The 115,343-nt window shown below is 38.4% G+C and carries 89 protein-coding genes, 1 rRNA gene and 2 pseudogenes (1 of these 92 running past the window's edge); 53 read left to right on the forward strand and 39 right to left on the reverse strand.

All coding sequences use genetic code 11. From position 1 onward, the window contains the following. The 5 genes from rrf to B7C41_RS09695 form a co-directional block, all read left to right on the forward strand. Positions 1-79, forward strand: a 5S ribosomal RNA gene (gene rrf / locus B7C41_RS20750); the annotation flags it as partial. 359 nt (positions 80-438) lie between these two features. Beyond that, a complete protein-coding gene (locus B7C41_RS09680) occupies positions 439-1,380 on the forward strand; it encodes a substrate-binding periplasmic protein (protein ID WP_085298736.1) in 942 nt (313 codons plus the stop codon). Positions 1,381-1,541: 161 nt separating this feature from the next. Further along, complete coding sequence (locus B7C41_RS09685) at positions 1,542-3,353, forward strand: assimilatory sulfite reductase (NADPH) flavoprotein subunit (RefSeq protein ID WP_085298737.1); 1,812 nt, start codon at positions 1,542-1,544, stop codon at positions 3,351-3,353. Then, the gene (gene cysI / locus B7C41_RS09690) at positions 3,353-5,095 is read left to right on the forward strand and encodes an assimilatory sulfite reductase (NADPH) hemoprotein subunit (protein WP_085298738.1); all 1,743 of its coding nucleotides are present in this window, start codon (positions 3,353-3,355) and stop codon (positions 5,093-5,095) included. The genes B7C41_RS09685 and cysI overlap by 1 nt, the downstream gene beginning before the upstream one ends. Beyond that, complete coding sequence (locus tag B7C41_RS09695; protein ID WP_085298739.1) at positions 5,088-5,849, forward strand: phosphoadenylyl-sulfate reductase; 762 nt, start codon at positions 5,088-5,090, stop codon at positions 5,847-5,849. The genes cysI and B7C41_RS09695 overlap by 8 nt, the downstream gene beginning before the upstream one ends. Positions 5,850-5,897: 48 nt before the next feature. On the opposite strand, the gene B7C41_RS09700 is transcribed toward B7C41_RS09695, so the two are convergent. Continuing rightward, the gene (locus tag B7C41_RS09700) at positions 5,898-6,812 is read right to left on the reverse strand and encodes a TIGR03899 family protein (RefSeq protein WP_143764368.1); all 915 of its coding nucleotides are present in this window, start codon (positions 6,810-6,812) and stop codon (positions 5,898-5,900) included. Positions 6,813-7,160: 348 nt separating this feature from the next. On the opposite strand from B7C41_RS09700, the gene B7C41_RS09705 reads away from it, so the two are divergent. Next, positions 7,161-9,386 carry a bifunctional diguanylate cyclase/phosphodiesterase gene (locus B7C41_RS09705; protein WP_085298740.1) on the forward strand — a complete coding sequence of 742 codons (2,226 nt, stop codon included), beginning with the start codon at positions 7,161-7,163 and terminating at the stop codon, positions 9,384-9,386. 59 nt (positions 9,387-9,445) lie between these two features. On the opposite strand, the gene B7C41_RS09710 is transcribed toward B7C41_RS09705, so the two are convergent. Beyond that, the gene (locus B7C41_RS09710; RefSeq protein ID WP_085298741.1) at positions 9,446-10,642 is read right to left on the reverse strand and encodes an MFS transporter; all 1,197 of its coding nucleotides are present in this window, start codon (positions 10,640-10,642) and stop codon (positions 9,446-9,448) included. A gap of 160 nt (positions 10,643-10,802) precedes the next feature. Between B7C41_RS09710 and B7C41_RS09715 the strand changes: the two genes are divergently transcribed. The 4 genes from B7C41_RS09715 to fadA all read left to right on the forward strand — a co-directional run bounded on the left by B7C41_RS09715 (position 10,803) and on the right by fadA (position 15,886). Further along, complete coding sequence (locus B7C41_RS09715) at positions 10,803-11,087, forward strand: MazG nucleotide pyrophosphohydrolase domain-containing protein (RefSeq protein ID WP_085298742.1); 285 nt, start codon at positions 10,803-10,805, stop codon at positions 11,085-11,087. Positions 11,088-11,428: 341 nt separating this feature from the next. Then, on the forward strand, positions 11,429-12,247 hold the full coding sequence (locus B7C41_RS09720; protein WP_085298743.1) for a substrate-binding periplasmic protein: 819 nt from the start codon (positions 11,429-11,431) through the stop codon (positions 12,245-12,247). Positions 12,248-12,547: 300 nt separating this feature from the next. Continuing rightward, complete coding sequence (fadB, locus tag B7C41_RS09725; protein WP_085298744.1) at positions 12,548-14,707, forward strand: fatty acid oxidation complex subunit alpha FadB; 2,160 nt, start codon at positions 12,548-12,550, stop codon at positions 14,705-14,707. A gap of 15 nt (positions 14,708-14,722) precedes the next feature. After that, entirely contained in the window at positions 14,723-15,886 is a 1,164-nt protein-coding gene (fadA, locus tag B7C41_RS09730; protein ID WP_085298745.1) for an acetyl-CoA C-acyltransferase FadA, read from the forward strand. 137 nt (positions 15,887-16,023) lie between these two features. On the opposite strand, the gene pdxR is transcribed toward fadA, so the two are convergent. Further along, on the reverse strand, positions 16,024-17,481 hold the full coding sequence (gene pdxR, locus B7C41_RS09735; protein ID WP_085298746.1) for a MocR-like pyridoxine biosynthesis transcription factor PdxR: 1,458 nt from the start codon (positions 17,479-17,481) through the stop codon (positions 16,024-16,026). 100 nt (positions 17,482-17,581) lie between these two features. Between pdxR and B7C41_RS09740 the strand changes: the two genes are divergently transcribed. Both B7C41_RS09740 and B7C41_RS09745 read left to right on the forward strand, forming a co-directional pair. Next, positions 17,582-18,166 carry a GNAT family N-acetyltransferase gene (locus B7C41_RS09740; protein WP_085298747.1) on the forward strand — a complete coding sequence of 195 codons (585 nt, stop codon included), beginning with the start codon at positions 17,582-17,584 and terminating at the stop codon, positions 18,164-18,166. A 38-nt stretch (positions 18,167-18,204) separates the two neighbouring features. Next, on the forward strand, positions 18,205-18,846 hold the full coding sequence (locus B7C41_RS09745; protein WP_085298748.1) for an FMN-binding negative transcriptional regulator: 642 nt from the start codon (positions 18,205-18,207) through the stop codon (positions 18,844-18,846). 133 nt (positions 18,847-18,979) lie between these two features. Here B7C41_RS09745 and B7C41_RS20230 read toward each other — a convergent pair whose 3' ends face one another. The 6 genes from B7C41_RS20230 to B7C41_RS09770 all read right to left on the reverse strand — a co-directional run bounded on the left by B7C41_RS20230 (position 18,980) and on the right by B7C41_RS09770 (position 25,653). Beyond that, positions 18,980-19,141, reverse strand: coding sequence for a hypothetical protein (locus tag B7C41_RS20230; protein WP_169712437.1), 162 nt, complete (start codon positions 19,139-19,141; stop codon positions 18,980-18,982). An 82-nt stretch (positions 19,142-19,223) separates the two neighbouring features. After that, positions 19,224-19,526 carry a hypothetical protein gene (locus B7C41_RS09750; protein ID WP_085298749.1) on the reverse strand — a complete coding sequence of 101 codons (303 nt, stop codon included), beginning with the start codon at positions 19,524-19,526 and terminating at the stop codon, positions 19,224-19,226. Between the two features lie 143 nt (positions 19,527-19,669). Then, a complete protein-coding gene (locus tag B7C41_RS09755; RefSeq protein WP_085298750.1) occupies positions 19,670-20,128 on the reverse strand; it encodes a nuclear transport factor 2 family protein in 459 nt (152 codons plus the stop codon). Positions 20,129-20,685: 557 nt separating this feature from the next. Then, the gene (locus tag B7C41_RS09760; protein WP_085298751.1) at positions 20,686-21,228 is read right to left on the reverse strand and encodes a GNAT family N-acetyltransferase; all 543 of its coding nucleotides are present in this window, start codon (positions 21,226-21,228) and stop codon (positions 20,686-20,688) included. Between the two features lie 155 nt (positions 21,229-21,383). After that, positions 21,384-22,688 (reverse strand): metallophosphoesterase, encoded by a 1,305-nt coding sequence (locus tag B7C41_RS09765; protein WP_085298752.1) that lies wholly within the window; start codon positions 22,686-22,688, stop codon positions 21,384-21,386. A 160-nt stretch (positions 22,689-22,848) separates the two neighbouring features. Further along, the gene (locus B7C41_RS09770) at positions 22,849-25,653 is read right to left on the reverse strand and encodes a TonB-dependent receptor (protein ID WP_085298753.1); all 2,805 of its coding nucleotides are present in this window, start codon (positions 25,651-25,653) and stop codon (positions 22,849-22,851) included. A gap of 348 nt (positions 25,654-26,001) precedes the next feature. On the opposite strand from B7C41_RS09770, the gene B7C41_RS09775 reads away from it, so the two are divergent. The 4 genes from B7C41_RS09775 to B7C41_RS09790 all read left to right on the forward strand — a co-directional run bounded on the left by B7C41_RS09775 (position 26,002) and on the right by B7C41_RS09790 (position 31,631). Continuing rightward, complete coding sequence (locus B7C41_RS09775) at positions 26,002-28,176, forward strand: prolyl oligopeptidase family serine peptidase (RefSeq protein ID WP_085298754.1); 2,175 nt, start codon at positions 26,002-26,004, stop codon at positions 28,174-28,176. Between the two features lie 203 nt (positions 28,177-28,379). Then, complete coding sequence (locus B7C41_RS09780) at positions 28,380-29,429, forward strand: hypothetical protein (RefSeq protein WP_085298755.1); 1,050 nt, start codon at positions 28,380-28,382, stop codon at positions 29,427-29,429. A 105-nt stretch (positions 29,430-29,534) separates the two neighbouring features. Next, on the forward strand, positions 29,535-30,275 hold the full coding sequence (locus tag B7C41_RS09785; protein WP_085298756.1) for a response regulator transcription factor: 741 nt from the start codon (positions 29,535-29,537) through the stop codon (positions 30,273-30,275). Between the two features lie 81 nt (positions 30,276-30,356). Beyond that, a complete protein-coding gene (locus B7C41_RS09790) occupies positions 30,357-31,631 on the forward strand; it encodes an ATP-binding protein (RefSeq protein ID WP_085298757.1) in 1,275 nt (424 codons plus the stop codon). A 120-nt stretch (positions 31,632-31,751) separates the two neighbouring features. Here B7C41_RS09790 and B7C41_RS09795 read toward each other — a convergent pair whose 3' ends face one another. Then, positions 31,752-32,675 (reverse strand): manganese-dependent inorganic pyrophosphatase, encoded by a 924-nt coding sequence (locus tag B7C41_RS09795; protein ID WP_085298758.1) that lies wholly within the window; start codon positions 32,673-32,675, stop codon positions 31,752-31,754. Positions 32,676-32,966: 291 nt separating this feature from the next. Here B7C41_RS09795 and B7C41_RS09800 point away from each other — a divergent pair, with 291 nt between their 5' ends. Beyond that, on the forward strand, positions 32,967-35,036 hold the full coding sequence (locus B7C41_RS09800; protein WP_085299432.1) for a S9 family peptidase: 2,070 nt from the start codon (positions 32,967-32,969) through the stop codon (positions 35,034-35,036). A gap of 280 nt (positions 35,037-35,316) precedes the next feature. Here the strand turns inward: B7C41_RS09800 and B7C41_RS09805 are convergent, their stop codons facing one another. The 3 genes from B7C41_RS09805 to B7C41_RS09815 form a co-directional block, all read right to left on the reverse strand. Next, entirely contained in the window at positions 35,317-36,318 is a 1,002-nt protein-coding gene (locus B7C41_RS09805) for a cytochrome d ubiquinol oxidase subunit II (RefSeq protein WP_085298759.1), read from the reverse strand. Further along, positions 36,315-37,685 (reverse strand): cytochrome ubiquinol oxidase subunit I, encoded by a 1,371-nt coding sequence (locus B7C41_RS09810; RefSeq protein WP_085299433.1) that lies wholly within the window; start codon positions 37,683-37,685, stop codon positions 36,315-36,317. The genes B7C41_RS09805 and B7C41_RS09810 overlap by 4 nt, the downstream gene beginning before the upstream one ends. A gap of 146 nt (positions 37,686-37,831) precedes the next feature. Next, entirely contained in the window at positions 37,832-38,374 is a 543-nt protein-coding gene (locus B7C41_RS09815) for a GbsR/MarR family transcriptional regulator (RefSeq protein WP_085298760.1), read from the reverse strand. Between the two features lie 357 nt (positions 38,375-38,731). Here B7C41_RS09815 and B7C41_RS09820 point away from each other — a divergent pair, with 357 nt between their 5' ends. After that, positions 38,732-40,642, forward strand: a complete 1,911-nt coding sequence (locus B7C41_RS09820) for a hypothetical protein (RefSeq protein WP_085298761.1) — start codon at positions 38,732-38,734, stop codon at positions 40,640-40,642. A gap of 144 nt (positions 40,643-40,786) precedes the next feature. Further along, complete coding sequence (locus B7C41_RS09825) at positions 40,787-41,206, forward strand: Replicative DNA helicase (protein WP_085298762.1); 420 nt, start codon at positions 40,787-40,789, stop codon at positions 41,204-41,206. A gap of 86 nt (positions 41,207-41,292) precedes the next feature. Here B7C41_RS09825 and B7C41_RS09830 read toward each other — a convergent pair whose 3' ends face one another. Then, positions 41,293-41,838: a class I SAM-dependent methyltransferase gene (locus B7C41_RS09830; RefSeq protein WP_085298763.1), complete on the reverse strand. Its 546-nt coding sequence runs from the start codon at positions 41,836-41,838 to the stop codon at positions 41,293-41,295. Positions 41,839-42,061: 223 nt separating this feature from the next. Between B7C41_RS09830 and B7C41_RS09835 the strand changes: the two genes are divergently transcribed. Next, entirely contained in the window at positions 42,062-42,385 is a 324-nt protein-coding gene (locus tag B7C41_RS09835; protein WP_085298764.1) for a hypothetical protein, read from the forward strand. A gap of 104 nt (positions 42,386-42,489) precedes the next feature. After that, entirely contained in the window at positions 42,490-42,696 is a 207-nt protein-coding gene (locus B7C41_RS09840; protein ID WP_085298765.1) for a cold-shock protein, read from the forward strand. 238 nt (positions 42,697-42,934) lie between these two features. On the opposite strand, the gene B7C41_RS09845 is transcribed toward B7C41_RS09840, so the two are convergent. Both B7C41_RS09845 and B7C41_RS09850 read right to left on the reverse strand, forming a co-directional pair. After that, positions 42,935-44,473, reverse strand: coding sequence for a methyl-accepting chemotaxis protein (locus B7C41_RS09845; protein ID WP_085298766.1), 1,539 nt, complete (start codon positions 44,471-44,473; stop codon positions 42,935-42,937). Positions 44,474-44,737: 264 nt separating this feature from the next. Further along, positions 44,738-45,706, reverse strand: coding sequence for a class 1 fructose-bisphosphatase (locus B7C41_RS09850; RefSeq protein WP_085298767.1), 969 nt, complete (start codon positions 45,704-45,706; stop codon positions 44,738-44,740). Positions 45,707-45,932: 226 nt separating this feature from the next. On the opposite strand from B7C41_RS09850, the gene B7C41_RS09855 reads away from it, so the two are divergent. The 3 genes from B7C41_RS09855 (at position 45,933) to speB (ending at position 51,851) form a co-directional block, all read left to right on the forward strand. Further along, positions 45,933-48,371, forward strand: coding sequence for a zinc-dependent metalloprotease (locus B7C41_RS09855; RefSeq protein WP_085298768.1), 2,439 nt, complete (start codon positions 45,933-45,935; stop codon positions 48,369-48,371). A 276-nt stretch (positions 48,372-48,647) separates the two neighbouring features. Then, positions 48,648-50,669, forward strand: a complete 2,022-nt coding sequence (locus tag B7C41_RS09860; RefSeq protein WP_085298769.1) for an ATP-binding protein — start codon at positions 48,648-48,650, stop codon at positions 50,667-50,669. Positions 50,670-51,032: 363 nt separating this feature from the next. Beyond that, positions 51,033-51,851, forward strand: coding sequence for an agmatinase (speB, locus tag B7C41_RS09865; RefSeq protein ID WP_085298770.1), 819 nt, complete (start codon positions 51,033-51,035; stop codon positions 51,849-51,851). Positions 51,852-52,004: 153 nt separating this feature from the next. On the opposite strand, the gene B7C41_RS09870 is transcribed toward speB, so the two are convergent. After that, on the reverse strand, positions 52,005-52,982 hold the full coding sequence (locus B7C41_RS09870) for a DMT family transporter (RefSeq protein WP_085298771.1): 978 nt from the start codon (positions 52,980-52,982) through the stop codon (positions 52,005-52,007). 84 nt (positions 52,983-53,066) lie between these two features. Then, the gene (locus B7C41_RS20155; RefSeq protein ID WP_158089111.1) at positions 53,067-53,228 is read right to left on the reverse strand and encodes a hypothetical protein; all 162 of its coding nucleotides are present in this window, start codon (positions 53,226-53,228) and stop codon (positions 53,067-53,069) included. A 145-nt stretch (positions 53,229-53,373) separates the two neighbouring features. Here B7C41_RS20155 and B7C41_RS09875 point away from each other — a divergent pair, with 145 nt between their 5' ends. The 3 genes from B7C41_RS09875 (at position 53,374) to elbB (ending at position 56,727) form a co-directional block, all read left to right on the forward strand. Next, positions 53,374-54,819 (forward strand): aminotransferase-like domain-containing protein, encoded by a 1,446-nt coding sequence (locus B7C41_RS09875; protein ID WP_085298772.1) that lies wholly within the window; start codon positions 53,374-53,376, stop codon positions 54,817-54,819. A gap of 64 nt (positions 54,820-54,883) precedes the next feature. Beyond that, a complete protein-coding gene (locus B7C41_RS09880) occupies positions 54,884-56,074 on the forward strand; it encodes a multidrug effflux MFS transporter (protein ID WP_085298773.1) in 1,191 nt (396 codons plus the stop codon). Then, complete coding sequence (gene elbB / locus B7C41_RS09885) at positions 56,071-56,727, forward strand: isoprenoid biosynthesis glyoxalase ElbB (protein ID WP_085298774.1); 657 nt, start codon at positions 56,071-56,073, stop codon at positions 56,725-56,727. The genes B7C41_RS09880 and elbB overlap by 4 nt, the downstream gene beginning before the upstream one ends. Before the next feature lie 111 nt (positions 56,728-56,838). Here elbB and B7C41_RS09890 read toward each other — a convergent pair whose 3' ends face one another. The 4 genes from B7C41_RS09890 to aroQ form a co-directional block, all read right to left on the reverse strand. Beyond that, the gene (locus B7C41_RS09890; protein WP_085298775.1) at positions 56,839-57,012 is read right to left on the reverse strand and encodes an oxidoreductase-like domain-containing protein; all 174 of its coding nucleotides are present in this window, start codon (positions 57,010-57,012) and stop codon (positions 56,839-56,841) included. Between the two features lie 222 nt (positions 57,013-57,234). Further along, a complete protein-coding gene (gene accC, locus B7C41_RS09895; RefSeq protein WP_085298776.1) occupies positions 57,235-58,581 on the reverse strand; it encodes an acetyl-CoA carboxylase biotin carboxylase subunit in 1,347 nt (448 codons plus the stop codon). 32 nt (positions 58,582-58,613) lie between these two features. After that, positions 58,614-59,063, reverse strand: coding sequence for an acetyl-CoA carboxylase biotin carboxyl carrier protein (gene accB / locus B7C41_RS09900; protein WP_085298777.1), 450 nt, complete (start codon positions 59,061-59,063; stop codon positions 58,614-58,616). A 68-nt stretch (positions 59,064-59,131) separates the two neighbouring features. Next, on the reverse strand, positions 59,132-59,578 hold the full coding sequence (gene aroQ / locus B7C41_RS09905) for a type II 3-dehydroquinate dehydratase (RefSeq protein ID WP_085298778.1): 447 nt from the start codon (positions 59,576-59,578) through the stop codon (positions 59,132-59,134). 290 nt (positions 59,579-59,868) lie between these two features. Here aroQ and B7C41_RS09910 point away from each other — a divergent pair, with 290 nt between their 5' ends. From B7C41_RS09910 to B7C41_RS09920, 3 genes are read left to right on the forward strand one after another with little or no spacing between them, the layout of a single operon-like run. Then, positions 59,869-60,321 (forward strand): hypothetical protein, encoded by a 453-nt coding sequence (locus B7C41_RS09910; protein WP_085298779.1) that lies wholly within the window; start codon positions 59,869-59,871, stop codon positions 60,319-60,321. A 34-nt stretch (positions 60,322-60,355) separates the two neighbouring features. After that, positions 60,356-61,522 (forward strand): hypothetical protein, encoded by a 1,167-nt coding sequence (locus B7C41_RS09915; protein ID WP_143764369.1) that lies wholly within the window; start codon positions 60,356-60,358, stop codon positions 61,520-61,522. 2 nt (positions 61,523-61,524) lie between these two features. Then, on the forward strand, positions 61,525-63,975 hold the full coding sequence (locus B7C41_RS09920; protein WP_085298781.1) for a bifunctional diguanylate cyclase/phosphodiesterase: 2,451 nt from the start codon (positions 61,525-61,527) through the stop codon (positions 63,973-63,975). Between the two features lie 159 nt (positions 63,976-64,134). On the opposite strand, the gene B7C41_RS09925 is transcribed toward B7C41_RS09920, so the two are convergent. Together B7C41_RS09925 and cutA are read right to left on the reverse strand one after the other, a co-directional pair. Continuing rightward, positions 64,135-65,952: a protein-disulfide reductase DsbD gene (locus B7C41_RS09925; RefSeq protein ID WP_085298782.1), complete on the reverse strand. Its 1,818-nt coding sequence runs from the start codon at positions 65,950-65,952 to the stop codon at positions 64,135-64,137. Between the two features lie 5 nt (positions 65,953-65,957). Beyond that, positions 65,958-66,269 carry a divalent-cation tolerance protein CutA gene (gene cutA, locus B7C41_RS09930; protein ID WP_085298783.1) on the reverse strand — a complete coding sequence of 104 codons (312 nt, stop codon included), beginning with the start codon at positions 66,267-66,269 and terminating at the stop codon, positions 65,958-65,960. A gap of 269 nt (positions 66,270-66,538) precedes the next feature. Between cutA and B7C41_RS09935 the strand changes: the two genes are divergently transcribed. From B7C41_RS09935 to groL, 3 genes are all read left to right on the forward strand, one after another. After that, positions 66,539-67,060: an FxsA family protein gene (locus tag B7C41_RS09935; protein ID WP_085298784.1), complete on the forward strand. Its 522-nt coding sequence runs from the start codon at positions 66,539-66,541 to the stop codon at positions 67,058-67,060. 117 nt (positions 67,061-67,177) lie between these two features. Then, positions 67,178-67,468 (forward strand): co-chaperone GroES, encoded by a 291-nt coding sequence (locus tag B7C41_RS09940; protein WP_085298785.1) that lies wholly within the window; start codon positions 67,178-67,180, stop codon positions 67,466-67,468. Between the two features lie 78 nt (positions 67,469-67,546). Then, a complete protein-coding gene (groL, locus tag B7C41_RS09945; protein WP_085298786.1) occupies positions 67,547-69,199 on the forward strand; it encodes a chaperonin GroEL in 1,653 nt (550 codons plus the stop codon). 126 nt (positions 69,200-69,325) lie between these two features. On the opposite strand, the gene B7C41_RS09950 is transcribed toward groL, so the two are convergent. Further along, positions 69,326-69,751, reverse strand: coding sequence for a DUF6326 family protein (locus B7C41_RS09950; RefSeq protein WP_085298787.1), 426 nt, complete (start codon positions 69,749-69,751; stop codon positions 69,326-69,328). Between the two features lie 285 nt (positions 69,752-70,036). Between B7C41_RS09950 and B7C41_RS09955 the strand changes: the two genes are divergently transcribed. From B7C41_RS09955 to B7C41_RS09965, 3 genes are all read left to right on the forward strand, one after another. After that, complete coding sequence (locus B7C41_RS09955; RefSeq protein ID WP_085298788.1) at positions 70,037-71,233, forward strand: helix-turn-helix domain-containing protein; 1,197 nt, start codon at positions 70,037-70,039, stop codon at positions 71,231-71,233. A 404-nt stretch (positions 71,234-71,637) separates the two neighbouring features. After that, a complete protein-coding gene (locus B7C41_RS09960; protein WP_085298789.1) occupies positions 71,638-74,187 on the forward strand; it encodes a TonB-dependent receptor plug domain-containing protein in 2,550 nt (849 codons plus the stop codon). A gap of 118 nt (positions 74,188-74,305) precedes the next feature. Further along, entirely contained in the window at positions 74,306-75,193 is an 888-nt protein-coding gene (locus B7C41_RS09965; protein ID WP_085298790.1) for an alpha/beta hydrolase, read from the forward strand. Here B7C41_RS09965 and B7C41_RS09970 read toward each other — a convergent pair. After that, positions 75,180-76,106: a LysR family transcriptional regulator gene (locus B7C41_RS09970; protein WP_085298791.1), complete on the reverse strand. Its 927-nt coding sequence runs from the start codon at positions 76,104-76,106 to the stop codon at positions 75,180-75,182. The genes B7C41_RS09965 and B7C41_RS09970 overlap by 14 nt on opposite strands. Positions 76,107-76,640: 534 nt before the next feature. Between B7C41_RS09970 and B7C41_RS09975 the strand changes: the two genes are divergently transcribed. Together B7C41_RS09975 and B7C41_RS09980 are read left to right on the forward strand one after the other, a co-directional pair. Then, positions 76,641-78,311, forward strand: coding sequence for a hypothetical protein (locus B7C41_RS09975; protein ID WP_085298792.1), 1,671 nt, complete (start codon positions 76,641-76,643; stop codon positions 78,309-78,311). Between the two features lie 69 nt (positions 78,312-78,380). Then, positions 78,381-79,304 (forward strand): hypothetical protein, encoded by a 924-nt coding sequence (locus B7C41_RS09980; RefSeq protein WP_085298793.1) that lies wholly within the window; start codon positions 78,381-78,383, stop codon positions 79,302-79,304. Between the two features lie 107 nt (positions 79,305-79,411). Here the strand turns inward: B7C41_RS09980 and pulA are convergent, their stop codons facing one another. The 3 genes from pulA to B7C41_RS10000 form a co-directional block, all read right to left on the reverse strand. Beyond that, positions 79,412-83,500, reverse strand: a complete 4,089-nt coding sequence (gene pulA / locus B7C41_RS09985) for a pullulanase-type alpha-1,6-glucosidase (protein ID WP_235839684.1) — start codon at positions 83,498-83,500, stop codon at positions 79,412-79,414. A 4-nt stretch (positions 83,501-83,504) separates the two neighbouring features. Beyond that, the gene (locus B7C41_RS09990; RefSeq protein ID WP_085298794.1) at positions 83,505-84,176 is read right to left on the reverse strand and encodes a PEP-CTERM sorting domain-containing protein; all 672 of its coding nucleotides are present in this window, start codon (positions 84,174-84,176) and stop codon (positions 83,505-83,507) included. 494 nt (positions 84,177-84,670) lie between these two features. Next, positions 84,671-86,911, reverse strand: coding sequence for a TonB-dependent receptor domain-containing protein (locus B7C41_RS10000; RefSeq protein WP_085298796.1), 2,241 nt, complete (start codon positions 86,909-86,911; stop codon positions 84,671-84,673). A gap of 231 nt (positions 86,912-87,142) precedes the next feature. On the opposite strand from B7C41_RS10000, the gene B7C41_RS10005 reads away from it, so the two are divergent. The 7 genes and pseudogenes from B7C41_RS10005 (at position 87,143) to B7C41_RS10030 (ending at position 95,465) form a co-directional block, all read left to right on the forward strand. Further along, positions 87,143-88,117 carry a transposase gene (locus B7C41_RS10005; protein ID WP_085298797.1) on the forward strand — a complete coding sequence of 325 codons (975 nt, stop codon included), beginning with the start codon at positions 87,143-87,145 and terminating at the stop codon, positions 88,115-88,117. Between the two features lie 749 nt (positions 88,118-88,866). Then, a pseudogene (locus B7C41_RS10010) lies at positions 88,867-90,735 on the forward strand (S8 family serine peptidase); the annotation flags it as partial. 180 nt (positions 90,736-90,915) lie between these two features. After that, a pseudogene (locus B7C41_RS20670) lies at positions 90,916-91,143 on the forward strand (proprotein convertase P-domain-containing protein); the annotation flags it as partial. A gap of 747 nt (positions 91,144-91,890) precedes the next feature. After that, positions 91,891-92,724 carry a PEP-CTERM sorting domain-containing protein gene (locus tag B7C41_RS10015; protein WP_085298799.1) on the forward strand — a complete coding sequence of 278 codons (834 nt, stop codon included), beginning with the start codon at positions 91,891-91,893 and terminating at the stop codon, positions 92,722-92,724. Positions 92,725-92,745: 21 nt separating this feature from the next. Continuing rightward, on the forward strand, positions 92,746-93,453 hold the full coding sequence (locus B7C41_RS10020; protein ID WP_085298800.1) for a phage tail protein: 708 nt from the start codon (positions 92,746-92,748) through the stop codon (positions 93,451-93,453). A 14-nt stretch (positions 93,454-93,467) separates the two neighbouring features. Then, positions 93,468-94,448 (forward strand): tetratricopeptide repeat protein, encoded by a 981-nt coding sequence (locus B7C41_RS10025; protein WP_158089112.1) that lies wholly within the window; start codon positions 93,468-93,470, stop codon positions 94,446-94,448. 30 nt (positions 94,449-94,478) lie between these two features. After that, on the forward strand, positions 94,479-95,465 hold the full coding sequence (locus B7C41_RS10030) for a hypothetical protein (RefSeq protein ID WP_085298802.1): 987 nt from the start codon (positions 94,479-94,481) through the stop codon (positions 95,463-95,465). Positions 95,466-95,529: 64 nt separating this feature from the next. Here B7C41_RS10030 and kynA read toward each other — a convergent pair whose 3' ends face one another. From kynA to B7C41_RS10065, 7 genes are all read right to left on the reverse strand, one after another. Next, complete coding sequence (gene kynA, locus B7C41_RS10035; protein WP_085298803.1) at positions 95,530-96,378, reverse strand: tryptophan 2,3-dioxygenase; 849 nt, start codon at positions 96,376-96,378, stop codon at positions 95,530-95,532. Further along, entirely contained in the window at positions 96,375-97,775 is a 1,401-nt protein-coding gene (locus B7C41_RS10040) for an FAD-dependent oxidoreductase (protein WP_085298804.1), read from the reverse strand. Before B7C41_RS10040 ends, kynA begins: the two co-directional genes overlap by 4 nt. Position 97,776: 1 nt before the next feature. Beyond that, positions 97,777-99,060: a kynureninase gene (gene kynU / locus B7C41_RS10045; protein ID WP_085298805.1), complete on the reverse strand. Its 1,284-nt coding sequence runs from the start codon at positions 99,058-99,060 to the stop codon at positions 97,777-97,779. 11 nt (positions 99,061-99,071) lie between these two features. Beyond that, on the reverse strand, positions 99,072-100,100 hold the full coding sequence (locus tag B7C41_RS10050) for an amidohydrolase family protein (RefSeq protein ID WP_085298806.1): 1,029 nt from the start codon (positions 100,098-100,100) through the stop codon (positions 99,072-99,074). Beyond that, positions 100,097-100,696 (reverse strand): 3-hydroxyanthranilate 3,4-dioxygenase, encoded by a 600-nt coding sequence (locus B7C41_RS10055; RefSeq protein ID WP_085298807.1) that lies wholly within the window; start codon positions 100,694-100,696, stop codon positions 100,097-100,099. The genes B7C41_RS10050 and B7C41_RS10055 overlap by 4 nt, the downstream gene beginning before the upstream one ends. Further along, positions 100,689-101,153 (reverse strand): RidA family protein, encoded by a 465-nt coding sequence (locus B7C41_RS10060; protein ID WP_085298808.1) that lies wholly within the window; start codon positions 101,151-101,153, stop codon positions 100,689-100,691. Before B7C41_RS10060 ends, B7C41_RS10055 begins: the two co-directional genes overlap by 8 nt. Before the next feature lie 92 nt (positions 101,154-101,245). Continuing rightward, a complete protein-coding gene (locus B7C41_RS10065) occupies positions 101,246-102,703 on the reverse strand; it encodes a 2-hydroxymuconic semialdehyde dehydrogenase (protein WP_085298809.1) in 1,458 nt (485 codons plus the stop codon). Between the two features lie 603 nt (positions 102,704-103,306). On the opposite strand from B7C41_RS10065, the gene B7C41_RS10070 reads away from it, so the two are divergent. The 3 genes from B7C41_RS10070 to B7C41_RS10080 all read left to right on the forward strand — a co-directional run bounded on the left by B7C41_RS10070 (position 103,307) and on the right by B7C41_RS10080 (position 107,492). Continuing rightward, positions 103,307-105,817 carry a TonB-dependent receptor plug domain-containing protein gene (locus B7C41_RS10070; RefSeq protein ID WP_235839709.1) on the forward strand — a complete coding sequence of 837 codons (2,511 nt, stop codon included), beginning with the start codon at positions 103,307-103,309 and terminating at the stop codon, positions 105,815-105,817. 432 nt (positions 105,818-106,249) lie between these two features. After that, on the forward strand, positions 106,250-106,756 hold the full coding sequence (locus tag B7C41_RS10075) for a DUF3016 domain-containing protein (protein WP_085298811.1): 507 nt from the start codon (positions 106,250-106,252) through the stop codon (positions 106,754-106,756). Positions 106,757-107,000: 244 nt separating this feature from the next. Continuing rightward, positions 107,001-107,492: a DUF3016 domain-containing protein gene (locus B7C41_RS10080; RefSeq protein WP_085298812.1), complete on the forward strand. Its 492-nt coding sequence runs from the start codon at positions 107,001-107,003 to the stop codon at positions 107,490-107,492. 79 nt (positions 107,493-107,571) lie between these two features. Here the strand turns inward: B7C41_RS10080 and B7C41_RS10085 are convergent, their stop codons facing one another. Together B7C41_RS10085 and epmB are read right to left on the reverse strand one after the other, a co-directional pair. Further along, the gene (locus tag B7C41_RS10085; RefSeq protein WP_085298813.1) at positions 107,572-107,868 is read right to left on the reverse strand and encodes a hypothetical protein; all 297 of its coding nucleotides are present in this window, start codon (positions 107,866-107,868) and stop codon (positions 107,572-107,574) included. Between the two features lie 37 nt (positions 107,869-107,905). Beyond that, positions 107,906-108,922: an EF-P beta-lysylation protein EpmB gene (epmB, locus tag B7C41_RS10090; protein WP_085299435.1), complete on the reverse strand. Its 1,017-nt coding sequence runs from the start codon at positions 108,920-108,922 to the stop codon at positions 107,906-107,908. 58 nt (positions 108,923-108,980) lie between these two features. Between epmB and efp the strand changes: the two genes are divergently transcribed. Beyond that, complete coding sequence (gene efp, locus B7C41_RS10095) at positions 108,981-109,553, forward strand: elongation factor P (protein ID WP_085298814.1); 573 nt, start codon at positions 108,981-108,983, stop codon at positions 109,551-109,553. A 121-nt stretch (positions 109,554-109,674) separates the two neighbouring features. On the opposite strand, the gene B7C41_RS10100 is transcribed toward efp, so the two are convergent. Continuing rightward, positions 109,675-111,978 (reverse strand): S9 family peptidase, encoded by a 2,304-nt coding sequence (locus B7C41_RS10100; RefSeq protein ID WP_085298815.1) that lies wholly within the window; start codon positions 111,976-111,978, stop codon positions 109,675-109,677. 215 nt (positions 111,979-112,193) lie between these two features. Between B7C41_RS10100 and B7C41_RS10105 the strand changes: the two genes are divergently transcribed. The 4 genes from B7C41_RS10105 to panP form a co-directional block, all read left to right on the forward strand. Then, positions 112,194-113,135: an ABC transporter ATP-binding protein gene (locus B7C41_RS10105; protein ID WP_085298816.1), complete on the forward strand. Its 942-nt coding sequence runs from the start codon at positions 112,194-112,196 to the stop codon at positions 113,133-113,135. 5 nt (positions 113,136-113,140) lie between these two features. Next, on the forward strand, positions 113,141-113,914 hold the full coding sequence (locus tag B7C41_RS10110; RefSeq protein WP_085298817.1) for an ABC transporter permease: 774 nt from the start codon (positions 113,141-113,143) through the stop codon (positions 113,912-113,914). A 79-nt stretch (positions 113,915-113,993) separates the two neighbouring features. Continuing rightward, positions 113,994-114,686 carry a tRNA (guanine(46)-N(7))-methyltransferase TrmB gene (trmB, locus tag B7C41_RS10115; RefSeq protein WP_085298818.1) on the forward strand — a complete coding sequence of 231 codons (693 nt, stop codon included), beginning with the start codon at positions 113,994-113,996 and terminating at the stop codon, positions 114,684-114,686. Between the two features lie 421 nt (positions 114,687-115,107). Then, on the forward strand, positions 115,108-115,343 hold the beginning of the coding sequence (gene panP / locus B7C41_RS10120; RefSeq protein ID WP_085298819.1) for a pyridoxal-dependent aspartate 1-decarboxylase PanP. It continues 1,408 nt past the right edge of the window; 236 of the gene's 1,644 nt are visible here — the first part of the coding sequence; its start codon is at positions 115,108-115,110; its stop codon lies beyond the right edge, outside the window.

Below are 115,343 nucleotides of genomic sequence, written 5' to 3' on the forward strand. Positions count from 1 at the left end.
ATTCCGAACTCAGTAGTGAAATGTGTTAGCGCCGATGGTAGTGTGGGAGTTCCCATGTGAGAGTAGGACATTGCTAGGCTTCTATTAAGAAAAGCCCGTTACTAATGTGACGGGCTTTTTGCTGTCTAAAATAAAATAATATAATATAAGTATAGCGCGGGTTGATTAATAGCATGTGGGACGTGTTCTCTATTATGTGAGTCCGTTCCTGCACATCCATGTGCTTACGGCGTTTGTATGTCCTATGCGTCAGTAGCACACAACTCTTTGGCAACGTTGCATTAGTGCATCGATGCGCGTCATCGCTAGGCTTCTATTAAGAAAAGGCCGTTATACTTGCCTTTATTGCCTGAAACTTTTAATGACATATAATTCATTGGGGATCGCCTAAACTAAATAGTGTGGCTTGATGATCTTCATAGGAGTATTTCAATTAATATGCATAGAGCCCAAACCATAAGTGTATTTTGTAATATATTGCTTTATAGCATATTGATGCTGCCGCTTAATTTGAAAGGTAATACGTTCGGAAATATCGAAGTAAATTATACAAATAATGGTCAGCTGGTATCAATTTATGGAAAAAAAATAGGGCCTAATTACGTATTCAATTCGAATTCCACTAATATATTACGTTTAGCGACGCTTGATTGGCCACCCTATATTAGTGAGAAACAATGTAACATGGGCTGGGTATTTCAGCTTACCGTTGCTTTGCTAGTCAGTCAAAACTATCAAGTTCAAATTCAATTTTTACCGTGGACAAGGGCAGTCAGAGCCGTTGAATTAGGAGATTACGATATTCTTTTTCCTGAATATTTTTTTGATGATACGGTATACTCGAAGCATATGAAAAATACCTTGCGTAAGGATATTATTGCTCTGTCTAATGATATTGATGGTGGCTTACTGAGCTTGATAAAGCGAAAAGGAGAAAAGGATTCTTTTGCTGGAGATTTATCTATTTTAAAAGATAATATATTCGGAGTTGTTCGAGGATATCAGAACACTCCAGAATTTGATCAAATGGTGTCTGAAGGGCAATTAAAGACAATTGAAGTACAAAATGAACTGCAATTAGTTAGAATGTTACTAGCTAAAAGAGTTGATTATATTGTTGTTGATCCAAAAGTACTCACATACGTGATTGAGCACTCTGGCTTGGAGGGTATTGAGAAGAAAAGATTGCTGTCGGGGACTGAAATGGTAGAACCAACGCTGCAGTATAATTACTTATATTATGCACTTAGCAAAAAAAAAGCCCACTGGTTAAAAATTCATGGTGATATTAACGCTGCGATAGTTAGCTTTAAACGCAGTGCAGAAATTCAGCGAATAATTAATACGGCTGAAACTTGTACAAGTAAAAACTTAAAATAACGGATTCGATCTTTTAGGATAATCACTAATTTGGCACTGTTGCCTAAGTGGTTTACTTTCTATATTCCATTTTTGAATAAAAAAGCCGTTTCTATTCTTTTTCATCTATTACAATTCCGTCTATTCTTGCTTCATTAATTAAAGATGAGCGTATAGTCGACATGCTGCCGGAAAAGCAAAACTTAAATCAAACAATGTTAGATACCAATCAATTGGCATCTTTTAAGCAAGGTATCAATGATCTTTCTCCACTTCAGTTAGCGTGGGCTAGTGGCTATTTAGCTGCAAAGGCTGAAAGTGTTACTAGTGTAGAATTACCTGCTACAACGTCTAGTGTCGCAGCTGCAACGTTGACCATCTTATACGGTTCACAAACTGGCAATGCGAAAGGTGCTGCGAAAAGCTTAGCAGCAAAAGCAAGTGCTGAAGGTTTAAACGTAGAATTGAAAAGCATGGGTGAACTTAAACCTAAAGCAATTAAAAACCTTACTCATTTACTTATTGTTGCAAGTACTAATGGCGAAGGTGAAGCGCCGGATGATGCCATTGCTCTACATGAATTTTTATCCTCTAAAAAAGCGCCTAAACTTGACCACTTGCATTACAGTGTTTTGGCACTAGGTGATACAAGCTATGAGTTCTTCTGTCAAACAGGTAAAGACTTTGATCAGTATCTAGAAAACCTCGGCGCAAAAAGAATGGCTGCGCGAGTTGATTGCGATGTTGATTATGATGCAGAAGCTGGTGCATGGTCGGTAAATGTTATTGCTCAAGCGAAAAAGTTGCTTGATGTCGATAGCCCTTCAAGCAATGTTATGCCACTAGCCACTGTAAGTAGCGTAGAAGAGAAATATACTAAGCAAGCGCCTTATACGGCAGAACTATTACTTAGTCAGAAAATAACAGGTCGCGATTCGGCTAAAGATGTACGCCATGTTGAAATTGATCTTGGTGATTCAGGTATTACTTATCAAGCAGGTGATGCGTTAGGTGTTTGGTTTGAAAACTCTTCAAATCTTGTAAATGAACTTATCACTGCATTGGGTTTAAATAGTCAAGAAATGGTGTCGGTTGTCGGTGAAAGTATTGAATTAGCAACAGCGTTACAGGCCAAGTATGAAATCACACAAACCTCAATCAACTTTGTCGAGTTTTGGGCTAAGTTGGTTGGTAGCGAAAAACTACTCGCTTTGTTAGATGATAAAACAGCATTACGTGAATATGCTGCCAATCATCAAGTTGTTGATGTTGTTAAGTCAGAGCCTTTGCCTAATGAAGTAAAACTGAGTGCACAAACATTTATTGAAGTTTTAAGAAAGATCACTCCACGATTATATTCTATAGCATCTGCTCAGAGTGAAGTTGAAGAGGAAGTTCATTTAACGGTAGGTCTAGTTCAGTATCAAGCTGGTGATGAAGTTCGCCAAGGTGGAGCATCAGGTTTTTTAGCTAACGGCAGTCAAGAAGGCAGCGAAGTTAAGGTGTTTATTGAGCACAATGATAACTTTCGTTTGCCTGCTGACAATGAAACACCTGTAATTATGATTGGCCCAGGTACTGGTGTCGCACCATTTCGCGCATTTATGCAAGAGCGTGAGGCAACGGATGCAAGCGGTGATAACTGGTTATTTTTTGGTGACCAAACTTTTACTCAAGACTTTCTTTATCAAGTTGAATGGCAAAATTATCTTAAATCAGGGTTGTTAAACAAAATTGATTTAGCATTTTCTCGCGACCAAGCTGAAAAAATATATGTGCAAGACCGTTTAAAAGAAAATGCCAGTGAAGTATTTTCCTGGTTAGAGCGTGGTGCACATATTTATGTTTGTGGTGATATGAGCCGAATGGCAAAAGATGTTGAGTCGGCGTTACTAGAAATTATTTCTGAGCAAGGCCAACTATCTCAAGAACAAGCAACTACCTATTTAAAAGATTTACGTAACGCTAAGCGTTATCAGAAGGATGTATACTAATGACTGACTTAACAAAAGAAAATCAAGCCAATGGTCCGTTAATCGTTGAAGGTAAACATGCTGATAACGAAAGACTAAAAGCAGAAAGTAATTACTTACGTGGCACTATTGTAGAAGATTTAAAAGACAATGTTACAGGTGGTTTTACTGCTGATAATTTTCAATTGATAAGAACCCATGGCATGTATCAGCAGGATGATCGCGATATTCGTAATGAGCGTACTAAGCAAAAGCTTGAGCCATTACATAACGTGATGTTACGTGCTCGTATGCCCGGTGGTATTATCACGCCAACGCAATGGTTAGCGATTGACAAATTTTCTCGTGAAAAAACCAGTTACGGCAGTATTCGCATAACGACTCGTCAAACATTTCAGTTTCATGGCGTTTTAAAGCCGAATATTAAGCTAATGCACCAAACGCTAAATGAGTACGGTATAGATTCAATTGCTACCGCTGGTGATGTTAACCGTAATGTTCTTTGTACCACTAACCCTGTTGAATCTGAACTTCATCAAGAAGCTTACGAATGGGCGAAGAAGATTAGTGAGCATCTATTACCTAAAACTCGTGCTTATGCTGAAATTTGGTTAGACGGTGAAAAAATTGAAGGTGGTACTGAAACTGGTGAGGTAGAACCTATTTTAGGACCTAATTATTTACCACGTAAATTTAAAACTACGGTTGTTATTCCTCCACAAAACGATGTTGATGTTCATGCCAATGACCTGAACTTTATTGCCATTGCCGACAATGGCAAGCTGATTGGTTTTAACGTGTTAGTAGGTGGTGGTTTAGCTATGACACATGGCGATAAATCTACCTACCCACGTAAAGCAGATGACTTTGGTTTTGTTGCCTTAGAAAATACCTTAGGCGTTGCTGCTGCGGTAGTAACAACCCAACGTGATTGGGGAAATCGTGTTAACCGTAAGAATGCGAAAACTAAATATACCATTGATAGAGTTGGTGTTGATACTTTTAAAGCTGAAGTAGAGCAACGTGCTGGTATTAAATTCTCAGAAAGTCGCCCGTATGAATTTACTGGCCGGGGTGACCGCATTGGTTGGACTGAAGGTTTTGATGGTAAGCATCACCTAGCATTGTTTATTGAGAACGGACGTCTGTTAGATAACCCTAATGCGCCATTGAAAACAGGTATGGCTGAGATTGCGAAAGTTCACAAAGGTGATTTTCGTATGACAGCAAATCAAAATATCATCATTGCGGGTATTGCAAGCGAAGATAAAGCAGATATTGAAAAGATTGCTCGTGCTCATGGCTTGATGGCTGACAACGTTTCAGTCCAGCGTAAAAACTCAATGGCTTGTGTAGCATTTCCTACTTGTCCGTTAGCGATGGCTGAAGCTGAAAGGTATTTACCGGGTTTAGTCACCGACGTTGAAGCCATTCTTGCAAAGCACGATGTAGCAGATGAAAGTATTATTTTACGTGTTACTGGTTGCCCTAATGGTTGCGGTCGCGCCATGCTAGCTGAAATAGGCTTAGTTGGTAAAGGCCCGAGCAAGTACAACATGCATTTAGGTGGTAATACTGCTGGTACTCGCGTACCTAAAATGTATAAAGAAAACCTCAATGAAGCTGATATTTTGCAAGAAATTGATAGCCTTGTTGCACGTTGGGCCTCAGAACGTAACAACGGTGAAGCATTTGGCGACTTTGTTATTCGTGTTGGCATTATTAGTGAAGTCAAAGTGAGTAAGCGAGATTTTCATGACTAATATTATTAAAGCGAGCACAGTGCCTGTGATCAATAATAAGTTTCCTGCCTCATTGCCTGAACCTTGGCTAAAGCAATGGAATGAGTTATTAGAAAAGCAGACAGCGACTCAGCGTGTTGAATGGGCAATGGAAAATTTACCTTCGCAGTTTGTTTTGTCATCGAGTTTTGGTATTCAATCTGCAGTAATGCTACATATGTTGACGAAAATAGATGCCAATATTCCGGTGTTAATTACTGATACAGGGTATTTATTTCCTGAAACTTATCAGTTTATTGAACAGCTAACTGACCGTTTGAACTTAAATTTAAAAGTGTTTAGTGCGAAAGAAAGTGCAGCATGGCAACAAGCGAAATACGGAGAAGAATGGGCAACTGATGAAACGTCTTTAAAAGCCTATAATCGACGTAACAAGGTTGAGCCATTAGAGCGTGGCTTAAGTGAGCTACAAGCAGGTACTTGGTTTTCTGGTGTTAGACGTCAGCAATCAACTCATCGTGAAAGCTTGTCTGTTGTCAGCATTCTACGTGGTCGTTTTAAAGTACATCCTATTATTGACTGGTCAAATAAAGATGTTCATCAGTACTTAACTGCGAATAACTTGCCATATCACCCCTTATGGGAAGAAGGCTATGTATCCGTTGGAGATGTTCATAGTACACGGCCATTAACTGCAGGTATGGATGAAAGTGATACACGATTTTCTGGCATGCAGAGAGAATGTGGTTTACATACCGATGGTGATGGTATTTAAATCATGAAGATGGGGAACGCACTTTTTGTGTTCCTCGTTCAGAGAATTTTAGTATTCAATGGTAAAATTTTCTGCTAGCTGTGCTTTAAAGGCTGTTAAAATATTAAGGTCAGCATTATCTGAAATCAACATTGCCAACTCAGTTCCGATTGGCGTAAATTTATAAAAGGTTAAAATACAATCTTTTTTCTTAGCAATAAAGCTTACCTGTTTACCGTTATAGTGAAATTGTATTTGTTCACTTTTCCCAAGCGAATGGCTCTCTGTTTCTTGTTCAAATAATAAATGATTATCAGCTAATACTAAAATATCTGCGTAACTCAAGCCCGCTTGATTGAGGTCGAATCGTTGTTGACGTTGTTTATTAAAAAAATTAAAAAATTTTGGTACTTGATAAGCTCCACTTATAACACGAATATTCTTCTTTCGAGAGTCAGCCACTGAGATGCTACAAGCTTTAGCAAGCAATTTAGCTTCACCTATACTCATGGTCCTGAAAGCTCGTAGCGTTTTTAGTGAAAATGAACCTGATTGCGAGACTTCTCCGGCAAGTATTTTTGCCCAAAGATCTTGCATTGTCTTATTGCTGATGCCTTCAGCTAGGTCAATAAAGCTGCTGAACCAGTCTTGGTCTACGCGTTCGGCAATGGTGTTGTCTGAACAGTATTTTATGGCATGCAATATAATAGCTTCGATATTTTGTTGCTGACGTAACTCATGTAATTTAATGCGACGAAACGACCGTTCTTCAATAGGTGCCTGCTTTTCTTCTGGGAGGAATGCACCATCAAGAGAGAATTTTTTAGCTAAGGTAAGCAATTGTTTTTGAGGTGAAGGGTTTGATGAGTTTTTTGAACTTACGTTTTCTTTTGTCGCTTGCTGCATATTTTCAGCAATAATAGGTGTACTTTTCTCGGAAGTATTTATTATAGTTTTTTTGGGCTCTACATGTGGCTGGGTCACATTATTTCCTTTAAATATTAAAAACTAGTAAACATTAATTACAATACTGCTTGAAAGTTTATTGTAGCGCAAATAAAGCTGACCTCTTTTATCTTATATTTCACCTTAACTTTACAAAGGCCAAATTTTTATCTTTAATTTATAGATCTTTTAAGATAAATTTTTTACTCGTTATTGCGTATACAGATAGAATAAATAGCTAAAAGACTGAATATGAAAATATTATTGCAACGAATTGTTGAATAATCTTTATCCTACTTTTATTATGTACCTATAGGCGATGACAATTTTTTGTGAATTGATGATCAAAAACTGCTGGTTTCTGTTTACTAGTGCATTGAGGATGATATGCAAGTTTCCGAAAATACGAACGATGATTTTTTGTTTATCGACGATAGCGACGAAGATGAAATATTAGATTCCGCTATAGGTGAAACGTGGAAAGTACTTATTGTTGATGATGATCCAGAAATACATTCTGTGACTCAACTTGCCTTATCTGATCTGGTCGTTCTTGGCCGACATTTAGAATATCTACACGCGTATTCTGGTACAGATGCTTGTAAACTTATCGAAGAAAACGAAGATATCGTTTTAGTATTGCTTGATGTTGTGATGGAAAGCGATGATGCGGGCTTAGCTGTTGTTAAACATATACGTGAACAATTAAAACGTGATGATATTCGTATTGTTTTACGAACGGGACAACCGGGTTACGCACCAGAAGAAAGCGTAATAAAAGATTATGATATTAACGATTACAAAACTAAAACGGAGCTTACTCGTAGAAAACTCGTGACAACCGTTTACGCTGCGATTCGTTCATACCAGCAAATTGATTCTGTTACGAAGAATCGAGAAGGCTTGGAACGAATTATTGGTGCGGCTGCCAACTTACTCGAGCTCCACAATGTTCATGATTATGCGTGTGGTGTTTTGGCAGAGTTTAAAAAGTTAGCTGATTCCAACTCTAGCGTCTTCTGTGCTCGTGGCCAAGGTATAGTAGAAGGAGCTGATGATTTAAGTTTATACATCTTGGGGCAATATGGGCTGTCTGATGCTAAGGTAAATCAAAAATTAGCAGCGTTAGATAACCCCGATTCGATGAGACAAATCACTAGCTGTTTTCAACAAAAGCAACATTTTTTTACAGCTACTTCGACATCATTGTATTTTGGTAGTGGGGGCTTTAGAGCCGTAATACATTTGGAACTTGCACAAGCATTGTCAGATATAGAAAAGCAGTTAATCGAAGTGTTTTTGACGAACATTGCGACAGGCTATGAAAATGTGCATTTATTTCAGAAGCTTCGTAATGCAGCTTATAAAGATTGGTTAACTGAGCTACCTAACCGTTTAGATTTTGTTAATTTACTAGATGATTTTTGTCAAAGTGATGACGATGAGTTGGTTACGGCATTAATTGATATTAATCACTTTAGTGATATAAATGACGGTCTTGGTCAAGATATCGGTAATCAGTTATTAATGGCCGTCTCAACTCGCATTCGAGCGATTAGCGAGAAAAATCAACTTGCTCGTATTGGTGCTGATGTTTTTGGTATCATTGGCCCTAAAAGTATTGTTAACCCTGAAACGTTAATGGCATTATTTAATCGACCTTTTGCTGCAGGTGAACAAAACCTCCCTATAAACGCCTGTTTTGGTTTTTGCTCAAAAATATCGGCGGGAGCTAGAGGAGTCAAAGTATTAAACCAAATTAATATAGCACTTAACTTGGCGAAAAAATCAGAACAAGATCCATTCGTATATTATCAACAAGAAATGGAAGATAAGACACTTTGGCGTTTGGGGATGATTCGACAATTACGTACAGATTTTGCCGATAACCGTCTAGCTTTGTGGTATCAACCACAGCTGAGTCTAACTACAGGGAAAATTATAGGTGCAGAAGCATTGTTGCGTTGGAAAACTGCAGAAGGAAAGTTTATCTCGCCAGCCGTATTTATTCCGTTAGCAGAATACTCTGGTCTGATTATTGATATTGGTAATTGGGTTGTTAATCAAGCGTGTTTGTTATTGAAAAAACTGACTGATAGCCAATTTGGTGATGTTAGTATTTCAGTCAACGTTTCAATTCCGCAATTTAAACGAGATAACTTTGTCGATAATATTATCAAAGCGATACAATTGAATAACGTTGATCCTAGTAAGTTAGAGTTGGAAATAACTGAAAATGTATTAATGGATGAACCACAAGTGATCATTGATGCATTAGTGCAACTAAAAGCACAAGGCATTAGTATTGCACTTGATGATTTTGGTACTGGCTTTTCATCATTAAGTTACTTGCAAAAATTACCATTAGATCGACTTAAAGTTGATCGCTCGTTTGTGAATGATATTGCAGAACCCGGAGGTTCTATAATTGCCGATACCATCATTAATTTAGGTAAACAAATGAACTTGAAAGTGATTGCTGAAGGCATTGAGCTTGTTGAACAAGAGGCTCAACTGAAAGCACTAGGCTGTGATGAAGTGCAAGGTTTTTACTACGCTAAGCCGATGCCGGCAGATGAGTTTTTTGCTTATTTAGAAAAAACTAATCGATAAAAGCTTTAATTGATAATTTACTCAACCGACAAGGCTAATACTATCGGTTGAGTTATTTCCTACTGTGCTTGTTCTAGCGCTATCTTTTCTTTAGCTCTAAACTCATTACCGATCGCTGGAGCATATGGCATTAAAAACGTCAGTAATAGCGAACAAAAAGCAAATCCAGCGCCAACATAAAATACCCATGATGAATTAATTATCCACACCATACCCAATAGTGCAGGTATCACTACGGCCGCAATATGGTTTATTGAAAAGCTAACGCCTGCGCTAGCGGCGATATCTTCTGGTAGAGCAATTTTTTGAAAGTAAGTTTTTATTGCAATGGCTAAAGCAAAAAATAAATGATCAATAACATATAATACTGCTGCAATATCCGCATTCTCGACTAAACCATAAAGAATGAATAGTATAACTAAACCAATGTACTCAAATCGTAAAACGCTACGCTCACTTACCTTCCCGATAAACTTGCCAATTTTGGCTGCAAATAGCCAATTAAAGATATAGTTTATTAGAAATAGAGCACTGACATCAGCAACACTATAAAGAAATTTTTCTACCATTAAAAAGCCTGCGAAAACGACAAATATTTGTCGACGGGCACCACTAAAAAATGTCAGTGCGTAAAAAAGCCAGTATCGTTTTCGTAAAATAAGCTTTCTTGTTTGTTCAGCCGGCTGTGGAAAGTGCGGAAATGATACTACTAAGAATAAAGTAAATAGTAAGGCAATACCGCCGAACAGCACATAGGTTGATTTGTAGCTCCAGCTAAAGTACTCCATCAATAGCCAAATACTGCTAAAGGCCAATAAAGAAGCAATAGATTTTATTGATAGCATTCGCCCTAAGAAGTGTGCGGTTTTGTCCTTATTAATCCACTGTAAGGTTAGTGATTGATTAACGGTTTCAAAATAATGAAAGCCAACGGACATAATGATGGTGGTTAAATATAAGCCTACGACGGAAGGAAAAAAGCCTGTTGCAGCAACACCTAAGCTTGTTAATCCTAAAGAAATTAATGCAAGCTTTTGCTCTTTAATAAAAAACAAAACATAAATAACAGTAAATGCAAGAAAACCAGGTACTTCTCGTAAGCTTTGCAACAGTCCTATTTCTATACCAGTAAAGTTGGCTTTTTCAACAACAAAGTTATTCAGTAATGCCATCCATACAGAAAATACCAAAGGCATAATAAATGCCATAGCGAGTAATAGATTTTCTGGTGTACGTAACTTCGAATTTAGTGGCATTTTCAATCCAGTTAAATAGAGTAATCAGACGCGCTATTGTATGTTAATTGCTTATTAAAAAATACGATGTCTAAATTTATGAAAATTTTAAGATACCTCTAAATTTTTAAAGTTGTTAGTATTAATAGTTACTCAACAGGCGTGATGGCGGAAATAATAAATGAACATTAATAAGTTAGCAGAGCAAAATTATGACTGGGTTGAACGTATGGGGTGGCATAATAAAACAACCTTAGAGGCATTAGCATTAGTTGCCTCTGAAGTTGGTGAGGCTATCAATGAATGTCGCGGTGAAGAACCGACAGAAGATTTTGCTGAAGAGCTAGCCGATATTGTGCTTCGAGTCTTAGATATAGCACATTGGCAAGGCATAGATATGGAAAAAGTATTACTAGCTAAAATGTTGAAAAATAAACAACGTGGCACACGAGGGCGTGCTAAGTAATTATCCAGCTTGCTTAAATAATTTCAATTAAATTATACTTTTTAAGTTCATTGTTGGTAATTATAAGTCCATAACTTTGACTATTATTGTAATCATGGGTTCCATTGGCAGTATTTATAAAGTACATGCCTGCTAGTTTTTTCAATGGAAGTAGCGGTACTTTCCAATGCTCTTCTATTCAAAAAGCTTTTATAAGCAATCTATTAATTTATAGCGGCTTACAGTCCAATATTTATTAATGTAGAATCTTAGCCAATTTTTTAACTGGTTAATCAATGCATTGTTAGTAATTGGCATAGTTTATACTACTATTGAAGTATCTTAACTTCGTTGGGGAAGTAATGTTTAATTCTAAAAAGAAATTTTCAGATTTGATGGCTAAATGTAGTATTTTATTTTCATTGTGTAATTCACCTTTTATATATGCTGAAACTGTTAGTGTTTGGGGGGAGTATCATCCGCCGCTAAATGGCATGCCAGGCGACAGTAACCCAGGCTTTATGATAGAGATTGCGAGCTCTATTCTTAAGAAAAATGGTCATACAATCAATTATATTTTAGGACCAAGAGCACGCGGCGTGCAAATGGTAAGATCTGGTGAAATTGATTGCGTTGTCAATGCTAAGATTAAAGATCACAGCTTCCTTGCCTTTCCTGATGAGCCATGGGGATATCACGCTGCCACTCTCTTTGCATTACCAACATCAAAATTTCAATACCAAGACATAGCGCAATTAAAAGAAACCAAATTAGGTGCAATAGCTGATATGCGATATGACAACGGTCAATTGGATGATTACCTAAAGAGAAAAAATCAAAATATATCATTTTCATATGGTAGTAAGGCTATGTACAGTCAAGTAAAAAAATTAGTGAGCGGTAGAACCGACTTGTTAGTATCTTGCCCACTACTAATGCGAGGGCAACTTGAGTCCATGAACTTCCCAGTTGAGACCGTGAAGATAGTTGGTGAGGTTAAACCGTTTGTTGGAATGTATTTCGCCTGTGGAAATAAGAAAAAAATAACAAGAAATATGATAGAGGCTATCAATGTGGCAATACCAGTAATGAGAAAAAATGGTGAACTCAAGTCAATTTTGGACAAGTATGGCCAGATTGATTGGGTTGATATACATAATTCACTAACGCTAAATCAGTAAGTGTAAGTGATTATTTGATAATTGAATATACACAATCTTTTTATTGTTCCTTATATTTCCTCTTATTAATTATCAGCTTTATATACTATTTTTAATGTAAAATAATATTAATACACTTAATTAAAACGCCCGTTTAAAAAAATTTGCTTTCCCATTCCTTTCAAGGCAAACTCATTGGCACTTTATTTCTTTTACTTGTTATTTTTAAGTAATTGGTAAACTAAATATTCACCCGCTTGGTAGTAGTCTATGATTACGTATTACCAGTCAATCGACCCACAAAAAGTCAGGAGAGTAGGCATGTTATTTCAAGGCAAGAGCCTTTCTGCCCAATTGTTAGATGATGGCATCGTTGAATTTAAGTTTGACGCGCAAGGTTCAGTTAACAAGTTTGATCAGGCAACATTTAAAGAGTACATCGCTGTTGTTGACGCGATTAACAATTGCAGTGAAGCAAAAGGGGTATTAGTTACTTCTGGTAAGTCTTCTTTCATCGTTGGTGCTGATATCACCGAATTCTTAGAAATGTTTAAACTACCTGAAGAGGAACTTATTCCTTGGATCAAAGGTGGTTCTGATGTATTTGATTCTTTTGAAGATATTAATTTACCGACAATTGTTGCCATTAATGGTTTTGCACTCGGCGGTGGGTGTGAAATGGCCTTAGCGTGTGACTATCGTATAGCTGATATAAGTTGTTCCATTGGTTTACCAGAAGTTAAACTCGGCTTAATGCCCGGTTTTGGTGGTACAGTACGATTACCTCGTGTTATTGGTGCTGATAATGCCATTGAGTGGATGTCGACAGGTAAAGCACATAAGGCTGAACAAGCTATGGCTGTAGGCCTACTTGATGCAGTTGTTGCACCTGAACACCTGCGTGAAGCGGCACTTAAAATGTTGAATCAAGCAATTGCTGGCAAACTAGATTGGCGTGCAAAACGTCAACCTAAGTTAGAAGCGTTAAAATTATCGCCAGTTGAAACAATTATGACCTTTAATACTTGTAAAGGCATGATCGCGGCAAAAGCGGGTAAACATTACCCTGCACCAATGGCAACAGTAAAAACTATTGAAGCAGCAGCAGGCTTAGATCGTACTGGCGCAATGGCATTAGAAAATGCAGGTTTTGCTAAATTAGCGAAAACTGATGCAGCTACCGCACAAATTGGCCTATTTATGGCTGATCAAGTGGTTAAAGGCAAAGCGAAAAAAGCCGGTAAACAAGCCACTAAAGCCATTAACAAAGCAGCAGTATTGGGTGCAGGTATTATGGGCGGTGGTATTGCATACCAGTCGGCTTACAAAGGCACGCCAATTATCATGAAAGACATTAATGACCAAGCGCTTGATTTAGGCTTAACAACGGCTGCAGGTATTCTTAGCAAGCAAGTTGAACGTGGTCGTATGAACGCTAAAAAAATGGCGGGCGTGTTAAATAACATCACACCATCACTAAGCTACGACAGCGTTAAAGATGTTGATATTGTTGTAGAAGCTGTTGTAGAAAACCCGAAAATTAAAGCCATGGTATTGGCAGAAGTTGAAAGCCATGTTGCTGATGACGCTATTGTTACGTCAAATACGTCAACCATTTCAATTGATTTACTGGCAGAAAGCGTAAAACGCAAAGATAAATTTTGTGGCATGCATTTCTTCAACCCAGTAAACAAAATGCCGTTAGTAGAAGTTATTCGTGGTAAAGAAACCTCTGATGAAACCGTTGCAGCTGTTGTTGCATATGCTGCGAAAATGGGTAAATCACCTATCGTAGTTAACGATTGTCCAGGTTTCTATATTAACCGTGTTTTATTCCCTTACTTTGCCGGCTTTAGCCAGTTAGTGCTTGAAGGTGCTGACTTTACTGCCGTTGATAAAGTAATGGAAAAACAATTTGGCTGGCCAATGGGCCCTGCATACTTACTTGATGTTGTTGGTATTGATACGGCTGACCATTGTACTGGTGTTATGTCGGCAGGTTTCCCAACCCGTATGACTAAAATTGCTAATGACCCTGTTAGTGCTTTATATGCCAATGAGCGTTTTGGTCAGAAAAACGGTAAAGGTTTCTATGACTACGGTAAAGATAAGCGTGGTCGTCCAACGAAAGTGGCTGCACAAGCTGCTTATGACTTGTTTTCAGTTAAAAGCAAAGAGTTTAGCCAAGACGAAACTATTGCTCGCTTGATGATCCCTATGGTCAATGAAGTTATTCGTTGTTTAGAAGAAGGTGTAGTCGATACTGCAGCTGAAGCCGATATGGGCTTAATTTACGGCTTAGGTTTCCCTCCATTTAGAGGTGGCCCGATTCGTTACTTAGAAACACTAGGCTTAGATAACTTCATTGCGATGGCTGATAAATACGCTCACTTAGGCGAAATCTATCAAGTGACTGACGGACTTCGCGAAATGGCGAAATCTGGCAAATCTTATTTTACAACAGACGTTAAAACAGCTTAGGCGCAGGAGAAAATCATGAAAGAAGTCGTTATTGTCGATTGCATCCGTACCCCAATGGGGCGCTCAAAAGCCGGTGTTTTTCGTAATGTTCGTGCTGAAACTTTATCAGCACACTTAATGCAACAATTGTTAGTTAGAAACCCAAATTTAGATCCGGCATTAATTGAAGATATTATTTGGGGTAATGTTAAGCAAACTAAAGAGCAAGGTTTCAATATTGCTCGTAACGCCCAATTGTTGACTGATATTCCAAAGTCTACAGGTGCTGTTACCGTTAACCGTTTATGTGGTTCTTCAATGCAAGCACTACATGACGCTACAACCAATATCATGGCCGGCCAAGGCGATGTGTTTATGGTTGGTGGTGTTGAACACATGGGTCATGTACCTATGATGTATGATGTTGATTTTGACCCAGCACTAAGCAAACATATTTCACGCGCTGCTGGCAACATGGGCTTAACGGCTGAATTATTAGGTATGCAACACGGTGTTACTCGTGCAGAACAAGACGCGTTTGGCGCTCGTTCTCACCAATTAGCACATAAAGCTATGCTTGAAGGTCGTTGGGCAAATGAAATTGTGCCAACATTAGGTCATGACGCAATGGGCGCGTTAACACTTATCGAGCATGATGAAGTTATTCGTCCTGAAACTACCGTTGAAAGCTTATCGGGTTTACGCCCAGTGTTTGATCCTGTAAACGGCACGGTAACTGCGGGTACTTCTTCTGCACTTTCTGATGGCGCTTCTGCAATGTTAGTAATGTCGGCAGAAAAAGCGAAAGAAATGGGCTTAACACCACGCGTTAAAATTCGCGGTATGGGTGTTGCAGGTTGTGATCCATCAACCATGGGCTTTGGTCCAGTTCCTGCCACTAAGAAAGCATTAAAACGTGCTGGCTTAACGTTAGCAGATATTGAATTGGCTGAGTTTAACGAAGCATTTGCTGCACAAGCGTTGTCATGTGTACGTTCATTAGGTTTAGAAGACAAGATGGATGACATGATTAACCTGAACGGTGGCGCTATTGCACTAGGTCATCCACTAGGTTGTTCAGGTAGTCGTATTTCTGGCACCTTGATTAACTTAATGGAAGCACAAGACGCTAACATTGGTTTAGCAACTATGTGTATTGGCTTAGGTCAAGGTATCGCAACAGTATTTGAAAGAGTGTAATTTTATCAGGCACTTTTGATAATAAGTTGAGTTAACTTTTTGTTAGTTATCTTTTGAAAGCCCAACTTTGGTTGGGCTTTTTTGTTTTTTCTTTAATAAACATGCTTAACATTCGATAAGTTCAATATTTAAAAAGCTCAATCTTTACGGTTAAGGAAAGGCTTTAGTCGTGACAAGCCTTGCGTAATTTGGTCTTCACTTTGACCTGCAAATCCGAGCCTAATAAATTTATTTTCGTCATTTTTCGACTCTAAATGAAAAGCCTTTTCAGCTAATAAGAAGATGTTATTTTCTTGTGCTGATTTTGCTATTTCTTCTGCATTACCACCAACATTTACCCATAACGTCATTCCACCAGGAGGCACGGTAAAATCGAGTTCTATGCCTTCTGCTATAAAACTGTTTAGTGTTTCCACCATACATTGTCGTCTTTTTTGATAAATACGTGTCGCTTTTCTTAAGTGGCGTTCAAATGCGCCATCTTTCATCCACCGAGCAACGGCATCTTGTAATACCACGTTGGCTTTATGATTGATCATTGTTCGATAGTTGACAATGTGTGCGGCAAGCGATTGGTCTACCGCAATAATACCCAAACGCATTCCAGGGAACATAATTTTAGAAAAGCTTGATAAATATATAACTCGCCCGGCAGGATCATTAGCCGCCATAGGGGCTAATGGCTGGCTGTCATAATGAAATTCGTGATCGTAATCGTCTTCAATAATCGGCACATTATATTGCTGTGCTAGCTGATAAACCTTTATTCGCTGCGCTGCGGGTAGTGTGGTGGTCGTAGGGTATTGATGAAGCGGAGTTAAATAGAGCAGGCGAAGTTTATGTTGCTTAAATAATTGCTCAAGGTGTTCAACATCAATACCTTCTTTTGTTTGTTTAACACCGATAAGTTCAGCGCCGGCATTTTTTAATGCGTTCCAAGCCGGGCGATAACCTAAACTTTCTACCGCAACCTTGTCGCCTGCTTTTAACAAAATTTGTGAAATAATGTATAGCGCTTCTTGGCTGCCATTAACGACAATTATTTCTTTATTAGCAATTGCTCTTACTCGACGTAAATATGTACTAACTTCAGTAATAAAGGCAGGAAAACCATTGTTATTGCCGTAGTTTAACTCATTAATCTGTGGGCGGCTCATTGCTTCATTTACGTAGCTTCTAAATTCATTAAAAGGGAACAATGAAATATCAGGGTTACCGCCAGCGAAGTTAAATTGGTAATCGCTAGCTTGGCGCTGCAAGTTATTATTTTCAGTTTTTACTAACCGCCACTGATGTTTATTGCTGACATCATTAAGGTTTTCATTACTTTTTAGTGAAAGATAAATTGGTAGTGTTTGCGCTACGGAATAACCTTGCCTTTCTTTGGTTTCAACCCAGCCCTGTGCTTCTAACTCATGGTAAGCCGACATAACTGTATGGCGATTAACTGATAGTTGTGCCGCTAAAGTGCGAGCTGAAGGTAACTTTTCACCAGTAGAAGCATTGCCATTCTTAATGGCCTGTCGAATTGCATTAGCGATTTTTAAATACAACTTCTCTGCGCTCTCTTCTAAAGTTAGATTCAGTATCTGCATTGTTACAACTCTTTGGTATAGGTAATTTATTTAAACTGGTTGTTTTGTTTATACCATAAAAGGAGAGAATACCAATCATCACTTTTAAATAGAGCAAGTTATGTTTAACCCCCAAGCTACTACGTTGAGCACCAATAAAGTCACGTTACGGCCATTAACACTTGAACACTTAGATGATTTTTATCGTGCCGGCGCTTTTCCAGAGGTTTGGCGTTGGTCTTTACCTGATAAATGTACGTCTAAAGCAACAGCTAAGAATTGGTTGAATTATTCACAAGAAATGGCTGATAAAGGTGAACATGTACCTTTTGCTATTTTTGATGATGAAAGTGGAGAGTTGGTAGGGAGTACACGTTACTGTTCAATTATGCGCGAGGATAGAAGTTTAGAAATAGGTTTTACCTTTATTACCCCTAAATACCAGCGTAGCCATATTAATACTCACGCTAAATATTGCTTATTAAAGCATGCTTTTGAAGAGCTTGGTGCGATAAGAGTTGAGTTTAAAGCTCATGAGAAAAATGAAAAGTCACGCAATGCGATAGCAAGGCTAGGTGCAACATATGAAGGCCTGCTTCGTCATCAACGTATTTTGTCTGATGGTACTTTTCGCAACACCGCTATTTTTTCAATTATTGCTAGCGAATGGACAGCTATAAAGTCAGCGCTAGAAGCAAAAATGTAAAGCACAGGCACGTTAAGAAAAGCAGTAAAGGCGTTATTATGTATATACCAAATAAATTTAAACAAAGTGATGCGGCGGCATTAAAAACATTGATGGTTGATTATCCTTTTGCAACGCTTATTGGCACCTCTGAATTAGGATTAGAAGTGAATCATATACCACTAATGTTTAAGCAAGTAGATGGTAAAGACAAATTACAGGGACATATTGCTAAAGCGAATCCACTATGGAAAAGCATTGCTGACAAAGCTGAAGTGTTGGTCGTGTTTAACGGACCTAATTGTTATATATCACCTAATTTTTACCCAACTAAAATGGCCACGGGCAAGGCTGTGCCAACATGGAACTATGTTGCTGTGCATGTAAAAGGGCATATATCGTTTGTTCATGACAATACATGGAACCTCAATTTACTCGACAGATTAACGACTCATCATGAGGCTTTACAGCCCAAGCCTTGGTCTATTGAAGACGCGCCAAAACAATACATAGCAAAAATGCTACCTGCTGTCGTCGGTATTGACATTGATATTACCTCGATAACAGGGAAGTGGAAGGTGAGTCAAAATCAACCGACTATTAACAAACAGGGAATTTTTAATGCATTATCAGGTGAAAACGAAAGTCATGCACTAAAAATAGCTGAATTTCTTAAAAGTTACATGGAAGAAACGACGTAAATTGCTGAGTTTATCGCACTGGTCACTGCGTTATTTATCATTTCGCTTAGCAGTAGTTTCATTTTAATAAATAATTTATTTAGCTGAGTATTAAAGACAAGGCATTGCTAATGTATTTTAATCGCTTATCGTATTATTTATCCCAAATATTTTTATCTTTTTTCAATTTATATAGGAGATGAACACTCGAAAGTATCATCACTAGACCACAGAAAGCCCAAATATAGTCGCCATCTTGAAAGCCCATAAATAGGCTTGAGATACCAATAAGAAAAATAAATAACTGACTAAACATTTCAAACTTCCTTTTCTAAAAAAAGTGGTATAATGCGCAGAACGCTTTAATGGGCAGATAAATCAGCATTTTCTTGTACGCACTATTTACCCGTGTGCTTTTTCAAAGATTGGTCAAGCGCCTTTTGTTGCCTTGCTTTTTCGCTTTTACATCTGTTTTTTTCGTATTCATAAGGATGGTTGCAATTATTGTCGGCCCCTAATCCAATAATTAAGCTTTTCTCTTTTTCCTTACATTTCATCTCTTGGGCAGGTTCCATATTTATACATGAAGATTCTTTTTTACTGGTAGCAGAATCTTTGTAATCTTCAGTGCTATAAGTAGTGCATCCACTTAGTAAACTAAAAACTACTGCTAAGAGTATTAAACTATGCTTGAGACTCATGTTTGAACCTTGTTGTGTATGCGACCCAAATAAAGGCTGATAATTGCCCTGTGTGACAATATTTCAATATTAAATCCTTGTTTATTTGACCACTGATAAAGTTTGCAGAAATAGATCCCGTTACTGTCGATTTATTTTACCGACTACTTTTTTTTTGCAATAAATGTTTTATTGACAATACGCCATTCATTTTTACGTTTGTACATTACAAGGTAGTCAATGTAATGTGTTTTTGGCGTATCAAAATCAAGTTTTACCATCGCCATTTTGTCATCTACTATATCAAGAGAAAGAATATTTGCTACCCACTTTTCTTTAGTTGCTTTTTTAAAGTATCCAGAAAATTCTTTCAATGAAACAGTTCTAATGGTTTCACTTTTGGTTTCTTTGTTTACTGTAATCATTTTCACATGACCAAACTCTAGATCAAATGCTTTTGATAAAAGCTTTTGATCTCCATTTGCGGCCCCATTAAAATAGTTATAGGCCGTTTCCATCACCGCTTGATATTCCTTACTTGTTACAGCTTCAGCATAGCTAAACGATGATAAAAAAAAGGTAAAGGTCGCAATAATTATTGAAAGTTTTTTTATTTTATTCATATTGTTTGTATTTCTCGAATAGGTTAAAAATTTAATTTTTCTTGAGACTCTATTTGATACACAAATAGGAAATAAGTAAATAATTGCAATTGTTACAATTTATGAGTGTACAACTATCAGGTGAGTTGATGTTGTTAAGGAAAAGTGTCAATTCTAGGCTACTAACTTAACATTTTTTTAAGGAACGAATCATTGTTAAATTTAATTGTTCTAAATTTAAGCTATTCTTCGTTATCGTGATCAATATTGATGTATTTTCTTATTATCTCTATTTGCAAAACGGATAATGGAGAATTCAACATGGCACTGATTACCATGAATTTTTTTAATGAATAAGAAAAATAGGCAGTTTTACTAAACTAATCGACACTATGATTGCTATTGAAGGTGAAGATATGGGGCCTGTCACTTGAGCAAAAATTGAAGAGGTGTCTGAAGGGCAATAGGGATGTCAGGAACATCGATCACAGCAACTATGGTATGTGAAATGCGAGTAGGCTAAAAGCTGAACTTGCTGCAATATAATTAAGCGAGACAGTAGCTCGCTTAATTATATTCTAATGGTTTTCCATTCGATAAAGCACGACATCTAAATCGCCTAATTGAGAGTCTGAGTGAATATAAGATTTAATATATTCCATGCCCATTCTCTTCATCACGCCAACCGAACCATCATTGCCATGCATAGCAACAGCGCTAAAAAATTTGTTTTCTGGCAACTTAGCTAATACTTGATGAATTTTTATTGCTGCTTCAGAGGCATAGCCTTTTCCCCAAGTTGATTGCAAGAAACGCCAACCTAATTCAATATCATTCCAAATAGGCTTGTCAGAGAAAAAGTCCATTGGCCTCACTAAAATCCAGCCAATGTCTTGTTGGCTTTCGGTAATGGTTACTTTCCAAAGACCCCAACCTTTATCGACATTTTTATAGGCATTATGCCGAGGGATAAATTTCTCATTGATATCTTCTCGTGTTGTCATGGTACCGCCATTAATGTAGCGCATTACTTCAGGGTCTTGGTCGAGTTGAAATAAAAACTCGCTATCACTTTCGTCAATGAGCTGGTAACTAAGGCGGGCTGAATTCATTATTTTCATGTTTAACTCCATTGGCGGAAATTATTTAAAGTATTGAACATGCTAGCATTAATGATCGTGATTAACGATGAAATTATAAATATTGCAGTGAAGTTGGCGACTAAGTATAAGTTATACTTAAGTCGCGCTTAATGAGTGAATTTTCTCAATAACATTTAATTGCTGCGATGTTCGAAGCTATATTTTACTTCTGGCACTAACGTCGCGGAGTTATCTTGTGGCGTAGTGAAGTATTCAACCGTGAGCTTGTCGGTTTTATTATCTACGGTTACGTGGGCAAAGCCCCAAGTGAAGCTTTTAGACCATAACAATCGATATTGAGGATACTTTAATGCTTGCTGCTCAGCAAATGGTGTATGTTTACCGCGCATTTTTGAGGCAGCGCCACTGATAATTAACGGCAGTGGTGAGTTGTTTTGAGCTTCGGGATATAAAGAGCAATTGTCGGTTAATAACTCTAAATCATGCTCATGCCCTGCAATATAAGCATCGGCATATTGGCATAGTGTTGGCATTATAAGCTTTCTTAGCACATGGCCTTCGCTATATTTAGTACCACCAATTGACCATAAAATATGATGGCCATAAACAATTTTCCATTTTGCTGTCGATTCAGCCAAGCCTTGTTGTAGCCATGTTAACTGTGTTTTGTCTTCATTATTCACCGGGCCTTCATGTGGGTCGTGTTTTTCTAATTCGGCGTGGCCACTGGCCATTGCTTCAGTAATATTTCCTTCGCTGCCATCGGCGTTTAATGGTACTTCATAGAATGTTTGTCCTGATAACAGCATGTTGCTATCAATAACAAAAAACTCGATATCGTTACCGGGCGTACCTTTTTTGTAGCTATAGTAGCCTTTTTCGCCCATGTGGAAGTTTTTTTGCTTTGCCATCCATTGACGTTGCAGTGCGACACCTTTTCTTGAGGTTTTCCAGTCATGATTGCCCAAAGCTGAATACACCATAAGCTCTGGCTCTTCTATAAATAAAGGTGTTAGCGGTTTAAGGATAAGATCGTTCATACGCTTTTGATCGTCCTTACCGTCATTGGCATCCGCGCCATCAGGGTAAATGTTATCGCCTAGCTGGATAGCTAAATCACATGCTCGTTGTTGGCATAAACTCGCCATTGCATGGCCTACTGCAGCAGCGCCACCTTGCTCTGTCGCAATAGTCGTTCCTGGATAAACATAAATAGGTGCATGTTCAAATTCAGCAAGTGGTCGATGATCTTCGAGCCAATCTTGTTTTTCTTTGGCAATCAACTGTGCTTTATTACGTGGGTGCTTGATGTGCTTCGCTTTTGGGTAATCAGTATGGTAGCCACCATCACCAAAAGCTAAAAAGCTAATTTTACTTGCCAATAGTTCAGCGTTATTTTTTATTGGCTTATCAGCGCTTTGGCAAGCAGTAAGGAACAGTAAGCAGGTTAGGGTAAATGCAGTGTTTAGTTTTTTCATAGTTTTATTTTTTAAAAAGACATTTGATGGTGATTTCTTATCACGTTATTTGCTATAAAGTTGTTTGCTATAAAACAGTACCTGAAGTCGTCTTCATATTATCGTGACGACTTCATCACTGTTGTATATTCGTGGCTGAGCTTTTGAGCTTAGCGACTTTTTATAAAGAATTAATCGTAAAACCTAACTCAAATGAAGCGCCGTATTCTTCATACTGGTAATTGTAATTAGTACTTCCGTGATAAAGGTATAGTGGCTCGTCGGTTAAGTTAACCGCGTTAAAGTAAATTTGCATGCTATCGTCAACGTAGTATTTTGCCGAAAAATCCAATTGGTTATGACTGTCTTCATAGACGCTAATTTTGTTGTCGATAGACTGAAAGCTTTCACTTTTAAATGTCGTACTTAAACGGGCACTAAATTTGTTATTTTCAAAGCCTAGCATTAAGTTGGCTACGGTATCGGCTTGGTTAGGTAGCTTATCGTCTGTATTAACGAATGTACCATTAGCACCAACAAAAATGCCTGAGTTAAAGTTTTTAGTCCAAGAAAGTTCGATACCGGTCAATGACGCCGAGCCTGCATTGGTGGCTTGAATAACTTCCTTGTATCCATCCCATTGACCGTTGTCTTGCACTTGTGATTTAACAATATAATTATCAATGTTTTTATAAAATAGTCCGGCTGAAATCACGCCGATATGACCAGGGTAATATTCAAGCGATAAATCAATATTGTCAGATTCATAAGGTGCTAAATCAGGGTTACCTACTTCTGCTTTACGTTCCGTTTCAATAACGCCATTGTCTTCAGACACCTCACTTTCTATCACTTGATATGCAGCTGAGTCTCCGAAGCTTGGGCGTGCGATAGTTTGGGTAAAAGCAAAACGCGCAATTAATTTGTCTGACGCTGAATATTTTACGTTTAAACTAGGTAGCAGGTGATGATAGTTTTTATTGACTTGCCATGGCGAAATGACAACTTGTTCATTATCATTATCATTCACTTCATCTGCTATCAGTTCAACGCGATTACCTTGTGTTTCGAAGCGAGTCTCTTCATATCGAAGGCCGGTAATAATACGCCATTTATTAATATCTAGGGTGATCATTGCGTATGCTGAACTGACATCTTCTTCACTTTTAAATGAATTGCCTTTGCTGTCGATTGTCGACTTTAATTGGTCAACTTCAAACTCAGCACGATTTGCTAGTACATAGGATTTCAAAGAACCTTGTTGCATACCTGGACCAAAATCCCCTAAGTTGTAATTAGGTACTGAGCTTGCAAGTTGTTGTGCACTTATATCGTCGAAACCACCGTTATAAATAGTCGCGTTGGCGTCGTTTAACTTCTCTCTTGCTTGATGTTTAAAACCAAACTGAAATTGGGCATTGTTATTCTGCCAAACGAAATCACGCGTAAAATCAACTTTGATGCTAAGTTCTTTGTCTTCTGCTAGGTTATTTTCGTAGGCAACTTCATCCATAGCAAAGTTATTTAAGTCATGCGCTGCTGCTGACTGTGTTAACTGAGGAATATTACCTGTGCTGTTATAGCCTAGGGCTAAATCTTCACCAACGAAGGTAACATCAAGGCGGTTTGGCTCTTTCTCACTTGATTTTGAGTAACCTAGATCATATTCAACTAACCAAGTGTCGAGTTGATTTTCACCACCGAGTACCAAGGAAAGGATCTCTTGTTGTTCAAACCTGTCTTTCGTATCACGTTCCATTTCAGCATCTGAAAATTGTGCTGAATTTTCATTATAAGTACTTAAATCAATGACGCCCTTGTCAAACTTATATTGATTTCGCAGGCGGAATTCATCATCAGAAAATTTACTGTATAAGGTTCTGAAATAGTATTTGTCAGTACTTGAGGTGTGTAGATCAAAATTTAGCGCTGCGCCAAAGCGTTCACGCGTTATTTCGTAAGAACGTTGCTCTATTTCTTCAGCAGAGAATATGTCGACATCATCACCGGTTGCGGCGTCTTCGTATTCAAATTCCGCCCAGCCGCCATCTGTTTCAACATTGTGAGAGCCGAACTTTCGTTCAAACCAAGATACTGCCCCAGCAACACCAAGTTGTGCACCTGAAGATAAGTCGAAAATATCGGTATAGCTACCTGATAATTTTGGGCTGGTATCTTCCATTAACTCATTATATGAACCTTGAACGGTAGCGCTATAGCTTCGTCCTTGACGATCGAAGGCACTTAAGCTTTTTACCTCAATCGAGCCACCTACGGCGTTAGCGTCCATATCAGGCGTTACTGTTTTACTGACCTCCAAACTTTGAATAAGCTCAGATGGAATAACATCTAAAGCAACACTGCGCTTACCTGATTCTGGTGATGGCACGTTAACACCATTAATAGTGACATTGTTTAGATTGGGATCGATACCGCGAATAGCGACGAAACGGCCTTCACCTTGATCACGCTGAATTGATAAGCCGGGTAAACGTTGCAATGCTTCGGCGGCATTTTGATCCGGTGATTGACCGATAGTGTCAGCGCTGACAATCGACATTAAATTATCAGCATTTTTTTGGCGATTGATTGCGCCAGCTTGTCCGGCACGTTGGCCATAAACAATAATATTGTCCATGGCTGCTGCTTCGCCACCAATAATAAACTTCTGATCTTGTTTGGTTGCTGCGGTGACTGAAATTTTCTTAGTGATGGTAGGCACGCCAAGGTAAGAAATTTCTATGGTGTAGTCACCGTCAGGCAGTTGTGCAAAACGGAAAGAGCCATCACGGGCTGAAATCGTGGTAAGTTCAAGTTCTTTAATATGAACTTTTGCCCCTTCGAAATAAACGGTATTTGATGCATCAGTGATGCGGCCGCCGAAATCAGTATCTTTTGCCATAATACCGGAACTAAAAATTGCGGTGCTGCAAGCGATTGCAATGGCCGAACGTTGAAAAACTTGCCAGGAACTCGTTTTAATCATATTAAATACTCGGTTTTTTATTATTTATTTGTACAAAAATAGAGGTTAGGTTAAGCCATGATTTATTGGCTGTAGAAGCTACAGGCTTTACATGACAGAATTATTTCAGAACGCTTAAATTATTTTGTTTATTGTTAGAGCTAATTTGAATTGCTAATGTGTAAATGAAGCTGGTGGGGGGCATTGTTGGGGATACAAATGAATTACCGTCATTTAGATGAAAAAACTACTTATCTAAGTTCGTTTACTTAACATATTTAGCATGTGATTTTCTCTTGTATAGACATGTCATTGAGACTGCCATATTATTGTTGACAAAATTATAACAATCTTAATCTTTGGAACATGATGAATTCTAAAAAAATCACCTTAAGTTCAGCGGTGTTACTCGCCATATTTGGTCTTTCCGGCTGCGGCCAAGATACTGCACCGACTGCAGTAGCAGAAAAAGAAGTTACTACACCAGAACAAGCTACAGCGGTTACTTATCCAACAACAAAAAAAATTGATGTTGTTGATGATTACTTCGGTACAAAAGTAACTGACTCTTACCGTTGGTTAGAAGACGATATGAGTGCTGAAACAGCTGAGTGGGTAAAAGCACAAAATAAAACCACTTATGGTTATTTAGAGCAAATTCCTTACCGCGATAAAATAAAATCGCGCCTAGCCGCATTGTTGGATTATGAAAAAGTGGGTATGCCATTTATTGAAGGCGACTATAGCTATTTTTACAAAAATGATGGACTACAAAATCAGTATGTTTTGTATCGTCAAAAGGGGGATGAAGCAGCAGAAGTATTTTTAGATCCAAATGCTTTTAGTGAAGACGGTACTGTTTCTTTAGCAAGTATTGAATTTAGTGAAGACGGCTCGCATGCTGTTTATCTGATTTCAGAAGGTGGCAGTGATTGGCGTAAGGCGCGAGTTATTGATACTAGAACTAAAGAAGTGCTTGAGCCTGAATTAATAGATATTAAGTTTAGTGGCCTTTCTTGGGTAGGGAATGAAGGTTTTTACTATTCAAGTTACGACAAGCCTAAGGGCAGCGAACTTTCTGCGAAAACTGATCAACACAAACTTTATTATCACAAGCTAGGTACTGCGCAATCAGAAGATATCTTAGTATTCGGTGGTATTGATGCAGAAAAGCATCGTTATGTTAGTGGTGAAGTAACGAAAGACGGTAAATATTTATTAGTTTACGCCTCTGTTTCAACATCAGGAAATAAACTCTTTATTAAAGATTTAGCTAAAGCCGATGCACCATTAGTTGAAGCGATTGATAATACCGACTCTGATACCTACATGGTTAGCAGTAACGGCGATGACTTATTATTTGTCACTAACAAGAACGCACCAAATAAACGCGTTGTAAAAGTTAGCGCATTAAAGCCAAGCCCTGAAAATTGGGTTGACCTAATTCCAGAAACAGAGAATGTGTTATCTGTATCTACAGGCGGTAAATATTTATTTGCCAAATACATGAAAGACGCTACATCGTTGATTCAGCAATACGACTTAAATGGTAAGCTAATTCGTGATATTACATTACCTGAAGTTGGTACAGCAGGCGGTTTTAGCGGTAAAGAATCGCAAGATAACGTTTATTATTCGTTTAGTAACCAAAAAACACCTTCAACTATTTTCACCTTAGACTTGGCAAGTGGAGAATCTACTGTGCACATGAAGTCGAAAGTGAAATTTAATAGCGCTGACTTTGAGTCAAAACAAGTATTTTATACTTCGAAAGATGGCACTAAAGTACCGATGATTATTACCCATAAAAAAGGCTTAAAGCTTGATGGTAATAATCCAACGATTCTTTATGGTTACGGTGGCTTTAACGTAAGTTTACAACCGCAATTTAGCTCTACTCGTGCTGCATGGTTAGAATTAGGTGGTGTTTATGCTGTCGCTAACTTACGTGGCGGTGGTGAGTACGGTAAAAAATGGCATAACGCTGGTACGAAATTGAAGAAGCAAAACGTTTTTGACGACTTTATTGCTGCCGCTGAATACCTGATCAGTGAAAAAGTGACCTCTTCTGATAAATTAGCCGTAATGGGCGGTTCTAACGGTGGTTTACTTGTTGGTGCGGTAATGACGCAACGTCCTGAGCTATTTAAAGTGGCATTGCCGGCGGTAGGTGTACTTGATATGTTGCGTTACCATACCTTTACTTCAGGTGCTGGTTGGGCATATGACTACGGTAAATCTGATGACAATGCTGAAATGTTTAACTACTTACTTGCATATTCTCCAGTACATAATGTAAAAGCTGGTACTCATTACCCTGCAACGATGGTGACAACTGGCGATCACGATGACCGTGTTGTACCTGCGCACTCATTTAAGTTTGCAGCTGAATTACAAGCGAAGCAAGCTGGCGCTAATCCAACATTAATTCGTATTGAAACAGATGCTGGCCATGGTGCGGGGACGCCAATTAGCAAAACGATTGACCAGTATGCTGATATTTATGGTTTTACCTTATTTAATATGGGCGTGAAGGATATTTAGACCCAGCTAAATAAATATAAGCAAGCAAAAGCCCTGTAATTACAGGGCTTTTTTAATTCACCTTGAGGAAAGCAGCGACAGTGAATTAATTGGCTTTCGCAATTGTAAGTGCTTTGCATACATTTGCACGACAATTTCATGCTATTGTACTTGATGTCTTATCTTCATAATGGCCTCAATTAACAAAGACGTGGAATCACATTATGAAAAATTTAGCACTTATAACCTCGGTACTGATTACCGTACTTGCATTGCAAGCTTGCGGGAGCAGTTCAAAAAAATCGACGGCACCGACTACACCAACAACTCCGACTACGCCAACGACGCCTCCAACAACACCAACGGCTCCTGAGGCTGTGCATCATATTCAGCCAGAAGATGTGGCGGAGTATATAGAAAAGTACCAAAGTCAGCAGGCCGAAGTTGAATTACAAATTGAGGGGGTTAAGCATAAACTTGGTCTCCTTGATTTTTCTCAAGAAGAAAAAGTTATTGTGGCACGATATGAAAAAGGATTTGTATTGATAGGTTTTGATTTTGAAGAGGAAAAACCAAGAAATTTTTTTAGAATAATAGATAGTGAATCAAAAGATTTTTCAGAAGCGGCTGAAAACCCTGTTCGTGTGCTTGATGGTTTAAGTTTGGCAATTACCAGTGAAGGTGAAAATGCTGTTTTTACAGGTAGTGTTGCAGATGTTAATACCCTTGCTCAGTTTAATATTCGTTTAGTTTTTAATGAGTCATTAATCAGTGGTGGTAGTAGTGTTGTTGAAGTATCTGGCACTAAAGCTATGATTAATGGCGACCTTGGTACAAAAACATACGTACAAATAACCGATCTAATTAATAATCACCCTAAAGTTGATACATTATTACTACAAGAAATCAGTGGTTCAGTAAATGACGCAATTAATATGCACACAGGTAGATTAGTACGTAATGCGCAACTGACAACTATGGTTGAAGCTACATCTGATATTAACTCTGGTGGTGTTGATTTATATGCTGCGGGCTTTAAAAGGGTTTATAGCGACGGTGCAAAACTTGGTGTTCACTCATGGTGTTGTACTGAGGGCAAACCAGCCGACGAATTAGGTAGAGATCATAAAGGTCATGGCGCGCAACTAACTTTCTTTAGAGAAATGCTAGGGGCTGAGTTGGGGCCAGAGTTTTACTTTTTTACTATTGAAGCAGCGCCTCACAATACGGTACATGTGATGACAAAAGCTGAGTTAGATAAGTACTTGTTATAGTCATTAGGTATTCGAAGTGGCTGAAAAGAGGCATTATTAATGCCTCTTTTTTATTTTTTTGCTATATTGATCTTAATAATCCATTAAGTGATCTATATACCTTAAATGTCGAATATCCAAACTATTATGCTGGTTGAGGATGATGATAAATTAGCCTCTTTACTGCAAAACTATCTCTCAAATTTTGGCTTCGCTGTTGTCGTTGTTCATTCAGGTATTGACGCTGTAGAACAAATAGTGACTATTCAGCCCTCGTTGGTGGTGCTTGATTTAATGTTACCAGGCCTTGATGGTCTATCTGTGTGCCGTAAAGTTAGAAATCAGTTTTCTGGGCAAATATTGATGCTGACTGCTAGTGGTGATGATATGGATCAGGTGGCGGCACTTGAAATCGGCGCCGACGATTTTGTTCAAAAACCGATTCAGCCACGTGTACTGCTAGCACGTATTAAAAATTTATTACGACGAGAGCAAGGCTCTACAGAAGTAACTCAATCTGCTGAATTAAATCAAGTAAGCCAACCTATCCATTCAAATAAAGAAAAAGTTTTTGGTGCCTTGTGGTTGAATGAGTCATTGCAACGCTGCAAATTAAATGATGAATTAGTGCCTCTTACTCCTTCTGAATTCTTATTGTTGTGGCACTTAGCTAAACATGCTGAGCAGGTGCTAAGCCGTGAGGAGCTATTGCAATCGTTGAGAAATATTGAATATGACGGTTTAGATCGCTCGGTTGATAATAAAATAGCCCAAATAAGAAAAAAACTTAAAGACGATGCTAATCGACCACAAGGTGTAATAACGGTTAGGGGCAAAGGTTATATGTTTGTGCCCGATTATTGGTAATCAATATCCATACAAACGCATACAGAATAAGAGAATAATTAACGCTAAACTGCTTATATAACATTTAATTGTGCGAACTTTATGACCAGATTATTTACTTCTTTATATTTAGGACTATTAGCAACACTCTATATTTTTATGATTGTTGCCCATCTAATTAATACCTACCTCTATGTTGATATTGAAAATATCATAAAAGCAGAAAATTTTGCGGCAGAAATAACATTACTTGAAGAGCTCGATAACCATATAGCTTTGCAACGCCGACAAAAACTTATTGATGTTATTGCTGAGAAAAACCAGATCATTATCAGCCTTGTTTCATTGGACAGTATTCCAAGTCATATTCAAAAGGCATTAGAAAGCCAGCCAGCGTGGTTTGATGATGAAGAATATGATTACTTCAAGGCCTTTTCACCAACGCAGTATTACCAAATTGAAGAAGATGAAACGCATCATTTGTTAGCAATTGATGAAACGGTTGGTGATGCCATTTTTATCGCGTTGATCTGTTTTATTGCTTCTGGCTGTTTCATTTGGTTATTTGGCCTACACCGAAAATTAAAACGGCTTGAGTCGACCCTTGTGGATATCAGCCAAGGTAATCTTTCTGCACGAGCATCAACCCAAAAACGTTTTCAGATTGGTCAACTGAATACTTGTTTAAATACTATGGCAGAGCAGATGGAAGGAATTTTAGGCAGCCATAAACAGCTTACCCATGTTATTGCTCATGAATTTCGTTCGCCTTTATTTCGTATGCAAATGATATTAGAAATGCTAATAACAGCCAAAAAAGACAATGTGATGGTTCATGTAAAAGGGCTGGAGGATGAAATTTTCTGTTTAGAAGATTTAGTGGAGGAGCTGTTAAGTTATGCGAAAATGGAACGAGCAGAGCTTAAGCTGCAACTTGAACAAGTTAATCTTGCTGATTTTTTACAAAATTTACAGGAAAAATTCTCGATTGAATGTAAGGCAAGTCTTCAGTGGCACAATCATCTTGATGATGAAAGTAACATCTTACTCGATAAGTCGTTAACTGAGCGAGCTATTACTAATCTGGTTAAAAATGCAGATAAGTACGGTGAATCTGAAATTTATGTCTGCATAGATCAAATTGATGGTTCAATGGTTGTTTGTGTGGAAGATAACGGAATGGGTATTCCTGTTTCGCAGCAAGCAACTATATTTGAACCTTTTCATCAAGTAAGTGATGCCAGCCAAAGTATTGGCTTTGGTCTTGGACTCGCTATTGTGAAAGAAATAGCACAGTTACATGGCGGTACAATTACGGTTGCGGATAGTGAATACGGCGGGGCTAAGTTTATTTTAACACTGCCAGTAAAAGCTTGATCTGTTATCGAGTTTAGCTTGGTTGGTCGTTTGTTTTGAGTGATAGTGTTGAGGTGGGATAAAGGAAAGTAGTTTAGATGTAATCAGACGATTTTATCTAAACTACTAAGACAAAAATATTTACGCGAACGTATCTTGAAGAGGTGGTACTACTTGTTTTTTACGGCTCATAATGCCGTCAATCCACACCTTACCGTCAACGAGTGTTGTGTTGTAAGCTTTCTCAACAATACTGATATCATCACTTACCACTAACAGCTCTGAGCCTTCTTTCATAATGTCGGTTAGTAATAACATTACCGTGTGACGATTGCCTTCTTCTTTAACCGCTTGTAAGTCAGCGTGTAATTCAGTTTTCATCTCGTCAAACAGGGCAAGGTCGATAACTTCTAATTGACCAATGCCAACAATGTTATTGCTCATATTGAAGTCTTTAAAGTCGCGTAATATTAAATCACGTACTGGTGTACCTTCAACGGAAGACTTAACGGTGAACATTTCCATGCCTAGTGCTTTGTAATCTTCAATACCTGCAATTTCAGCGAGTGCTTCAACACATTTAATATCAGCAGTTGTACAGGTTGGTGATTTAAAAATTACAGTATCAGATAAAATTGCACACATCATCGCACCAGCAATGTTCTTAGGAATTTCAATACCGTGGAAATCGTACATCATTTTGATGATGGTATTGGTACAGCCTACTGGGCGTACCCAAATTTCTAGCGGTGTAGACGTGGTAATATCGCCTAGTTTGTGATGATCAATAATGCCTAATATCGTTGTATCATCGATATCGTCGGGGCCTTGAATGCGGTCTGAGTGATCAACCACATAAATGCCGTCAGTATCAGCAAATGTTGTTTTAAGCTCTGGCTGTTCAAAACCAAACTTGTCTAAAATGAATAAAGTTTCAGGTGATAACTCACCTAAACGCGCCGGTTGTACGTCTTCACCGGTTTGTGTTTTTAAATAGGAAAGGGCAATGGCTGAACAGATTGAATCTGAATCAGGTGTTTTGTGTCCTACTGCATAAGCTGGCATAAATCGTTATCTCCAAGTGCCATGTACCGATTAACGAATTGTCGTTATTCGGATTATCAAGAATATGGCGCATATTCTAACAAAAACATTAGCTGTTCGCCTAGTAAGCGTTGGTACTCTTTTTATACAACTTTGGTATGAATTATTGTTCACATTTGATATGTATTAACAGATGTATCGCTAACACTTTGTAGATTGTATTGAATACGCTACTATTGCTCGGTAATAATTGTAATGCTTGTTCAAAAAACAACTTATGCTTATGGACAGCTTTTTTTAGATGAGGAACATATGTTTAAATTAAAATCATTAGTGGCACTTGTGTCATTGGCGAGTGTGAGTGCACTAGCGAGTGATGTGATCACTATCGAAGATATCCCAAAAATAAAATCAATACGAAGCAGTGTTATCAGCCCAAGCGGTGACTATGTTGCTTTTACCCGTACGTCACCACGTGAACTATATGTTGATAAAAATGGTAGTAGCTATAGCGGACTTTTTATCACTGATACTAAAGGTAATGCCCGTCCATTTATTACAGGTAAAGTGAATGTTGGTGCTTTAGAGTGGTCAGCAGATGGCGAATTTGTTTATTTTCTAGCGAAATTTAAAGGTGAAAAGTTTACACAACTTTACCGTATTCCAGTTAATGGTGGTGAACGCCAAAAAGTAATAGGCTTAAAAGATACCTCTATTAGCCGTTATGACATTAGCCCTGATGGCAAGCAGATAGCACTTTTAGCTATGCCTGCAAAAGATAAGTCTGAGAAAAAACTAAAAGAACTTGGCTTTAAAGCTGAAGTTTATGAAATGGACTTAAAAAATAAGCAATTATTTATTACTGATTTAGCCGTACAAGATAAAGCCGTTAAGTTAGATGCTGTAGATATTGCTGGTTATGTTAGCGATATGAATTGGGCTGCTGATAATGAGCAACTACTTGTTAAAACGCAACCAACTGCATTGATTGATGATTCGTACACTAAAGCTCAATGGCACGTGATGAATTTGGCTGATCAAAAAGTCACAATGTCGATTGCTACCGAAGGTAAGTTAGGTACCGCAGAGTTTTCTCACAATGGTAAACATATTGCGGTTATTGGCGCAGAAGATAAGCATGACCCTGCTACTGGCCGTTTATATTTAGCCGATGTTAAAACCGGTGAAATACAAGATTGGTTGCCAAATTTTGCTGGCCATGTCTCTGATATTGAATGGTCGCATAAAAGTAATAAATTAAATTTTATTGCTAATGTTGGTACTGAAAGTGTTGTTGCTAATATTAAGCCAAACAGCAACAGCTATAAAACGCTAGTGAAAGCAGGAAAAATCATTGCCTCTTCATTATCTGTTTCAGATTCTGACAAAACAATCGCTGTTAAAGGCCATAGCGCAAAACACCCAAATGAAGCTTTTGTCGTTCGTGGCAAAAAACTGAGTAAAATTACTGACTCTAATCCATGGTTGAAAGATAAACGTTTTGCTAAACAAGAATCTATCACTATGAAAGCACGTGATGGTGTTGAAGTCGGTGGTATTTTAGTTTACCCGTTAGATTATAAAAAAGGTCAACGTTATCCATTAATCATGCAAGTGCATGGTGGTCCAGAAAGCCATGAGAAAAATGGCTGGGTAACCGCTTATTCTAAACCTGGTCAAATGGGCGCAGCACGTGGTTATGCGGTATTTTATCCTAACTACCGTGGTTCAACAGGCAAAGGTGTTGAGTATTCTAAATTAGGTCAAAATGATTATGCTGGCGCAGAGTTTGATGACTTAGTTGATATGAAAAACTATTTAGTTGAAACCGGTTTGGTTGATACTAAGCGTGTTGGTATTACGGGTGGCTCTTACGGTGGTTATGCTTCTGCTTGGGCTGCGACTAAGTTGACGGAACATTTCGCCGCAAGCGTGATGTTTGTTGGTATTTCAAACCAGTTATCTAAGTTTGGCACTACGGACATTTCTAACGAAATGCACTTAGTACATGCGCGTTCTTACCCTTGGGACAAGTGGCAATATTATCTTGAGCGTAGTCCAATTTACTGGGCGCATCAGTCAAAAACACCATTATTAATTATGCATGGTAAAGACGACCCGCGTGTACACCCGGCACAATCAATGGAAATGTACCGTTACATGAAAGTACAAGGTAAAGATGTGCGTTTAGTATATTACCCGGGTGAAGGTCATGGTAACCGTAAAGCGGCTGCACAATATGATTACAGCTTACGTTTAATGCGCTGGATGGATAACTACTTAATGGATGGCAATAAAGCAATGCCTGACTACAAGTTAGATCATAAAGCTAAGTTAGATGCGAAAAAAGCTAAAACTAAAAAAGAAGATGAAAGTAAATAAACATAGCCTTTCTTAGATAATAAAAGCCCAAGTTAGCAAGAAACTTGGGCTTTTGTGTACAGGCCTTTCTCAGGCATCCTACCTTTCAAGGCATTAGTGCATCTCGGTAATTGCTCTATGTATTATCCTAATAACTTACATGGTCGTTCTTTGCCATCTCGATAATTGCTCCTGCATTATCCTAATGACTTACATCCATGTAAGAACTTGGCATCACGACATTAATATATCCATATATGTTGATGTGAAAGAGCAACGATGTACCTAAGTTAGGAATTATTTAGTAATTTAACTTAGTGGTTTTACCCCAAAATACTTTGTAAGAAAATATCGTGTAACCAATAATCATCGGTAGAACTACAGCAGCGCCAACAAAGATAAACCACAATGATTCCCTAGCGCTCGCGGCATCAAAAATCGTCATTTTAAGTGGCACTATATAAGGATAAAAGCTATACGCTAAACCGCAAAAACACATGATAAATAGAATGATTGCTGCTAAGAATGGAAACCAACAGCCAAGGTCATTTTCCATTGGCACTTTATCTAAATACAAATGAACGGTAATAAAAGTAAAACCAAGTAGCAAGGTAATTGGAATCAAAATTAGTACCTGCATACCACCTAACCATTTATCCATAATCTGCTGATCAATGAGCAGATTTGTTAAACATACAGCAAGAATACCAACCGCCATTAATAGGTTAGTGAGTTTTGCCCACTTTGCGGCTCTGCGCTGCAATTCGCCCTCTGTTTTCATCACCAACCAAGCAGCGCCGATAAAGCAATAACCCGCCGTGACACAAATAGCTGATAAAGCAGAGAAGCCTATACTTAGCCATGAATCTTCAAATGAGGTGATATAGCGCCCTAGCATATAACCTTGGGTTAACGTGGCTAATAGAGAGCCAAACTTAAAGGCATAATCCCATTTTTTCTTATCAGTACTCGGTGCTTTCGTTCGAAAGTCGAATGATACTCCACGTAAAATAAGCCCTGCTAACATCAATGCCGTCGGCAAGTATAATGCCTGAAATATTACGGAGTGAGCCTTAGGAAAAGCGATTAACAATAAGCCTATCGCCATTACTAACCAAGTTTCATTGGCATCCCAGAATGGGCCGATTGAGTAAATCATACTGTCGCGTTGTTGTTGATTATCTAATGGCAACAGCACGCCAACACCCAAATCATAACCATCAAGAATCGCGTAAATTAAAAACGAAAGACCCATAAGTCCAACGAATACTATAGGTAGCCAATCTACTGATGTAACATTCATTTTGCTACTCCTTCATTGGTTGTTACTTGGTTATTTACATCAGAAACAAGCTCTTTACCTGTTAATGAAGTATTACTTGCTTCTAATATTACTGCCCGATTTGCCATGACAAATAAAGTACGGATATAAGCGATAAGTAAGAAGCCGTAGATCACCGCGTATAAGGTCAATGATAAGGCAATGTCTTCTGGTGGTGTGGTCGTTACCGCATCTTTAGTGCGCAATATACCCGTTACTAGATATGGCTGTCGGCCAATTTCGGTAACGTACCAACCCGCTAATGTTGCAAGCCAGCCAGAAAATGTCATGGCGATGCCTGTTTTTAATAACCAGGTGGGGTAACGCTTTTTAATGACAAATTGGTAGGTTGCTAACCATGAAAACAATAGCATCAATACGCCGATACCTATCATTATACGGAAGCTAAAGAACACTGGCGCAACGGGTGGGTGTTCATCCACAAAGTCATTTAAACCCTGAATTTCGCCGTTAGCATCATGCGTTAAAATCAAACTAGCGACATTCGGTACTTTCACTTCAAAGCTGTTTTCACGTTTCTTTTCATCGGGCAGCGCAAATAATAATAATGGAATACCGCTATCTGTTTCCCAAACGCCTTCCATTGCCGCGACTTTCGCTGGTTGATGTTTAAAGGTATTTAAGCCATGTAAATCTCCCACGAATATTTGCAAAGGAATAAGTAATGCGGCTAAAACTACGGCAAAGTTCAGTGCTTGTTTTACTGACTTCTTATTATCTCCTTTAAGCAACCTATAAGCCGAAATACCAGCAATTAGAAATGCTGAGGTTAAACCTGATGCCAATAACATATGCATTAAACGATAGGGCATAGAAGGGTTAAAAATGACCTCTACCCAACTAGTAACGTGGGCAACACCATCAATCATTTCAAAGCCTGCGGGGGTTTGCATCCAAGAGTCGAGTGATAAAATCCAGAAGGCCGACAAGGTCGTACCAAATGATACCAATACTGTTGCCATGGTATGAACACGATTAGATACTCTATCCATACCGAACAGCATAATAGAAAGAAATGAAGCTTCTAAAAAGAAAGCTGTTAGCACTTCATAGCCTAATAACGGTCCAGCAATATTGCCAACAGTTTCCATATATCCCGGCCAGTTGGTACCGAACTGGAACGACATGGTGATACCACTGACCACGCCAATGGCAAAAGTTAGGGCGAATATTCGTACCCAAAAACGGTAGACGCGTAACCAACTTTCATCTTGGGTTTGGTTAAAGCGCACTTTAAAGAACAACAATATCCAGCATAAGGCGATATTGATGGTAGGAAATAAAATATGAAAGCTAATATTGGCAGCAAATTGGATGCGTGAAAGCATGAAACTTGTGTCATTAGCAATAGCTGCTGCGTCTAACACGTGATGTACTCCACTTAAGTTATGTAAATTTAATTGAGTGTTCTAAATCTGATGATCTGTTTTGAGTTATTGAGTTTGCTTAACATTCGAGGTAGCGCTTAATGCAGCTACCTCAATAGTAATTTGTCTTTTACGTCTAAAATTTTACTAATACCTTCACCTAGCTTAAGCAGGGCAGATAGCTTTTCAGATGACATGCCTTGCATTTCAGTGGTCCACAAGGTCACCATTTCCATGAGGTCATGCATTTGCTGAACACGTACTTGGGCATATTCATCAGATTCATTACTTGGCTGTTCCATCAGTGCGTCACGCAAGGTTGATAATGTTGGGTCAAGCTCACGCTTTCTGCGTTCAACCACTAAGGTACGAGCAATTTCCCAAATATCGCTTGGAGCAGAGAAATACTCTTTTCTATCACCTGGAATATGTTGCAGTTTGATCAGGTTCCAAGACTTTAATTCTTTTAAGCCCATGCTGACGTTTGAGCGTGATATTTGCAGTGCTTCACTGATTTGGTCGGCGTTTAGGGGCGCTTCAGTTAATACTATAACGGCATACATTTGGCCTAGTGTGCGGTTCAAACCCCAGCGCGAACCCATTTCACCAAAGTGCAATACTAATGATTGAGTCATAGGTGTAATTTTCATCATTACAGTCCTTTCTGAATTTTCAGTAATTTGTGAAAATTGTAATGTGTTTTTGATCTAAGTCAAGCTTTTACGGCTTGAATATCGATTTATTTGTGACTTTTGTCACGAAATGTCTTTTGTGTGGATCTTTACAAGTCATGTGAATTATTGAGTAAAGTTCTATGGAACGTCACTAGACTGGGTAAGTCGATTGAGGCTTTTACCAAAATTCATGGCAAGGGACGTAACAAGCTACTAAAAGGTGTTTTCGTTCTTATAGTTATTTAGGATAGGTATTAAAAAAAATGATTAAAAATTAAAGTATTTAATTTTATTACCGATATACTAAATGTTAGTTTAAGATTAAGGATGATCATGATTAACAATAGTTTACAGCGCTTATCGGACTTAAAAACATTCCCTGCTCAATCCGTCAATGAACAACCCCATACACTCACTGATGAACTTAACCATATTGCACCCGAAATGGTTCAAGAACTATTGAGCCAGTTTGATGAAAAAAGAGTAGAACAATTACTGCATCAACAACTTGCTTCCCTCACCACTAGCTCAAATGAGCCTGCAGTTTTTGATTACCAATATTCAGACAAAGAATTAGCCTTACGCACTGTCATAAGCAATCAGCAAGAGGGCTTACTCAATAATGAAAATAGTGATGAGCTCATGAAGCGTTTGAATAAATCGGTAAAAGATATTCACGGAGCTTACGCCAATACCAGTGATATATTAGCGAGTTTAGGCCAATTGGGTCATCAGCAAAAATCATTTTTAGCCTCTAGTGAACAGCGTGTTGAACGTGCACTGGGTTTCTATATGGAAGATTTTAATCGAAAAAATAATGAAAATGACGATAACTATCGTTTTGAATTATCGGTAAAAACTAAGGAAGGCGACATTATTAATGTCAGGTTTAATTCATCACAAGGCTATGATGAAAATACGGGTAAAACGGTCGATGGCTTTGGCCTTAGCTACGAAGTTAAAGGGGACCTGTCAGAAGCTGAACATCAGGCATTAACCGAGGTATTATCAGGGGTTGGAGAAATGGCCGATGATTTCTTTAAGGTAAGTAAAAACTCATCAAGTCAATATGTTCCCGTAGGTCAATCTGATTTCAACGTTGACTTTTTAGCTGCTTTTAATCATCAGCAGCTATCTGGTTTTGATGTCTCTTTTTCAACTACTGAAAATCAGCAATTAGACGGCAACAAAAATAATCTTGATCTAAGTTACAACATCGATCAAGGGTTAAACCAACAAGCGCTTACCTTTAAGTCTCAAGCGGGTATTAATGAAATAGACTTCTCGTTAGATATGTCTACTTTTGGTGGTAAAGACGTAAAACAAATGCAGCAATATATCGCTACATTAGATAAAAACCTCGAAGATAGCCGTCACAATAGTAAAGGCGACGATGGAACATCAGCATTTGGTAGGAAAGACGATTTAAAAATGCAACAAGGCTTTGCTATTTTCAAAGGCGCTTTTGCGAGTATGTCATCGGCTGCGCAGCGTTATAGCGATATAGAATCACTAGCAGCAAAACAATTCACTGACGGGCGAGCAATGGTTTCAGAGTTAGTCGATAACATGATCACCAAGGATCCTCGCTATCAAGGGCTTGGCAGTGGAACAGATAATATCTTAGGTAGCGGTATTTCTAAATTGGCAGATTTTGACGCTGAATTTTCATTTTCAAAAGAGCCACAAGGCCGAGCGCTACGCCCTAAAGTCACTGTTGAATTAGCGCAAGCAACTCAGCAACATAAATCAGGAAAATTAAGCGGTGTGACTCAAAGTAAAACCGTAGCTACGCATTTCGATTATCAGCTTACCCGGCCTGATTACTATGATAAAAAAGAAAGCTACAATATTGGTACCGCAGTAGAAGATCGAAAATTGGTTGGACTTGATCAAAAACACCAAGTAGATGTCAGTAAAGAAGATTACCAGTTAAATCCTAAGACAAGTCAATATGAATTGACAATGGCATTGAATGAAAAGATCACGAATGAGAGTAATATTCGACTTGTTAATGATATTTGGCTTGAAAAAACAGAAAATAGTCATGAAACTGATAAAAAAGATCGTATTGCAAACGAAGGCGGCCCTGAAGACTTTAGCCGCACAAACTCTTATTCTCATAAAAAACTAATAACCTTGATTGGTGATTTAGATAAGTTAGCAGAAAATAAACACGCTAAACGCGAGTATCTTGTTGGATCAAGTCATGTGAATTTTTTTATGGATAGCAATAATAAATAAATTAAAAATGCCTTTGTTATCACACAGTTCTCTTGCTTAAACGGCATTACGCTAATCATATATAGTGAAGTTTGTGCTTAGTTGCACCAAAAGCTTTATAATCCCGCTTGAAACTTAGTTAACCATAATTAATAAGGCCATGACATGAATACCAAAATATACAAGCAAGTGCTTTCACTCACCGATAACTTGTTGGCGGCTGTTCAACAAGAAAATCAATCAAGGTTTGATGGTTACTATCTAGAATTAAAACAACTGTGTGAAGAACATGAAAACACGGATAAAGACCACCCAGTACAATGGGAGACGCTGGCTGACTTTACCGACGATTTAGCATTGGCAGTTACTATTTACCAACAGGCGTTAATTAAAGCAGAAGCTATTAATGATAAAGATTTTCGTTCTTCTATTGGTTTTTCTATCGGCGCTTTAAAAGTTGAGTTAGATGATAAAATTGGCGCAATTGAAGCGTTAGAGCAAGCAAAAATTAGTTGTAATAAAATTGTCGATAAGGAATTAAAAGCAGAAATTCATGATTTATTGGAAGAGCTGAAAAGTGCTTAACTTCTTATAAATGAATTAAATTATTATGCTATTTAAGCCAGTACAGCATAACAAGGCCACAAGCTTACTGAAATTATTACTACGCTTTAAGCTGTAATCTTTGCTATGTGGTAAAGGTATACTGGTGATTTGTAAAAATCGCTCAGTTGAATTTTCTTACTCGCTTGTGCAAAAGGTAAAGCAAAGTTGTTACTGATTAAAAAATCCACGTTTGGTCGCTCGGTAAGTAACTTTCGCTTAACTTTATTCATTGCTTGGGGGTATAAATAGCAAACTATTACCGATGCGTCTGGTAATTTTTCATGGTAGAAATTTTTTCGATACAAGGTTAAGTTATGTAAGCAGAATGCATTCTTTATTATCGTTGAGATCAGCCAAGGGAATAAGGATAATTCATAACCAATAACTTGCCTTTCTGGCATTTGCCTTGCTATTGGAAAGACAAAGTTCCCCCAGCCACTACCCAAATCTATAATGGTTCCTTTGCCGGTTTCTTTCACTAGTGCCATCATAGAGCCATATGCTTTACTTGAGCTCGGCATCGGAGAAATCCCCAACTTTACTGTGCTATAAATCAAAGAAATAGCGACTACTAAAGCTATCGTGAAGAGTAAAATACCAAATGCTGACAAGAAATACCCTAGAGAAAGAGGTGGAGTAATACGTTAACGTTGAAGGTCTCAATATGCAATGGTTTTCGTTGTATTTGATCATGCATGTAACTGTAATGCTACTTACCGCCTATTTTTCACTGTACAATAGGCCTATAAGGCAGTAAGCGGAGGTTGATATTCTCCCTGCTTCAAATATGCCGGTTTGTATCACCACACAATTTAATAAGAGCCGAATAACCCAATGAAACCATATACAAGTATTGCTGAATTAATCGAGATGTTGGAATCAGAGATAGTATCTATAACTGAACAAATTTCGACATTAAAGCAAGAACCAAAAAGCTTTAATGAACAAGTTATTTTTAAATATATTGATACTGCTAGCACCGGAAAAACAAAAGATTTTGTCAGATCTTTAGGCGTAAAGTCTGAGCGTGGATCATTTTTTTCGTCAGGTGACGTTAGTAAGCTAATCAAGGAAGGTGCTGATGATATTTCTCCAGACTTACTTGCTATAGCGCGAAAGGTGTCTAGTATGAAAAATAAGCATGGTAAGCTTCGTTAAATTAGCGGAATAGTTTGCTACTTAAAGCGATGTGACCAAGCCCTAATTTTATATGGTGATGGAAAATTAGGGTTATATTTTTCACTTTAGATAAAGAGGACATTATGAGTAAAGGCATTGTTAAATGGTTTAATGCGGATAAAGGTTTTGGCTTTATTACTCCGGAAGATGGAGGTAAAGATTTATTTGTTCATCATTCAGAAATCCAATCAGGCGGTGGATATGCTACTTTAGCCGATGGTCAAGCAGTTGAGTTTGAAGTTGGCCAAGGCCAGAAAGGACCATGTGCAAACAAAGTTGTTGCTATTTAAGCGATAATTTATAACAAGTAGGTAAGTGATGCGTTGCACGTTGATACTTACCTATGCGTTACTCACTGTGAAGCCATTATCAAATTACTTAAAGTTAAATAAAACTTCATGGTAGCAATTGTTGGATATTGAGAACTTCAGCAACTAATACTGTACTTGTAAATTATTGCAGTTTTAGTTTAAGCTCAGTAAAGCCTATCTATATTCGCTGTTTTTCTAAAGTCATTTAGCGGATTAATTAACTAAAATTAGTGCTAAGCTCTCCAATTGCTTCAGCATTATTATTCACTTCAATACTTTTATTTGAAACTTCTCCTGCCAATTTAGTATTTTGCTGTGAAATACTATCGATATTGTGAATTCCTTTTGTAATTTGCTCAGCAACAACGCTTTGCTCTTCTGATGCGGTAGCTATTTGCGCAGTCATATCATTAACACTCTGAATGTTATCAATGATGTTTTGCATTGCTTGTTTAATGAGCTGTGATTCGGCTGAGCATTCGTCAGCACTCGTTTTATTACTCAGCATCACTGTATTCCAAGCGGTTAATGTCTTTTGTAATTCATCTACGGATAATTGAATTTGTTCGGTAGCACTTTGAGTTCTGCTGGCTAAAGCTCTCACCTCATCGGCAACGACTGCGAATCCTCGGCCTTGTTCACCAGCTCTTGCGGCTTCAATAGCCGCATTTAGTGCTAATAAATTAGTTTGATCCGCAATACCTTGAATTTCACTCATCACGGTAGATATCTTATCGACGTCACTAACTAATTCTGTGGCACTATTAGCTGCATTCTCTACATCGTTAGCTAATAGTTTGATTTTACTTTCACTTGTTTCAATTGTGGTTATATTTTTCAGACAGTCTGTTTGTATTTCTGTTACTTTATCATGCGCAGTGTTTGTGCTTTGACTTACGTCATTAATTGTTGCACTCATTTGAGTAATAGCGGTGGCGAATTGGCCAATATGCTCATTTTCTTCCTGAATACTATTAAGCATTTTCGTTGATGTTTGAGTGAGCTCATCTGCAAGACTAGCCAGTCTTTTCCCTGAATCATTGCTTCTGCCCAAGACTGTTTTTATCCTCGCCTTATATAGCTCTGCGGGGTAATTTATAATGCTAAGAATACCTTTGCCTAAGTATATTTGTCGTGACGGACTATCAAATGCAGATTTAGTTTTTGCCAGATGGTTAGGTATTTTTATTAACTCTTCCGAAAAAATTAATATTACCAATGCTAAAAAACCTAACAAGATAAATGTAGAAATAGGAGTGCCAACTAATGTCCAATCGAGTGCTATAGCGGCTAATGTAAAAATAAATGCGATTAAACGCTTTAATTTGATATTGGCATGTAAATCAATGACGGGCTTATCGTTATTTAATTTATCATAAAGTGCTTGCGCCTGTTTTTTTTGTTTGTCACTTGGAAGTGCTCGTACAGACTGATAGCCGATGATCGATCCATTTTCATAAAGAGGTGTTACATAGGCATCGACCCAGTAATAATCGCCATTTTTACAACGGTTTTTAACCATGCCTCGCCAAGAGTCACCACGCTTTAATTTTTCCCATAAATCATTAAAAGCAGCTTTAGGCATATCAGGGTGGCGAACTATATTATGATGTTGTCCAATTAGCTCTTCTAAGCTGTAACCTGCGATTTCACAAAACTCGGGGTTAGCGTAGGTGATCGTACCTTTTAAATCAGTGGTTGAAACAAGTTGTTTTCGAGGCGTGAAAGTACGCTCAACCTTAGTGATATGAACCATATGCTACCTTCCTTGATATATCTTTGATAAAGATTATTTGACACTGTATGTGATATAAGTCACATCTTATCGGATGTTAGATGTTATTATTGTAAAAAAATGTAATGGTTACAGTGGCTAAGATTATATTTTGTGCATGTAGTATTTAAATTAAGCAGAGCTACTGATAAAAAAAGTATAGGTGCTATAAAGAAAAACACCTGAATAGTTTCAGGTGTTTATATTGTTAAAGCTTGAATAAGCTTCTTGATGTTATATAAAAGCTTATTTGTAATAGCCTAAGCAAGCTTCTACTTCATTTTTTGAACCCATGATCACTTCAACACGTTGGTGAATATCACTTGGTTCAATATCCATGATGCGGCCTTCGCTCGTCATGGCTAAGCCACCGGCTTGTTCAATTAAAAAACTCATTGGATTAGCTTCATACATCAAACGTAACTTGTATGGCTTTTCTGGATTACGATTATCGCTTGGGTAAGTAAATAGTCCTCCACGTGTTAATACGCGGTGAATATCACCGACCATAGCGGCAATCCAACGCATGTTGAAGTTTTTACCACGTGGACCGGTATCACCGGCAAGTAAGTCGCTAATGTATCTTTGCATTGGTGCTTGCCAAAAACGTTGGTTTGACATGTTAATCGCAAACTCTTGCGTATCTTGTGGTACTTGTACGTTACGTTCAACTAATAAGTAGCCGCCGTGAGTGCGATCTAGTACATAGAAGTGAGTACCACTACCCGTTGTCATCACCAACATTGTTGACGGGCCATAAAGCACATAACCAGCACAAACCTGGCGATTACCTGATTGCTTAAACATATCAGGGTCAGATGGTTCAGCATCTTCTGGAGCTTCATGAATTGAGAAAATAGTACCAATTAAAGAATTGATATCGATATTTGAACTACCATCTAGTGGATCGAATGAAACAAGAAACTTGCCATTTTTATCGCCGCCTACTGAAGTATCTTCTTCCTCTGATGAAATTGCTTTTACAAAACCTGACTCTAACAAAATATCTTTAAATAATTCATTGGCAACTACATCAAGTTTCTTTTGTACTTCACCTTGAATGTTTTCGTCCAAAGTTGAGCCCATTAAGCCACCTAAGTGCGCTTGGCTGACACGAAATGAGATTTCTTTTGTTGCAGCTAAAATAGTTTTTATTAATGAAATTAAATCTAACGGTACATTATCTTCACGTAAAGCGGGAGCTAGTCGTTGCATCGGGTTACCTAATTACTTTAGAGTCACACTCTTTTTACAGAGTAAATTGTATATTGTATTTAATTTTCGATGTGATGGTGTACTATCATCACATCGAAAGTTGCTTTAGTTAATTTTGAAAGTCCCCTAGGAAATTTTCAAGGTTACTTTTAAGTCGATTATAACAAGAATAAGAGTATTTTCAGTACTTCTAATAATTTAATTTTACAGACTGCAAGGATATGGAATGAAGTTCTTCATTAGGCTAATGGTTTTATTTTTCTGCTGTTCGCTGTCAATACAAGTGCAAGCACAAGCAGAAACAACTTATGCCGAATTTATTAAAGACAAGCAGTATCACCAAGGTTACTTCTCTTTTTATCTTGATGATAAAACTGGAAAAGTATTTTTAGAAATAGAAAACTTTCAACATGAGTTTTTATTTCAAAGTGGCTTGCCGCATGGCGTAGGTTCTAATGATATTGGTTTAGACCGTGGACAATTGGGCGATACACGTTTAGTGCGTTTTGAAAAAGTAGGTGAAAAAGTATTTTTACGCCAGCTTAATACTTATTACCGCGCTGATACTGATAATAAACTTGAGAAACAAGCCATTGATGAAGCATTTGCTAGCTCAATTATTTGGGGCTTTAAGGTAAGCAAAAATTCGGCAGATAACAATAAAACCCTTATTGATTACACGCCGTTTTTATTGTCAGATATTCATAATTTATCTGAGCAGTTAAAGCGAATGAAGCAGGGCAGTTACAGTATTGATGCAACACGCAGTGGTGTTTATGCAAAACGTACAAAAGCGTTCCCGAATAATACTGAATTAGAAGCAACCGTTACTTATAAAGGCTCAAAAGCCGGCGCTCATTTACGCTCAGTTACTCCTGATGCTTCAGCCGTTACCGTGAATTTACATCATTCTTTAGTCAAGTTACCGGATGACGGTTATAAAACTCGTCAATTCCATCCTTACAGTGGTTTTTGGGAAAACTCATATGCTGACTATGCTAGCGCTATTGATGAGCCTTTAATCAAACGAAATATTTCTCGCCATCGCCTAAACAAGAAAAATCCACAAGCAAAAGTTAGTAAAGCTGTTGAGCCTATTATTTATTATTTGGATGCTGGCGTTCCTGAGCCAGTTAAAAGCGCTTTATTAGATGGTGCTCGTTGGTGGGATCAAGCATTTTCTGCTATTGGTTATGAAAATGCTTTTCAAGTGAAAATGTTACCCAGTGACGCTGATCCGATGGATGTACGTTATAACGTAATTCAGTGGGTACATCGTGCTACACGCGGTTGGTCGTATGGCTCTTCGGTTATTGACCCTCGTACAGGGGAAATTATCAAAGGGCATGTTACGTTAGGATCCTTACGCGTACGCCAAGACTATTTAATTGCACTAGGCTTAACATCACCTTTTAAAACCACTGATACCGATACCCGTGCGATGAAAGAAATGGCACTAGCACGTATTCGTCAACTGTCTGCGCATGAAGTAGGGCATACCTTAGGCATTGCCCACAACTTTGCTGCCAGCGTTAACGACCGAGCATCTGTTATGGATTATCCGCACCCGTTGATCACGATTAAAGATGATAAAATTAGCTTAGAAAATGCTTACGCAGAAGATATTGGTGATTGGGATAAGTTCGTTATTGCTTATGGCTACGCTGATATTGAAAAAACGCAAGAAGAACAATGTCTTGCAGAGTTAGTTAAATCGACTCAACAGAAAGGATTAGAGTATGTTTCCGATCCAGATGCACGCCCGAAATCAGGATCGCATGCAACTGGGCATTTGTGGGATAACGGTAAAAATGCTGCAGTTGAGCTAACTCGAGTATTAGAGGTTAGAAAGCTTGCCTTAGAAAATTTTGGTTTGAACAGTATTCCTGTTGGCACTCCAATGTCAGAACTGGAACAGGTATTAGTGCCAATTTATAATTTTCATCGTTTTCAAGTGGAAGCTACTGCTAAGCTTATTGCCGGTGTTGATTACGGTTATCAGTTGCGAAGTAAAGAATTTACTAACCAGCAAAAAATGGTTTCAGGTAAGTCGCAACATGCAGCACTTAAAGCTCTGTTGTTAACCTTATCACCTGATACTTTAACTTTACCAGCTGAAATTACCGCGTTAATTCCACCAAAAGCTTATGGCTACAGTCGTAACCGAGAAAGCTTTATTAGTAATACCGGTTTAACGTTTGATCCAATAAGTGCAGCAGAAGCTAGCGCCAAGCATACTTTGTCATTACTGCTTAATGCAGAGCGTTTAGCGAGGCTACAACAACAAACCATGCTTGATGATGATATCCCTTCTGTTGGGCAGTTATTTAACGAGCTTATTGATGCGACGTTACAAGCAGATGCTGAAAAATCTACCGCATTATTGGTACAGCAACGCGTAAACCAGCAATTGGTAGAGCACTTATTAGCGTTGTGGCATAGCCAAAATGTAGTGCCTGAAGTGCGAGCTGAAGTATATTTAACCTTAACTGAGTTATCACAATGGTTAAGCGATAAGCGTAGCACGAGAAAGTATAAAGGCTCTCGCGCCCAGTTCACTTTATTAGCAAATCAAATTAATTACAGTTTAAGCCATGACAAGTTATCTACGCCGGTATCGAAAATAAAATTACCGCCAGGCTCCCCGATTGGGAGCTCGCTTTAACTTATTGAATTTAAATTAAATGATGAGGCGTCTGACTAATAAGTTATTAGAGTGAGAGATTAGGCCGAGAAAGGGAAATGCCTATCGGAATTTGCTTTTCTGTGTCAGGTTGATTAACGTGATCGAGATATTGATAATGCAATGTTTTATTAATGTCTTTTGGTTGGCATAGCGTATTATTTACTTAATATGCGGCTAAAGTTGAACTTAATAGAAGTGAAGAAAAATTATTAATCTTACTCAGTAAACTACTTTGTAAATAGTCGAGGATTATAAATGACAAATATTGGCATAAAAATAAAAATTTTTATATTAATGACTGTACTGATTATTTTCACTGTATTAACAACAACATTCATCATTAGTAGCAACGTGGAAGTGCTAAGCCGAAAGCTTAATTTACAAATAGCTGATGAAACAGCCCATCATTATGCCTCGAAAGTTAAATTGGTACTTGAAAAAGCGATGGAAAGCTCACAACTATTGGAAATAAATTTTTGGCAGGCTCGCCAAGCGAAAGTAGATCGACAATTCTTAGATAAAGCACTGATTGATACTATACGTCACGATGATAATATTTTTGGTACTTGGATGCTTTGGGAGCCTAATGCCTATGACAAGCAAGATGATTTGTTTGCCAATAGTCAAGGGCATGACGAAACAGGGCGAGTAAACTCATACTGGCATTGGCAAGGAAAAGATATCATTAATGAGCCCAACCAAGGTTGGGAAAAAAGCACCTGGTACAATAACCCAAGAAAAAGAGCAAAAGAAACGTTAGAACAGCCCTATTTTTATCAAGTCTCTGATACTAAAGTTTTGCTTATTAGTACTATTCAACCGATTGTTCATGATGATGTATTTTATGGCGTTATTGGTGTTGATGTTGATTTAGCCTCTTTGCAAGAAATAGTTAACAATTTGACGGTAATGGGGACCGGTTTTTCAACATTAGTAGCGAATAACGGTATGTATGTAGCACACCCAGATAAAGCACTGATCGGCCAAACTGTCAATGAAGCAGAAATTAGCAGTATTCAATTGGGTCAATATCAGCAAAAATTTGTTTATGCTGATGCAATTGAAGAGTTATCTTATCAAGTGTCTATTCCTATCTTTGTAGGGGAAACAGCAACCCCTTGGGCTTTTATTGTCACTATTCCCTTGAAGAAAATTGTTAGCTCTGGTGATGATATAAGCCAAACGATATTCTACATCAGTATTATTTCAGGTTTAATTATGTTGATAACGTTACTTGCTTTTGTTGAGCGATTTATCGCACCAATCGCTAAAATCACCGCTCAATTTAAGGCCGCGGTTAAAACTAATGAGGGAATTATTCCTTATGTTCAGCCATCTTCTAAAGATGAAGTAGGTCAACTAGCAGAGACTTTCAATCTCATGGCATACGATGTTAATAACTCGCATGAAAGGCTTAAGTTGGTTAATGATGAGATTTTTAAATTAAATGCTGAGTTAGAAGGCAGGGTGAAAAGTAGAACCCTTGAATTGGAGAGGTCTTTAGAGCAACAGCAAAGTATGCAAAGTCAATTAGTTGAATCGGAAAAAATGGCATCTCTAGGGCGATTAGTTGCAGGTGTAGCCCATGAACTAAACACACCAATCGGCATTTGTGTAACGGCTAATTCTTTATTACTTGACGATATAATCAAATTAAAGCAATCCGTTATAGATGGAGATCTAACTAAAAATCGTATTAAGCAGTATTATGATTCGACGATTGAAACCGGCAAGTTAATTGAATTTAATCTCTATCGAGCTTCTGAGCTTATTCAAAATTTCAAAATGGTTTCTGTTGATGTTTCATCCAATTCTACGTATACCTTCAATTTAATTGAATATATTCATAAAGTACTCAAAAGTTTGCATCCGGTTACTTCGAAAACAAAGCACCATATAGAGATTATTGAACGAGAAGAAATAGAGGTAACCTGTGATCCCGGTGATATTTCACAAATAGTAACCAATATAGTGATGAATGCGATAACGCATGCATTTACAGCCACTAAACCAGGGAATATCACTATTGATGTGGTACGGAAAAATGATGATATTCATATGGAGTTTAAAGATAATGGTGTAGGCATGACAAACGCAATAATAAATAATGTATTCGAACCTTTTTTTACTACAAACAGAGACAATGGTGGTAGCGGGTTAGGTATGCATATTGTTTACAACATTGTAGTACAAAAACTGAGAGGAACGATTAAGTGTGATAGTGATGTCAGCGAAGGGGCTTGTTACACCATTATATTTCCTATAAAACGAGAGTGATGCTCACCCTATTCGAAGGTATAGTTTTAGGGCAACCTAAATGTCATACATCTATGTATGTAACGCATGACTAGATTTCTAGCTACAGCTGGGCCTAAAAGGGCCATGTTAGATGGATTGATTCTAATATTATAAAAACTATATTATTAGATTAATAGTTTGGGGCTAATCGTTTTTTGACTTGCTTAATCTAGTACTTCTAAATCGCTAAATATAAAGGAGTTTGGGTGCAATTTACCCTGTTAGCAAGCCAAATTAATTACAGTTTAAGTCATGAAGCTGTCTACACCAGAGTCTAAAATAAAGCACCGATAGGTTCTTCTGTTGGTGCTTACTAATAATAAGCTAGTGAAAGGATTATAAATGACTAAAAGTGATTTATTTAAGGTTGCTTTATTAGGCGTGCCATTTGATGACAATTCTTCATTTGAACGAGGGCCAGCTTTAGCGCCTAATGTTATTCGTAATGTGTTGAGTAATGGTTCGTTAAATGGCTCTACGGAATTAGGTGTTGATTTAAGAGCATCTGAACGATGGCTTGATGTTGGTGATATTAATGTTGCTACGTCTGAAAACTTCATCGTGGCAATTGAGCAGCGTTGTGATCAGTTGTTGTCTAACAATACTCGCTTAGTGACTTTAGGTGGTGATCACAGTATTAGTTACCCAGTGCTAAAAAGTTATCGTAAACACTTTGATCAGTTGACGATATTGCATATTGATGCACATTCAGACTTATATGACTCGTTCAAGGGGAATCGTTATTCTAATGCTTGTCCTTTTGCACGCGTAATGGAAGACGGGCTCTGCGAGCGATTAGTACAAGTTGGCATACGAACACTGAACCTGCATCAAGAACAGCAAATTGCCAAGTTTAGTGTTGAATCATTGGAAATGAGGCACTGGCCATTATCACAGCCTTTGGTTTTTGAACATCCGGTGTATTTATCACTTGATATTGATGGTATCGATCCAGCCTTTGCGCCTGGAGTTTCGCATCGAGAGCCCGGAGGGCTAACAACGCGTGAGGTTATCAACATGATCCATCAAATTAATATGCCTTTAGTAGGCGCTGATGTTGTTGAGTTCAATCCGAACAAAGACATCGATAATATGACCTCGCAGCTAGCAGCAAAGCTGGTGAAAGAAATTGCCGGTAAAATGTTGTTAGGTGCGATTTGATTAATGGTAAGTCATTATCCGTTTGCGCCTTTACACAATAGAATTAAAAAACGGCGCTGAAAAGGAAGGAGTTCAGCGCCGTGTTGTGCAATTGGCACTTAGTAATAAGTGTACTGCGCACAAAGTTGACTATTTGGAGAATAGTGGAGCTAACTATAAAGCTTCTGCATTCAAAGTTTTTTGATTTATATTCGATTCAATCGATTCTTTTAAATCTTTTTCATTGGTTGAATTTAGTTGATTACTTGTGGCCTTTAATTTATTGGGCCGAGCTAGAACCACTAGATTGCCAATAACAATAAAAGCTAAACCTGCAACGGTAAAAGGTGTCCATGAAAAATTTTCAACAAGCGTAGAAATAATCACGGCAACAGCAGGGAACATAATTGATGCATAAGATGTCTTATGTGTACCAATACGGTTAAGTAATGTTAGGTAGCAGCCAAACGCAATAACAGAGCCAAATATTGATAAGTAAAGTAATGAGCTAACGTAAGAAAATGAATAATCAAAGTTAAAGCTTTTACCTTGTATAATTGCCACCAACGCCATAAATATTGAGCCATAGAGCATTCCCCAGGCATTTGCCGACATCAGAGGTAAGTTTAGTTTTTGGTTTCTCATTGATAGCATATTACCGGTAGAAGCAAATAGCGTTCCTGTGACACATAGCCCCAAACCTAGTAGTGTTTCAGCACCTAATTTTGTGTCATTAATTTGCGGCCAAAAAAGCGTGACTATACCTATGAGCCCAAACGCACCACCAAGGTAAACTTGCTTGGTTATTTTAGTGCCGTACCAAATCCTGGCATTAAAAACGTTAAAAAACATGATGCTTGAAAAGGCAATACAAGTGAGCGCCGAATTAATGTGCTGCTGCGCCGAATAGAGCAAATAATAATTAAAGCCAAATAGCGTGATGCCAAAAAGCGCAAACTGTATATGGTTTTGCAATGAAAACTTCAAAGGTAAGTGTTTATATTTACAATAAGCAAATAGAATAAGTGCAGCTAGCCCAAAGCGATAGACTATTGATGCCTCTGCAGCAACATCGCCTAATTGGAAGTTGATGGCAATCCAAGTTGAGCCCCAGATAACAACTGTAATGATGTATAGAAATGTGTTGTTCATAACAATCCTATGAAATAAATCGGAAAGGGATAGCGAGCTAATTTCTCGCTATCAGGCTTGTAAATTACTTAACCTAAGTTCAGGTTATTTATTGTTGCAATGTCGGTTATCAACAGGCACTTTATTAACATGAGAAGACAAAGCAACTTGAGTTTCATGGCTGACAAGTTGAGTGCCAAACCCTCTACTCGACAATGTGGTGATCCATTTCTTCAATATTGTTTTTGCGATATATGCAAATGTCATGTGCCTCTCCTCGTTGGTTGTTAATACTGACTATTGGTTATTTATTTCCGTTCTAAATAAATTGTTTATCTTGATGGATAGACAGTTTACTGATTTTTTGTTTTAATAACATACACAGAGAAACGAAAATGCAACCTATACAGTTATGCGATTAGTTGATAAATCAGCACCGGAGTTTTTATACCAACAAGTTATCGACTTTGTTGAACACCAAGAAAAAATTGGTGCCTTGCGCGCAGGCGATAAATTGCCAAGTTTGCGTAAGTTAAGCCGACAATTTGAGATCAGTGTACCAACGGTCAAGCAGGCTTATGTTGAGCTTGAACGACAAGGTACTATTTCTGCTCGTCCTCAATCGGGTTATTATTTAAAAGCGAAACAAGCACGAACACTGCTGCCCCGAAGAGCAAAGTGGGCGAGCTGTGAGCCGGCAGAGATATCTTGTCGAAGTTTAATTGAGCAAGTTTATGATGCGGTACATATGCCTGATTCAGTCGCATTAGGCATCTCTAACCCTGTACATGCTCATCCGCCTGATAAAGCACTGGCAAGATTAATGCGCTCAGTGCTAAGCCGAGTATCTGAAAAGGCGGTGAGTTATGGGCCGGTAAATGGTGACCCTAAGTTACGGTTGAGTTTGGCTTGTCGCTATCAAGAACAAGGCGTGTTGGTAAACCATGATGATTTAATTATTACCAATGGTGCACAAGAAGCTTTATCAATTGCATTACAATGTGTTGCTGAAAGAGGCGATGTTATTGCTGTTGAGTCGCCTTGTTACTTTGGCTTAATTGAACTTATTGAAAGCTTAGGTATGAAAGCGTTGGAAGTTTATACCAGCCCTGAAGATGGTGTTTGTGTTCCAGAATTAGCCAGTGTTATTAAACAGCATTCGGTTAAAGCCTGTTTATTTTCCACGGCGATTAATAACCCGCTGGGTTCTATGATGACAGATGCGCAGCGAAAAAATATGGTCGAGCTACTTGAAGCCAATAATATTCCGCTTATTGAAGATGAAGTTTACAGCGATTTGTATTTTACCGAGCGTCGGCCGACTTCAGCACAGCTGTATTCAGAAAAAGGCTTAGTACTGACTTGTTCTTCTTTCTCTAAAACGGCTGCACCAGGCTACCGAGTAGGTTGGTTGCTACCGGGACTATTTGAAGAAAAAGCCAAGCGTATTAAACGTGCGCAGTCTTGCTCTACACCTATGTTACAGCAATGGACATTAACTGATTATTTAATGAGTGGTGAATACGATAGGCATTTACAAGTATTACGTAAAACCTTGCGCTATAACTGCGAACGTATGCGGGCATTAATTGCTCAGCATTTTCCAGAACAAGTGTGTATTTCTAAGCCGCAAGGTGGCAGTGTGATATGGGTGCGATGTCGCTCTCATGTTGATACTAGCCAATTTTTCAGCCAAGCGATTAAGCAAGGTGTTAGTTTTGCACCAGGTGAAATATTCTCCCCGTCAGGTAAGTATAAGAACTATATGAGAATAAGTTTTGGTGTGCAGTGGTGTGAACGTATTGATGAAGCCATTCAAACACTTGGTAAATTAGTACACCAATATCCTGATGCGTAATCGCTTGGGTGTTTATGTTAACTGAGAATAAAATTTACAGACTACAAATGAGGACAAATATAGAGTGCCAAATAACTCGACACAATTATCATTAAAATTTCTATTACCGTTGCTGGCGGCAATCATCGCAGTTTCTCCGCTAGCGATAGACATGTACTTGCCGGCACTGCCTAAGTTAGCTGAACATTTTTTCACGCAAATGCCTTTGGTACAAAATAGTTTAAGTATTTACTTATTTGGTTATGCCGCAGGTATGCTAGTTTTTGGCCCTATGGCCGACAAACACTCTCGACGTGGTTTAGTGATGCTAGGACTGACAGGGTTCATCCTGACAACACTAATGCTTACATATGCGCAAAATATTGAACAGTTTATCGCGTTACGATTTTTGCAGGCTTTTATTGGCAGTGCAGCCACGGTAGTGGTGCCCGGAATTATAAGCCAACTGTATGGCAAAGATACGGCAAAAGGGCTTTCTTATGTCAGTATGATCATGATGATGGCGCCTATGATTGCCCCAAGTATAGGTAGTGCGTTGCTGCTGCATAGCTGGCAAATGATTTTCTACGTCCTGGCTATTTATGCTCTGTGCATTTTTATTTGCAGCTTTTATTTTTTACCAGAAGTTAAGTCAGTAAAAAAACGTGAAGAATTTAGTATTATTCAACGTTATAAAATAGTGTTTAGTAATAAAAAGGCGCGTTTAGATCTTATTTCTTCAATGATGGTTTCATTAGCTTTTTTTGCCTACATTACTGCTATTCCATTTGTTTATTTAACGGTATTTAAGGTGTCTGAATTTACTTTCAGTATTTTATTTGGCTTGAATGTATTTGCTTTAATGAGCGCACATTTTATTAATACTCGCTTAGTGACGAGAATTGGTTCACGAAAAATGCTCAGTTATGGTGTTTTGTTGTCAATAACTGCAGCGACAAGCTTGTTTTTAGCAAATATTTTGTCATTACCTTTGCCATACCATGTTGTAGCAATTCTGCCGTTAATGGGCAGTTTATCGATGATTTCGGTCAATGCTAATGCGCTGATTCTGCAAGAATTTACTGAGCATACAGGCACTGCAACGGCGGTAAATGGTACTTTGCGTTTTGGTGTTGGTGCTTTAGCTGGGCCAATATTAGCGGTGTTTTATGATGGCAGTGCACTACCATTTGCGGGTTTAATGTTAGTATCTGTTTTTGGTGTGCTGGTTTGCCAGCTAATACATAAAGTTATTGATAGAGAACAATTAGTATGAAAAATATAGCAGTAATTTTATCAGGATGCGGGGTTTATGATGGCGCCGAAATACATGAGTCAGTGCTAACATTGCTAGCGATTGAACAAGCAGGGGCAAAATATCGTTGCTTTGCACCGAATATTAATCAGCATCATGTTATTAATCATGTAACGGGTCAGGTTATGGAGCAGGAGCAGCGAAATGTGCTCGTTGAGTCGGCTCGTATTTCTCGTGGTGATACTGAAGACTTAACTGAGTTTTATATTGATGAATTTGATGCCTTGATTGTGCCTGGAGGTTTTGGTGCGGCAAAAAATTTATCTGACTTTGCCATTAATGGCGAAGCTATCGCCGTTAATGAACAGGTATTATCAGTATGCCAAGCATTTGCAAAAGCGAAGAAACCAGCGGGATATATGTGCATTGCGCCAGTAATGATCCCGCTAATCTACGGTAAAAACGCTACAGCAACTATTGGCAATGATACCGCACTTGCTGAATCATTAAATAATATCGGCTTGGTTCATCAATGCTGTGAGGTTAACGATATCGTTGTTGATGAAGAGCGACAATTAGTGTCAACACCTGCCTATATGCTAGCAACGTCATTGGTTGAAGCTGCAAGTGGTATTAACAAGTTAGTTGAAAAAGTGCTTAAAATGGCAGATTAACTATTTAAAATAGCCTAAATAGCTTATACCCAAACTACTTGAAACTACATTTTCAAGTAGTTTGAATATATTAATACGATTCATTCAATGAATGACAATATCAGGTATAAGCTAATTGCTAGTTTGTGTTTTTTTCACTTCTGCAGCTGCTTTTAATTCTACTTGTTGTAAACGCCATTTTTTACGCTCAGCGTAATAATGATCCCACACACAAGGGTTACAAGAGCCACCTCCACAGCAATCGTCATCTGCAGGAGGGTTAGGTTTTTCTATTAAATCAGTCATATTCTTAAATCTTTCATACGTAATCAGCATTGCTTTATCACAATGATATCACGACATAGCGTTTATCTTGAGCATAACAGCTCATTCACATCCATGTGATCGCTTAATACCGCCATCCGGGCATAACAGCTCATTCACATCCATGTAATCGCTTAATACAGTTCATCCTGAACATAAAAAAGCCCTGCAGTGCAGGGCTCATATTAAAAACTAGCTAAAGCTTTATTCAGTTTCAGCTAATTTCTTTTCTAGGTAGTGAATGTTAGCACCACCATTAACAAAACCTTGATCATCTAAAATGTCTTGATGCAAAGCAATGTTAGTTTTAATGCCGTCAATCACTAATTCGCTTAAGGCATTACGCATGCGAGCAATGGCTACATCACGGTTATCGCCCCAAGTGATCAATTTACCAATCATAGAGTCGTAGTGTGGTGGAACAGAATAATCAGCATAAATGTGAGAATCCCAACGTACGCCTAAACCGCCCGGTGGGTGGAAGCGTGTAATTTTACCCGGTGAAGGGATAAAAGTACGTGGATCTTCAGCATTAATACGACACTCTATTGAGTGACCTGCTATTTTAATATCATCTTGGGTGTAAGATAATGGCTGGCCAGCAGCAACACGTAATTGCTCTTTGATCAGATCAACACCAGTGATCATCTCGGTTACAGGGTGCTCAACTTGAATACGAGTATTCATTTCAATGAAGTAGAACTCACCATTTTCATACAAGAATTCAAATGTACCTGCACCGCGGTAGTTAATATCGATACAAGCTTTACAACAACGTTCACCGATTTTAGCGCGCATTTCAGGTGTAATACCTGGTGCTGGAGCTTCTTCAACCACTTTTTGATGACGACGTTGCATTGAACAATCACGTTCGCCTAAATGGATTGCGCCACCTTGACCATCAGCCATGATTTGAATTTCAACATGACGAGGATTTTCAAGAAATTTTTCCATGTAAACCATGTCATTTTTGAAAATAGTACCGGCTTCTTTTTTAGTTAGCGCAATAGAGTCGACTAATTCTTCTTCGCTGCGCACAACACGCATACCTCGACCACCACCGCCACCAGCAGCTTTAACAATAACAGGGTAGCCAATGCGTTTAGCATGGGCTTTATTTGCTTCTTCGTCATCGTTTAATGGGCCATCTGAACCTGGAACACAAGGGACACCTGCTACTTTCATTGCTTTTATAGCGGCAACTTTGTCACCCATGATACGAATGCTTTCTGCTTTAGGACCTATAAAAGCAAATCCTGAATTCTCCACTTGCTCGGCAAAGTCTGCATTTTCTGCTAAAAAGCCATATCCAGGATGAATTGCAACAGCATTTGTTACCTCTGCCGCTGTTATTATTGCAGGGATATTAAGGTAACTTTCAGGTGCCGATGGCTTGCCAATACAGATGGTTTCATCAGCTAATAAAACGTGCTTTAAATTTCTGTCGGCAGTTGAATGCACAGCAACTGTTTTAATGCCTAATTCTTTACATGCACGTAATATTCTTAGTGCAATTTCGCCTCGGTTGGCGATAACAACTTTATCTAACATAGAATGACCCTTATGCGTTGATGTATATGGGATTATTCAATGATGAATAGCGGTTGATCGAATTCAATTGCATCTTCATTTGACGCTAAAATTTCTTTGATTACGCCAGATTTATCAGCTTCAATTTGGTTCATCATTTTCATGGCTTCAAGGATACATAATGTATCACCAGCATTAACATGTTGACCAACTTCAACAAAGGCTGGAGCATCAGGGGAAGCAGAAGCGTAGAAAGTACCAACCATTGGAGAGCGAACAAGGTGACCTGATAATGCTGGAGCTGCTGCAGGTGCCGCCGCAGTCGCAGGTGCTGCCGCCGTTGGTGCCGCTGCGATAGGCGCAGCTTGCATTATAGGAGCTGCTTGTACTACTGTGCTGCCACGGCTTATACGCACAGACTCTTCACCTTCAGAGATTTCTAGTTCATTAATTCCAGACTCTTCAACTAACTCAATTAACTTCTTTATTTTGCGAATATCCATTTGAATACCTTTTAATATTTATTAAATTTATGTTTTGAATGATTAAAGTGATTAAGATACTTTAATTACTATTTTTTGATGTGAGCAATGGCTGCTTGTAAAGCAAACTCATAGCCACTGGCACCTAAGCCACTAATAACGCCAATCGCGATATCTGATAAATACGAATGTTGTCTAAATGCTTCACGTGTATGAACATTTGATAAATGTACCTCGATAAACGGGATGCTCACTGATAACAATGCATCTCTAATTGCGATACTTGTGTGAGTAAAGGCCGCTGGATTTATAATAATAAAATCTACTTTTTCGAAGCTGCGATGAATTTCATCAATCAAAACATGCTCTGCATTTGATTGACAATGACTTAGTTCAACGTTTACCGAATTGGCAATACACTGTAAATTTGTCATAATCTCAGTCAATGATAATGAACCATAAATGGTCGGCTCACGCTTTCCTAACATATTCAAGTTAGGGCCGTTTAATATTAAAATGTTAAACTTAGTGGTCATCTTCGGTAAAAACACCTTTAACGTTGGCTTGTATCATTATCATGTCATGTTTAGATACGATTTTGTATGGAAATTAGTGAAATATCGTATTTAATACAGTTAGGCGATTATTATAGTGTTTTCGCAGAATATAGCAGCAAAATACTGGTCTAATCACTTGGGTGGTAAATTAAGATAGGATATTTATTGTAAGTTGACATAAGTTTACTAAACTAAATTTTATAGGAATTTTAATTAATTCATTGATTTAACTCTGACGTAAGGTATTGTCGTTAGGGTTAAATGTTGTCATGTCGTTCTATGTTAAAAACAAGGATGAAGTTATTAAAACCATATTTATTCGAATTGCTTTTGTTATCTTGCTCTTCTCCCCCCAAGTGGAAGCAATAAATATTATCTCAAATATAACAGCAGACACTGCTTTGCTGTCAACAACACAGTTACGCCGAATATACTCTATGCGTCAAGCGCACTGGAAGAATGGCACGCCTATTGTGGTCTTTGTTTTGGCTAGTAAAGATCCACTTCATCAAAAATTTTGTAAAGAACAGTTACGACTATTCCCTTATCAGCTCGATCGTATTTGGCATAAGTTGACATTTTCGGGTTATGGCGTAGCCCCCATTCAAGTTGCCAATGAAAGTGAGCTGATCAAGGCGGTGAAATCAACTAAAGGTGCTATCGGTTATGTGGAAAATCTATTGGAGGTAAAAGATGTTAATGTCATTAAAATTAATGATTAGATCATCTAAATTATTTTTTTATTTTGTGAGCTCCGTGTGTAGCGTTTACTTTGCTTTTAATGCCAATGCAGCAAAAATACCAGATGAATCATTACAAGTGCATGGTTTTGTGGCGCAAGGAGTGATTGACGCCAATAATAGTAATTTTATTAATGCAGATGAAAGTGTTTCACTTGAATTAACCGAGATTGGACTTAATGCCTCATATCAGCTTAATGATGATTTTCGTATTGCAGGTCAAGTTGTCTACTTAAATGGTGGTAATCGTTATCATGCCGGTCCTCGTTTGGACTACCTGCTTTTAGAGTGGGATGCTTTTCACAATGAGTCATGGCAAGCGAGTTTTTATTTTGGTCGTGTGAAAAACAATCACTGGCTATATTCGAGTACTCGCGATATTCCTTTTGCTAGGCCATCAATTATCATTCCGCAAGTAGTTTACTTTGATGGTTTTCGTGATATAGCGGTAGGTGGCGATGGCGCTGCAGTAAAATTAAGCTACAGTGATGACAGCCTTGGAGAGATTGATTTTAACTTTAGCCGAGGGAAAAGTACGATTTCCAATAAGCAAGCAGATGTTATTCTTGGTGACCTTTCTACTGGAGAGTTTGGGCATGATTTAGATTTACAGGCCAGTGTATATTGGCGGCCAGCAAACTCACAATGGCGATTTGGATTCTCTGCGCTCGACTCCACTTTTAACTATGATAGCGGGAACCTTGATAACTATTCGGATGGAAGCTTTACTTTTCAATTTTACACTGCCAATGCGCTATATGAAGGTGAGTTTTGGGAGTTTACTGGAGAATTATTTCAAGAACGATTTATAACTAAAGACTTCTATTTTTCAACCTTTAAACGTGATGAAGTAGGGCAAGGTTATTACCTACAAGCTCGCTATAAACTGCAAAAAGATCTCTCAATAATGGCGCGGCATGAGCGTTTTTACAATAATAAAGAGGATAAGAATGGTAGCAAGTTAGAGCAAAATACTGGTGGATTAGTGCCGGCGTATTTTGGTTTTCATAATGATACGGTCATTGGCTTATCATATGATTTTTCGAGTGACTTTAGGGTAAATGCCGAATATCACTGGATGCAGGGTGCTGCAAGATTATCTCCGATTGTACAACCTGATCCTGTTGCCAATGGCAGTAAAAACTGGCAAGTTTGGGCAATTCAATTGATGTATTGGTTTTAGCTATGAAAACTAGGTTTGTCAGCGTTTCAACAAAGTTTTTTATTCTCGTTGTTAGCGCGTTGATGTTACTAAGCTTTGCCATTTCAATGTTATCAATATCTCGCCTTGATCAAGAGTTTGTTCAATATCAAAACAATCAGTTACGTCAAGGAGAAGCACAATTTGATATGCAAAGTCGGATTGTACGAGAGCAAACTCGTAACTGGCTAGAGTCTTTTACTGACCTTATCCATTTAAAAGAGAAAACTGATTTCTCCTTAGCGGCAAGTGCACTTGAGCAACAATTTGATGCTTTACAGATTAATCAAAACGTTGAGTCTTTATGGCTGACATCTGAGCAAATGCACCCTATATTTCAATCTGCACCCTTATCAAAACAGGTATTAGGCAGCATCAAGCGTGTTGTTCAAACTAATGCACCAGATTACCAGTTAAGCTGTGTCCAAGAGTGTTTTCAGTTAGTTTCAGTGCCCATTTTAAATGCAAAAGGGAATATGGCAATTGTTTCAATGTCTATCTCATTCGTTGATGTTATTTTTGCTATTAATCAAGCGCTTGAAAATCAAGTGGCGATTGTAGTATTTGACAAGCAGCAACAAGTTAAATTGGCGAATGCAAGAATTATTACTTCATCTGCACCTCAGTTGATGAAGATCTTATTTGCTAATCACCAATCACAAGAATTGCTATTAAATGTTAAGCAAGAAGGAGTGCAAATAGAACATAACGGCAAAAGTTATTTAATAAGCCTTTTGCCGCTAGCAGAATCGAACACACAAAACTTTTTCATGGCACAAGTTGATGACGTTAGCTCTTTTACCGAGAAGTACCTTGACTATCGTTTGCAGTTTTTACTTTCTGCTGTTGCAATACTTATTGTTATAGCCTTACTTGTTTATTTTGTTGCTGGCCCTTTTACCAAGAGACTATTGCTATTGTCAGATATTCTTCCGCTATTGGCGCGAAAAGAATTTGAGCAATTTCGAAAAGTTAAAGTAGCCCCATCAAAAGTTTTTCTTGATGAAGTGGATGTTTTAATCAATGCCACAACGGAGTTGAGCTATGAACTCGAACAGTTAAATACAGAGGTCACCCAGAAAACGCAAGAATTAGAAAATATTGCTATGTATGACTTATTAACAGGTCTACCTAATCGCAATATGCTCAGTTACCAGTTGCGAAAAGTATTAAAAAGTGCCTCTCGAGAAAGTCGTAATGTTGGCGTTTTATTCTTAGATCTAGATGACTTTAAAAAAGTAAATGATACTCATGGCCATGGTGAAGGGGACAAGTTACTGATTGAAGCAGCCAACCGCATTAACTTGAGTGTGGCTAGCAGCGATATCGTTTGTCGCTTTGGTGGCGATGAGTTTCTTATTTTACTTAATGAAAATATCTCATTAGATACAGCAGAAGAACTTGCAAAAGCGATTTTAAAAAGTTTTCAACAGCCGATTAAAGTTAATAGCAGTTTATTTTATGTTAGTTGTAGTATTGGCATTGCAATGACTGATGGGGAGTTAATTCAAGCGAGTGAGCTCATTAGCCATGCTGATATTGCTATGTATGAAGCAAAAGACAATGGAGGTGATCAGTACTTTGTTTACCAAGGCGGTATGTTCCAACGTGTTGCACACCGAGTAATGATGGAAAGCGAAGTAAAGCAAGCTCTGGCGAAAGGGCAGTTTAGCTTAAGTTTACAACCTCAATTAGCTGCTAAAACCAATAAAATACATGGTTTTGAAGCACTTTTACGTTGGCAGCACCCTGAGCGAGGTATGGTATCGCCAGATGACTTTATTCCAATCTTAGAAAACTCAGAACATATGATTGAACTTGGTTACTGGGTTATAAGACGATGTTTTGAGCTTTATCAAGAAATGAAGACTGTTGGTTTAGCTGATATCACTATCGCCATTAATCTTTCTGCAGGCCAATTTGCTGATGTTAAGTTGCTTGATTACTTGAAGGAGCTCCTTGAAGAGTTTGATTTATCCGCGAGTAACTTTGAACTTGAATTGACAGAGCAAATTTTAGTGAAAGATATTGATAAAGCTATTGAAACCATGAGTGCCATGCGCAGTTTAGGTTTTAGTTTTGCTATTGATGATTTTGGTACCGGTTACTCTTCTTTGGCATACCTAAAGCGTATGCCAGTTGATGTGATCAAAATAGATAAAAGTTTTGTTTTTGGCATGCTAGAAAATCATGCTGATTTTCAAATCATTATGTCGACTATTGCTATGGTGAAAAAGTTGGGACTAACAGTCATTGCTGAAGGTGTAGAAACTCAAGCACAATTACGTAGCTTAACTGAGCATGACTGCGATCTTATACAAGGCTATTACTTCTCGAAGCCTATCCCTGAAATTGAGTTATTTGACTTTATTAATCGACAAATTATTGATGGTAAGTGGAAAGCTTTTATTAATTCAGACTCAACGGTTAATTAGTTTTGTATTGAATATATTATTAACTTTTATTGGTGTGTGTTGATGTTTATGCAATTTTAAGTCATGAGAATACAGGCAATTAAACTGTTTATTTTGGGTAATAAAAAAAGCGCCTAACGGCGCTTTTTTTCTGTTTGTTTGACCCGTCCTAAATAAGGTTTATTGAGCAAACGTTTTAGTTACATGCGCAGAAAAGTCATCAGCACCCATAAAACCAGTAACACGGCGTTGAGTTAACTCATTACCTGATTTGTCAAAAAATAGAATTGATGGTAACCCGAATATTTCAAAATGCGACATCAACTCAACACTATCTGTTGAACCAGTATCAGTTAAATCAATTTGTAGTAGCACAGAGCCAGCAAGAGCATTTTGTACGTTTGCTTCAAAGAAGGTGTATTCTTCAAATTCCTTACAAGCCACACACCAGTCAGCATAAAGATCAACCATCACCGTTTTTCCCTCAGCATTAGCTTTTGCAATTGCTTGATTCATTTCAGTTAAGTTTTTCACGTGTTCAAAACCATGTTGCGGAGTTTGTTGTGAAACTGAAATTTGTGCTGTTGGATAAACCAATTGATAAGCTTTGTTCGCACCCAAAAAGAAGATTAAGAATATTATGATGCTACGTAAACCGAAACCAAATGTTTTCGCTGAGTCTTGGTTTACCGTATAAAAATAACCGGCAGTTGCTAAAACAAGCACAATCCACATTACGTCAATAACTAGAACAGGTAAGAAACGTTCAAGTAAGAAAATTGGCACAGCAAGTAGCAACAAGCCAAAAATGTTCTTAATAACATTCATCCAATTACCCGCTTTAGGCAGTAATTTACCACCTGAACTACCTAAAATAAGTAGTGGCAAGCCCATGCCTAAACTTAAAGCGTACAACGCTGATGCGCCTAATAGTATGTCGCCAGATTGAGAAATATATAACAGCGCACCTGTTAATGGCGCAGTAGTACACGGTGATGCCACCAAACCTGAAATAGCCCCCATGACTAAAACACCAACATATGAGCCACCTTTTTGACTACTGCTGACTTGGTTTAACTTGTTCTGCCAGCTGCTGGGTAAAGCTAAATTAAATACGCCAAACATTGAGAGTGCTAAGAAGATAAATAATACACTTAGGGCAATTAACACTACGGGATGTTGAAACATTGCTTGAAATTGCGCGCCAGCAATAGCCACTACAATACCAAGTATGGTGTAGGTTACTGCCATACCTTGCACGTAGAAAAAGGATAATGTGAAGGCTTTTTTAGTCGATAATTTATCACCTTGACCGACAATGATTCCGGTTAAAATTGGATACATTGGGAATACACATGGAGTAAAAGATAGCAATAAACCACCAACGAAAAACGCGGCTAAAGTTAACCAAACACTGTCACTTTTAAGCATGTCAGCTAATTGGTGTTGTTCGCTACTACTTGTTTCCGTTTCAGTTGAGCTATTGCTTGTGCTAAGGGCGCTTAATACCGCGTCATTAGCTGAAGTTGTTTTGATTACTTCAGTTAAATCTAGCGTTTTCTTAGTTGGCGGGTAACATAAACCTTTTTCTGCACAACCTTGGTAACGAATGATGATATTGGCGTTATCACTCGCTTGTGCAATATCGATAGTAAAATCGAGTTGGCCAGTAAATATTTGCTGAACACCAAAAAATTCATCTTCGTGATGCTCGCCTTCTGGCAAATTTACCGGAACAATAGTCGCATTGTTAACGGTGAATTTAAATTGATGGCGGTAAAGGTAGTAGCCGTCAGCAATATTAAAGCTAACCTGTAACTTGTTTTTTTGCTGGTGAAAATCAAAAATGAATGCATCATCAACTTTTAAAAACTCGTCGTCATTACTAAACAATGACGCCGGAGCATTAAAAATTGAATCTTGCGCATGTACCACTGGTACATGACTAAAAGATAGGCAAGTAAGAATTAACCAAAAAACAGCAACAATTTTTTTCATAACCGTTATTTTAAAGACTCATTAATCCAGTTTAAGTATTGATGATCGCCTTGCTGGATGTTCAACGCGATAACTTCAGGAGTGTCGTACGGATGTAATTGCTTAATTCTATCATTAAGCAATTCAAAATATTCACATTTACTTTTTATGAATAGCTGTACTTCTGTCTCTCTGACTATATTTTCTTGCCACAGGTATACCGAGGTAATGTTCGGTAAAATATTAACACAAGCGGCAAGCTTCTCTGTTACTAATTCATCTGCGATTTTTTGTGCTATTGCAGAAGTTGGACAGGTGCACAACGTTACTTGATACATTATCAAAGACCTCAATAAAAAACTTATTTTGTCGCAATCTTATATTATTGTAACAATGTAATTGACTGTTTATTGCACTTGCTCAATAAAATGAATAACAAAAAACAAAAGTTCAATTAAGTGATGTCACGTTTTTCAGTGTGTAAATATGGCCCATGTCAGTTAATTAGCTGAACTAAGTCGGCTGAAAAGCACCTAAAATCATTGTTCGGTTGAAAAAGACCCGTGAACCCCCATATAAGTTTCACTAAAGATTATTAGGAGCGACTATGTTTCGTCTTTTATTTGTACTTTTTATTATTATTCCTATTATCGAAATCACTGTGTTGATGCAAGTCGGCGCCGTTTTTGGGTTATGGCCAACTATTGCTATTGTTATTTTTACTGCTTGGTTAGGGGCTAAGTATGTTCGCCAACAAGGGCTTTCAACCTTGAACTCTGTGCAAACCAAAATGGCTCAAGGACAAATGCCGTCTGACGAAATAGTGACTGGATTAATGTTACTCGTTGCGGGCGTATTTTTGGTAACACCTGGCTTTGTTACTGATTTTTTTGGCTTGAGTTTATTAATTCCTGCGGTTCGAAATACTATTGTTAATAGTGTTAAGTCACAGCTTAAAACTAATGGTGCTGGTGGCCAGCATTTTCAGTTTCATACGCATAGTCATGTTCACAACCAAGAGCAAAGCCAAGACGATTTTGCTCAACAACAAGAAGCACCCTTTCAAGAGCATATTCAATCACCTCATAAAGGCCAAACCTTAGACGGTGAATTTGAGCGTAAAGATTAAAATTCTTAAGATGGGGCTTGTGAAGTTTTTTTTAATCCCCATCTTACTTTTACAAGTAAATAGTAATAAAACTAAATTCTTTATTTTTTATTAAATAGAACTTCCCAGGAGAAAGAAATGAGTATTCGTCCATTACACGATCGTGTGATCATTAAGCGTAAAGCAGTTGAGTCAAAATCTGCTGGCGGTATTGTATTAACAGGTAGCGCAGCTGAAAAATCGACACGCGGTGAAGTTATTGCTGTTGGCAACGGCCGAATTCTAGAAAACGGTGAAGTGCGCGCTTTAGACGTAAAAATTGGCGATCAAGTGATCTTCAGTGAAGGCTACGGCATGAAGACTGAAAAAATCGACGGTGAAGAAGTACTAATTTTGTCAGAAGCTGACATTTTAGCCATCGTAGAATAATAGACATTATCTATTAACCACTCATTTTATTGTATTGATCTAAATCGATACAAAAACAGAATTTAAGGAGTCATTAACATGGCAGCAAAAGACGTATTATTCGGCAACGATGCACGCGCAAAAATGCTTAAAGGCGTTAACGTATTAGCAGACGCAGTAAAAGTAACATTAGGCCCTAAAGGTCGTAACGTAGTATTAGATAAATCATTTGGTGGTCCAACAATCACTAAAGATGGTGTTAGCGTTGCGAAAGAAATTGAACTTGAAGACAAGTTTGAAAATATGGGCGCACAAATGGTGAAAGAAGTTGCTTCTAAAGCCAATGATGAAGCAGGAGACGGTACAACAACGGCAACTGTTTTAGCACAAGCTATCGTAAACGAAGGTTTAAAATCAATTGCTGCCGGCATGAACCCAATGGATCTTAAACGTGGTATCGACAAAGCGGTTGTTGCTGCTGTTGAAGCGTTAAAAGATTTGTCACAAGAATGTGCTGATAATAAAGCGATTGAGCAAGTAGGTACTATTTCTGCTAATTCTGACCAAACTGTTGGTCAAATCATTGCAACAGCAATGGATAAAGTGGGCACTGAAGGTGTAATTACTGTTGAAGAAGGTCAAGCACTAACTGATGAGCTAGACGTTGTTGAAGGCATGCAATTCGACCGTGGTTACTTATCGCCATATTTCATCAACAACCAAGAAAGCGGTGCTGTTGAATTAGAAAACCCATTCATTTTATTAGTAGACAAAAAAGTGTCTAATATCCGTGAATTATTAACAACACTTGAAGGTGTTGCTAAAGCGGGTAAGCCACTATTAATCATTGCTGAAGATGTTGAAGGCGAAGCGCTAGCAACATTAGTTGTCAACAACATGCGTGGTATCGTTAAAGTTGCTGCTGTTAAAGCACCAGGTTTTGGCGACCGCCGTAAAGCTATGTTACAAGACATCGCTACATTAACTGCAGGTACTGTTATTTCTGAAGAAATTGGTATGGAGCTTGAAAAAGCGACTTTAGAAGACTTAGGTCAAGCTAAACGTGTTGTTATCTCTAAAGACAACACAACTATCATCGACGGTATTGGTGAAGAAGCTGAAATTCAAGCACGTGTTTCACAAATTCGTGGCCAAATTGAAGATTCATCTTCTGATTACGATAAAGAAAAACTTCAAGAACGTTTAGCTAAATTAGCTGGCGGCGTTGCTGTTATCAAAATTGGTGCTGCAACAGAAATGGAAATGAAAGAGAAAAAAGCTCGTGTTGAAGATGCACTTCATGCAACTCGTGCTGCAGTTGAAGAAGGTGTTGTTGCCGGTGGTGGTGTTGCATTAGTACGTGCTGCTGATGTCATTAAAGACCTTGAAGGTATCAACGAAGACCAAACTCACGGTATTAACGTAGCTATTCGTGCAATGTCTGCACCTTTACGTCAAATCGCTAATAACTCAGGCGATGAAGCCTCAGTGGTATTAAACGAAGTACGCAACGGTGAAGGTAACTACGGTTACAATGCTGGTAACAGTACATACGGTGATATGTTAGCAATGGGTATTCTTGACCCAACTAAAGTAACCCGTAGCGCATTACAATTTGCTGCCTCAGTTGCTGGTTTAATGCTAACGACAGAAGCCATGATCACCGATGCTCCAGTTAAAGATGCTGGGGCTCCTGCAATGCCTGATATGGGCGGCATGGGTGGTATGGGCGGAATGGGCGGTATGATGTAATAGATTTTAAATCTATAACTGAAGCTCTAACCATTTAAACGAAAGCCTGAATAGTGATATTCAGGCTTTTTTGTTATGAATTAATTTTGCTTTTGAAGTTACTCGGGAGCAGTTATTAACGATTTATCAAGCTACAACTGGTGGCCATTTATATGCGTATTGCAAAATTGCAATCGAGATCACAATTTCTACACCAGTTAAAAATAGATAGAACGCCCAACCACCAGATAAGTTTACTCCGATAAGCAAGATTATATAAAACATCGGTAATATTATATTTAGCCAACGATTTACTTTTGGTTTTAGTACTAAGGTGAAAAATATCATGGCACTAGGTATTACCATGAGAAATGCGACGGCAAAAAATTCTAATTGAGTTTCAGTCGTTGCTTTAACTTCCATCGCTTCAAGCAAAACTCCAGGTATGTAAATTTCTATATAATCGCCGTATACATAGCAAAACATAATCGTTACCCAAAGCGCTGAAATTTTCAGTTTTACGTTTATTTGAAGGTCTTCAAAAACTCTTACTGTACTATTTATTGAACTCACTTCTATCTCCAATTTTCTGTTTGTCGCGTCACCTATTTAATAGAAAATAGGTGTTGGTTAAGGTAATTGATGAAGGAAAATGTCAAAGTTTGTAATAACTTTCCCCAACGATAAAGTAGTCATAATACTTTTTGTACGACTCCCTTTCGGCTAAAAAATAATATGCTTTATAAAAAGTTATGTCGTCCGAGACTAGAAGCGCGGACACTTTTTTGTATGGATTTATGCGGATAATGAAGTAGAGTTAAACACTTAAATATTTAAGTGTATTAAAAGGTATGGAACTTGGCCGACCCTATAGTAATGACTCTCACCTTGATTATGATTGGACAAATATTATTAAGTGTTCCCGTACTTCTAACTAGAGCAAAAGAATCTGTAATATATCTACCGTTAGTGCTTTTTTTATTCGCCATTTGCATCTTAGCAATACTGCCATTAGTTCACGTCCAATTTTCTAGTGGTTATCAAATTTATAGCGCAATAGCATTCCCAAGTCTTTTTGTGTTGTGCCCGTCCTTATGGTTTTATGTTGAAGGAGTTACCGCTGAAAAACCTTGGGAATTGAATATAAAGCAAGCTCGTCATTTTGTTTTATTATTGCCGGCAGTGTTAGTTAGCATGATGATATTGTTTATGCCAAAAGATATGCATACTGCAATATTTATTGATGATTTGGAGGTGTTAGAGCCATTCGCTATCACCTTAATGGTAAGCCTATTAATTATGATACTTCTTTGGCTCGGGCAATGCGTTTATACGTTTTTTCGTATTACTCGTCGTTTAGTTACTTATCGAAAGCAGCTAAAAAATGTATTTTCTAATAATGAAGGTAAAGAGCTTAAGTGGATGAACTGGCTATTACTCGTTGCTATTAGTACCTGGCTATTTTCTTTAGTTACAGTGCTCACTTCAAACCTGTTTGACAGTTTTCTATTCAGTTTAAGAGCAGAGAGCTTACTTTCGTTGCTATTAGTATGGAGCTTGATTCATTTTGGTTTGCAGCAAAAACCAGGCTTTGTTGGTTCGAATGACGAAGTAACAGAAGATTTAGCGTCTCAAAATGATAATGAAGACTCCACATTAGATGCCCCAACAAAATATCAGCGCTCAGCGCTAGATACAGAGCAATCAAAACGTATTGCAAATAAAATAAATGATATTATGGAAAAAGAAAAGCTCTATTTAGATTCAAGTTTAACTCTGCAAAAACTTTCAAACTATGTAGCTATTTCTCCCAACTATATTTCTCAAACGCTTAATGAAACGTTATCTATGAATTTTTTTGATTTCATCAACAAATGGCGTATTGAGGCGGCTAAACCGAAAATATTGACGAATCAAGATACTGTCCTTAATGTCGCACTTGCAGTTGGTTTTAATGCTAGATCTTCTTTTTATAAAGCGTTTAAACAAGAGACAGGGAAAACCCCAAGTGAGTTTCGTAAGCAATATAGTTCAACACTGAAAACCACAAATTGATCTCTCAGAGTTTCAGAAACATATATTTTTAAGAGCACAAAAAATAGGTAAGCTTTTGAGGTATTAAAAATTAGTTTTGGTGAAGAAGTGGCTAGAAACTGAGCTGTGTTTATTACCATAAAGGGCAAGGAGAGATGATGTTTTTAACATTAAATATGTCTCCTAGTATTAATGTAAGTCTGTTGTCATAAACAGTATAATTTTTTCTCTGGAAAAAAATATTTACTTCTAAAAATATTCAATAAATCAATGTGATTTTGTGTTCTTATTTGAGAGTATGTTCATAGTAGCACCATAAAATGCTTGCTTTTAAAGGTTAAGTGTTTAGTTTGTAGAAAAATAGATGGTGAATTATTCGTTTGAATAAGTGAATAAATAAACAAAAATAGTAAAGGGTATTATTTATGAAAGCAAAGTTCCATGTCCATTCATTAACACTTGCTGTAGCAGTCGCACTTGGCAGCCCAATAGCATTTGCACAAGAAGGTGATGCAGAAACTAAGCCGGACGAAAAGATTGAAAAAATTTCAATCTTGGGTTCACGAGTTGCAAACCGTACGGCAACAGAGTCAGCGGTACCTATTGATATTATTGATGCAAAGTCGCTTACCAAAGGTGGCTTTACCGAGTTAGGACAAAGTTTACAAGCAACTGCGCCTTCTTTTAACTTTACCCGAACACAAGTTTCTGATGGCTCAGATTTATTTCGCCCCGCAACTTTACGAGGTTTACAGCCGGATCAAACATTGGTGTTAGTGAACGGCAAACGCCGTCATAACCAAGCTATTTTTGGCCTTAACGGCACGGTGGGGGCCGGTGCTGCTGGTACCGATATGAATGCTATTCCGGTGAGTGCATTAGCTAATATTCAAGTGTTACGAGACGGTGCTGCGGCTCAGTATGGCTCAGACGCTATAGCAGGTGTTATTAACTTATCCTTAAATGATAGCACCGGCGTTACCACTGGCTTTATTCAGGGGGGCGCAACAAGTGAAGGAGATGGCGATAAGTTAAGCATAGGGCTGAATCGAGGCTTTGATATTGGTGATGATGGTGGTTTTATTAATTTATCATTTGAGTACCGTGATTATGACGGGGTTAATAGAGCAGAAAAAGATAGAACGGGTTCTTCGACGATAGCGCCAGGTGAGCTGTCTGACACCGTACGCTGGGGAATGGGGGATGCAGCTTCTGAGTTTGTTTCAACATTTTTCAATATGGCTATTCCGTTAAGTGCAAGCAAAGAGTTCTATTCTTTTGGTGGTTTTTCAAATCGAACCGCGTTAGGTAATGGTTTTTTCCGAGCATTTAATTCTGCTGCTCAGAATGTTCCACAAGTGTACCCTGATGGTTTTTTACCGCGTATTGATAACGAGGCTGAAGATACTTCATTAGCGGCCGGTATCCGTGGTGATATCAATGATGATTGGGCTTTTGATGTCTCGGTAGTTCATGGTCGTAACAAATATGATTTTGATTCAAAAAATACGCTTAATGCTTCCTATGCTGCTGAATATTTAGCAAACAACCCTAGTGCAAGCGATGCCGACATTGCCGCAAACTCCGGTCCTACTTCTGGGTATTCTGGTGGTTTTCGCTTTGATCAAACCACATTTAATGTCGACTTTTCAGGTACGGTCGATATTGGTGCCAATGATGAATTGTATGTTTCATTTGGCGCCGAATACCGTGATGAAAATTATGAAATTGTGCCAGGTGAAGAAGCATCTTATGCTTGTGGCCTAGCGAATACGAGTAGTTCATTTCCATCGGTTATCGATCCCGGTACCTTCGCGGGTTGTGGTTTTCAAGCTTACCCAGGGTTACGTCCTGACGCTGCCGTAGATGCTAGTCGTGATAGCTACGCATTTTATGTTGATGTCGAAATGAATATCACTGATCAGTGGAATGTTGGTGGAGCAGTGCGTTACGAAGACTTCTCTGACTCAGGTGATGATTTAGTAGGAAAGTTGTCAAGTCGCTATGAAATAAGCGACGATCTTGCGATACGCGGTGCTTTATCAACAGGCTTTAGAGCGCCTTCGTTGCAGCAAAGTGCGTATACTGCTTTTACAACTAATCTTGGCCCAGGTGGCGTGTTGTCACCATCATTTACGGCAACGGCTGGCTCACCATTCCCAGCGGCACTGGGTGTTGATGGTCTTGAATTGGAAACAACTAAAAATGCTAGCATTGGTTTTGTTTTCAATGCGACTGACGAAATTACCCTTACAGTTGATGCCTACCGTGTAGAAATTGAAGATCGAATCACTTTAGGCAGCTTACTTAGCCCTGAACAGGTGGCCTTTAATCCTGCTGCAGTTGAAGCACTTGCAGCGACTGGTGCTGATCAAGCGAATTACTTTTCAAATTCGGTCGATTCAACTACCCAAGGTGTTGATATCATTTTAAGCTACGATACGACGATATCGGAAGGTAAGTTCAGCGCGACGTTTGCTGGTAATATTAACGAAACAGAAATCGATCGAGTGAATAGTCCTGAAGGGATACCTGAAGAGGTTTCTCTTGATGCTCTGCAACGTAGTTTCTTGGAAGACGGTCAACCGAAACAAAGAGCGACGTTAACTTTTGATTATGAACGTGGAAAATGGAGCTCTGTGCTTCGAGCTAATTACTTCGGTGAAACAGATGTTACCTACTTTGGTAATGATCATATTGGCTTGCCTGGATTCTTGTCGCCAACAGGAGAATTCAAACCGACCAGTGTTGTTGAGTCGGCAGTATTAATAGATTTTAATGTTTCTTATCAGCTAACTGATAGCTTAGCCTTGGTTGTTGGTGCTGATAATATTTTTGATGTCACTCCTGATGAACTAGGAGAAGATGAAGCGTTAGACTTTATTACTCAAGGTGCCTTTAAATATCCGGTACGAGCCGTACCATATGGTTTTAATGGTTCAAGTTACTTTGCTCGTGTTAACTTCTCTTTCTAAAGCAACCCGTCAAACGATGATGTAAGCTGTGAAAGTTTAACAAGATGGTAGGTAAATAAAATACTCACACAATGTGGGTATTTTTCTTTTAGCTAACTAAAGGATAAAGGCAGGTAAAATGGTGCAGCAAAGTATTGAGCAATTATCATTAGAACAGCTAAATAAAGAATATTCTCCTAGCAGTTGTATTGAAGATATCAACGTTTATATTCAGCAATACGTGGAGCAAAGTCGTGTTGCCAAAGATAAGGCCTTCGCGTTAGAAAAACTACATAGCAACCAATACTATGGTCAGGGTGAAGCGCAACGACTTGACCTTTATTTACCTTATGAGCAGGCTAAACGGCGCTTAATGGTTTATATCCATGGCGGCTATTGGCAAGAGCTTAGTAAAGAAGAGTCGAGCTTTGCTGCAACAAATTTTCAACAACAAGGTTTTCACTTCGCCGTGCTTGACTACACGCTTGCGCCCGATGTCAGTATTAGTGAGATTGTTGAGGAAAGTCGTCAGGCGATTACTTGGTTGCATCAAAATGCGGCACGATTTGGCTATGATCCCGAACAAATATACCTTTGTGGTAGTTCTGCTGGTGCTCACCTTGCGATGATGATGTTGCAAACTCAATGGTCTAAGTATATCGCTGATTATCAAAGCTTTGCTGTTAAAGGAGTTTGTGCTGTCAGTGGTATTTATGATCTTCAACCATTGTTGCCAACCTATGTCAATGATGCACTAAAAATGGATCGTCAAGAAGCTAAAAACAATAGCCCCGCTTTACGGCCTTTGTGTTCTTTAGCGAACACTGTGCCGGTGATTATTGCTTTTGGTGATATTGAAACCAGCGAGTTTAAACGACAAAGTGAAATAATGGCTGAAAAATTAACCGCTCATGGGGTTGATGTGAGGTTCAAAGAAATTGTTGAACGTAATCATTTTGATGTCATTCTTGATCTTGGTGATAAATCAACTTGGTTGTCTCAGCAGGCCATCGCTATGATGAGCTAGTGGCTTGTGTTTTTTTTAGTATATTGGTCAGCAATTTGGCTGATTTTTCTACATTGCTATTTTTAAGATAAACCAAGTGCCAATATATTTTTAAGCCATTTTCCCCGATCGGCATGGTTTTGATTTCACCATCGATAAGGTAGGGGGTGATGAGTTGCTTCGACATAATGGTTAAACCCATATTAACTTTTACTAACTCAATAATGGCTTCATTAAACCCCACTTGCACGACTTTATAAGGTAAAACATTGTGCGGTTTAAAGAAAAGTTCGTATTCTCGGTCTTTTTCTGGAATGGCTGAGTTTGTTATGTAAGTTTCATTAGTGAAATCTTCTGCATTCATAAATGCTTGCGCGGACTTTTTATGCTTGCTTGATAAGCAGGCGCACAGTTCATCTTGTAAAATAAAGGCGGCGTCATAATCATTTTTTTTAATATTGAGTTGCTTGTCTTTACTTGATATTAAGGCGATGTCTACGTCGCCATTGTAAAGTGAATCAAGCGGGTTTTTCGCGGCTTCTGCGGTGATCTCCAATTCAATATTCGGTAATTCTTTATGAAAGTAACGTACTACCTCTGGTAACCATTTAAATGAGGCATAATGTGGTAAGCCAATACGTAGCACTTGGTCAATACCATCACTCAAGCGGGCAATGTCGTATTCTGCACGTTCAAGTTCTTCAAGTATTTTTATTGCTGATTGTAGTAGGCGCTTACCAGCCGTGGTGATGACCAATTTGCGTTTACGCCGAGTAAATAAGTTAATATTTAGGCGGCGCTCAGCTTCGCGAATTCTGTTGCTTAAGGCCGGTTGAGTAATAAAAAGCTTTTCAGCCGCTTGCTTGACTGTGCCTGATTCAGCAATGGTACATATCATTTTTAAGTGGCTAATACTCAGCTGACTTTTGTTCATTAAAATAACTTTTATGATTAATACGAATACGTTTTATGAATCAAATGGTAGAAAATGTTTGATTTTTATTATGAGTTAACATACTGAACCTGCATGGTAATAGCAATTTAAAAATCTTACTAAACTTGAGTTGATGCCGCCCTTAACTAGGAGTTTTTTACCGAACAGGGCTATTTTTCAAAGACTAATTAACATAGTAACGGTTTATATTTTCTATACATAAAGGAAATCTAAGTAATAAAAATTTTATTCAAGCGCTAGGTGAAGGTCTCTAAACTTCAATGTTTGCTACTTACAAATTTTGCACTAGGCTTATCAATCAGCAAATACGGATTTTTGTGAGCTAATAACATGGATGTCTAATTACTGTATTCCCTCTCTTGTTTAATATCTCATTTACGTATTGCGGTTGTTTAGTGACATCTAAAGATTCTAATTATTCTTTTAGCAATCTTCAAATTCAGTAACCAACATTTTAAATAATGAAATTTACCTTAATATTCTTTATTGCACGCATTAGCGTAGGAGAACGATATGTCAAATATGATGACAAGTAGTAAACTTATGAGTCAGCTTATGGCCGAAGTATATAATCTTGTAACTAAGCCTCCAGCAGCGGGAGATCAAGATAAAGTTCCTGATGAAGCGAAAAGGGGAGGAAGGTTTAGTGATAGTAATACTGCTGTTCACTTAGCAATGCCTGGCTTAGCTTTACTTGAAGAAGATTTTAATAATATGTGGACATCAAGTAATCCACAAGGACTTAAGGGGCAAACAGCTAGCTTCTCTGTTTTAGTTGATTCCATACCTACAGTAGGCTCGTCTAAATATACGCAAAATGCTAAACGTGTGAGCCAAGCCTATGAAGCGGTGGTTAACGGTGCAAATGCTACTGGTCCTGAAATGTCAGATGGCGTAAAGGAAATGCTAGTCAAAATGGATAAGTTTTTATATGAAATGAAACAAGAAGAGCGCAGCCCATTTGCCGATGAAAGTAGTCCAGAACCTGAGTCAATAAGAGTTAAAACAACGGCATATAAAAGGTATGAGAGCATGATTGATGATATTGGTGAAGCAGCTGACGATATACGAAAGGTGGCAGCTACGGCTAGTCGAAAAGCCGATTGGCAAGCTGCACTATCGAATGACGAAATTACTGAAATTGAGGCTGATAGCGAGCGTAGGCAAAGGTTGTCAGATAGAGCGCTAAAAGCCGCAGAAGATTATTGGGATGAGTTTTCATCAGAGCCTAATCGTCGATATAAAAAACTGAAAAAAGAATTTAATGGTGATAAAGAGCTTAAGTGGGTTGGCGAAGCTCTTACTTATCAATCAACTCATGGTAATGAATTGAGTGCATCTTTACTTGCTAATGCTAAGGAGCTTGTTAAGCAAGGCGATTGGACTCCTGTAGGAGCATCAGTTCCAGTTAAGTTGGCATTTCCAAGCTCAACAAAATTTGCTGACAAAAAAAACCAAGACGGTTGGACCGAAATGACGATAAGTACTAAAGATTATCACAAGCTTGAAAAAACAAAGCACGTCAAAGTTGAAGGCAGTGGTGGTGCAGGGTGGGGGTTTTGGAGTGCTAAAGCTAGCGGCGGCTATGAGCATAACAAAAACAGTACTTCTGTTGAATCCAAGGATATGACGGTTACCATGGAAGTGAGCTTAGTCAATATATCCAGACCATGGTTAGACGCTACTATTTTTAGCGAATATGTGCAGTGGAATGCCGGAAGAGATCAACCAAAAGGCTCCGTTTCTTCAGGCACTATTAGTAATCAAACAGATAACCATTTCTTACCCTTTATTCCAATGCAGATGATAGTGGCTCGTAATGTTAAGTTGTACGCTAATTGGTCAAAAGAAGATAAAGAGTTCGTATCAAACTCCTCTCACAGTAAGACTTCTGGCGGTTGGGGACCATTTTCTGCAAGTGTCAGTCATGAGCATAGTGATAGTCGGTTTGAAGAAGATAAACATGGTCGGGGAGCAGGGTTAGAATTCACTGGTATCCAATGTCTTGGTTTTATCTCATGGGTGCCACCATTTTCTGCCCCTGCGGATGGGGGAGCTAATGATAAAGAGTTTGTTAGTGCTAAGGTTAATGAGGCATCGGCTAATGCAGCTGAAGCTATTATTGGCAACATGAATGTGTCCCCAGAGCAAAGACAAGACTTATCTGACCTTATAAAAAAATAGTAGATTTACCTAAACACCTTTCAACTGAAGCTCTTTTGACTTCGCTTTGGTTGAAAGGGTGGAGAATATATGAGGTACTTTCAAAATAAACCAATACTTATTATTTTATCAATGCTCTTTAACTTAGGCTGTAGCAGTTCAAAGCTAAATCAAAGTTTACCAATTATAGCATCTGAAAAAATCGCGGAGCAGTTTGCAAAAAAACTCACTGCAGATTTTTTTCTTGCGAAAGAATTATCAGATCAAATAGTTGATATATCATTTCTTTTTGCTCCATCCATAGATATGAATCAGTTTAGAAATGCTAAAAGTATCGTTAACCCTAGCGGTACTAAAGGTGCAAAGCACGAATTTTTTATTGCATTCGACGGTATTTTCCCCCTTAAAAGTAGTCGTAGTTTATTGAGTACTTATGAGTCACTTATTGATGCAGCGATATGTAATGAGGGAAACCGTTTGGCTTGCCTTTTGTTAAATAACGCTAAGAGCCGTTTAGTCGAGTTGAAAATACCAGCAACATTATTTAGACAAGGGTGGCCTGAATGGAGAGCCATTGATGCTAACCCTATTGATTGGGCGGATGATGACCAGTTTTGGGAAAAAATAGCAATAACAGAGAGAACATACACGCTCACCACTGATTATCTCTATATAAATTTACAGAGAGGCTGGCTAGTTGAAGATGTTTTCATGAGCAATGGTTGGTATATTCCTCAGCTATGTCGAGGGGAAATATCCGATGGCGATCCCTTAAATGATAATAATAAAGGCTCGCACGAAGGTGAGCTTTTACCCCGTATTCCTACTGGTATAATATTGACCAAGAACCTTACAATTCAAGGTAATGATGGTGAAAATTTAGTCCTTGATTTGAAGGCAGTACATTTATCTGGTGTGGCTTATAATTCTTTGCCAATAAGTCCCGCGCATTCAGATCCTTGCGAACAAAGTTGTTTGGATTATGACGCGACTCGTCACATGTGCCTGCTATAGGTTGTTATTTTGAAAGTTAAAGGAATGCTGTTTAGTGTTGTTCCAAACTCAGTCACTTGAAGTGCAATTTCAAGTGACTGAGCCTATATTCAAACAAGAATAGAGAATTATTCTACTATTTCACTTATTGTTAATACGGGTTTACTTATGTCATTGGCATCGAGTACAAAAGCTAATGTTTGTGTGCTAACAAGGTTTAATGAAAGGTTATCATTAGAGTTTGGAGTTAACTCAACGCTAGCATCTAAAGCTATATTGTGTGTGCCACCCAAATTAGGGCCACCGGTTCCACCCCAATCAGCATCAGCAATTTTTAACGAATGCTGACCATCGACAATTTGATAGTTGCCACTATAAATACCATTACCTTGATAGGTTAATGGACGGGTAGTGCCCCATTCATTCATTAAACCTCTTAAGTAGATAACCGTGTCACCATAAGGCGCGGGTATTGCTAACGGATCATCAGGTGTTATCAATAAACTTGGGCTTTGTCCGTCGCTGGCGTCTAATTCAAAAACGTACTGACCATCAGCAATAAGGTTTAGTGTTAAATTATCACCGCCGTTAGTTAAATTAGCTGCTTGAGCGATAGGCATATTAAAACCGCCACCGATATTTGCTGTTGAAAAACTACTATCAGCAACTTTGAACTGATATTCACCTTGAGTTAAGTCAGCAGCCAAGCGGTATTTATCATTACCGATATAAGTGAAAGGTAAAGAAGTATCCCAGTTATTCATAGCGCCACGTAAATAAATGGTATTGGTGCCATAAGCAGGTAATGCCGATAAACCAAAACCTTGTACTTCACCTTGTGGCTTGACAAATACGGCCGTAGTTAGTGCTGGTACAACAAAATTACCATTACTAAAACTAGCGGTTTGCACGCGAGTATCAGCCGAATTCTGCTGGTTTTGATGCAGTTCAAAATTACTGGCATTAGCAACGCTAAATGATTGCTCGCTGCTAGTACCATTAAATAACACTACAATGGCATCGTTTGCTGAGTCCAAATCCTCTAGTCCTAATCCGTCATCCAAGCTCATGACGACTAAACCTTGGCGTTGCTCTGTACCAACATTGTGAAACTTAATACGGTTAGATACTTGCTCCGCTGTGGTTAATCTAAATAACTTACTGGTTGCTCTAATATTGATAAATTCTTTAAATAAAGCACTGGTTAAGTTGATTTCTTGAGCGCCAAAAGCATTGTTCGAATTAGCACTGATACCACTAATAGTTGACCATTTATTTTGGTTGTCTTGAGCTAACGGTAAACCAATATTCCAATTGCCTTGTGCTTGAGTGAAATCAATACGGTTAAACCAATCACCAGCATCATAGGTATTTCTATCCATTGATTTTGAGCGAATTAAATCTGAACCCATTTGTAAAAATGGAATACCTTGGCTTAATAGCGGTAAAGAAAGCGCAATATTTTGCACACGCACTTTATCGTTAAGGCTCATCTGAGCAGGTAGGTTGTACTGCAGCTGATCCCATAAGGTTTCATTATCATGCTTAGAAACATAATTGACGGTATCCGCCGGATCACTACTGTAACCTGCAGGTTGACCGTTCCATTGATAATCATAGGTAGATAAATAATTACCACTAGCAGCAACAAACTGATAACTATCAATATTACCCACTAAACCAATACGAATAACATCTTGCTCGCCTAAACTGCCACCATTATTAAATAAAGCAGCACTGCGAACAGCGTCACGTTGTCGGTCAGAGTATGTACCTATTTCGCTGCCAGCCATATTAAGCTGTGAAGCTTGTTCAAAGCGGCGGTTATTGGCAACTTCACCGAAATTCCAACCTTCACCATAAAAATAGCTATCGGCATCTACGGCTAATACGGCATCTCTCGCGTCAAGAATAGCTTGCTTAGGGATATGTCCCATTAAATCAAATCTAAAGCCGTCAAAACCAAAGTTTTTGGCAAAGCTGACTAAGGAATCATTCATCAATTTGGCCATCATTCGATGCTCGGTTGCCGTATTCTCACAACAAGTTGATGTTTCAATCGCGCCGCTATATTCATTTAATCTATGGTAATAACCCGGTACAACTTTATCTAAAACAGAATTATCATAAAGGCCAGATGAAGCCGCATGGTTGTAAACAACATCAAGCACTACTCGTAGTCCTGTTTCATGCAGAGCTTGGTTCATTGCACGCATTTCAATAATGCGACTAACACCATCAGCGTTTGAAGCATAACTACCTTCAGGCGCAGCAAAATGTTGTGGATCGTAACCCCAATTAAAACCGTCGAAACGGCGCATCGACTCAACCAATGCTTGTGCTTGGGTCGTGCTTGGGTCGTAATTTTTTAAGGCATCGAGTAATACAGTATTGCCATTTTCAACACCACATACCGGAGCATTGGCGTTAAGTTGACATAAATCAGCGACTGTATCAGTAACATCAACACGTTTGCTTGGGTCTTCTTCAATTGAGGCAATATCGTTGGCTGGTAAAACATGAAAATGCGTTAACCCCGCCGCTTGTAATTGCTGTAAATGCTGCATAGGTAAAGAGTTTGCTTCGGTAAAAGCAAGGTACTTTCCGCGATTTGCTGCACTTGTACTTTGGTCTAAGGCACTAAAGTCACGAATATGACCTTCATAAATAATGCTGTCTTCAAAGTTTTCCACTGTTGGTACCACATGATTATCCCAACCTTGTGGCTTTAGTTCATCATCGGCTAAATCAACAAATTGGCTATATCGACCATTGGTTGATAAACCTACAGAATAGGGGTCTGTAACAGTTAAGTTTTCGATTTTACTGGTTAGGGGATGAAATACAGTTAATTGATAGTGGTAATAAAGGCGATCAACAGCCGATTTTTCTGTGTTATAAGACCAAATTCCCGTCGCTTCATCGACAGTCATTGGCTCAGTCGTTGTTTCTTGCTTCGCGGCATTATAAATTTTTATCGCCACTTCGCTTGCTGTAGGTGCCCAAACAGATGCTGTGACTTGACCGTCTTGATAGTTAAGTCCTAAGCTCGCTTCATCAGCGTCTAAGCTGTTGCGGGTATACAAATAATCTAATAAACGTGGCGATTGCACACGTGTCGCATCGAGTAAATTACCTTGTTGATCTAAAGCGACCACGAGTAATTGATTTTTAACCAACTGTTTGACTTGGGCATCATCAATATCTAAAGTAAAACCTTTAAAGCCGTTCAAATGAGGGTTTTGCTGATAGTAACTAGCGTTAGCATCTTTGCTGGTCAGTGTTTTATAAGGTAAGTCATTCAATAACGTTTGATCGATAACATCGATACCGGCATCTGCTGAATAATATAAACGATAGCTATCGGCATTGTTGACATCGGTTGACCATAATAGGGTACTGGTGTCTAACCAATGAACGCGCGCGCCATCAAGAAAAATAGGGCGAGTGGTTACTGGCGTATACCAGATGTCAGAGTAGCCATTAAAGGTAAATGCTTGTTGGCCTTGATTCGGCTCGAAGCGACTGTTATTAGCACCAAGCGCTTTGTCATTCCCTTTGTGAATAATGAAGTTATAGCAATCGGCACCAGGCTCTACGCTAAGAATATAATAGCCGCCATATTCTGGGTGAACACCGTCAACAGGGTACGGAGAAAGCCACTGAGAAAAATGAGCACTGTCAGTGGTCGGGCTCGCATAATTGCCACAACCTTCGCCATTCCATAGATGTAATCCCCAACCGTCGTAGTTACCATCTGCGCGTTGATAAAAGATGGCAATTTGATCGTCGTTTAATTCAAGCCCTGTACCGCTCGATATCACTTCTACTTTATTGATTAATTCAAAAGCAATAAGTGCACGTTTGAGTTCAAGCTGTAAAGTAAACTTATGGCTGGCACCTGCAGCTAATTCATCAATCGACAAATTGATATAGGGAATACCATCGTCATTACCATCAATATTGCGTACTTGATGGCTACTGGTTGGAATGAAAACTCGAAATGGGCCAGTTAATGCTTCACTACCTTGGTTGGTAATAGTAACAATAGATAAATATTGATTATTGATACGATCATAAATGGGGCGAGGAGAATAACTAAAGTTAGTTTCTGCTGTGTTTTCCCATGCTGCATGGCTAAAAGGTGTTGCCAATAACGTTAATAATAGCGTGAATATTAATGTTAGATGCAACATCGGTTTTTTATAAAAACTCATGCGATTATCCTCGTTTAGAATTGAAACGCTGTTGACCAATTAAACCCGCCATCGCCATAAATAGTATGATAATAGTGCTAGGCTCTGGCACTGAGGTTGCCACAGAAGTTAAAGAAACATTGTCAATATTGAGTTTTGAAGACACAGAATTTGAATTAAAACCACCTTGTACAGTGAAGTCTAAGGTCCAATTCGTTTGATTATAAAAACTAGCGTCTAATAATGCGGAAAAAGAGCCAGAGTCATAAATACTGCTCGCTTCAATGAGATGGCCAATTTCACCGTCAGCGCCAAATAAACCCCCTGTGCCATTGCTTAAGCTGACAAAGAAGCTGTCGGCGAAAAAGCTACCGTCATCAAAACCAGAAAAGTCCCAATCAAAGCTAAGCTGCAATTCACCACTGGCAACCGTTAAATCTAATGCTGTGAAAAGCGTGTTAGCATTGAACGCGGTAGCGCCAGCTGTTACATCGACACTAATAACAGCGCTACAGTCACCAACATTGTTGTTGATGCTAAAATCTCCCGTTGCGCCAGGGTCACCAGTACTGTCGGTGTCTTTTTGCCATCCTTGAAAATCACAACTTTGGAAATCGCCATTACTAATGATGCCACTATGGGCATTAGTACTAAATAGCAGCACGAATACCACGCTTAAAAATTCTTTTATTCTCATCGAAATCACCTTGTTTTTATTGTTCATTTTTATTTTTTTGTCTAGCGCATCTGTCGTAGGTCTTAGTGCCTTAGTAACAATTGCGCTAAATTTGTTGTGCATTTATTAAACGCTAGATACAGGTGTTAGTTAGTTTGAATACGTATGCATGAATACGTATTCAACTGTGTTGTGATGGCCGAAATAGAACTTTGAAAATCGAGGCTTACTTATTAAAAATGTGAGGTGTGTTGTTAGGTTTTAATTGAAGTGTGCTTTTTTCGCATATTCTCCGATATAAAAAGGCAATATTTCTGGGATGATAAATTGCGGGCTCAAAGCTAATTTGTAGAAACGATCGGTAATATAACTGAAAATATGTTCAAGAGCAGTTGCTTCAGTAATAGATGTTAACAATAGAGTTGAATTTGAAGTGAGTGTCATTATGAATTCTATTGGGGTTTAACTCCTTGGACAAATAGCAGGATATAAATGCTGCTATTTGTCCAGTGTCTTTAAAATTGATAGCCAATGGTTACTTTATAGCTACGACCAAGTTCTGATGGATCACTTGATTCACTCGCAGGTGCACGTAAGTAACGTTCATTGGTCAAGTTATCAATACCAACATTAATCGTTAAGCCTTCAATAGCGCCACTTGCGGTGTAGTTAGCGTTTAAGTTATACACTGTATAGCTGCCTGTACCGTAACCCGCATTTAAATAATTTTCGGGTAGTTTAGTTTGCTCACTGTAATGGAGAACTTGCGTACCTATATTTACATTACTTAATAATTGGTAGTTAATATTTACGCTAATTTTATCAGCTGGAGCTTCAGTATAAGGTTGCTTTTTATGGTCAATAGTACCCAAAAAGAAGTTAGGCATACCGTAAGCATTCATTTCTATTTTTGAATAACCAATATAAGCATGTAACTTTTCAAAAGAATAAGTTAGCTCAGCTTCCCAGCCTTTACTTTCAAGACTACCAATATTTTTCGCGCTGTAATCACGGTGAGTAGCAACTGGTACACCGTTAGCTGGTTTAGGACCTGGGGAACCTTGTTGTTTAACGCCGTTATCATCAATGTAATACATAAAAGGGACATTATCGATAAAGTTATCTATTTTGTTATCAAAATAAATAGCCTTAAAGGCTATACTGTCAGCAAATTGAACATCTTGCCAAAACAAGCCTAAACCTGCTTCAATATTTTTAGAGGTTTCAGGTTTTAGATCTGGCTGCGGTTCTTGGTAGCAGAACTTGCCGCCAATATGACAACGCCACTCATCTTTTTTATATAACTCTTGTACTGACGGCGCACGAAAAGCTTTAGCATATTTAATATAAAGATTAATATTTTCAGTCGCTTTAAACGTCAAACCAAGCTCGTTTGATAATTCGCCGTTTTTGTTATTATCATAATCAGCATAAGTATTATTACTGCGCTTGTATGTATCGTAGCGCCCGCCAGCGGTCAAAAGTAAACGATCATTAAATAGATTTGCTTGGTCTATAACAGAAAAAGATAAACTTTGAGACTTACTATCACCATAAAAGGTACTCGTTTCATTACTCGAAAATTCAGATTGTTCGAAGCGTTCATTTTCGTAATTAAGTTCAATGGCTAATTGATGATCAATAGGCCCTGAAAATTCAGATAAATTTGCCATACGAGCACTATAGCGCTCAGTACTGCCTTCATTTAAGGCGGTAAAGTCGCGTTTGTTTTCGCCAGCCATAATGTAGCCGACGGTATTTTTCTCATAATTTTTATCTGAATAAACAAATTGTAAGTCAAAATCAATTAAGGCACTATCTGGCTGATAAACATAATTTGTCATTAACTCTAAATAATCATTTGTATAATCTTCAGACAAGGTAGGATATCTTATTCCGTAGTCCTGATTCTGGCGAAACGGCTGATCTTTCGATTCAGTTTTAGCCCAATCAATTTTTGTTTGTAAACTATGGTCTGGCATCAAAAACCACGTGTTTTTCAAAGTTAAATTAGTACGAGATGAATCATTTTTAATTTTCGACAATTTCGCCGTATCACTGACTTGAGTGTCATCAGCGCTTTTAGCGTCATTTGAAACGACATCAACATCAGAAAAGGCTACCTTACTGGCATGAAATACAGTATCGACAGTATCGTTAAGACTAAATATTGACGTTGAAAAGCTGTTAGAATCAGAAACTGATTGGTGCATCATTTGTGCCTTAGCACCCATACCATTTTTATTATTCAAATAGTCACTTGCATCTTTAGTCACCAAGCGTATGCTACCGCCGACAGCACCTGAACCTACGGTCAATGAATCAGCTCCGCGTAAAACATGTATTTGTTTTACTTGGCTAGGATCTAAACTTAAGCTATTAATTGCTGCAATGTTACTACTACCATCAGACTCTGTTTTACGCTTAACATTATCTACTGAGACATGAATACGCTCACCGTATAACCCACGTATTGTCGGCTGTGAAGATAATGGTGTAACACTACCACTTAAGTCAACACCAGGAATTTCTCTTAATATTTGGCTTAGTTCAGCTTCTTGATTACGCTGAATATTTTCCTCTGAAATAGTTGAAATAGAAGAAGGGGTATCTTTGCTTAATATTGAAATTTTATGCCCTAACACTTCAATGTGCTCATCCACTTTTGGCTGTGGGCTAGTTTTATCACCAGCGTATGCTGGCGCCTGTATTGCTACCAATACAGCAAGAAATAAAGACGAATGTACGAGTTTCATAATCAATCCATTTGTTTAATGAGAATTAGTCGTATTCTCATTTGGGGTGATAGAGTAAATGATCTAATATTTAAAAACAATAAGGAATAGCTAAAAAATATAAGGTTGTCGCAGTCAAAACAAAACTACCCACATGTAATTAAAAGTTTAAACAGACGCTTACTCTAAATTGAGCGATTCCAGACTTTGCATTAAGCTAAAATAATCCCGTTATTTCAGCGCAGGTGAGTGATGGCAACAGCAAGAAAGCAACAAATCAGTTTAGTCGATACGGCTTATTATCATTGTGTCGCACGCAGTGTTCGACGGGCGTTTTTGTGTGGCGAAGATAAATTATCGGGACAAAGCTATGAACACCGTCGAGGCTGGGTCGAAAACAAGTTTCACTTTCTCACCCAAGTTTTTGCTATTGACGTTTGTGCCTATGCGGTGATGAGTAATCATTATCATGTGGTGCTATTTATCGATAAAGCGAAAGCAAAGCAATGGAGTATGCAAGAAGTCCTTGAGCGTTGGCACCGCTTATATAAAGGAACATTGCTAACGCAGCAATATTGTCGTGGTGACAAACTCGAAAAAACCTTACTCGATATCGTCAAAGCAACAGCTGCAGTTTATCGAAAACGCTTAATGAAAATCAGCTGGTTTATGGGTTATATCAATGAAGGTATTGCCAGAAAGGCAAACCAAGAAGACAACTGCACGGGCCGACTTTGGGAAGGAAGATTCAAATCTCAAGCGTTATTAGATGAAGCCGCACTTGCCGCTTGTATGGCCTATGTTGATTTAAACCCCATTCGCGCCAAGATAGCTAAAACACCAGAAGACTCTACTCATACTAGTGTAAAGCTACGTTGTAAGCAGGCAGAAAAAGGCCAACAACCCAAGGCATTATTACCGTTTATCGGTAACCCTAGAAAAGCGATGCCTAAAGGCTTACCTTTTGAACTTGCCGACTATCTACAATTAATTGAATTAACCGGTCGCTGTATCAAAGAAGATAAACGTGGTTACATTGAAGAAAAACAACCACAAATACTGAGTCGGTTAAACATATCTGCGGAAAATTGGTTAATCATCACCACTGAATTTAGCACACAATTTCATGGCGCAATTGGTCACGAAGATGTTCTGAGTGATTATTGCCAACGCAATAAAATAAAACGACGACATAATTTGAGTCATTGCAATCAACTCTTTGGTTGAGTAATCGCTTAGCCTTCAAAATATACTCTAAACTTTTCATCAGACACTATCTGAGGATTGGTTACGGCTGAGATATTCGCGCTTTAAAGTTAAATAGCGTAAAAAGTATTTTTAGCCCTCTGCAATACTACCAAATGTCAATATTACACAAGACTTATCATGCTGAGCTATGCAAATATTGATGTTGGTATCAGGCTCAATTTAAAGTGAGTGTCAGGTTAAATAATGTTAGCCCTCTGCAATACTACCAAATGTCAATATTACACAAGACTTATCGTGCTGAGCTATGCAAATATTGATGTTGGTATCAGACTCAATTTAAAGTGAGTGTCATGTTAAATATGTTACTTTAAGTGAGTGTCCAGTTAGACTTTAGATTTAGTTAGACTATCTCAAGCATCATCTATTGAAGCTATTAATGATCAGCCAGCCATGATTTACCGTTTATTTTTCATTCAATCCCATTTAACAATGCTTATTAATACCTGTTAATGTTTTTCTTTATAAATATAACATTATGTTTATAAAGAAATAAAATCAAACTGTCTGGATAATGCGAAAAACTGTCGTTAATTTACTAGACGAAAATACCTTAGTCATTATTATCGAATAGTGCTCCGATCAGGGATATTCAATGGCACTATTTAGTCTGAACTAAACGGACGTTTTAAGGTTTTCGAAATGACTAAAAAATAATAATACTAATAACAATTTTTCCAATAAGATTTTTATACGGAGTAAACACGAAAATGACAAAATTTACCGCCTCTCTTATCGCACTAGCAGTATCAAGTACTTTTGCTACTCAGGCAGCAGACAACCGATATATCATTCATGTAGATAACAACAATAAAAGTGGCATCTCGGCATTAGCTAAACAACTTGGCGGTAAAATTAAACTCGATGCCGATGGTTTTATCTCGGCAACATTTAAAGATAAAGACTTAACTGCCGTTAAAACATTAATGAGAAATCCGACTAAATCATTAAAATTACGAGGCATTGCGAATGCTTCAACTACAATGACAAATGCGGCTTTTACTCGTATAGAAATAGATGAGCGTCGTTATCCTTTACTTGAATCTAGTTATAGTGATGGTGCAGGTGATCCTCGACTTCAACAGATAACTCCTTATTCAATTAAGCAATCACAAGCCGATCAAGTTAACTTTAATGCTAATGCAGGCATGAAAGTATGTGTCATTGATTCTGGTTTAGACGCAACTAACCCTGACTTTGTTTGGGCTAATATCACAGGTGATAACGATTCTGGTACAGGTAATTGGAATGAAAATGGCGGGCCGCATGGTACGCATGTTGCGGGTACTATTGGGGCAGCAGATAATAATATTGGTGTGGTAGGTATGGCACCTGGCGTTGATATGCACATTATTAAGGTATTTAATGATGATGGTTGGGGTTATTCATCTGATTTGGCCTTTGCCGCTCAAAAATGTACTGCTGCTGGTGCTAACATTATCACCATGAGTTTAGGAGGTGGTGGTGCTAATGCTACTGAAGAAAATGCTTTTGATGCTTTCACTGCTGCTGGTGGCTTAGTTGTAGCCGCCGCAGGTAATGATGGTGATGCAACTCGTTCATATCCGGCAGGTTATGAGTCTGTAATGATGATTGGTGGTAACAGCAAAGATAATGGTCGGTATGAAGCTTCTCAATTCCCTAGCTGTTCAGCAACAAAAGATAACTGTGTTGAAGTCACTGCGGGCGGTTTAGATGTGCTATCAACTTACCCAGAAGACATGGCATCTGTTACGGAAATGAGTGTAGATGGACAAAGTTATGTATCTGCTGCGTTAGAAAACTTCGGTACTGTCACAGGTTCTATTTATTATATGGGGACAGCAGAAGCCACTGATAGCGCTGCTAACGGCAACATCTGTATTATCGACCGTGGTAATATCTCTTTTCACGACAAAGTACAAAACTGTGAAAATTCGGGTGGCATTGGCGCTATCATAGTCAATAACGAAGCGGGTTTATTATCTAGTGCAACCTTAGGTGATACCAATGCGACGACAATTCCGGCTGTAGGCGCAGCATTAGAAGATAAAAATGTATTCTTGGCTGCAACAACAGCGACTATCGATATGAGCAGAAGCAGTTACGGATATATGAGTGGTACTTCAATGGCAACACCTGGTGTAGCGGGTGTTGCTGCACTAGTATGGTCAAACTATTCTGGCTGTACCGGCACTGAGATTCGTGAAGTATTAAAAACAACAGCTGCCGATTTAGGTGCTGCTGGTCATGATGTTTATTACGGCAATGGTGTAGTGCAAGCCAAAGACGCTGTTGATTATTTAGCAATTAACGGCTGTGGTGTTGTAATACCACCGGTTACTGCTAATGAATTAGCGAATAATGAAGCAAAAACATCGCTTACTGCAGACAAAGGTAATGATCTTACTTTTACCTTTGAAGTACCAGCAGGTGCAAGTGATTTGACCTTTAATAGCTCAGGTGGTAGGGGAGATGCGGATCTTTACATTAACTTTGCAGCAGCAGCAAGCAGTAGTAATAATGTCTGTAAATCTGAAAAAAATCGTAGCACAGAAAGTTGTAGCATTAGTAGCGCTCAAGAGGGAACTTACCATGTAACATTATCTGCCTATAGTAATTTCAGCGGAGTGAGTTTAGTAGCAAGCTACACTGAAGCAAGCACAGGTACTGATAGTTATAGCAACGACACTGTCTCTGCAATAAGTGACCATAATACTACAAGCAGTTCAATTGATGTAAACGACAGCGGTTCAAGTGCAGTTGCTAGCATTGATGTTGATATTACTCATACCTATAGCGGTGATTTGTTACTAACATTGGTTTCACCGAGTGGTACGGAACAGGTATTACGTAGTTATACTGGCTCCGGAACAAACGATGTTAAAGAAAGCTATGATGTAACTGGTTTTGCTAGTAATGAACGTAATGGCAACTGGACACTAAAAGTTTATGATAATGGCACCGCAGATACTGGTACTCTGAATGCATGGACCATTAACTTTTAAGTAAGTTTAGGTAAATTTAAGCTGTAATTGTTTCAGAAGAAATAATTATTATTAAGCCACTATTAGATCTCATCTGCTAGTGGCTTTTTATTTTCAAATAGAATAGACACCGTCATCACAAGTATTGGTTGTCATTTTCTCATGACAATATTTTATTTTCAGTTCCATTAAAAATTCATAAAGCACTCACTATAATAACTGAACAATTCCAGTCTTTGCTACCAAGCTACTTTGTCTCGGGTGAGTTAGGGTAGCCTCAAGGAAACAGCAAACCAGTTTAGCTGATATGTATTATTGTCGTGTAATTAATTGTTTTCTAACAGGAAAGATGGGTTGCCAGCCAAGGCTGTGAATACCGTCGAGGCTGGAGCGAAAATAAACTGCATACTATTATACAAGTCTTTCCATTGCTATTTGTGCCGATGCGGTGATGCACAATCATTACCATACAGTGCTATTTATTGATGAAGCTAAGGCGAAGCAATGGATTATGTAAGAAGTGCTTGAATCTACCTAGGCCTGACTGATTCCAATTTAATTTATTATTATAATTATTAAATGTTTTTTACATCTGTTTAACGTGCCTTAATTAATTACTAAATAATGAATAAATGTGTCGAATAATTTTACAGGTGAGCCATCGCTGAATTTCTCTTGTAGTTCACTTTACTGATCTTTAAAAGTAATTTTCGTTTGGTGTAACTTTTGCTTTACAGAACGTAACAAGTCAATACAAGGATTACACGGATGCGTAATGTAATAAGATTTTGTTCTATTCTATGTGTGTTGGGGTTTATTACTCCAACTGCCACAGCAAGCTTGATCAATCCTGATATTTCTGTTGAAGGTAATGTTACTTTTGATATAAATCCTATTTCTGGTTCTCTACCTGCAACAGGTAATGCTAGTCAAAGCGCTGATATTAGTAAGATTATTGGCTCCACCGCGACCATAAGCACAGTTAATAATGTTACACCTAGTGGTGCGAACCCGTTTGGTGGTGGATTTACTGACTATGGCGATGGTTTGGGCATAGATGCGTCTGCTCTCTCTACGTTAGGCATTGGCAATGTACGTGATTTTATTTTTGATTTTGACTTTTCGCTAAGTAACAATTCAGCAACGGATTTTTATAAAATCTATTTTGAGTTAGTTTTTTCAAACTCAGTAAATGCAAATGGCGCAGATGCTTTTGTTGATTCTGAAATTAACCTTTTTGATAGCGCTTCTAATGAAATTTTCTTTTCTGACTTAACTTCAGATACAGCTAATGGCGATGAAAAAAATGGTGCTTTTCTGGCTAGTGCTGGGGCGTCATTAACTGATAGTGGCACCTTTCTTTTTGATTTCACTCTAGCTGCAGGAGCGACAAATAGTTTTTCCGCACTTTTAAAAATGGATGGTGGAGGCTTTACAAGTGATGCACTTTTTTCAGCTAGCAGCAGTGCTTTTATACGTGTTGTTGGAGCTGATAACCTAACGAACTCTCCGACGCCAACGCCAGTACCTGAGCCGAGTACTTTGATTTTATTTGCTGCTGTTATTGGGCTATTAAAAATAAAACGTAAAGTTATTAATTAAATTTTTGTTAAGGATAATAAAATGAATATTTTGAAAATAATAAAGCTGACATGTGCTTTGAGCGTAAGTATTGCTGCCATAATACTACCTACTAAATCTTTTGCTTGTTCATCTCAGCCTTTTATTGGTGGTATGTGTGCCTTTGGAGGGAATTTTGCTATTCGAAGTTGGGCTAAGGCAGAAGGACAATTATTGTCTATTTCTAGTAATACAGCATTGTTTTCAATACTTGGTACAACTTATGGTGGTGATGGTCGTACATCTTTCGGTTTACCAGACCTTCGTGGTCGATCTCCGATAGGCCAAGGTAATGGACCTGGTTTGAGCAGTTACCGTTTGGGACAAAGGGGCGGCGCTGAAACACATACCTTAAATATTGCGCAGATGCCCGTGCATGGTCATTCCGCAGCAACAACAACCACGAATACAGTTGATACGAGTGCAACAACTATAGCATTGCGAGCATTAGCAGGGAGAAGTACAACTACAGATCCAACTAATGCTGTACTAGCTAATAGCCCTAGTCGCGAGAATATATATAGTGCCGGTGCGCCTACTGTAGATATGAGTATTAATGCTATTGAGATGAATTTGAGTGTGGTGGTCAATTCGACATCCAATACTGTTATTAGTAATGCTGGCGGTAACCAAGCATTTAATATTAGAGGTCCTTACTTATCATTAACGTGGCTTATTGCACTTCAAGGTATCTTTCCTTCGCGTAGTTAATGATGACTCACCAAATGAAATATAAAATGACACAAGGCCGATTATTTATCGGTCTTAATCTTTTCTTTCTCCTTATCTCTTTTAAATCATTGGTATTTGCAAATAATGTTGACGATTGGGCTGGGCCATTAGAAAACGCTCATAAGCTTTTAGCGAAACAACAATATAGTGATGCATTAATTGCTTTTAAAGAGCAGGCTAATTTAGGCAATGGCCTCGCAGAATTTAATGTTGCCCTTATTTATGATTTAGGTTGGGGGATAAAACCCATTAGATCTACTGCTTGTCAATGGTATCGAAAAGCAGCCAAAAGTAATATGCCTGCTGCAATGCAAGCATTAGGCCATTGTTTTATCGAAGGGCAAGGCGTTAAACAGAACAAAAAACATGGTTATAAATGGTTTCTAAATGCATTTGAACATGGGATTGCGGACGGTGGCTGTCATGCTGGGACTTTATTACTGATAGGGGATGGTATCGAAGCAGACGTAGAAACCGGAAAAAATTTGTGTATTAAATCTGCACAGCAAGGTTCTATCTTTGCACAAAGCCAATTAGCTCATTGGTATTTTCATGGTCAATATTTCCCACAAGATTATCAACAATCTTTTACTTGGTTACAGGCTGCTGCTAGTGCTAAATCTCCTGATTCAGCGTATTTGTTGGCAACTTTCTATGATCAGGGGATTGGTATGAATGTAGATGAAAAGCAGGCGTTATATTGGTACGAAATAGCCGCGCTAGGGAAATATCAACAAGCTTATCTACCAACAGCGCTGCTGTATTGGAAGACGTTTACTGAAGCTGATAGCAACAACAAAGAGAAAGTTTTAGCTAAAAGTTATTTATGGGCAAAGACATTGTTAATATCTTCAAGTAGCAGTGCTGAAAAGGATATTGCTAAAAAATTATTAACCCATGTGCTGCAAGAAATACCGACTACTTGGCTTGAAAACTTAGATGAAAAAGTGGCAAACCACTTAGCAGTGCTTTAGCACTTTTAAAGTGATAAAAGAGGATGGTTAATGTCAAAAATTAAGAGAAATTTTATACTTTGGCTTCCTTTTTTGGTTATTTTTATGTTGAGTTATAACGTTTATAAGTCTTCAAGTACGACAGTTGTTGCGGTTAGTACTAACTTTATTGCAATGGTGGATAAAAATACACTAGCTGCAGATACCGCTTTTGCATTAGAGGGAGGTAATGTAAAAAAATTAGTCATTGAGCCATTTTTAGTTGGAAATTTAGTTGATAATTACAATTATAGTCAACTCGAAAAAATGGTTTATTCTGGCAATTTTGAATCACAATTATTAGCAATAAAATATTTACCCTTGCATAGTATATCGTCTATGCCTCTTTTGTTTTATTTGGTGAATGCGAATACAGATATTCAACTGAAAGAAGCTGCAATTCTTGCTTTATTAAGTCTCGATGAGGACGATATTGAAAACATTATTGCTTCACTATCAGTTCATCAAGAGTTAATGCCACTACTTTCAGGTTTAGGAATTGTTCATAAGCCAAGTTCAAACTATGTATCACCTTATCAAAATAGCCCTTTATTAACCGATAACCCTCAATATTATGATGTTTTTCAGCAGTTAAAATCTGCTAATGATGATGAACGAAGGCTGGGAGTTTATAGTGCTAAATTACTAGATCATGATAGCAGCAAAGAGGTTCTAACTGAGATTTTAAAGCATGATGGAGCTGAAATAATTAGGGGCGAAGTGTATTTAAGTGTAGTTGCGCGCTTTCCAGAAAATATTAAGCAATGGGCAGAATTAGCGTTGGAAGATGAGTCTTACATTATTAATTTTTACGGGCTGGAAATAATTGAGAATAACCTTGAACACATAAATAATTTTATTCCCCTGCTAGCGCGAATGATGTACTCCCGAAAACCTGCAGCAATAAAAGAAAAAGTAGCGAGCTTGCTGTTAGGTAATTATTTACTTATTGAGGATGAAGCTATTCATCAGCTAGTTAACCTTAGTACTGAATCATGAGTGTTTGATATTTTAATTAATCAATAGCTTAGTTAAAAACTAAGCTGAAAGTCATCTAAATAACCTAGAGTTTTGTCCTTACAGTATAAAGCTCAGGAAAGAAGCTGATATCTAGCGCCTTTTTAAGAAAATCTACGCCCGATGAACCGCCTGTGCCCATTTTGTTACCAATAATTCTCATCACGGTAGACATATGTTTGAAACGCCATTGCTGAATAGTATCTTCAATATCGACTAGTTTTTCTGCTAGCTCATAGTATTCAAAATATTGCTCTGGATTTTGGTAAATCGTTAGCCAAGCGTTAACTACTGAGTCATTACTTTGATACGGCAGAGTAACGTCTCGGTTGAGCGCGCCGGCATCGATATTTAAGCCTTTATTATGCAGTGCAGTAATTACTTCATCGTACAAGCTGGGTTGTTCAAGTATGGTTTTCAATTCGCTATGAACCGTAGGATTACTTTCATGAACTTTGAGTAATGAAGCATTTTTGTTACCTAGTAAGAACTCAATTTTGCGATAACCAAAGGATTGAAACCCCGATGAGTGACCCAGATCATCACGAAACTTAAGGTAGTCAACTGGCGTAAGTGTCGACAGAATATCCCAAGACTGGGTCAGTTGTCTGATGATTTGCTTCATGCGCGATATAACTTTAAAAGCGTTGCCAAAATCGCCGTCTTTAACATAACGCATAGCTGCGCTAAGTTCATGACCGGCAAGCTTTAACCATAGCTCACTGGCTTGATGTATGATGACAAACAGCATTTCATCGTGTTGATCACTTTGTAGATGCTGTGCCGATAATATTTTCTCAAGACATAAGTAATCGCCATAAGACATATCTTCTTTAAAGTCCGTGTGAATAGAGTCTTCTATTGCACGGTAATTTGTCTGGTGTGGGCAGCTCATGTGTTTTTTACCCCCAAATCTTGGTTGATGGTTAACTCGTGCAAATGCTGATAAATATCTTCGTCTTGCCAGCGCTCTGCTATGTTCGGTAGCGCCATGATTTCGCGCATAATGTCTTTTTGTATATCGCCTATGCGCAGTGCTTCGCTGTAGGGCGTATGTGGTGAGAATGTTACCATAGAGTATAAAGGCAGCCATAGTTTCGGGTAGCGTTGATGAAAATTAGCTTCAATTTTTTTACACAGTTGAAAATCAGCATTGCCTGATAAGTCACTCATTTCAATAAAGTTACGCTTAGCAAGTTCAATAATAGCATCACCATTAGGTTTACGTTGCAGCTGATATTGAGACAGTATTTCAGACCAGTCTTGGTGACTTTGCTTGTGATTTTCCTTATGAAGAGAAATCAGTTCGTTTAGCACTCGACAATCTTCAAAACCGCTATTCATGCCTTGACCGTAAAACGGCACCATGGCGTGTGCTGCATCACCTATCAAAGCTACATTGTTATTAACCACCCAAGGGTAAATATGCACTAACGACAAAGGTGAAGCTTTTCGTTTGATAAACTCATCAACAGGGTTGTCGATTAAAGCTAAAGCATCGCTAAAGTAAGTTTGAAAAAAATCGGCTACGTCATCACGTTTTTGCAAAGCATCAAAGGAGATTTCGCCCTCTTGATTCATAAACAATGTACAAGTGAAGCTACCGTCTGGGTTAGGTAAAGCGATTAACATAAAGTCTTTACGTGGCCAGATGTGCAGCGCTTCTTTTTCCAGCTGATGACTATGGTCAGCGCCCGCGGGAATATTGAGCTCGATATAGCTTTGCGGCATATATTCAAGGCTGTAGCTTATACGCTTGCGAGGAATTTCTTGCATTTTTCTGCGTACTTTGGAAAACGCGCCATCTGCACCAAAAAGTAGGTCGCTACTGTGTATTACTTGCCCTGCTTCGGTATTGAAGGTTAGCGTGGTGCTATCAAAATCAACGTCAGTAAGGTGGTGATTAAAGTGTAATGATGCACTTGGTTCTTGCTCGGCTAGTGAAACCAACTGTTCATTTATTTTAGAACGTGACACTGACCAAATTGCTTGGTTTTCTTTACCATAAGCTTGCCTAGTTAAGTTGCCTTCAAGGTCATGCATAACGCGGTGATACATAGGGATGGCTTCACGTTTTACTTCCTCAGCAATTCCTACGGCTTCAAGTGCTAACCAACCGCGGTCTGATAATGCGATGTTGATAGATTTACCTTGATAAATATCGCTGCGGCGCGAATCATCGCGTGACTCAAATAGGTCAACTTTATAGCCTTGTCTTGCCAACATAACCGTGAGCAGGGCGCCAACAGGGCCAGCTCCGGCAATAGTGATTGTTTTAGTTGATTGAGTCATGCTATCTCCATTGTGACAGTAAGCTATGTAGAGTGTTGCCAAACTGATAAACGTCTTCAAAACTATTATACAAAGGTGCTGGCGCTAGTCTGATGACATCGGGTGAACGAAAATCGCTAATAACACCGGCTTTAGTGAGCTGATCAAAGAAGCTTTTATCAGTACCAATAAGTTTTATAGACAGCTGAGCACCACGCTGCTCAGGATTGCTTGGCGTAATAATCTCTAATTTGATATCAGGAAATTGTTGCACAACATCGTTAAAGATAAACTCAAGGTAGCTAGTTAATTTAAGGCTTTTAGCACGCAAGTTATGAATGCCCGCTTCATCGAATATATCTAAAGAGGCTCTTAATATTGCCATGCCCATAACGGGGGCATTACTGAGTTGCCAACCTTCAGCGCCTTTCATTGGATCGAAAGTATTTTCCATTAAGAAACGACGCTCTTTGTTATGACCCCACCAGCCACCAAAACGGTTGATAGAGGTATCGTCACCATGGCGTTCGTGGACAAATAATCCCGCTACATTACCAGCACTTGAATTGATATACTTGTAGGTACACCAAGCGGCAAAGTCGACATTCCATTTATGCATTTCAAGTGGCACGTTACCGGCAGCATGTGCTAAATCAAAACCAGCAAGTGCACCGTGTTGATGGGCTGTCTTAGTCAGTTTTTCCATATCAAATAGCTGACCAGTAAAATAATTCATGCCGCCAAAAAATACTAAGGCTAATTCGTCGCTGTGCTCTTCAATTGCGGCAATAATGTCGTCTTCATGAATTAAGTATTCGCCGTCTCGTGGCGCAATTTCGATGATCGCTTCGTCAGGATTAAAGCCGTGGTGTCTCGCCTGAGTTTCCAGTAAATAGCGGTCTGAAGGAAACATTTTAGCTTCACTGATAATTTTAAAACGCTTGGCCGTTGGCTTATAAAAGGAAACAAAAAGTAAATGTAAGTTATTGGTGAGCGAGCCCATACAAACTACTTCAGATTCTTTTGCGCCCACTAAACGCGCTGAAGCAGGCGTGAGTAGTTCGTGATAACTAACCCAAGGGTTCTCCGCGATAAAATGTCCTTCCACGCCTAATTTTGCCCATTCGTCGAGCTCTTTATTAACATATTCACGTGCACTTTTAGGCTGTAATCCGAGCGAGTTACCAGTAAAGTAAAGAACTTGCTTACCGTCGATAACTGGATGATGAAATTGTTCTCGATAACCTGCCATCGGGTCTTGTGCATCTTGCTGCTGTGCATAAGCTAGTGTATTTTCGTGCTTCATAAGTTACTTCCCTAAACTTGAAATTGCTCTGATATCGGTCTTAAATCGAAAAAAGATTCGGCATTACTCGCCAGCAACTTTTGTTTGTCGTGATCAGATAATGTTGGTGCGGTTTTGATCAGTTGTCCCATTTGTTGTTCACCCAATGGGAAAGGGTAGTCAGTGCCAAACATGAGTCGGTTACAACCCATTTTTTTGACTAGTAATTCCAGCGAATCGTGGTCAAACACTGCGGTATCAAGGAAAAAACGGTTAAGGTAATGGCTCGGTGGATACTTAGACTTTCCACGCGCAATATCTCGATGATGCCAGGCGTTTTCTAAACGGCCGAGTAAAAATGCAAATGAACCACCACCATGCGCAAAGCATATTTTTAGTTTACTACTGACTCGGTCAAAACCGCCACCGAGTATCATAGAAACTATTGAAAGTTGGGTTTCGGCAGGCATGCCGACAGTCCAACCCATCATGTAATCTTTGGTGCGCTCACTGGCCATCATGTCCCAAGGGTGAACGAATATGGCAATATCTTCGTTGGCACAATGTTCAAGAAAGGCAAGAACCGTATCGTCGTCCATATTCTTCAAACCAACATGATTGCCGATTTGAATACCAACATGACCCGTTGCTTTAGCACGGGAGGCTTCTTTACATGAAGCGTTGAGGTCTTGTAATGGTACTTGTGCTAGTGAAAATAAACGTTGCGGGTTTATCTGACAAATTTCACGTGCGGCATCATTAAATAACTGTGCACAGTAAAGTGCTTGTTCGACAGGGCGTTCATAGCCGAATAATATTGGCGTTGCCGAAATAATTTGTTTTTCAACACCATCACGATCCATCTCTTCAAGACGTTTATTACCATCCCAACAAGCGGAGTATATCGGTCTAAATTCTTGTTCGCCGCACATCAACATAGCGCTGTCATCATTACTATCAGCACTATGACGTAACCATGGCCAGTCATCACCACCAAAGCGTTCAGTTAAACTCGGCCAGTCTTTAGGAAAAAAGTGCGAGTGAATATCAATTACGTTCATGATTTTTCCTCAGGTGAACTTTCCTCAGGTGATGTTACGCTAGACGATTTATCTTCAAGGCTAACCCAACCTTTCGGTGGTTCTTTACCTGGGTGTAGTTCGCCACATGAATCGCAAGTACGTGCTGCCATGTCTTGGTAAAACGCGTTATAAAGTGGTGGTAAATCGTTAACAATAGATTTTAGTTGTACTTCTACTCGGTGCACTAAGGCGTCACATTTAAAGCAATACCATTCGAAAGCATCTTTATCTCCGTCGGGACGCTTAGGTTCAATAACTAAACCTATACTGCCTGCCATTGGGCGTTGCGGTGAATGACGAACATGAGCCGGTAAGAAAAATATATCACCTTCGCGAATAAATACCTCGCGATGTTTGCCGTCTTCAATCACTTTAAGCACCATGTCGCCTTTAAGTTGATAGAAGAATTCTTCAACGGGATCATCATGAAAATCGGTACGTTGATTTGGACCACCAACTACCGTGACCATCAAGTCGGTATCTGTCCATATTTGCACATTACCTACGGGCGGTTTAAGTAGGTGCTTATGCTCTTCAATCCAACGTTGAAAATTAAATGCGGCCATTTTAGACATCAGATGCTTCCTTATTCTCTCTTTGTGACATTGCCGCTAGTGGCTTATAGGCGACAGCTTTACATTCGATTAATAAATGTGGATGTGGTAACTGATGTACGGCAACCGTGGTGCGGGTAGGCCCGTCAAAATCAAAAAATTCTGCATATACTTGGTTGTATTGGCGAAAGTCGTTCATATTGACTAAAAAGGTCGATATTTCAACCAAGTCGCTTAGGCTCGCATCCATCGAAGCAAGAATGTCAGCGATGTTTTGGATAACTGCACGGGTTTGACTGGCAATACATAAGTTTGTACTGCCCATTTCGTCGACTTCGACACCAGCAAAGCTGTTGTCTGGTAGGCGAGAGCTAGTACCTGATATATAAAGAAAGTCTCCAGCGCGTTTAACATGGGGGAACTTTCCTCTAGGAGTTGCTTTACCTCTGACCACTTTGCTCTGCTTTGAATTATTCATAATTTACTCATTTGTCATGTACTTGCTGGGTATTTACTCAGCAATTATTTATTCGCTAATGTGTACTCGTTAACGTGCTGCTAGCGAACTTTCTATTGATCAATATGGATACAAATATTGCTTGGCTCGCTATAAAACGCTAAGGAATGTTGACCGCCTTCACGACCAACACCCGAGAGTTTAGTGCCACCAAAAGGTGTTCTAAGATCACGTAAAAACCATGTGTTTACCCAAACCAAACCAACGTCAATTTGTGGTGCTACCCGATGTGCACGCGATAAGTTTTCTGTCCATAATGATGCTGCTAACCCATATGGAGTGTCGTTTACGCGTTTTATTACTTCGGCTTCATCGTCAAAGGGAGAAACGTGGCATACGGGACCAAATATTTCTTCTTGATTAATACGAGCATGATCGTCAAGGCCTGTTAGGATCGTGGGGTCGATATAACAACCGCTATCGCGCGCGTCACCAAATTTTGGCACTCCACCACCGTGCTCTACTATTGCTCCTTCTTCTCGAGCAAGTTGATAATAAGAAAGTACTTTTTGTTGATGTACTTTTGAGACTAATGGCCCCATAAAAACATCTTTATCGCTTGGGTAACCAATTTTTATTGCTGCTGCCTGCTGCTTGAGTTTGTTAACAAATTCACTAAACAATGATCTATGTACATAAACTTTTTCGGTACACAAGCAAACCTGCCCGCAATTGGTGAAGGTTGAACGTGCAACACCGGCAACGGCTTTATCGATATCGGCATCATTGAAAACAACGGCAGAATTTTTACCGCCTAATTCAAAAGAAATAGGTTTTACCGTTGCTGCTGCCGATGCCATAATTTTTTGTCCGGTTGCCGAGGCTCCTGTGAAGGTAATAGCGTCAATTTCTTTATGGCTGGTAATGGCGTCGCCTACTGCATGTCCTCGGCCTAGAACTAAGTTGAAAGCGCCTTTAGGTATACCAACTTCATCCATAACCTGTGCCAGTAAGAATGCCGTCGACGAGGTTTCTTCTGAAGGCTTAAAAATAACACTGTTGCCACAAGCCATTGCCGGAGCAATCTTCCAAGTAGCGAGTAATAAAGGCAGATTCCACGGAGAGATAATAGCAACAACACCCAGTGGTTTATTAACACTGTAGTTCAAGGCTTTTGTGCCTTGTGGCGTATCGGTAATAAAGCTTTCGCTGGCAGAGAATTTAACTAAGTCGGCAAAGAAACGAAAATTAGCCGTACCTCGTGGGATATCAATCGTTTGCACCTGAAATAATGACTTGCCGGTATCCGCCATCTCAGCATCAATAAATGCTTGCTCTCGTTCCCGCATAACGTCGGCAACTTTATTAAGTAATATACTGCGCTCGTTCACGGTGAGCTGTGCCCACTTACTGGCTTTGGCCGCAGCTACCGCTTCATCAATCATTTGATGATTTGCTTCAGATATTTTCGAAATAACGCTACCGTCAACAGGATTGATATTATCGAAGTAATGCTCACTATCGATAAATTTTCCGTTGATATATGACGCAAGCATAGATGGAGCAGTCATGATTTAACCCTATATCGTATGTTTGTTGCTAAAACCGCAAATGTATTCATTGGTAATCATAGTAGTTACCTTTAATAAATAACTATAATTTTATTAATTTGATTTTTACATTCAAAAGATGAATGTTTAATGTTTTAACTTGAGTACAAATAAAAAATGGGAATGGCTGAAAGGAGTGAGAGTTTTATTTTATTGTCATGAAAAATGATAAAACATACTTTTTCAATGGCTTACTTTCTAAGGCTAGATAAGTACGTATTTAACGTATGTTTTGGTGAGTATCAAGCTTAGATATATATTTTAATATTTTTTCTTAGATTATTTTAAATGGATGATTAGGATGAATTTTTAATTAGCTGGCCAGCAGATGATGATATTCTACACGGCATAATGCCATCGATATCATTTCAATAGTGCTTGCCTGATTCGTCACGTGTCAAATAGTAAAATAATTTGTATCATTTTCAACCTTGTTAATTCTATGTTACAAGAATATATTGATTAATCTTTGGTCACACCTCAGAACAATGGAAGTACAATTATATGATATTTAATAATAAAATGATAAAGCCAACACTGTCATTAATCGCATCAGCTATAGCTATGTCGACAATAACGGTATCCTCTAGCGCTTTTGCACAAGAAGGTGAAGCGACTGAGGAAATAGAAAAAATTAGCGTAATTGGTTCGCGACGTTTAGGGCGAAGTATTGAAGATAGCCCTGTACCAATCGATATTATCGATGCAGAATCAATTGCAAATACAGGCCTTACTGAAACTAATCAGATTTTAGGCACATTATTACCAAGTTTTAATTTTCCTCAGCCTTCGCTTACAGATGGTACCGATCATGTAAGGCCCGCGCAATTAAGAGGTTTAGCACCTGATCATACATTAGTGCTTATTAACGGAAAGCGCCGTCATAGCAGTGCGTTACTGAATCTAAATGGTTCTTCGGGTCGAGGCTCTTCTGCTGTAGATATGAACGCTATCCCTGCAAATGCCATAGAACGCATTGAAATATTACGTGATGGTGCTGCTGCTCAGTATGGGTCGGATGCTATTGCAGGGGTGATCAATATTGTGCTTAAAAAGGCAGATAGTGGTGGCTCAGCATCTGTAACTTATGGTGCCAACGTAACAACAATGGATGGTGTGCCAAGTCTGACTTCAACGAGTATAGATGGTGATGGTAATTTATTATTCACTGAAGGTGGCGACAGAGACGTTACTGATGGACAAACATTGACCTTAAGAGGTAACTCAGGCTTTGCTCTTGGAGAAGATGGTTTTGTCAATGTGTCAGTTGAGTTTCGCGAACGCAATGCGTCAAATCGTGCTGATTATGATAAAAGAGAAAACTATGCTCGAATTGATGACGGTAGCGAAAATGGTAGCCTAGACCCCCGTGAACTTGAAATTAGTAGGTATAATCATAACTTTGGCAACGGTGAAGTTGAAGACTTTGCATTGTTTGTAAATAGCGGCTATTTCCTTGATGAAGATACAGAGCTTTATGCATTCGGTTCTTATAGCGTAAGAGAAGGGGAAAGCGGTGGTTTTTATCGCCGTGCAAAAGACTCTCGTAATATATTAAGCATTTACCCAGATGGCTTTTTGCCGGTAATTACTTCAGATATTACAGACTATTCAATTGCTACAGGTTTACGTGGCTATATTAGCGATTTTAATTATGATGTATCGGCAGTTTACGGTAAAGATGAATTCAATTTTGGTGTTACTAATAGCCTAAACACATCAATGGGTTCTGCCAGTCAAACTGAGTTTGATGCCGGTACTTTAACGTATGATCAACTGACTTTGAATGCTGATTTTAGCAGAGAATTTGATGTTGATATGTTTGATAGTAGCTTAAATGTTGCTTTTGGTTTTGAATATAGAAACGAAGGATATCAAATTGAAGCTGGTGAAACAGCTTCATATGAACGAGGTACATTTGGTCGCGGTGGTGAGGTAACTGACTCTGTTAATGGTCCATTTGGAGCTTCAGGCTCACAAGTTTTTCCTGGTTTTACACCTTCATCTGCTGGCGATAATAGCCGACACAACGTTAGCGCCTATATTGATTTAGAAGCTGACATTACTGAAGTATGGAATTTAACGGTTGCGACTCGCTTTGAAGATTATTCTGACTTCGGTTCTACCATAAATAGTAAAATTGCGAACCGAGTGACATTAAGTGATGACTTTGCGTTACGTTTTTCTGCATCAACAGGTTTTAGAGCTCCTTCTTTACAGCAACAGCACTTTACTTCTATTTCTACCGTATTCGTCGATGGTTTACCAACAGAAACTGGCACTTTTTCGCCAAGTAGTGATGTAGCCAAAGCACTGGGCTCTCCTGGACTCGATGCTGAAGATTCAATAAGTATTGGCGGTGGCTTTACTTGGACACCAATGGCTGAGTTTAGCTTGTCAGTTGACTATTACCGCATTGATATTGATGATCGTATTGTTTTATCGAATAACCTATCCGGCCCTGAAGTTGAAGCACTATTAGCCGGTACTGACGCTAACAGAGCACGATTTTTCTTAAACGCCATTGATAGCACTACTAAAGGCGTCGACGTTGTTGCAACATACTCGATGGATATGGAAGAAATGGGTAACTTGCTACTTAATGCAGGTTTTAACTATAACAAGAACGAAGTAACTAACATCATTGATCCACCAGCTGTATTACAAGGTGCAGGGTTTGATCAAGGAAATTTATTCTCAGGTAATGAAATTCGCCGTTTTGAAGTGGGTTCTCCTAAAAGCAAATTAAACCTAAGTGCGGTATGGAATAATGAGCGCTGGAATACTACTTTGAGAACAACTCGTTATGGCGAAACACAAGATCCGTCAGAAAATCCTGAACGTAATGAAGTATTACCTGAAAAATGGGTGACTGATCTCGATGTTAGCTATGCAGTGACAGACAATATTAAATTTACTTTAGGCGCTAATAATTTGTTTGATGTTTACCCTGATGCAACACGAGATTTGGTTGATGACGTCACTACATTCTCTAGACTATTTTCTTATTCCGGTTTTTCTCCTTTCGGATTTACTGGGCGATATGTTTACGGAAAAGTCAGTATGACGTTTTAATTATAGTTAATTAAGTTTAGTGAAATTTATTTATGCTTGAATATAAAGGATGCCAGTTTTTATGCTGGCATTTTTTACTTAAAACTTAGCATTCGTTTGAAATTTTCTCTTCATTTAGTAACTCGTATATCTAAGTCATTAGAATATGAATCCTGTATTTTTAAATAGACGATTAAATTATTTTTTTATTGGAATATAGCTCAGAAATAAAAAGCCTATTTATGGTGTAAAAACAAGTTAGTCCGTGTTTGAACTTCGTTGTTTTAATTCTTGTGAGCCAAATGTTAAATTTATGTTATTAATATGGCGTTAGCACAATTTCATAAACCTCATTAACACTAATACTGGTGTTCTTAACAATTTTATACACACTTTCCTGACCGAATAAGGTTTACTATACTGAGTTTAAGAAATATAAAAGAAGGTATATCCATGAAGAAATCAATAGCCTATTTAATAGTTGCATCGGCATTGTGCCCTATTACTAGTGTACAAGCAGCTGATGTTGAAGTGAAATGGACAAATTCAGATAAATACTCTGATATTGATGCAGGCGAAGAACACCGAAAGCACTTTAAAGAAAGAACCTTTAAATCTTTTGAAAAACACTTTGCTAAGTTAGCAGCGAGACTACCTGAAAATCAAAAGCTAGCATTAGATATTACTAATATCGATCTGGCTGGTGATGTACGTCACGGTGGCATAAATCGTATTCGTGTGGTGAAAGATATTTATTTTCCTAGGATGAAATTTACTTATCAGCTGCTAAATGCTGACAACATAGTCGTTAAAAGTGAAGAGGTTTCGTTAAAAGATATGGGTTTCTTGATACACAATGGCCTTAAATATCGTAATCAATCCCTAGGTTATGAGAAAAAAATGCTTGATGATTGGTTTAAAAATGCCTTTTTAATGGATCAAGCGTTAACGGACAAATAATATGCTTATCTTATATAGTTTTGTTGCGTCATTTATCTACGACACCAACTGAAAATGACTATCGTGTTGCATAGTTGCATAAGTTATGTTAATTGTATGTTAATTGCGCGGAGTTTTGTGTCTGCTATATTAAAAGTCCAACTAATAGCTTTAATATGATAGGTATATTTACGTTAGCAAAATGGCAAAGGGACTTGATCCTTTTTAAATATTATTGTGTAACAAATAAATGGAAGGAAATGTTATGAAAATATTTACAACTTTTTTAATCGGTAGTGCGCTATTTTTAGGGCAACAATCAGTTGCATTTGCGGCAAGCTTGGAAGTCAAGTGGACTGAACCAGAAAATTATGCTGATATTGATGCTGGTGATAGACACCGAATGAATTTTAAAGAGAAAACTTTTAAATCTTTTGAAAAATATTTTAATAAACTTGCAAATCAATTGCCTGCAAATCAAAAGTTAATATTGGATATTACGAATGTTGATTTAGCTGGTGATGTTCGGTCTACAGGGACTGATCGTGCGCGGTTAGTAAAAGAAATATATTTCCCGCGTATGGAGTTTTCATATCAATTGCGAGATGCAAATAATAACCTCGTGAAAAGTGAAGATGTTTCATTAAAAGACATGCGATTTTTAACCAATAGTCGCTTTAGTAATGATCGAAATCACTTTTTGTCATATGAAAAAAATATGCTTGATGATTGGTTTAAAGATGCCTTCGCTGAATAGCCTGTTTATTTAAGCTATTAATCAGTAGAAATAAAAAAACGCAGCTTAGCTGCGTTTTTTATCTATGAAATTTAAATGATTAATTCTGTTCAAATTTACTTAATACATTAAACAATTGCTCAATTTTTTTAACTATCGTGATCAACGTTTGTTGATCAGATGTTTTTTGCCAAAAAACTAAATCATTTGCTACTTCTTCAACATAAGGTTGAAAAGTGTTAGCGGAACATTTAAATCCTGCATCAGCAGTAAATATTGCTGAAAATCCTGCTTGTTTAGCTTCACGCAATGTTGTTAAGGTGGCATCAGCTGCCAATGATTTCTTTAAAATTATCGAAATATTTTCGATTAATTGTTTGTGTACAGCTTCGCTCATAATTACTCATATTCGTTTGGTCTATTCAATAACGCTATTATGCCAAATTGATTGGTGTTTTGTTAGCCTCGCCAGCTATTTCTCTGACAAGTTTTGGCATTAAGTACCCAGGCAGGATCGCCATTAACTGCAAAATAATTTTTTTAGCTGTTTGTTCGTCAATATCGAAATGGGCAACGCCTTGTACTTTATCGAATAGGTGCAAGTAATAAGGTTGAATACCGCTATCAAATAATTGCTCGCTTAATTCTGCTAGTGTATTTGCATCGTCGTTGATGCCTTTTAATAACACACTTTGATTAAATAATGGAATCCTTGCCGCAATTAAAGGTTCAATTGCTTGAATAACGTCTTCATTAATTTCGTTGGCATGATTGATATGAAAAACGACAGTTGATTTAAGTCTAGTTTTTGCTAAAGCGCTGACCAACGCTGGCGTTATACGTTGCGGGATAACAATTGGCAAACGAGTATGAATGCGTAAACGTTTCACATGAGGGATTTGCTCAATTTCATTAATTAGCCACAGTAAATGCTCATCATTGGCCATTAATGGGTCGCCACCACTAAAAATAACTTCGTTGATTTCACTATGGTTTTGAATGTAGCTTAGTGCTTGTTGCCAGCGTACTTTATTTGGGCTGTTATCTGCATAAGGAAAGTGGCGACGAAAACAATAGCGGCAATTAATGGCGCAACCGGTTTTAACCATCATTAACACTCGGTGCTTATATTTGTGCAATAAGCCAGGAGCAACTGTGTCGTGTTCTTCTAATGGATCTTGGCTATATCCATCGGTGATAGTGAATTCCGAGTCAAGAGGCATAACTTGTTTGAGAATAGGGTCATTTATATCGCCTTTTTTCATTCTAGATAGCAATGGACGGGGCACTCTAACCGGAAATAATTTACGAGCACTGAAATGCTGTTGATACTCTTCTGGTGTAATTTTAAGCAATTCTAATAGTGTTTTTGGATCTGTAATAACATTTGCCAATTCTTTTTGCCAAGAAGTGTGCAATCTGTCGCTGATTTGGGTTATTATTTGCGGCATTTCTATATTCAATTTTTAACCTTTACGTGTACAACGTGAACGAGCGAGCATAATAATTATGGCTAATTTTAGCACTAACCAGTTCAAAGCTGGACTTAAATTAATGATTGATGGTGAACCTTGTAACATTATCGATAATGAAATCGTAAAGCCAGGTAAAGGACAAGCGTTTAACCGTATTAAAATTCGCAAGCTAATATCGGGTAAAGTATTAGAAAAAACGTATAAGTCAGGTGAAAGTCTTGAAGGCGCTGATGTAATGGAAGTTGAATTAGCTTACCTTTATGCTGATGGTGAATTCTTTCACTTTATGAATAACGAAACATTTGAACAAATCGCAGCAGAAAACAAAGCGGTAGGTGAGAATGAAAAATGGCTAAAAGAAGGTGACATCGTTACTATCACGTTATGGAATAACTCGCCAATCTCAGTGCAACCAGCTAACTTTGTTGAATTAGAAATCACAGATACTGATCCAGGTTTGAAAGGTGATACTGCAGGCACTGGTGGCAAACCAGCAACACTAGTAACAGGTGCTGTAATACGTGTACCACTATTTGTGCAAATAGGCGAAGTAGTTAAAATTGACACTCGCTCTGGTGAGTATGTATCACGCGCAGGTAAGTCTTAATGTTGACTAAAGTTTAGTATATAAAAAAGCCTGCATTTGCAGGCTTTTTTGTCTTCAATACAAGCTGTGCGCCATGTTTACTGAGATGTTAACGAGCGGCAATTATTAGCGCAAATACAGCTTATTTTAAATGCTCATTAAAATAATCAGTCATCATTGTTTTTAAATGTAACGTTGTTCCTTCACCTTCCCGAATGCCATGACTTCTGTTCGGATAAGACATAAAGTCAAACTGACGGTTATGTTTAATTAACTCGTTAATTAATCGCTCAGTGCCTTGGTAATGAACGTTATCATCACCTGTGCCATGAACTAATAACAACTTACCTTGTAAGTTCTTAGCATGAGTAATTGGTGAACCTTGCTTATAACTTTCTGCATAGTCAGTTAATAAACCAGAGTAGCGTTCTTGGTAAATACTGTCATATAAGCGTTGATCGGCTACTGGTGCTAGAGAAATGCCTACTTTATAAAGTTCAGGGTAACGAAATAGCATGTTCAATGTCATTGAGCCGCCACCAGAATGTCCCCAAATACCAACACGGTTTGAATCTATATATGACCAACGTTCAGTCATTGCTTTTAGTGCATCAGCTTGATCACGAGATGATAAAATTCCGACCGCACCATAAATAGATTTACGCCACTCTCTTCCTTTAGGTGCTGGTGTACCACGGTTATCAATAGAGGCAACAATGAAGCCTTGCTCAGTTAGCATTTGATCCCAAAAATATGCATTTCCACGCCATCTATCTTGTGCTGTTTGTCCTGCAGGTTCGCCGTATACATAGAAAATTATTGGATACTTTTTACTGGCATCAAAATCAGCAGGTCGCATGATGTAACCATCAAGTACTACGCCATCTTGTGCAGTTACTTGAAAAAACTCATGTTCAGGTTTTGCCAAAGCAGCCATTTTCTCATTTAGCTTTTTGTTCGCCATCAGCAAGTGTTTACTTTGGTGGCCTGATACTTTTATTAAACTTTTTTTTGTTGGTTTAGAAAAGCTTGAATGAGAGTGAATGGCCCACTGACCATCTGGCGACATTTGGTAGCGATTTGAACCTGAAAATTCTTCAGGTGTTACTCGTTGATTTGATAAGGTTCCATCTAGCTTACTGCGATATAAATAGCGCTGAGCAACGTCATCTGGCGAAGCAATAAAATATACCCAGCCATTCTTTTCATCAACGGCTTGTATATCGGTAATATCAAAAGCACCGTCTGTTAAGTTGACGATGTTAGTGCCATCACGAGAAATTTTGTAAATATGTCTCCAACCTGAACGCTCACTTTTCCAAATGAAATCATCACCATTCTCTAACCAACGAGCGTCATCATAAAAGTCTAGAAAGGTTTCTTCTTGCTCGGTCATTATTAGGTCAACTTTACCGCTATTAGGGTTAGTCAGATAAAGTTTGTTGGTGTCTTGCTTACGATTAACATGCTGAATTAGCACTTGCTCTGAATTACCAGACCAATTCATGCGAGGAATGTACATTTCGCGCGAGTTATTCGGTAACTTTGCCCAAACCGTTTTCTTGCTGTCGAGGTTTACAATACCTATTTTTGCCAATGCATTTTCTTCGCCAACTTTTGGGTAAGGGAACTTAGTTAAGGTTGGATAAAGTTCATCTGTGTTATTGATCATGATGAAGTCTTTGCTGCCTTGGGTATCTAATTGCCAATAAGCGATATTTTTGCCGTCAGGGCTCCAACGAAAGCCATCACGAATAGAAAACTCTTCTTCATATACCCAATCAAATAAGCCATTAATAATACCATTGCCGGCATCAGAGGTTAATTGGCTAATGTGGTTGTTGCTAAGCGTTTCTAGGTAAATATTATTATCAGTAACATAAGCTACTTTGCTGCCATCAGGTGAAAATTTAGCAAACATTAAGCTACTGGCTTTAACGTCTTTACCACCCAATTGTTGTAATTGATTAGTCGCTAGATTTAATATCCAGTAGTCGCCACGACTATTTGAGCGCCATACCTTTTTACTATTGGTGTAAAGCAAAACTTGTGCACGATCATCTGACCAAAGGTAATTGTCAATGGCGAGTGGCTTTTTTTCACCGTCAGGTGTTAATTGCTCCGCTGATATAAGTACGGTTCGCGCCAATGTATTGGGATCGTAGAAAACAATTTCTTTGCCAATACTTTGCTCTTTTCCGTCTTCGTCTTTTTTGGTTGTTGCTGACTTCTCAACAGCGGTATAGCCACTGCCATCAGCTAACCAACGAATGCGGCCAAGCCACTGAGAAGTAAACTCACCTTCTTGGTAAATACGTTCAAGGCTTAATGGATTTTTGCTTGTATTATTTCCAGTAGCAGATTTGTCAGCGGTACTTTGACAGGCAACAAGTGATACCGAGATGGCGGCGAATGCACACCAGCGAGTTAATTTGGCTGTAAACATAGTCGTTCCTTATTTTTCATTGCCCTAACTGTAAATTGTATACAATGACAAGGCAAATATGTTCATCGCAATTTTATGCTTGTTCGACATGAATTGGCTTATTTCGCAGAGTAATAAGTGGTGTGTATAATTTGCTTGATAACAATGACTATTTCTTATTGAAAACATTTAACTTGCCCCCACCTTAAAGGGACGCAAATATTTTGGGATCTGCTATGCAATCGGCATTAACAATATCAGGGTTAGAAAAAACTTATAAAGGTGGTTTTCAGGCACTCAAAGGTATTGACCTTACGGTGAATCAGGGTGACTTTTTTGCTTTACTTGGCCCTAATGGTGCCGGTAAGTCGACTACCATTGGCATTATCACTTCACTAGTAAATAAAACTGCAGGGAAAGTAGCTGTTTTTGGCCATGATATTGACCAAGAATTAGAAGCAGCTAAAAGCTTCATTGGTCTAGTGCCACAAGAGTTCAACTTTAATCAGTTTGAACCCTTAATGAAAATTCTAGTTAACCAAGCAGGCTATTACGGTGTTGAACGTTCAATAGCCGTTGAACGGGCAGAAAAGTATTTAAAACAGCTCGATTTATGGGACAAAAGAAACGACGCCGCACGTATGCTTTCCGGTGGCATGAAACGTCGTCTAATGATTGCTAGAGCGTTAATGCACGAACCTAAAATGTTAATACTTGATGAGCCAACGGCGGGTGTTGATATTGAACTTAGACGTTCAATGTGGGAATTCCTTCGTGAATTAAACCAGCAAGGCATCACCATTATTTTAACAACCCACTACCTTGAAGAAGCAGAAATGCTTTGTCGAAATATTGCTATTATCGACTCGGGTATTATTGTTGAAAATACCGATATGAAGTCTTTATTGGCTAAGTTAGACGTAGAAACCTTTGTGTTTGATTTAAAGCCTAACAGCAAGCCAGCACAATTGACTGGTTTTTGCTTTCGAGTTGTTGACGATCACACGTTAGAAGTTGATGTGAAAAAGTGTCAAACCATAAATCAAGTATTTACTGAGTTAACACAACAGAGTATTGAAGTGTTGAGTATGCGAAATAAAAGTAATCGACTAGAAGAGCTATTTGTTAGTTTAGTTGGTAGTGGACAAGAATTAGCAACCAGTGCGATAGAGGAGTAAGTTAGATGATTGCAGCAAGAAATATTATCGCGCTAAAAAGTATTCTACATAAAGAAATTCACCGTTTTATGCGTATTTGGGTGCAAACTCTTGTACCACCAGCAATTACTATTAGTTTGTATTTTGTCATTTTTGGCTCACTAATTGGTGCTCGTATTGGCGAAATGGGCGGCTTTGACTATATGTCATTTATCGTGCCTGGGTTAATCATGATGAGTGTTATTACTAACTCGTATTCCAATGTCGCTTCGTCATTTTTTAGTGCCAAGTGGCAGCGTAATGTGGAAGAAATGCTTGTAGCACCAGTACCAAATTGGGTTATCGTTGCCGGCTATGTTGGCGGCGGTATGGCGCGTGGCATGTTAGTTGGCAGTATTGTCACTTTCGTAGCAATGTTTTTTGTCGATATACAAATTCATAATATTTGGGTGATTATCGCAACGGTTGCATTGACCTCTGCCACCTTTGCTTTAGGCGGACTAATAAACGCTATTTTTGCTGGCAGCTTTGACGATATTTCGATTATCCCAACCTTTATTTTAACGCCATTAACCTATTTAGGTGGTGTGTTTTATTCGATTAGTTTATTGCCTGAATTTTGGCAAGGCGTATCGCAAATAAACCCTATCGTCTATATGGTCAATGCCTTTAGATATGGATTTTTAGGAATTACTGATGTTAGTTTAGTGCTGTCTTTCTCTGTACTAGGTGTTTTTATTGTCAGCTTGTACACAATCGCTATGGTATTGATCACTAAAGGTATTGGCTTAAGAAGCTAGCTGTTATTAAGCGCGCACTATCTAGCCAAGTAACTTGAGCATAGTGCGTGAACTTTTGAAAATTTATAGGTAAATGGTAATGAGCTCTACAGAAATCACCGGCGATTCTAAAGCCATTGTGACTAATCAACCTGGTATACATGAAAAGCTAGCAGAGATTGTTGCTAAGCATATTGAGCATCCGTCACAAAAGCCGATACAGGCACATACGCAACAAGCCTTCGATGAAATGGATGCTATTGTGCAATCATTTTCAGGGCCTGTGATTTTAGACTCTTGCTGTGGTGTTGGCCAAAGTACCCGATTGTTAGCAAAACAAAACCCTAATGCTTTAGTGATTGGTGTTGATAAGTCAGCACATCGCATTACGCGTAATGTTGATGACGTTAAACGAGATGATGGTGAAGGAATTGTTGATAATTACCACCTTGTGCGTGCCGATTTAAATGACTTTTACCGCTTGGTTGTTGCTGCTAAATGGCCTGTCGACAAGCATTATATTTTGTATCCTAATCCTTGGCCAAAAGCGAAACACGTACAAAGACGCTGGCATGGTAGTGCGGTTTTCCCGCAAATTATTGCCGTAGGTAATGAAATAATTCTCCGCAGTAATTGGCAGTTATACCTGCAAGAATTTCAGGTTGCGGCTGGTGTTATGGATTTCTTCGGTAGTATTTCAAAAGTTAATGACGAGCAGCCGTTAACACCGTTCGAAGCAAAGTATCAGGCTAGTGGTCAAGTATGTTGGCAATTAACTATTGCTAAGAACTAATTAGCAATAGTTAAAGTTCCAACTAATTGGCTAGATTTACACTTATTTAGCCAATCACCTTAATATTAAAATTTGTATTTTTTGCTTCTCTTTGTTTTTTCTTTATATTTCAATTGATTGTGTTTTTGGCCTGAAAGTTGATTATACCTCGGTATATCAATTTGTAATTTAGGATGAATAACATGACTAACAATATTAAAAAAACAGTATTGATGATGGCCTTAAGCAGCTTAGCAATTGTTGAGCTAGCGCTAGTTTACGCCGCGACATTGCTGGCTTAATTTTCACGCTTTATCTTCAATATTATGGTTATAAAGCGTAATTGAGTTGAAAAAACGAGACTTTTGCCGAAAATTTTATTACAGTGCCGCACTTATGTAAAACAACTTGCTTATGGGTGAGTAGTAAATAGTGAATAAGTATGACGGTTAGTAAACGCGCTGCAAAAGCGAGTGAAGAGTCTTTACATCGCATCTTTACCATTCCAGTTGCGCCTAATTCAACATTAGGTCGAATAGAGAATGAGATATCGCAAAATTTAGCGGGTTTTCTTGGTGAGCACATTGCGGCGACCGAACAGGCACTGTCTGAAATTGAAAAAGATTTTGCTAGTTCACAAATTCCTGAAAATCCAGCGTTTGTTTCTGATCATATGCA

The organism is Cognaticolwellia mytili (genome assembly GCF_002104475.1).
In the GTDB taxonomy this organism is placed as follows: Bacteria; Pseudomonadota; Gammaproteobacteria; order Enterobacterales; family Alteromonadaceae; genus Cognaticolwellia; species Cognaticolwellia mytili.

Coding starts and splice junctions, on each gene's coding strand:
- B7C41_RS09965 (WP_085298790.1), top strand. CDS start 74,306: ATGGTGCAGCAAAGTATTGAGCAATTATCATTAGAACAGCTAAATAAA.
- B7C41_RS10040 (WP_085298804.1), bottom strand. CDS start 97,775: ATGACTCAATCAACTAAAACAATCACTATTGCCGGAGCTGGCCCTGTT.
- B7C41_RS09770 (WP_085298753.1), bottom strand. CDS start 25,653: ATGATTAAAACGAGTTCCTGGCAAGTTTTTCAACGTTCGGCCATTGCA.
- B7C41_RS10000 (WP_085298796.1), bottom strand. CDS start 86,911: ATGAAACTCGTACATTCGTCTTTATTTCTTGCTGTATTGGTAGCAATA.
- B7C41_RS20230 (WP_169712437.1), bottom strand. CDS start 19,141: ATGTTTAGTCAGTTATTTATTTTTCTTATTGGTATCTCAAGCCTATTT.
- B7C41_RS10080 (WP_085298812.1), top strand. CDS start 107,001: ATGAAAATATTTACAACTTTTTTAATCGGTAGTGCGCTATTTTTAGGG.
- B7C41_RS09890 (WP_085298775.1), bottom strand. CDS start 57,012: ATGACTGATTTAATAGAAAAACCTAACCCTCCTGCAGATGACGATTGC.
- B7C41_RS09695 (WP_085298739.1), top strand. CDS start 5,088: ATGACTAATATTATTAAAGCGAGCACAGTGCCTGTGATCAATAATAAG.
- elbB (WP_085298774.1), top strand. CDS start 56,071: ATGAAAAATATAGCAGTAATTTTATCAGGATGCGGGGTTTATGATGGC.
- kynA (WP_085298803.1), bottom strand. CDS start 96,378: ATGAGCTGCCCACACCAGACAAATTACCGTGCAATAGAAGACTCTATT.
- B7C41_RS09940 (WP_085298785.1), top strand. CDS start 67,178: ATGAGTATTCGTCCATTACACGATCGTGTGATCATTAAGCGTAAAGCA.
- B7C41_RS09855 (WP_085298768.1), top strand. CDS start 45,933: ATGAAGTTCTTCATTAGGCTAATGGTTTTATTTTTCTGCTGTTCGCTG.
- B7C41_RS10075 (WP_085298811.1), top strand. CDS start 106,250: ATGAAGAAATCAATAGCCTATTTAATAGTTGCATCGGCATTGTGCCCT.
- trmB (WP_085298818.1), top strand. CDS start 113,994: ATGAGCTCTACAGAAATCACCGGCGATTCTAAAGCCATTGTGACTAAT.
- B7C41_RS10085 (WP_085298813.1), bottom strand. CDS start 107,868: ATGAGCGAAGCTGTACACAAACAATTAATCGAAAATATTTCGATAATT.
- B7C41_RS09910 (WP_085298779.1), top strand. CDS start 59,869: ATGTCGTTCTATGTTAAAAACAAGGATGAAGTTATTAAAACCATATTT.
- pulA (WP_235839684.1), bottom strand. CDS start 83,500: ATGAGTTTTTATAAAAAACCGATGTTGCATCTAACATTAATATTCACG.
- B7C41_RS09745 (WP_085298748.1), top strand. CDS start 18,205: ATGTATATACCAAATAAATTTAAACAAAGTGATGCGGCGGCATTAAAA.
- B7C41_RS09720 (WP_085298743.1), top strand. CDS start 11,429: ATGTTTAATTCTAAAAAGAAATTTTCAGATTTGATGGCTAAATGTAGT.
- B7C41_RS09710 (WP_085298741.1), bottom strand. CDS start 10,642: ATGCCACTAAATTCGAAGTTACGTACACCAGAAAATCTATTACTCGCT.
- cutA (WP_085298783.1), bottom strand. CDS start 66,269: ATGTATCAAGTAACGTTGTGCACCTGTCCAACTTCTGCAATAGCACAA.
- B7C41_RS09775 (WP_085298754.1), top strand. CDS start 26,002: ATGAATTCTAAAAAAATCACCTTAAGTTCAGCGGTGTTACTCGCCATA.
- B7C41_RS10070 (WP_235839709.1), top strand. CDS start 103,307: ATGTCGACAATAACGGTATCCTCTAGCGCTTTTGCACAAGAAGGTGAA.
- accB (WP_085298777.1), bottom strand. CDS start 59,063: ATGGATATTCGCAAAATAAAGAAGTTAATTGAGTTAGTTGAAGAGTCT.
- fadA (WP_085298745.1), top strand. CDS start 14,723: ATGAAAGAAGTCGTTATTGTCGATTGCATCCGTACCCCAATGGGGCGC.
- cysI (WP_085298738.1), top strand. CDS start 3,353: ATGACTGACTTAACAAAAGAAAATCAAGCCAATGGTCCGTTAATCGTT.
- B7C41_RS10105 (WP_085298816.1), top strand. CDS start 112,194: ATGCAATCGGCATTAACAATATCAGGGTTAGAAAAAACTTATAAAGGT.
- B7C41_RS09980 (WP_085298793.1), top strand. CDS start 78,381: ATGAGGTACTTTCAAAATAAACCAATACTTATTATTTTATCAATGCTC.
- B7C41_RS10015 (WP_085298799.1), top strand. CDS start 91,891: ATGCGTAATGTAATAAGATTTTGTTCTATTCTATGTGTGTTGGGGTTT.
- B7C41_RS09860 (WP_085298769.1), top strand. CDS start 48,648: ATGACAAATATTGGCATAAAAATAAAAATTTTTATATTAATGACTGTA.
- B7C41_RS10020 (WP_085298800.1), top strand. CDS start 92,746: ATGAATATTTTGAAAATAATAAAGCTGACATGTGCTTTGAGCGTAAGT.
- B7C41_RS09765 (WP_085298752.1), bottom strand. CDS start 22,688: ATGAAAAAACTAAACACTGCATTTACCCTAACCTGCTTACTGTTCCTT.
- accC (WP_085298776.1), bottom strand. CDS start 58,581: ATGTTAGATAAAGTTGTTATCGCCAACCGAGGCGAAATTGCACTAAGA.
- B7C41_RS09805 (WP_085298759.1), bottom strand. CDS start 36,318: ATGAATGTTACATCAGTAGATTGGCTACCTATAGTATTCGTTGGACTT.
- B7C41_RS10060 (WP_085298808.1), bottom strand. CDS start 101,153: ATGAATAATTCAAAGCAGAGCAAAGTGGTCAGAGGTAAAGCAACTCCT.
- B7C41_RS09835 (WP_085298764.1), top strand. CDS start 42,062: ATGAAACCATATACAAGTATTGCTGAATTAATCGAGATGTTGGAATCA.
- B7C41_RS09740 (WP_085298747.1), top strand. CDS start 17,582: ATGTTTAACCCCCAAGCTACTACGTTGAGCACCAATAAAGTCACGTTA.
- B7C41_RS09760 (WP_085298751.1), bottom strand. CDS start 21,228: ATGAAAATAATGAATTCAGCCCGCCTTAGTTACCAGCTCATTGACGAA.
- B7C41_RS09715 (WP_085298742.1), top strand. CDS start 10,803: ATGAACATTAATAAGTTAGCAGAGCAAAATTATGACTGGGTTGAACGT.
- B7C41_RS09815 (WP_085298760.1), bottom strand. CDS start 38,374: ATGAAAATTACACCTATGACTCAATCATTAGTATTGCACTTTGGTGAA.
- B7C41_RS09780 (WP_085298755.1), top strand. CDS start 28,380: ATGAAAAATTTAGCACTTATAACCTCGGTACTGATTACCGTACTTGCA.
- B7C41_RS10050 (WP_085298806.1), bottom strand. CDS start 100,100: ATGAACGTAATTGATATTCACTCGCACTTTTTTCCTAAAGACTGGCCG.
- B7C41_RS09970 (WP_085298791.1), bottom strand. CDS start 76,106: ATGAACAAAAGTCAGCTGAGTATTAGCCACTTAAAAATGATATGTACC.
- B7C41_RS09785 (WP_085298756.1), top strand. CDS start 29,535: ATGTCGAATATCCAAACTATTATGCTGGTTGAGGATGATGATAAATTA.
- B7C41_RS09875 (WP_085298772.1), top strand. CDS start 53,374: ATGCGATTAGTTGATAAATCAGCACCGGAGTTTTTATACCAACAAGTT.
- B7C41_RS10065 (WP_085298809.1), bottom strand. CDS start 102,703: ATGACTGCTCCATCTATGCTTGCGTCATATATCAACGGAAAATTTATC.
- epmB (WP_085299435.1), bottom strand. CDS start 108,922: ATGCCGCAAATAATAACCCAAATCAGCGACAGATTGCACACTTCTTGG.
- speB (WP_085298770.1), top strand. CDS start 51,033: ATGACTAAAAGTGATTTATTTAAGGTTGCTTTATTAGGCGTGCCATTT.
- B7C41_RS10100 (WP_085298815.1), bottom strand. CDS start 111,978: ATGTTTACAGCCAAATTAACTCGCTGGTGTGCATTCGCCGCCATCTCG.
- B7C41_RS09795 (WP_085298758.1), bottom strand. CDS start 32,675: ATGCCAGCTTATGCAGTAGGACACAAAACACCTGATTCAGATTCAATC.
- B7C41_RS10030 (WP_085298802.1), top strand. CDS start 94,479: ATGTCAAAAATTAAGAGAAATTTTATACTTTGGCTTCCTTTTTTGGTT.
- B7C41_RS09790 (WP_085298757.1), top strand. CDS start 30,357: ATGACCAGATTATTTACTTCTTTATATTTAGGACTATTAGCAACACTC.
- B7C41_RS20155 (WP_158089111.1), bottom strand. CDS start 53,228: ATGACATTTGCATATATCGCAAAAACAATATTGAAGAAATGGATCACC.
- B7C41_RS09845 (WP_085298766.1), bottom strand. CDS start 44,473: ATGGTTCATATCACTAAGGTTGAGCGTACTTTCACGCCTCGAAAACAA.
- B7C41_RS09755 (WP_085298750.1), bottom strand. CDS start 20,128: ATGAATAAAATAAAAAAACTTTCAATAATTATTGCGACCTTTACCTTT.
- B7C41_RS10055 (WP_085298807.1), bottom strand. CDS start 100,696: ATGTCTAAAATGGCCGCATTTAATTTTCAACGTTGGATTGAAGAGCAT.
- efp (WP_085298814.1), top strand. CDS start 108,981: ATGGCTAATTTTAGCACTAACCAGTTCAAAGCTGGACTTAAATTAATG.
- B7C41_RS10110 (WP_085298817.1), top strand. CDS start 113,141: ATGATTGCAGCAAGAAATATTATCGCGCTAAAAAGTATTCTACATAAA.
- B7C41_RS09990 (WP_085298794.1), bottom strand. CDS start 84,176: ATGAGAATAAAAGAATTTTTAAGCGTGGTATTCGTGCTGCTATTTAGT.
- aroQ (WP_085298778.1), bottom strand. CDS start 59,578: ATGACCACTAAGTTTAACATTTTAATATTAAACGGCCCTAACTTGAAT.
- B7C41_RS09840 (WP_085298765.1), top strand. CDS start 42,490: ATGAGTAAAGGCATTGTTAAATGGTTTAATGCGGATAAAGGTTTTGGC.
- B7C41_RS09925 (WP_085298782.1), bottom strand. CDS start 65,952: ATGAAAAAAATTGTTGCTGTTTTTTGGTTAATTCTTACTTGCCTATCT.
- B7C41_RS09685 (WP_085298737.1), top strand. CDS start 1,542: ATGCTGCCGGAAAAGCAAAACTTAAATCAAACAATGTTAGATACCAAT.
- B7C41_RS09870 (WP_085298771.1), bottom strand. CDS start 52,982: ATGAACAACACATTTCTATACATCATTACAGTTGTTATCTGGGGCTCA.
- kynU (WP_085298805.1), bottom strand. CDS start 99,060: ATGAAGCACGAAAATACACTAGCTTATGCACAGCAGCAAGATGCACAA.
- B7C41_RS09750 (WP_085298749.1), bottom strand. CDS start 19,526: ATGAGTCTCAAGCATAGTTTAATACTCTTAGCAGTAGTTTTTAGTTTA.
- B7C41_RS09800 (WP_085299432.1), top strand. CDS start 32,967: ATGTTTAAATTAAAATCATTAGTGGCACTTGTGTCATTGGCGAGTGTG.
- B7C41_RS10025 (WP_158089112.1), top strand. CDS start 93,468: ATGAAATATAAAATGACACAAGGCCGATTATTTATCGGTCTTAATCTT.
- B7C41_RS10005 (WP_085298797.1), top strand. CDS start 87,143: ATGGCAACAGCAAGAAAGCAACAAATCAGTTTAGTCGATACGGCTTAT.
- B7C41_RS09920 (WP_085298781.1), top strand. CDS start 61,525: ATGAAAACTAGGTTTGTCAGCGTTTCAACAAAGTTTTTTATTCTCGTT.
- B7C41_RS09705 (WP_085298740.1), top strand. CDS start 7,161: ATGCAAGTTTCCGAAAATACGAACGATGATTTTTTGTTTATCGACGAT.
- B7C41_RS09810 (WP_085299433.1), bottom strand. CDS start 37,685: ATGCTTTCACGCATCCAATTTGCTGCCAATATTAGCTTTCATATTTTA.
- pdxR (WP_085298746.1), bottom strand. CDS start 17,481: ATGCAGATACTGAATCTAACTTTAGAAGAGAGCGCAGAGAAGTTGTAT.
- B7C41_RS09850 (WP_085298767.1), bottom strand. CDS start 45,706: ATGCAACGACTAGCTCCCGCTTTACGTGAAGATAATGTACCGTTAGAT.
- B7C41_RS09680 (WP_085298736.1), top strand. CDS start 439: ATGCATAGAGCCCAAACCATAAGTGTATTTTGTAATATATTGCTTTAT.
- B7C41_RS09935 (WP_085298784.1), top strand. CDS start 66,539: ATGTTTCGTCTTTTATTTGTACTTTTTATTATTATTCCTATTATCGAA.
- B7C41_RS09820 (WP_085298761.1), top strand. CDS start 38,732: ATGATTAACAATAGTTTACAGCGCTTATCGGACTTAAAAACATTCCCT.
- B7C41_RS09960 (WP_085298789.1), top strand. CDS start 71,638: ATGAAAGCAAAGTTCCATGTCCATTCATTAACACTTGCTGTAGCAGTC.
- fadB (WP_085298744.1), top strand. CDS start 12,548: ATGTTATTTCAAGGCAAGAGCCTTTCTGCCCAATTGTTAGATGATGGC.
- B7C41_RS09825 (WP_085298762.1), top strand. CDS start 40,787: ATGAATACCAAAATATACAAGCAAGTGCTTTCACTCACCGATAACTTG.
- B7C41_RS09975 (WP_085298792.1), top strand. CDS start 76,641: ATGTCAAATATGATGACAAGTAGTAAACTTATGAGTCAGCTTATGGCC.
- groL (WP_085298786.1), top strand. CDS start 67,547: ATGGCAGCAAAAGACGTATTATTCGGCAACGATGCACGCGCAAAAATG.